The organism is Limnohabitans sp., from assembly GCF_034680285.1.
Lineage (GTDB): Bacteria > Pseudomonadota > Gammaproteobacteria > Burkholderiales > Burkholderiaceae_C > Limnohabitans_A.
In genome coordinates this window covers 1-110,277 of the sequence record NZ_JAXITC010000003.1, presented here as the reverse complement: position 1 = coordinate 110,277, position 110,277 = coordinate 1, and the positions used below count along the sequence as shown (strand labels likewise).

Genomic DNA, 110,277 nt, shown 5'->3' with positions numbered 1-110,277 from the left:
TTCTCGAACTCGCCGACATCCGCATTCACCCTGGCCAACAAGCCGAATTTGAAAAAGCCATTAACTGGGCTTGAACACCGTGGCTTGCAAAGCCAAGGGTTTTCAAGGTGGCAAAGTCAACCGCGGCATTGAAAGCCCTGAGCGCTACATCTTGCAAATTTTTTGGGACACGCTGGAGGACCACACCGTGGGTTTTCGCCAATCGCCTCTGTTCACAGAGTGGCGCGCCATCGTTGGTCCATTTTTCGCAGCACCACCGCATGTGGAGCACTTTGAGCTGACCCTCAAATCGGCTTGATCATCGGGTGCGCTGGGTTCAGGCCGCTTCGTGCCGCGACACCAGCAAGCTCAACAGGTGCATGAACTGCAATTGCTCTGGGGCTGAAAGCGGGGACAAAATTTCCGCTTGAACCGCTGCCACCGCAGAGAGCATTCCTGTCAAAGCTTGTTGCCCCTCTGGGGTCAACACCAACAGCTTTCGCCTGCGGTCCACGTCGTCAGAACGCCGCGCCACCCAACCTTTGCTCTCCAAACGACCGATCACCGACCCCGATGTCGCCGGATCAAATGCCACCCGAGTGGCCAACGTGGTTTGGTCCACACCGGGGCTGTCCATCAACGCATTCAAAATGGCGAACTGAACAGGCGTGACGTCGGCTGCGGCCAAGTGGGTGTTGAACACCGCCACCGATATTTGGTGAGCGCGTCGGATCAAATGCCCGGGTGCGGCTGCCACATCAAAGCTGTGTTTCATTTCCCGGTTTCTCCGTCCAATGCAGGGTTATCACCAGTCGAAGTGCTGGCCTGGCCTCCTATAGTAAGCGCACTTAAAAAGTTATCCCGCGCTGCCCACCTGGCTTTGGCAGGATGAACATGCACATTTTTTGAAAGTGATTCATGAGTTTTTTATTTCCACCAGCGCCCACTGTCTCAGTTCCCGTTGTCGGACAAGCGAATCGCTTCCCCGTTCACCGCATTTACTGTGTTGGCCGCAACTATGAAGAACACGCCAAAGAAATGGGGTTCACCGGACGCGAGCCCCCTTTCTTCTTCCTCAAGCCCGCTGACAGTTTGGTGGTGGTCGATGCCGGACAGACGGGCATCATGCCCTACCCCAGCCTCACACACAACCTGCACCATGAAATAGAGCTGGTGGTGGCCATCGGTGTGGGCGGTAAAAACATTTCTGCAGCCGATGCGGCCAAACACATCTATGGCTATGCCGTGGGCCTGGACATGACCCGCCGAGATTTGCAAAACGAGATGAAAAAACAAGGTCGCCCATGGTGCATCGGCAAAGCCTTTGACCATTCGGCGCCTATTGGCCCGATCACGCCCATCGCGCAAGCCGGTGACGTGAACAACGCCGACATCAGCCTGCAGGTCAACGGTGCAGACCGCCAGCGCAGCAGTGTGGCCAAACTCATTTGGAACGTGGCGGAAACCATCGAACACCTCTCTGCAGCCTGGGAACTGCAACCCGGTGACTTGATTTACACCGGCACCCCCGAAGGCGTGGCGGCCGTGGTAGCGGGTGACACCTTGGTGGGTCGGGTAGCGGTCTTGGGCAGCTTGGAAATCAAAATCGCCTGAAATAAGGCATGGGAACGCGCTGTTTGTAAGTCCGCGCCAACCGCGTTTTCCCCATGAATAAAAGTGCTCCCCCATCAAGAATTTCAGGGTTAACCCTCAATACGAGTCCTAAAAGTTGCAACATAATTCATTTTTTACCCCAAGAAAGCGCCTCAACGGCTTTCAAGCGATCCCCTGTGCCGCATTTTCCCGATTAACCGACCGAGCGGTTGGTTTATCATCATTTTTTTAACCCAAGTTGGAGACAAGTCGATGAAGAAATTCCTGCAACAAACGGCCCTGGCCGCAGGCTTGATGGCCGTTGGTTTTGGCGTCCACGCCCAGACCATCACGCTGAAGGTGCACCACTTCTTGGGCCCACAGTCCATCCAACACACCACCATGTTGGGCGATTGGTGCAAAAACATTGCGCGTGACTCCAAAGACCGCCTGAAGTGCGATATCTACCCAGCCATGCAATTGGGTGGAACTCCTGTTCAATTATTTGATCAAACCCGTGACGGTGTGGTCGATGTCGCATGGACCCTTCAGGCATACACAGCCAAGCTGCAAAAGCTTGAAGTCTTTGAATTGCCCTTCATGATGACCAATGCCGAGGCCACCAGCCGCGCAGCCTGGGATTACGTGCAAAAGTTTGCTCAGGAAGATTTCAAAGACGTGAAGCTGTTGGCCGTGCACGTCCACGGTCCAGGCAACATTTATACCAAGAACAAAGCAGTGGCCACCATGGCCGACCTTAAGGGCTTGAAAGTGCGGGCGCCCACACGACAGGTCAACAAGATGGTTGCGATGATGGGTGCTACGCCCGTGGCGATGCCAGTTCCACAGGTTACAGAAGCCTTGTCCAAAGGCGTGATTGATGGAGCTGTGATTCCTTACGAAGTCGCGCCTGGCCTCAAAGTCCAAGAATTGACCAACTTCACAGCCGAAACCGATCGCAGCTACAACGCGCTTTACACCACTGTGTTCGTTTTGCCAATGAACAAAGCCAAGTACGATTCTTTGCCTGCTGATCTGAAGGCCGTCATTGACAAGAACTCTGGCCGCGAATTGTCTGCTTTCATGGGCAAAACCCAAGCCGGACAAGACGTGCCAAGCAAGCAAGTTTTTGTTGACGCGAAAAACCAAAAAATTACCGTCATTCCAAAAGCTGAGTTGGAAAACTGGAAAAAAGCGACCGACTCTTTGGACGATGCTTGGGTCAAAGAAATGACCGCCAAAGGCATGGATGGCAAAGCCATGCTGGATGGTGCCACCGCTTTGATCAAGCAATACACCAAGTAAAGCGCCTACGCGCAGAATCTAAGGGCGGAGTTTCTCCGCCCTTTTTTCGCCCTTTCAGGCGCAAGGCCTGATGCAAACCAAGGAAAGACCGTGGCAGAACTCATCGTCGCCGACACCTCTCAAGCCAGAGGCCCTGCAGGCAGGGCCATAGAAACAGTTTGCCAATTTTTTGCTATCTGCTCAGGCCTGGTGCTCACTGCCATGGCCTTCATGTCGATTGCCAGCATCGTCGGCCGCACCTTCTTCAGCAGCCCTATCGTGGGAGATTACGAATTGGTGCAAGCCCTTTGCGCCATCGCTGTGAGTATGAGTCTGCCCTACACCCACTGGGTGCGCGGTCATGTGATCGTCGACTTCTTCACGGCCCACGCCAATCCTAAGTTCAATTTGGTTCTGGATCTGTTGGCTAACTTGACCCTGGCCGTATTTTCGGCAGTGATCACTTGGCGTCTCTGGAAGGGGCTTTGGGATCTCAAAAATTCCTTGGAGGCGTCCATGTTGTTGGACATTCCTACCTGGTGGAGTTACGCACCGATGGTGCCTTCGTTTGCTTTGCTGTGCATCACGGCACTCTATGCCGCTGGTGACGACCTTGGAAAGATTCAATCATGACCGGCATTGAATTAGGCAGCCTTGTTTTCATAGGACTGATTGCCCTGCTTGCTCTGCGCGTGCACATTGGCGTGGCCATGTTACTTGCGGGATCTGTGGGTTATGTAGCGCTATCGGGTATGGACCCTTTGCTCAACTACTTCAAATCTGCGGCCTACACCCGATTTTCGGTCTATGACCTCTCAGTCGTGCCTTTGTTTTTGCTGATGGGTCAATTTGCCACACATGGCGGTCTGTCTAAAGCCCTATTCAAAGCTGGAAACGCGATGATCGGCCATTGGCGCGGTGGCATGGCCATGGCGGCAGTCACCTCGTGTGCGGGTTTTGGTGCGATTTGCGGCTCATCCCTGGCCACAGCGGCCACCATGGGCCAAGTGGCTTTACCTGAGCTCAAAGCGCACAAATACTCGCCTCGCCTGTCCACCGCGGTTATCGCTGCAGGTGGCACGCTGGGCATCTTGATTCCACCTTCGGTGCCCTTGGTCATTTACGCCATCATCACCGAGCAAAACATCGCCAAGTTGTTTTTGGCAGCGTTCATTCCCGGCATCATTGCGGCAATTGGTTACATGGTGGTGATCGGCATCATCGCCCGCGTCCGGCCTGAAGAAGCACCCCGTGGCGAGCGCTTTAGCTGGGGTCAAAGGATGCAGGCGCTGGCCGAAACCTGGCCTGTGCTGTTGATCTTTGCAGTGGTCATAGGTGGTATCTACGGTGGCTTGTTCACCCCCACTGAGGCTGCCTCCATTGGCACCATTGCCACTGGTTTTGTAGCCTGGACTTCGGGTGGACTCAAGGGGAAAGGCTTTTTGGAATGCATGTATGGTGCAGCGGGTGCCACAGGCATGATCTTTTTGATTTTGCTGGGCGCCGATGTGCTGAACGTGTTTTTGGCGCTGACCCAAGTCAACACTGAACTGGCCAAATGGGTCGTCGGAATGAACCTGCACCCCTTGATGGTTGTGTTCACCATCATCGCCATTTACTTGGTGCTGGGTTGCATCATGGACAGCCTGTCCATGATCCTGCTCACGGTCCCCATGTTTTTCCCCATCATCATGGGCATCGACATTTGGGGTCTGGACAACGAATCCAAAGCCATCTGGTTTGGCATTGTGGCCTTGATGGTGGTGGAGATCGGATTGATCACACCGCCAGTGGGTATGAACGTTTTCATCATCAGCAACATGGCAAAAGATGTGCCGATGAAAGAAACCTTCAAGTACATTGTTCCCTTCCTCATTTCCGACTTGCTGCGCATCACGGCCATTGTTTTCTTCCCGAGCATTACACTCGTGGCTTTGAAAATATTTGCTTAATCATGTACACACGAGAAGCCATTCGACATTGCCGCCAATGTGGCGCTTCGGTGGCTTACCGTTTGCCTGACGACGGGGACACCAAGCAGCGTGCCATCTGCACCGTCTGCCACACGGTGCACTACGAAAACCCCTTGAACGTGGTGGGCACCGTGCCGCATTGGGGCGACCAGGTGTTGCTGTGCAAACGCAACATTGAACCGCGCAAAGGCAAATGGACCTTGCCGGCAGGCTTCATGGAATTGGGAGAGTCCACGTCAGAAGGCGCTGCCCGTGAAACGACAGAAGAAGCCGGGGCCCAGTTTGTCGTGGAGGACTTACTCACCGTCATGAGCGTGCCGCGTGTGGGCCAGGTGCACTTGTATTACCGCGCCCGTCTGACAAGCGATGTGTTCGACCCCGGACACGAAACCATGGAAGCGCGCTTGTTCAAAGAAGATGAAATTCCTTGGGACGAATTGGCGTTTCGCACCGTCAAGGAAACGCTGGAGCACTACTTTGCCGACCGGCGTGCTGGCCATTTCAGCACGCACGCTTTCGACATCGCCTGAGACTGCGCCCTCAGGCCGTTCGCATCACACGTCGATCGCCGCGGCCGACCCGGCCTGCTTGCGCAACTCAAACTTCTGGATCTTGCCCGTGCTGGTTTTGGGCAACTCGCCAAACACCACCGCACGCGGCACTTTAAATCCCGCCAAGTGCTGCTTACAGTGCGCCACAATCTGCTCAGCGGTGACCTGGGCGTCGGCCTTCAACTCCACAAAGGCACACGGCGTCTCGCCCCAGCGCGCATCGGGCTTGGCCACCACGGCGGCGGCCAGCACAGCGGGGTGGCGGTACAGCACGTCTTCCACCTCGATCGATGAAATGTTCTCGCCGCCCGAGATGATGATGTCTTTGCTGCGGTCCTTGATCTTGAAATAACCGTCGGGGTACTGCACCGCCAGGTCACCGCTGTGGAACCAACCGCCCGCAAAAGCCTCTTGTGTGGCCTTGGGGTTCTTGAGGTAACCCTTCATCGTGATGTTGCCCTTGAACATGATCTCGCCCATGGTCTCGCCGTCTTGCGGCACGGGCTGCATGGTTTCGGGGTTGAGCACACGCACATCGCGCTGCAGGTGGTAACGCACGCCCTGACGGGCATTCAGCCTGGCCCGATCGCCAATGTCGAGCGAATCCCACTCGGGGTGCTTGGGGCACACCGTGGCAGGGCCATAGACCTCGGTGAGGCCATACACATGGGTCAAATCAAAGCCCAGTTGCTCCATGCCCTCGATCATCGAAGCTGGGGGCGCTGCGCCTGCCACCATGGCCTTGATGCCAGCGGGCACACCCGCCTTCATGGCGGCCTGAGCATTCACCAGCAAACCATGCACGATGGGTGCACCACAGTAATGCGTGACGCCGTGATTGCGCATGGCGTCGAACATGGCCTGCGCGTCCACCTTGCGCAAACACACATTCACGCCCGCACGCGCGGCCACTGTCCACGGAAAGCACCAGCCGTTGCAATGAAACATGGGCAGCGTCCACATGTAGACCGCGTGCTTGGGCATGTCCCATTCCAGAATGTTCGAAATGGCATTGGTGGCCGCCCCCCGGTGGTGGTAGACCACGCCCTTGGGGTTGCCGGTGGTGCCGCTGGTGTAGTTCAGTGCAATCGCGTCCCACTCATTGGCGGGCAGGCTCCAGGCAAAGTGGGCGTCACCGCTGGCCACAAAGGCTTCGTAAGTGACCGAGCCCAGTTTTTCGGTCGGGCCTGTGTAGAGCGCGTCTTCCACATCGATCACCAGCACAGGCCGTGTGGACTGGCGCAGCGCCAGCGCCTTTTTCATCACGCCCGCAAACTCGGGGTCTACGATCACCGCCTTGGCTTCGCCGTGGTCGAGCATGAAGGCCACCGTCTCTGGGTCCAGCCGGGTGTTGAGCGCATTGAGCACGGCGCCCACCATGGGAATGCCAAAGTGCGCCTCCACCATGGGCGGCGTGTTGGGCAGCATCACGGCCACCGTGTCGTTCTTGCCAATGCCCGCCTGCGCCAGCGCACTGGCCAGTTGGCGGGTGCGGCGGTAGGTGCTGGCCCAGTCCTGGCGCAAATCACCGTGCACGATGGCCAGGCGGGTCGGGTAGACCTCGGCCGTGCGCTCGATGAAGCTGAGCGGCGAAATCGGCGCGTGGTTGGCGGGGGTCTGGGGCAAGTCTTGGTCAAAGATGCTGACTTTGGTTTCTGTCATAAGTGTTCCGTGAAGGCTGGCTGTCCAATGGTGAACAGTTTGCCTGACCCAGAGCTGAAATCCATGCTGGTTTGCCCCGAAACAAGCCCAAGCTGGCCGTTCTTATCGGCGAAAATACCCCGATGGCCATCCCCCAGTCTTTCATCCAAGAGTTGCTGTCCCGCGTCGACGTGGTCGACATCGTGGGCAAGTACGTGCAGCTCAAGAAAGGCGGCGCCAACTTCATGGGCCTGTGCCCCTTCCATGGCGAAAAATCCCCCAGCTTCAGTGTCAGCCCCACCAAGCAGTTTTTCCACTGCTTTGGCTGTGGCAAAAACGGCAACGCCATCGGCTTTTTGATGGAGCACGCGGGCATGACCTTCATCGAAGCGGTGAAGGATCTGGCCCAACAAACCGGCATGCAGGTGCCCGAAGAACAGCAATCGCCCGAAGACCGCGCCCGCGCTGCCGCCGCCAAGGCCAAACAAGACAGCCTGAGCGACGTGCTCGAAAAAGCAGGCGAGGCTTACCGCGACCAGCTCAAGATCACCCCGCACGCCATCGACTACCTCAAAGGCCGGGGCCTGTCCGGGCAAATCGCCAAACGCTTTGGCCTGGGTTACGCACCCGAAGGCTGGCGCTCGCTGGCGAGCATCTTCCCCAAATACGACGACCCGCTCTTGGCCGAGTCGGGCTTGGTGATCGTCAACGAAGAGGACGACAAGCGCTACGACCGCTTTCGGGACCGCATCATGTTCCCGATCCGCAACATCAAGGGCGAGTGCATCGGCTTTGGCGGGCGGGTGATCGGCAGCGGCACTCCAAAATATTTGAACTCACCCGAAACGCCAGTCTTTCACAAAGGCCGCGAGCTGTATGGCTTGTACGAAGCGCGCGAAGCCCTGCACAGCGCAGGCTATGTGCTGGTCACCGAAGGCTACATGGACGTGGTGGCGCTCGCCCAACTGGGCTTTGCCAATTCGGTCGCAACCCTGGGCACTGCTTGCACGCCCGACCATGTGCAAAAGTTGTTCAGGTTCACCGACGCGGTGGTCTTCAGTTTTGACGGTGACGGCGCAGGCCGCCGCGCAGCCCGTAAAGCACTCGACGGTGCCCTGCCATACGCCACCGATGTGCGCAGCATCAAGTTTTTGTTTTTGCCCGCCGAGCACGACCCCGACAGCTATGTGCGCGAGTTTGGCCAAGAAGCTTTTGCCGATCAGATCAAGCAAGCCATGCCGCTGTCGCGCTTTTTGATCGAAGCGGCCAGCGTTGACTGCGACCTGCAAACCGCCGAGGGCCGCGCCCGCCTGTCCAGCCAAGCGCGCCCGCTGTGGCAGCTGCTGCCCGAGGGCGCTCTCAAACAGCAACTGCTGTCTGAGCTGGCGCAACTCATCCAACTGGAGACCGCTGGCCTCGAAAAACTCTGGGCCCAACAAGCAGCGAGCGACCAGCGCTTTGCACCCGCGGCACGCAATGCGGCCACACCCGCACCCCAGGCACCCAACGCTGCCTTCAGCCAAGCGGCCAGCGCGGGGCATGACGAATACCCCCAGTTTGAACCGCACTACGGCGAGCCACCAGCCTGGTCGGGCGCCAACACGTTCGCGCCGTCCAACGGCAACAGCAACTGGAAAAACAAAAATCCCAACTGGACGCCGGGCAGCAAATTTGGCAACAGCAAATACAAACGCGACCCAGCCCCCGTCTACACCGGCCCCCGCACGGTGCCCGCAAGCCGAGCCGACCACGCAGCTCGCCTCTTGTTGAGCAATATGGCACTTTGGGAAAACTTAGCCTCCGAAGACCACGCCATGCTTTGCGCCTTGCCGGCGCCACACGGTGCATTGTTCGCTTGGTTGGAATCGGTTTTCCACGAGCAAGGGGCTTTGGGCTGGTCGACCCTTCAAGCAGAAATGCAAGGTCAAGCTTTTGCAGCAGACGCCACGCGCTGGATGGCGCAAGAGAATTTAGGCGTCACGCCTGGCAACGAAAACGCCACCCCACCCGACCCCCAAGAAGCCCGGCAAGAACTGAGACGTCTACTCCATCTGCTGATGATCGACCGTCTCAAGCAGCTCGAAACCGAAGCACTCGTCCAAGCCAGTACGGGTCAAGACCCCGAAGCCCAGCAACGCTGGCGCAGTCTGCATGAACGTCGCAAAGCGCTCATGGCCTCCTCGGTAGTCCCCAGCGATTCTTGAGATTCTTGAGATTCTTGAACCCTCAACGGGTTGATTTAAGGACGTATCGCGACGAGGGCGTCGCTCCCACAGCTAGAAACGTGGCTACTTGTCCAGCAAGCGGTTGAGCTTTTCTGCCTCAAAGCTTTCGCTCTTGGCCGCATCGCCCGGCATGGGCATGTGCTGCTGGGCGCACAGCTGCTCCAGCGCTTGCCAGATCATGGCGATCTGGTGTTCTTGCCCAGCCGCGTTGTCGATCAGGCCACGCAAAGCTTGGCTGACCGGGTCGTCGTCTTGAGTGATGCCATAGGCACTGAACTTGCGCTCCGTGCCCGACACATCGGCGCTCTCACCCTCTTTGGAAGGGATGATGCGCGCAGGAATGCCCACCGCCGTGGCGCCCGCAGGCACAGGTTTGATGACCACCGCATTGCTGCCGATCTTGGCGCCATCGCCCACCTCAAAGCCGCCCAGCACCTTGGCCCCGGCACTGACCACCACATCTTTGCCCAAGGTGGGGTGGCGTTTGGCACCTTTGTAAAGCGAGGTGCCGCCCAAGGTCACGCCCTGGTAAATCGTGCAACCGTCGCCAATCTCAGCCGTCTCGCCGACCACCACGCCCATGGCGTGGTCAAAAAACACCCGCTCGCCAATCTTGGCGCCAGGATGGATTTCAATGCCCGTGAGCCCGCGCGACACATGCGAGATGAAGCGCCCCAGCCATTTGAACCCGTGGTTCCAACACCAGTGCGCACGGCGGTGCAGCACCAAGGCGTGCAGGCCCGGGTAACAGGTCAGCACCTCCCACGAAGTGCGTGCTGCTGGATCCCGGTCGAGGATGCATTGGATGTCGGAGCGAAGACGTGAAAACATAGGCTTTGAGTCTATCGCTTGACGCTGGCGTTTTGGATCATGGCCTTGGCCACCCCGCGCAGGATGTGGATTTCTTCTGGGCTCAAGTCAGCCCGGTTGAACAACTGGTTCAGGCGCGGCATGAGTTTTTTGGGTGCAGCCGGGTCCAAAAAGCCAATGTCGGCGAGTGCCTGCTCCCAATGCGTGAGCATGCCTGCCACTTGTTGTGCATCGGCCTTGTCAGATGGCGCAATCACATCCTGCACCGGAAAGCCGCCCAAGGCCGCACGCCAGTCGTAAGCAATGACCTGAATGGCCGAGCCCAAATTGAGCGAACCGAATTGGGGATTCGTCGGGATCGACAAGGCGACATGGCAGCGGTAAACGTCTTCGTTTTTCATGCCAAAACGCTCGGAGCCGAACAAAAACGCCACGCTCTGCTCGGGTGCACCGGGCTGGGTCAACTGGGCAAAGTGCTCGCGGGGCGAGCGGGTCGGCGGCCCAAAGTCACGCGGCGTCATGGCCGTGGCACACAAATGGGTCACACCGTCCAAGGCTTCGTCCAAGGTCTCAACCACCCGTGCCTTGTCCAACACATCGTTGGCCCCACTGGCGCGCTGGATGGTTTCTTCCTTGCGCAGCACGTTCTGCCAGCGCGGCTTGACCAGCACCAGTTCGTCAAAACCCATCACCTTCATGGCACGGGCAGCTGCGCCCACATTGCCAGCGTGGCTGGTTTCTATCAAGATAAAACGCGTTTTCATCCCCCGATTGTCCATGCTGGGGCATACTTATTTGCGATTCGCCACGCATCTTGGCCGACTGTCGTGTCGGGCCATGGTGCCAAGTCACTTGGTTTTTGGAGTTTTTTTATGAAAACATCATTTCTCTGGCTCTTGTGTGCCACCCCTCTGCTGGCATCAGCGCAATCGGCGGGACCTGACCGTTTTGTAGGTGAACTCGGCGGTTTGGTGGCCACATCGAACGCGCTGATCCACGGTGCAGAAAGCAAAACCACGGTGCTTCCCTATGTGTATGGCGACCTGGGCCGGTTTTTTGCCCGCGTGGACACACTGGGTTTCAAAGCCATGCCATTGGGAGAGGGGCACCTCGAACTCGTGGCACGCGTGAGCCATGAAGGCTTCAAATCTAGCAAAACCGCCCACCCGGGCGCGGGAGACCGCAGCGCACCTTTGCCCATTGGCTTCGGCACTTTTCAGCGCACGGCTCTGGGAGGCTTGTTTGCATACGCCATGCATGATCCTCAGTCGGGCGGTCAATTTGGCGAGTTCAACTGGGCCGGTCAACTGGACATCGGGCCGGTCAAGCTTTACCCACAGCTGGGCTTGCAGTACCGATCCGCAGACTATGTCCAACATCTGTATGGCATCAATGCGGCCCAATCCATGGCGACGGGCTTGGCCGTCTATCGGCCAAGCGCTTCTTTGACGCCCATGGCCACCTTGCAAGCGGCAGTGCCCTTGAACGGTCCTTGGTCGCTGCAATTGCAGACGCGTTACCGGCATCTTGACAGCGCCATGGCCAACAGTCCCTTGGTCAGCAGGTCCAGCCAGGTTTCAGGCTTTGCAGCGCTGACTTACACCCTGAAGTGATCTACCGTTGCGTTTTGGGTGGCATGGCGCAACCTGTCAGCAGAGATTCAACCTGGCACCAGGCATGCGGATGCTGCGCTCAAAACCCACAACGACGGCCTGTGCTGGAGACTGCAAGTCCAACTGCGAGGGGCGAGCCCCTCATTTCATGAGAAAATAAGCCCCTTGTCGCCGCGATCGTGCGTGCGTTACACCCGTTCTTCACACAATTCATGTCGTCCAATCTCCACCCCATGCTCAACGTGGCCATCAAGGCTGCGCGCGCCGCTGGCGCCATCATCAACCGTGCTGCGCTCGACGTTGAAGCGGTTCGCATCTCGCAAAAGCAGGTCAATGACTTCGTCACCGAAGTCGACCACGCCAGCGAAAAAGTCATCATCGACACCCTGCTGACCGCCTACCCTGACCACGGCATCTTGGCCGAGGAATCAGGCAGCACGCATGGCAATCCGAACGCTGACCACATCTGGATCATCGACCCCCTGGACGGCACGACCAACTTCATCCACGGCTTCCCTGTTTATTGCGTGAGCATTGCCTTGCAAGTGCGCGGCAAGATCGAGCAAGCCGTCATTTACGACCCCACCCGCAACGATTTGTTCACCGCCACCAAAGGCCGTGGCGCGTTCATGAACGACCGCCGCCTGCGCGTAAGCAAGCGCATCCGCTTGCAGGAGTGCATCATTTCCACAGGGTTCCCCTTCCGCAAGGGCGACAACTTCAACCAGTACCTGCGCATGATGGGCGACGTGATGCAACGCACGGCTGGCCTGCGCCGCCCTGGTGCTGCAGCGCTGGACTTGGCCTATGTGGCTGCCGGCTTCACCGACGGCTTTTTTGAAACCGGCTTGTCCCCTTGGGACGTGGCTGCAGGCTCCCTCTTGGTCACCGAAGCGGGCGGCCTGATCGGCAACTTCACAGGCGAATCCGACTTTCTGGAACAAAAAGAATGCTTGGCAGGCGCGCCACGCATTTACGGCCAATTGGTCACGATCTTGGGCAAATACAGCAAATTTGCCAGCGCAGGCGACAAAGCCTCTGTACGCACAGCCGTGGACAACCTGAGCCGCGACCTGGCGACGGACAGCGAAGCCGCTGAAGGCGAGATCGGCGCTGACCCCGCCGAAGGCTCCGAAACCAAAGACGCCCCGTTTTAAATCATGTCAGCGCTCGACCTGAGTGCCCACACCCCCATGATGGCCCAGTACTTGGGCATCAAGGCGGAGTTTCCTGACACGCTGGTGTTCTACCGCATGGGCGACTTTTACGAGTTGTTCTTTGCGGACGCCGAAAAAGCCGCTGGCCTGCTCGACATCACCCTGACACGCCGTGGCCAGTCGGCCGGGCAGCCCGTCCTCATGGCGGGCGTGCCCTTCCATTCCATGGAAACCTACCTCGCCCGCTTGATCAAGCTCGGCGAATCGGTGGCCATTTGCGAGCAAGTGGGCGATGTAGCCACATCCAAAGGCCCGGTAGAGCGCAAAGTAGTCAGGGTGGTCACCCCAGGCACCCTGACCGATACCGAGCTGCTGTCCGACAAGAGTGAAGCGATTTTGCTGGCCGTGCACCAAGCGGGCAAAAACCGCTGCGGCCTGTCTTGGCTCAGCGTCACACAAGGCGTGGTGCATTTGGCCGAATGCGCTCAGGACGAGCTGGCCGACTGGATCGACCGCATCGCCCCCAGCGAATTACTGGCCAGCGCGGGCATGACGCCCACTTTTGAACAAAAACTGCGCAGCCTCAAAACCGCAGGCCGGGGCAGCTGGTCTTTTGCCCTCCGGCCGGATTTCCAGTTTGACGCAGGCTTGGGCCAACGCAAGCTGCTCGAACAACTGCAGGCCGCGTCACTCGCCGCCTGGAGCGCCGACGCCCTGAGCGACGCCCACGCCGCAGCCGCTGCGCTGCTCACCTACGCTGAACACACCCAAGGTCGCAGCCTGCCCCATGTGCAGCGGGTGCAGGTGCAGCGCTCTGACGCGCTCATTGACCTGCCCGCCAGCACACGTCGCAACCTGGAGCTGACGCAAACCCTGCGCGGCGAAAGCGCTGCCGATTCCCCCACTTTGTTTGCCCTGCTCGACACCTGCATGACGGGCATGGGCAGCCGCCTGCTCAAAAGCTGGCTGCTCAGCCCGCCGCGTGACCGACAGGTGGCACAGCAACGCCTGCAAGCCCAAGCCGTGTTGCATGGCGACAGCGGCGCGGGTCCGTGGAACAGCCTGCGCGAACAGCTCAAAGGCGCGAGCGACGTGGAACGCATCACCGCACGCACCGCGCTGCGCCAGGTGCGCCCGCGCGAGCTGGTGGCCCTGCGCCATGCGCTGGCGCGTGCGGCCGCGCTGTCTGTGCAACTGCAAGCACTGAACCCCGAGACCGGCAGCTTGCTGGCGGGCATGGCCCGCTGGCTCACACCGCCCACAAACTGCGCCGAGCTGCTGCACATGGCCTTGCTCGAAGAGCCGTCCGCCTTGGTGCGCGACGGCGGTGTGATCGCCGACGGGCTGGACGCCGAGCTGGACGAGCTGCGCGGCATCCAGACCAACTGCGATGCCTTCTTGCTTGACCTCGAGACCCGAGAAAAAGAGCGCACCGGCATCGCCAACCTGCGGGTGCAGTTCAACAAAGTGCACGGCTTTTACATCGAAGTCACACAAGGGCAACTGGACAAAGTGCCCGACGACTACCGCCGTCGCCAGACTCTGAAAAACGCCGAGCGCTTCATCACGCCCGAGCTCAAAACCTTTGAAGACAAAGCCCTATCGGCGCAAGAGCGCGCCTTGGCCCGCGAGAAGTGGCTCTACGAAGGCGTGCTCGACCAGTTGCAGCCCTTTGTGGCCGCGCTCACCGCTTTGGCGCAGGCCATGGCCAGCCTGGACGTGCTGTGCGCCCTGACCGAGCGCTCGCTCACCCTGAACTGGTGTGCCCCCGAATTCACCAAAGAGCCCTGCATCGAAATCCGCCAAGGCCGCCACCCGGTGGTCGAGGCGCGGCTGGCTCAGATGTCGGGTGCGAGCTTCATCGCCAACGACACGGTGCTGGGCACCAAGCAGCGCCTGCAGATCATCACCGGCCCCAACATGGGCGGTAAATCGACCTACATGCGCCAAGTTGCGCTGATCGTGCTGCTGGCCAGCATCGGCAGCCATGTGCCCGCCAGCCGTTGTCGCCTGGGGCCGATTGACGCCATCCACACCCGCATCGGCGCGGCCGACGATCTGGCCAACGCCCAATCGACCTTCATGCTGGAGATGACCGAAGCCGCGCAAATTTTGCACAGCGCCACGCCGCACAGCCTGGTGCTGATGGATGAGATCGGGCGCGGCACCTCGACTTTTGACGGCTTGGCTCTGGCCAGCGGCATCGCCACGCACCTGCACAACAAAACGCAGGCCTTTGCCTTGTTTGCCACACACTACTTTGAGCTGACCGAGTTCCCAGCCACGCACACGGCGGCCGTCAACATGCATGTGAGCGCCGCCGAATCGGGCGCGTCGATTGTGTTCTTACACGAGTTGCAGCCCGGCCCGGCCAGCAAAAGCTATGGTGTGCAGGTGGCGCGCCTGGCGGGCATGCCTGCCGCTGTGCTCAACCACGCCCGCCATGCGCTCAGCGCACTCGAGGCTGGGGCTACTGAAAGCCGTCAGCAGGTGGACTTGTTTGCAGCCCCACCCGAAGCCGAAGCCGCAGGCCCCTCGCCTGTAGAAGCGGCGCTGGCCCAAATCAACCCCGATGCGCTCAGCCCCCGCGAAGCGCTCGACGCCCTCTATGCCCTGCAGCGCTTGCTGCCCAAAAGTTAAAGAGCCCCCACATGACTTATTGCGTTGCCGTCAAAACCCGCGCCGGACTGGTGTTCTTGTCCGACTCCCGCACCAACGCGGGCCTGGACCAGATCAGCACCTTCCGCAAAATGATCGTCTATGAAAAAGCGGGCGACCGCTTCATGACCTTGCTGTCGGCGGGCAACCTGAGCATCTCGCAATCGGTGCGCGAAGTGCTGCAGATCGAAAAACTGGTCGAGCCCGGGCAAGACGAGCCACTGACCATCTGGAACGCCAAGAGCATGTTCGACGCCACCCGCGTGCTGGGCGCGGCCGTGCGCCGCGTGTACGAGCGCGACGCTGCAGCGCTGCGCGCCTCGGGTGTGGAGTTCAACGTGTCCATGATTTTTGGCGGCCAAATCGGCGGCGAAGGCATGCGCCTGTTTCAGGTGTACTCGCCCGGCAACTTCATCGAAGCGACCGATGAGACGCCCTACTTCCAGATCGGTGAATCCAAATACGGCAAGCCCGTTCTCGACCGCGTCATCACCCCCAACACCCCGCTGGACGAAGCGGCCAAATGCGCCCTGGTGTCGATGGACTCGACCCTCAAATCCAACCTGTCGGTGGGTCTGCCGCTGGACATGGTGGTGTACCAAGCGGGCAGCCTGCAGACCGACCGCATCATGTGCATCGACGAGCACAACCCGTATTTCAAAATGCTGCGCACCAGCTGGGGCGACAAACTGCGCCAAATGTTCGACAGCATCGAAGACCCCATGTGGAACGGCGGCGCGACCGACATCCCGCTCATGGTGTCTGCCCAGCGCAATGCCTTGCTCAAGAAAATCACGACGCCTGAAGAGAAATTGATCTGATGAGCGCCCGCATCATCTTTTCTCATGGCAACAGCTTTCCGGCCAGCACCTACAAGGTGATGTTCAACAACCTGCGCCAGCGCGGCTTCCAAGTGGGCGCGGTGGAGATGTTTGGGCACGATCCGCAATACCCGGCCACCAACAACTGGCCCCACTTGGTCCAGCAGCTGGCCGACTTTGCCAAGGCTCAGCAAGGCGACGGCGAACCCGCCTTCTTGGTGGGTCACTCATTGGGTGGTATTTTGAGTTTGATGTGCGCCGCACGCCACCCCGAGCTGGCACGCGGTGTCTTGTTGATTGACTCGCCTGTGATCGGTGGCTGGCGCGCCACCACCTTGGGCTTGGCCAAGCGCACACCGCTGATTGGCTCCCTGTCGCCGGGTCGCATCAGCCAAAAACGGCGCAACCACTGGCCCGATGCCCAAGCGGCATTAGAGAGTTTCCAGCAAAAAAAGTCTTTTGCCCGATGGGACCCGCAGGTCTTGCGCGATTACATCGAACACGGCACACACGACGAAGGTGGGCGACGGGTTTTGAGTTTTGACCGCGACGTGGAGACCGCCATTTACAACGGCCTGCCGCACAAACTCGACAGCCTGCTCAAGCGCCACCCCCTCAAATGCCCCGCCGCTTTCATCGGCGGCACGCACTCGCGCGAAATGCGTCAAGCCGGCATCGACCTGACCCACAAGGTCGTCAAAGGTCGCGTGATGATGCTTGACGGCACACACCTGTTTCCGATGGAAAAACCCATCGCCACAGCCGCAACAATTGAGGCATCGCTGCGCAATATGGGCGCTTGATCAAGCAGCCCAGGTCACCAAGCCGCTGTAACTGGTGCCCAGCACCACCAGGCCAAAGACGATCCGGTACCAAGCAAACACCTCGAAGCTGTTGGTCGAAATGAACTTGAGCAGCCAGCGCACACACACCCAGGCGCTCAAAAACGAAAACACCAGGCCCACCGCAAACATCGGCGCGTCGGCCATGCTCAGCAAAGCGCGGTCTTTGTAGAGGCTGTAAGCCCCGGCGCCAATCAGCGTGGGGATGGCCAAGTAAAACGAAAAGTCGGTCGCCGCCTTGCGCGACATGCCCAGCAGCATGCCGCCAATGATGGTCGCGCCACTGCGGCTGGTGCCCGGAATCATGGCCAGGCACTGCACCATGCCCACTTTGAGGGCATCGCGACCGCGCATGTCTTCCACCTCATGGATGCGCACCGCACTAACCGGACGCCGTTCGGCCCACAAAATGATGAAACCACCAATGATGAAAGTGGTCGCCACCACCTCGGGCGTGAACAAGTTCGCCTTGATCGCTTTGCCAAACAAGAGGCCCAGTAGGACTGCGGGCACAAAAGCAATGAACACATTCAGGGCGAAGCGCTGGGCATCTGCGCTGCGCGGCAAGGCCCGCACCGTGCTGCTGATCTTTTGCCAATACACAATGATCACGGCCAAAATCGCTCCGGTCTGTATGGCGATGTCAAACACCTTGGCCTTGTCATCGTCAAAGCCCAACAAGGCCCCGGCCAAAATCAAATGACCGGTGGACGAGATCGGCAAGAACTCGGTCAGACCTTCGACCACGCCCATCACGGCGGCTTTCAGCAACAGCATCAAATCCACAATCACTCCTGACAATCTGGTCCAATTATCGCGGTTGTTAACGATCAAGGCCGACAAACAAGGAGACTTGCACCATGCAAATGACACACACCATCGCCATCCACATGAGTGCCGCTATCACAGCGGTACTCATTGGACCGTTCGTACTTTGGACGCGACTGGGGCGAATTGTGCGACCGCAACTGCACCGTGCCTTGGGTTATGCATGGGTCACTTGCATGCTGGCAGCAGCGTTGAGCGCAGTGTTTATCCGCGACTTCAACTTACCCAACATAAGTGGCTACACACTCATTCACTTGTTGGTCCCCATCACTTTGGTCAGCCTGTTTCGGGCATTTGTTTACCTTAGTCAAGGCAATTATCGGGGGCATCGTCAAACCATGCAATGGCTCTACATCAGTGCCTGCATCGTCGCGGGCGCATTCACATTGCTGCCCAGTCGTTTCCTGGGGCATTTGATTTGGTCGAACTGGTTGGGCTGGATTTAATGCCGTTTTACCTGTGAGATTCAGAATTGGTGTCAGAGCCTCAGCGGCGCGCACCACTCCATGGACCTCTTCCACGCTCATCGTTTGGAGGATGTCGGCGATCATGACCCCAATCTCGGCGGTCATGTCTATGGACATTCCGCTGTTCATTGCGCCTTTCCAAACCAATAACTGGACCATACACCTGTGGCAAATAGATCACCCGTGGCTGGGGGATGACCCAGACTGGCACAGGCACCCTCTCTTGGGCATAAACCGGAGCATGACCCATGCGCGAATGAACCACCACCGAAGGTTCGACCATGACGGGATGGGCACAGCCCACTTGGGCCAGACCCAACATCAAACTGCCCATGAGCAGGGCTTTGCGAGACCAGGTTTTAAACATCAGCGTAGACATGTGGACTCCTGAGAAAGGGTTGACTGACCAAAGGCCCGTCTCTTCCTTTAGCGCGCAAGCCCGGTCTGCGGTGGACAACGCCTCCTTCTCAATGGTTTCCATTCGTAACCAAGGTTGACGACCTGTGTTGATTCAGACAGCAGGGGTCTGATCTTGAAAATATCTAAAACTTACAAAGTTTCACACATTGTGTATCCCTTAAAGTTATATTCAGCGCTCTCAACAAGGCACAAAATGAACAACAATTGGATTCAAAAAACCCACCAGACCATCCAAAAACCATTGGTGGGTCTTTGCTTATTGGTTGCTCTGGCCTTAAGCGCTTGCGGCGGAAGTGGCAGTAGCAGCACAGACAGCACTGCTGATGCTGTGGACCCATACCCCGGTGTCAAGGCCTATACCTCTTTGGATTTGAACGCCCCCCTCAATTACACGTCGCCCACCTTATTGGGCCACTACGATGCCAACGTGTTGGCCACGCGCAATCAAACGTCAGCCAATGTCACGACCGACAAAGGCGCCACACTGGGACGCGTGTTGTTCAATGACACACGCTTGAGTTTCAACAACACCAAATCTTGCGCTTCTTGCCATGTTCAAGCCAATGGTTTTGTCGACCAAGCCCAATTCAGCACGGGGTTTGCAGGCGGTTTGACCACGGCCCACGCCATGCGCTTGGGCAATGTGGCCTTCTACCAAGGCAATCGCATGTTTTGGGACAAACGTGCCGCCAGCATCGAAGAGCAGGCGACCGATCCGATTCAAAACGCTATCGAGATGGGTTTCGATGCGACACATGGCGGCTTCAGTGCGCTGGTCACCAAAATGCAAGCCCTTCCTTACTACCCCGAATTGTTCAAGTGGGTGTTTGGCGATGAAACGATCTCAGAGGCACGCGTTCAAAATGCCTTGGCGCAATTTCAGCGCAGCATGATCTCTGCCAACAGCAAGTGGGATCGGGCCTATGCCGTGATTTACACCAACAACGGCAGTGTCAACAGCCCACAAAGTTTTGGGCGATCATTGACTGGCAACAACATTCCTGAAGCCGATCGCTTCACGGCCTCCGAAGACAGAGGTCGCGCATTGTTCATTCAAGGCCCGAACAACGGGGGCAAAGGCTGTGCAGGCTGCCATCAGCCGCCCACCTTTTCACTGGACCCCAACTCCAGAAGCAATGGTCTTGATTTGAATGAAACCGTGATTTTCAAATCACCCTCGCTCAAAAACGTCGCGCTCGATGGCCGGTTCATGCACGATGGCCGCTTTAGCACTTTGGAACAAGTGTTGACGCATTACGCAACAGGCATTCAAGCTGGCCCCGCCAGAGACAACCGACTGCCCGTCGGCGGCATCCCCATGACTGCGCAAGATCAAGCTGACATCGTGGCCTTCTTGAAAACGTTGACCGACTCGACCCTCAGCACCGACACACGCTTTGCCAGCCCGTTTATCAAGTGATTGAGTTGGCTGCGTGCCTTTGGCGATGGCGACGCACATGCAAGATGGCCAAATACAAAGACGCCACCTGCAGCAGGGCACAAAAGAAAAACGGTGCGCCAATGCGCCAATCGCCTTGCGGGTAGTGCGACACCACGGCCAGCATGGGGGCGCCCAACAAGGGCGCCAGCACCGCCATCAGACCGTTGAGCGAACTGACAGCGCCCATGGTTTGCCCTTGGCTTTTGCTGTCGGCTGCCGATGAAATCATGCTTTGCACCGAAGCCGTCACCGTGCCGCCCAGCAAGTTGAAGGCAATCACGGCGTACATCATCCAGCCCTCGGTGGCTGCGCCCCACAAGGTGTAGGCCAATACAGAGGACACCAAACCCCAAATCGCCAGCTGTTGGGGCAAAAAGCGCTTGAGCAAACGCCCCAGCAACACCCCCTGCACCAGCACCGCCACAATGCCGACCACGGCCAAAGACCAGCCGTTTTCGCGTGGCCCCCAGCCAAACTTAAAGCTGTTGTAGAGCACCCACACCGTGTACAACACAAACTGCGCCAAACCACTGAAAGCCACCACCCCCACCAACGGGCCCACGCCTTTGAGTTGCCCCAACTTGCGCAGCGACGTGGCCGGATTGGCCGAACGCCAGCTGAAGGCCTTGCGGTTGTGCACAGACAAGGACTCGGGCAGCACAAAGTAGCCGTAAAGCAAATTGATCAGGGTCAGGGTGCCCGCCAGGTAAAACGGCAAATGCAAATTCACCGCCCCCAGCAGACCGCCCACCACAGGCCCGACGATGAAACCCACGCCCATCATGGCGCCCAAAAAGCCAAACCGCTTGGCGCGCTCTTCGGGGGCTGAAATGTCGGCCACATAAGCATTGGCAACAGCCACGTTGGCCTGCATGGCACCGCCCAAAGTGCGGGCGATGAGCAAACCCATCAAAGAAGTGGTCATGGCCGTGCCAAAAAAGCTGACTCCCAAACCCATGAAGCCCAACAACATGACGGGCCTGCGCCCGAAACGGTCAGACAAGGCCCCCAAAATCGGCGAAGCGACAAAGTTGGCCAAGCCAAATGCAGCCGCTACCACGCCGTACCAAAACGCCTGATCGGCCGGGTCGGTGGCAAAACTGGCCACCAGCGTGGGCAATACCGGCACGATCACACCAATGGCCGCCATGTCGATCAACACAGCGATCATGATGAAAGGCATGGCCGCCTCACGGGAACGTAATTTTTTGAGCATTGGGGAGAAATCGCTTCCGAGTTAAGCAAGGCAGGCCGAACAAGCAAAGCGGCGTCCAACGTAGGGGCATTTTAGAACCCGCCACGAACCCGCTGGTCAACACACCAAAGGCAAAGAAAAATTGCCTGGTGCCACAAAGTAAGCTGGGGCTAACCCATAAAATCAAAACATGACTGACACGACCCCCAACGCCCCCCATTCAATGCCTGCTGCACCTGCCATTGCGGCACAGCCCGAGCACAAAGTCAGCAACTTCCTGCGCCAGATCATCGAAAACGACCTGGACAAAGGCACCTACGCCAACCGCCGCTGGGCAGGCAGCCCCGGCGACGCCGCGCACCACGCCGCAGGCCAACCCGACCCGGCCAAGATCCGCACCCGCTTTCCGCCCGAGCCCAACGGCTACCTGCATGTGGGCCACGCCAAAAGCATCTGCATCAACTTCGGGCTGGCCAAGGAATACGGCGGCGTGTGCCACCTGCGCTTTGACGACACCAACCCCGAAAAAGAAGACACCGAATACGTCAACAGCATCATCGACGCCGTGAAGTGGCTGGGTTTTAGCTGGGCACAGCTGGCCCAAGCACAAGGCGCAGCCGCATCCGAGGACTGCAGCGCCGCGCCCTACCAGGCCAGCGACTACTTCGACTTCATGTACCGCGCTGCCGAAGCCTTGATTGAAGCCGGACACGCCTATGTGGACGAACAAAGCGCGGAAGACATGCGTGCCAACCGGGGCGACTTTGGCAAGCCCGGCGTGGACAGCCCTTTCCGCACCCGCACCGTGGCAGAAAACCTGGCGCGGTTCCGCGAAATGCGAGACGGCCAACTGGCCGACGGCGCCGCTGTCCTGCGCGCCAAGATCGACATGGCATCGCCCAACATCAACCTGCGCGACCCGGCCATCTACCGCATCCGCCGCGCCACCCACCACCACACGGGCGACAAATGGTGCATCTACCCGATGTACACATTTGCCCACCCCATCGAAGACGCGCTGGAGCAGATCACCCACAGCATCTGCACGCTGGAGTTTGAAGACCAGCGCCCGTTTTACGACTGGCTGATGGATCGCTTGTGTGAGTGCAAATTGCTCGCCGCGCCCAGCCCCAAACAATACGAATTTGCCCGCCTGAACCTGACCTATGTGATCACCAGCAAACGCAAGCTGGCGCAACTGGTCAATGAAGGCAAAGTCAGCGGCTGGGACGACCCGCGCATGCCCACCATCGTGGGCCTGCGCCGCCGGGGCTACACGCCTGAGAGCCTGCGCCTGTTTGCCGACCGCATTGGCGTGACCAAAAGCGACAGCTGGATCGACTACAGCACGCTCGAAGGGTGCCTGCGCGAAGACCTGGAAAACAAAGCCCACCGCGGCATGGCCGTGCTCGACCCCGTCAAGCTCGTGCTGACCAACTGGGCCGAGGCCTTTGGCAGCGACGGCTACACCGAGGCCTGCACCCAACCCGCCCTGCCCCACAGCGCCGTGGCCGAGGGCCAAACGCCGCCAGCCGACCGCACTTTCCTGATCGGCAAAGAAGTGTGGATTGAGCGCGAAGACTTTGAAGAAGTGCCGCCCAAGGGCTACAAGCGCCTCTTCCCCGGCAACGTGGTGCGACTGAAGGGCGGCTACGTGATTGAATGCGCCGGCTGCGCACGCGACGCGGCGGGCAACGTGACCGAAGTGCACGCCAAAGTGATCCCCGGCACCAAGAGCGGCACGCCCGGCGCCGACAGCGTCAAAGCCAAAGCCGCCATCACCTGGGTGGGTGTGGCCGACGGCGTGAAGGCCGAGGTTCGCCTGTACGACCGCCTGTTTGCCGAAGCGCATCCTGACGCGGGCGGCAAAGACTTCTTGCAAAGCCTCAACCCCGACAGCTTGAAGGTCGTCACCGCTTATGTGGAGCCGTCATTGGCCAGGGCGCAGCCGGACCAGAAGTTCCAGTTTGAGCGATTTGGCTACTTTGTGGCGGACCGCCTGGACCATGTGGCGGGAGCGAAGCCGGTGTTCAACCGGGTGACGGGTTTGAAGGACAGCTGGGGCAAGTGATCCATGTAGACAGCAAAAAGGCCAGCAAGCTTGAGTTTTGCTGGCCTTTTCATTTTGGAAATTAACGTCTATCGACTGCGATGGACATTGATCAGTTACCGTCATAAGTGTCTCATCAACGACGCAGTTCTCGCAGGATCAGCATCAACGTCGCCATATGAACCACGGCAATGACGATGTTGCTGATGACAACAGGATTCGCAAAGTTGCCCACCGTGAAAGGCGTGGTCAGCTTGTAGACCACTTGAACCAACAACAACGGTGCAACCAACCTCACATCGTGCGTAAACAGCAACAGTGCAGATACCAGCAAAATGGCCCCGTAAATAGATAACAAAATGCCGCGTGCAGCGGTTTCTGGACCATAACCATGTTCGACCCAAGGGGCATTGCTCAACAAGCCCACACAGACAGGGATCAGAACCGCCATGTTGAGCAGAAGAGACAGACGAATCATCTTTTTCATTCAAGCACCTGCAAAGTCAATAACAACGTTATGACTGATACTATAACAGCGTTATGACCCCCAAAGAACGCATCCCTAAGCCATCAAAGAGCCAAGTGCAAACACCCGCTGAAGGTTCAGATGGCGTTGCAGATGCATTGCTCACAGCCGCACGACAGATCTTTGAAACCGGGGGGCTGCCTGCACTCACCGTCCGTCGTGTCGCCATCGCTGCTGGTTGCACAACCATGCAGGTGTACAGCCGTTACAACGGAAAGAATGGCCTTCTGCAAGCACTGTTTGATGAGGGCTTTACAGCACTGGCCAACGCTCAGCAGTCTGTCCCGCACTCCTTGCCGGCAGCTGAGCGCGTTCGCCAACTGTGTCGTGAATACCTGCGAATCGCCTCAGAAAAACCCAGTCACTACGCCCTGATGTTGGGTGCCCACAGCGGGGACTTCCAACCTGTGAAGGAGAGTGGTGAACGTGCCATGGCCACGCTGAGCAATCTGATTGAGGCTGTGGCTCGGGCACTGCCTCAAACTTCAAATCAAGACGCTCGTGCAAAAGACGTAGCACATCAGATCCTCGCCTTGTGCCACGGCTGGGCCATGCTCAGCGCTACACCACTTGTCGATGGGACTCGGCCGGAAGTGATCGACCAAGCAATTTCCTCGCTTTTGGATTCGAACTCTATGTACCCAACCAAATTAGATACACCTTAACCACCTCCAGTCCATCACCCCGACTTCTTCCCAATTTATCTTCCAGTTCTGTTTCACCGAACTCACACCAAAGCACCACTTCGCCAATAACACGGCCTTGGACGAAGACCATCCGAACCCTATGCTGGGCCATGCTGGCGGCGGCGGCGTAGGCGCGGTGTGAGTTGTTTGCCTGACGCACCACGCCCCAGAGGCGCTTGGCTGAGGTCTTGGTGCTCGACCAGTTCTCGCGCAACGTCTACCGCGACACCCCACAAGCCTTTGCGCAAGACGCGCTCGCTTTGGCGCTGGCGCAAGAGCTGGTGGCCAGTGGGCAAGACCGCAGCCTGCCCTTGGCGCAGCGCAGCGTTGCCTTTCATGCCCTACATGCACAGCGAGTCCGCCCTGGTTCACACTCAAGCCGTCGCCCTGTTTGCGCAGCTGGGTAACGAAAACACCCTGCGCTTTGAGCAGCGCCACCAAGCCGTCATCGAGCGCTTTGGCCCCTATCCGCACCGCAACGCCATCTTGGACCGCGAGTCCACGCCCGAGGAGCTGGCGTTTTTGAGTGAGCCGGGGTCGGGGTTTTAAGATCGTTATGGATTTGTTTTGAAATCGGTCTAATTGCCCTTAGCTGCAGAACCTCGCTAAACTTGCCCCATGCACCCCGTCATTGCCCAACACCGCGCCGATATTTCGGCCATCTGTCAGCGATACCAAATCCGCCGACTGGAGGTGTTCGGCTCGGCCGTCCGGGCCGATGACTTTGACGCAGAGCGCAGCGATGCCGACTTTTTGGTGGAGTTTTCACCCGAGGCGCCTGCAGACTTGCACCGCTTTTTTGGCATCAAGTCAGAACTGGAAACCCTGCTAGGTCGGGGCGTCGATCTGATCGAGCCCGGTGTGGTGCGCAACCCCTTTGTGCTGGCCAGCATCAACCAGCACCGCGAGTCGATTTATGCAGCGTGACTCTCGCGCATTTTTGTGGGATGTGCGTGAAGCGGCGTTGGCCATCCAAACCTTCACAACAGGTTTAGACGTTACAGCCTACGAAAACAATGAACTGGTGAAAGCAGCCGTTGAACGAAAATTTTAAGTGATTGGAGAAGCACTCAATCAACTTTCAAAACTGGATGCTGCCATGGCCGCACAGCTGCCCGACTTGCCGCAAATCGTGGCGTTTCGCAACCAACTGATCCATGGCTACGCCACGGTCAACCCGAGCACGGTGTGGACCATTGCTCAAAACTCCTTGCCCGGCTTGATCACTGCTGTCCAGGCTTTGTTGGGCGAACAGGCTTAAGAATTGGGTTCAAGTACACCCAATTTGGGTATTTCGCCTCTCCGCAGCCCCCCATGACAGCCCATCACATCACCACCCTCGAAACCCTGCGCCAGCTCTACGGCCCGGCCAGTGAGCGTTCGCTGAAAAAAGAAATGCCGTCGCTGGACTCGCATGCGATCCGCTTCATCGCACTGTCGCCGTTTGTGGTTTTGGCCAGCAGCAATGCGGATGGGCACATGGATGCTTCGCCCCGTGGGGGTGAGCCGGGTTTCGTCAAGGTGCTGGACGCGCAGACGCTCTTAGTGCCCGACTCACCGGGCAACAACCGGCTGGACACACTGGAGAACGTTGTCAGCACTGGGCGCTTGGGTTTGCTCTTCATGGTGCCGGGCTTTGACGAGACTTTGCGCATCAACGGCCAAGCGGTTTTGAGCACCGACCCGGCCGACTTGGCGCTCTGTGTGGACGCTCGGCGCACGCCCAAGTTGGTGATCCGCGTGACGGTGGACTCGGTTTACCTGCATTGCGCCAAAGCCTTCATGCGCTCGCAACTGTGGGATGCATCACGCCACCCTGAGCGCAGCAAACTGCCCACCATGGGTGAGATGCTGCGCGACCAAATTCAGGCCTTCAGAGGCGAGACGATTGAGATAGAGTCTCAAGCCGAGATGCTGCGACGCTACCAGCAGTCGCTTTGAAGTCTGCCAACCGATAAGGTCAACCATGACGTTTCCTACTGTCACCCCTACCGATGACCGCGAGCTGGTGCTCACGCGCCTGATCGATGTGCCGCGCCACAAGCTGTTTCGTTGCTGGACGGAGCCTGAGCTGATCGTGCAATGGTTCACACCGCCGCCCTGGAAGACGGTGCGGGCGGAGTTGGATGTTCGCCCAGGCGGGTCCAGCTGCATCACCATGCAAGGGCCAGACGGCACCGAGGTGCCCAACCGGGGCCTGTATTTGGACGTGGTGCCCAACGAGCGCTTGGTGTTCACCGACGCCTACACCTCGGCTTGGCAGCCTTCGGTCAAGCCCTTTTTTACTTGCGTGTTGACCTTTGAAGACGAGGACGGAAAAACACGCTACACCGCCCGTGCCAAGCATTGGACGGCCGAAGACTGCGCGTCACACGACAAAATGGGCTTACACGAAGGCTGGGGCGTTGCCACCGATCAACTGGCGGCTCTGGCGGCCACGCTCTGACAGCGCGGCTTATTTTTTCTGAACCGGGTTGGCCAGCAGCAAGTTGGCCGGATAGGCCCGCATGAATTCGCGGGCTTTGTCGAGCGGGGCGGTCAGCCAGGCGGACCAAGCGCCTTCGTTCAAGATGGCGGGCATGCGTTTTTCGTTGCCGTTTTGGCCATAGCGGTTCATCAGCGCGTGGCTGTTGGCGTTGACGGTCAGCAAGGTGAAGCTGGTGATTTCTTCGCCGTCTTTCGTCCAGCGCTCCCACAAACCGGCCACGCCCATGGGTTTTCCGTCCACGCGGGCGATGCGGGTGGGCACGCCTTTGCCGCTGCGCCAGTCGTCTTCCAGAAAGGCCTGCATGGGAATGATGCAGCGCTGGCCTTTGAGCCAGGCTTCGCGGCTGTTGGTGGAAGTGCTCATGGTCTCAAAACGGGTGACCGCCAACTTGGTCGAGCGCAGTTTGGCGTCTGACGCCGACTTGACCCAGGTGGGCACCAGCCCGAATTGGCCTTGGGCCAGCTCCAGCACCAGCGGGCTGGCGGGTTCAGCAGATGGCTCTGCTGGCGACTCTGCTCCTGACGCTGCTCCTGACTCAGCGCTGGGCTGCTCGGGCACAAAGGCTTTGCGGATGAACAAGCCTTGCTGGCGCGGCCAGACTTCTTTGCCGGGCAGTTTTTCGGTGGGGGCGACGCCAAAGGCCTCGGCATACAGGTCGGCGCTTTTCAGGCATTCATATTGGGTACTCATGCGGGGGATGCTAACCGACCTGCTACGCTCACGCCCTTGCCTTGCCCCAGATGAATGCCCATGCTGATCCGCTTCAACAAACCTTATGGCGTGCTGAGCCAGTTCACCCCCGAGGGGCGCTGGACTGGGCTGATAGACCACATCGACCTGCCCGGCGTGTATGTGGCCGGGCGCCTGGACGCCGACAGCGAAGGTTTGCTGCTGCTGACCGACGACGGCCAACTGCAGGCCAGGATTGCTGACCCGCGTTTTAAGATGGAGAAGACCTATCTGGTGCAGGTCGAGGGCATCGTGACCGACCAAGCCCTGACCGCCTTGGCTCGTGGCGTGACGCTGAACGACGGCCCCACCCTGCCCGCCCGCGCCCGCGTTGTGCAGCCGCCTGCTGACCTGTGGCCGCGCAATCCACCGATCCGGGAGCGCAAAAGCATTCCCACGACTTGGCTGGAACTGTGCATCCGAGAAGGCCGCAACCGCCAGGTGCGGCGCATGACCGCCGCCGTGGGCTTGCCAACGCTGCGGCTGATCCGCACCGCCGTGGGGCCTTACAACCTGAACGACTTGCCCTCAAGCACTTGGCAAGAAGTCCACGCCTGAAGCCCTGCTTTGTCAAAGGCGACAGGCGCGTTGGCACACTTGGGCCACAATCGCCGCACACTTTCAATTAACCCCTCTGGAATTTCACATGTCTGAATTGCTGAACAAACTCGAATGGCGCTACGCCTGCAAAAAAATGGACCCGACCAAGGTCGTGCCCCAAGACAAGGTCGACCGCATCGTCGAAGCCGCCCGTCTGGCCCCCACATCGAGCGGCCTGCAGCCTTTCGAAATCATCGTGGTGACCAACGCTGCCGTGCGCGAGCAAATCAAGCCCAAGGCTTGGGGCCAAGCCCAGATCACCGACGGTTCGCACCTCTTGGTGTTTGCCGCTTGGGACAACTACACGGCCGATCGCATCAACATGATGTTTGACCTGACGAACGCACAACGCGGCGGCACCAACGAAGGCTGGGAAAACTACCGCCAGATGTTGCTCAAGAACTACCCGGCCCGCACGCCAGAAGTGAACTTCGAGCACGCCGCACGTCAGGCCTACATCGGCTTGGGCGCTTCTTTGATCGCCGCCGCTTTCGAAGAAGTGGACGCCACGCCCATGGAAGGCTTTGACCCCAAAGCCGTCGACGAAATCTTGGGCCTGAGCGCTCGCGGCTTGCGCAGCGTGGTGATCGTGCCCCTGGGTTACCGCGCCGCCGAAGGCGACTGGTTGGCGAACCTGAAAAAAGTGCGCCGCCCCACCGCGCAGTTTGTGACCGAAGTCAAATAAGGCGCAGCACACCTGCCGCTCTTGGAGCGTCAGGTGCAGCACCCCCACAAAGCCGCAGATTCTGCGGCTTTGTGCTTTAACATCAAGGGCTTCCCAAACCGGGATGTCTATCCAAGGAACCAACATGGCCAAAGGCGAACAACGCAGCAACAAAATGGCCAAGAAGCCAAAGAAAGACACGTCGCCCCCCAAGACGTTCACCTCAGACCGCCCCATGGCCCCGTCCACCTTTGTGGCACCTCGCGGCAAAGTCAAAGACAAGTGATTTTTTCGGCCAAGCAACGTGATTGCTTGGCCCGCCCTGCATGATCCCGATCCACGAAGACGAGCACCTGCTGGTGCTGGAAAAACCCAGCGGCTTGTTGTCGGTGCCCGGTCGCGGCCCAGAAAAGCAGGATTGCCTGTCCAAACGGGTGCAAGACCGTTACCCCGAAGCCCTGATCGTTCACCGCTTGGACCAAGACACATCGGGCCTGCTGCTCATGGCCCGGGGCATTGAAGCCCAGCGCCGCTTCAGCAAGTTGTTTGAAACACGCCAAGTCAAAAAACGCTACGTGGCGGTGGTCGCAGGGCAACCAGAACAAACCCAAGCGGCCGAACTGCCCGACGAAGACGGCTGGCGCACGATCGACGGCCCCATCCTGCTCGACTGGGAGCGCCGCCCGCTGCACATCATTCACCCTGACGGCAAAGCCAGCCGCAGCCGCTGGCGTGCCCTGCAAAGCAGCCACAGCGACAATTTCAGCGCCAGCCTGATCGAGCTCGAACCCGTCACGGGCCGCACGCACCAGCTGCGCGTGCACATGCAAAGCATTGGCCACCCCATGCTGGGCGACTCGCTGTACGCGCCGCCGAACATCAAGGCGCTGAGCCCCCGCTTGCTGCTGCACGCGCAAGAGCTGGCTTTTGTGCACCCCTTCACCGAGCAAGCTTTGGCGTTCAAGGCCCCGGTCGAGTGGTCTGCCCTATCGCCGTACTTGGCCGTTCATCAACCCCAGCCCTGAGTGATCAAGCCTGGGCTGCGCCCTTGATGCGGCCCGCCACCACACCACACAGCACCACCAGGCCCATGCCCGTGAAGGCCAGCGCGTCCGGGATGTGGTCAAACAGCCACCAGCCCATCACCGTCGAAAAGGCGACCCCGGTGTAAAGGAATGGCGAGACCACCGAAGCAGGGGCTTTGGAAAAAGCCACGATCAAGAGGTATTGCCCCAGCGTGGCGGCCAGGCCCACCAAAAGCAGCAAGGCCCATTCGGTCAGGCTTTGTGGCGTGACCCAGGCGTTGAACACCAGCAGCGTGCTCACCGCCCAACCCACCCAGCCTGTGTAGAGCTGCATCACGGCCGGGTCTTCGGTGCGGGTCATGTGGCTGGTCACAGCCTGAAACACGGCATAAGTCACCACCACCGTGAGCGCCATCCAGCCGACCGAGCTGTCGACCTGCCCACCCGGGCGGATGACCAACAGGGCCCCGATCAGCCCGCCCACCACCATGAGCCAGCGCAGCGGCGAGACCTGCTCTTTCATGACAAAGCGGGCCAGCGCCGTGAGCACCAAGGGTGTGAGCATGACGGTGGCGGTGAACTCGGCCACCGGCATGCGCTGCAGACAATAAAAAGCCAACAAACTGCACGACACCATGAGCAAGCCACGCAGCAGCTGCCAGCGCAGGCTGTGTGTGCGCCACATGGCCCGGCCCCGCACCGGGGCCAGCACCACCGCAGTGCCCACAGCCTGCACCGCGTAGCGAAACCACAGCACCATCACAGGGGTGACACTGACCATGACCCATTTGCTGGTGGCGTCGCTGAAGCTCAGGCTGGCCATGGCCAACACGGCAAAGAGGATGCCGGGCTGCAGCCAAGCACGGCTGGAGGGTTGAGGTTGTTGGGGTGGGTGACTCACGGGTGGCAAAATTTTCGATGAATGGCCATCTTGGCACACACTGGCGTCCCAAGCTGTCACGCAAGGCAAATCCGTGCAAGCGCGTCGCCCCCTCCGGGCCAGAGCCACTACACTCGCCCACCATGTCCCCAGAAATTCCTTTTTTCAATGCCCGCATCGCGCCCGATGGCGGCAGCTTCGACGCCTGGAAAACGCAGAGCTTGCTCGACTCGCTGGAACAAGGCGGCCTGCAGTGGCCCAGTTCCTGCCGATCGGGCACTTGCCGCACCTGCATTGGCCAGCTGGTCTCCGGCCAGGTGCACTATGAGATGGAATGGCCCGGCCTGACCGCCGAAGAAAAAGCCGAGGGCTGCGTGCTGCCCTGCGTGGCCAGGCCCCTCAGCGACGTGGTGCTGCAAGACCCCTTCGCCTGAACGCGGGCCTGCCCCAGCATCAGGCGTCGTCGATGCCCAGCTCTTGGATTTTTCGGGTGATGGTGTTGCGACCGATGCCCAGTTTTTGAGCCGCTTCGATGCGGCGGCCCCGCGTTGTGGCCAACGCGGACTGGATCAAGCTGGTTTCAAAGCGGCGGGTGAGCACGTCCCACACGTCGGTGCGGCCAGCGTTGAGCAAAGCCAGCGCCTCTTGCTCCAGCCCCGACTCCCACATCGACACAGATGTGGGCACGGCTGTGGTGGTCATGCCGTGCACATCCAGCGCACCATTGACAGCCAAAGGCATGGCATCGCCACCACCGTCGTTGACAAGGGCTGCATCCGCATGGCCAAGCGCCTCGACCATGGCCCCACCTGCGCCAGACGACAAAGCGGAGAAAGGCATAGACACAGGCAAAGTCGCAGCAATCGCGCCTGCTGGCTGGGCCAGCACTTCGGTCGGCAGGTCTTTGACTTCGATCACCTGCGCGGGGGCCATCACGGTCAACCAGTGGCAAATGTTTTCCAGCTGGCGCACGTTGCCTGGGAACTGGAAATGGCTCAAGCGATCGAGCGCAGCGTCGGCGATGCGCTTGGGCTCGACACCCAATTGCTGTGCGCTGCGTTGCAAAAAGTACCGCGCCAACACGGGCACGTCTTCGCGCCGCTCACGCAAGGCGGGCAAACGCAAACGGATCACATTGAGGCGGTGGTAAAGGTCTTCTCGGAAGATGCCTTCCTTGACACGCTGCTCCAAATCCTGGTGGGTCGCAGCAATCACGCGCACATTGGCCTTGACGGCACTGTGCCCGCCTACCCGATAGAAGTGGCCATCGGACAGCACGCGCAGCAAGCGGGTTTGCAAGTCAAAGGGCATGTCGCCGATTTCGTCCAGAAACAGCGTGCCGCCGTCGGCCTGCTCAAAGCGGCCTCGGCGTGAGGCTTGAGCGCCCGTGAAGGCACCACGCTCGTGGCCAAAGAGTTCGCTCTCCAGCAAATCTTTGGGAATGGCAGCCGTGTTGATGGCCACAAAGGGTTGGTTGGCACGCGGCGAGTGTTTGTGCAGCGCGTGCGCCACCAGCTCTTTACCTGAACCGGATTCGCCCGTGATGAGCACCGTGACGTGGCTTTGCGCCAAACGGCCAATGCCGCGAAAAACGTCCTGCATGGCGGGCGCTTGGCCCAGCATTTCGGGCGCGTCTTCCATTTTTTCTTCGGCCACGTCTTCGCGTTGGCTCTCACCCACGGCGCGGCGGATCAGCTCCACCGCTTTGGGCAGATCGAACGGTTTGGGCAAGTACTCGAAAGCCCCGCTGGAGAAGGCCGACACGGCACTGTCCAGATCAGAAAACGCGGTCATGATGATGACCGGCAAACCGGGCATGCGCTGCTTGATGGTGGCCAGCAAGTCCAGCCCCGAGCCGCCCGGCATGCGGATGTCGCTCACCAACACCTGCGGGCCATCGGCTTCGCTCTCGGTGTCCAGCGCCTTCAAGACTTCGCGCGGATTGGTGAAGCTGCGCGTGGGCAGGCCTTCGCGCAAGAGTGCTTTTTCAAGCACAAAGCGAATGGATTGGTCATCGTCTACGATCCAGATCGGCTTCATCAACGTAACGCTTTCAGTGTTCACAGGCATGTGCTATCAGGGCAACGGAATCAAAATTTTGAAATCCGTACGGCCGGGCTCGCTGTCGCATTCGATCATGCCGTGGTGCTGTTGCACAAAGGTTTGCGCCAATGTCAGTCCCAAGCCGGAGCCGCCTTCGCGCCCCGAGATCAACGGGAAGAAAATGCGGTCCTTGATCGAGTCTGGAACACCAGGCCCGTTGTCCATCACATGCAATTCCAGTGCCAGGCGGTAACGCTGCTTGCCGAATGTGACTTGCCTCAAGATTCGGCTTCGGAATGTAATCTGTGCATCGCCTTGCGCGATGCGCTCGTGCAAAGCCTGCGCGGCGTTGTGTGAGATGTTGAGCACGGCCTGAATCAGTTGCTCGCGGTCGCCGCGAAACTCCGGAATCGAGATGTCGTAGTCGCGCACCACTTTCAGGCCCTTGGGGAATTCGGCCAGGATCAGGGCCCGCACGCGCTCGCATACCTCGTGGATGTTCACATCGCCCACCACATGGGGCCTGCGGTGCGGGGCCAGCAGGCGGTCCACCAGGGTTTGCAGGCGGTCGGCTTCGTGGATGATGACCTGGGTGTATTCGGTCAACTCTTTGTCGTTCAGCTCCATCTCGAGCAACTGGGCGGACCCGCGAATGCCGCCCAGCGGGTTCTTGATCTCGTGCGCCAGATTGCGGATCAGCTCTTTGTTGGCTTGGGCCTGCTCCAACAAGCGCTCCTCGCGCTCTTGGCGGGTTTGCTGCTCTACAGGCAGCAGCTCGACGATCACCTCATCGGCTTGGTCTGACGGGGCCACGATCACATGCACAGGCAAGGTGTCTTCGTGGTGCAAGCGGCGCAGTTGGGCTTCGTAGCGCAACGCTGCAAATTCGTTCGACTGTGCCCCCACCAAAGCGGTGACCAAAGGCTGCGGGTCAAGAAAGTAATCGGGCAGATGCGTGTCGTAAAGCGTGCGCCTCGACATGCCCAAAGCATCTTCGAGCGCAGCGTTCACAAAGCGCACGCGCCCTTGGCCTTGCAGCACGGCCACAGGCGTGGCCAGCAAGTCGAAGGCCTGGAATCTGGAAATGGGCGGGGTCATGTGCGGGGCTATGTGGGCTCTGTGGGGGCTTTAGGTGCGTGGGGCATTGTGCGGGACATCCAAGGTCAAGGTTTGGCAACCGGCATGGGCCCAGGCAAAGCAGCTTGTGGGCCGCGAGCCGCTTCACGTTGCAAGGTTTCCATCTCTCGTTCGGCCCGCTCCATCGCCAAATGCAGGGCAGCCACCCGGTCTTGATTTTTGGGGGCTGCACCGTATTCAGCCGTCCCTGTTTGGGACATCAGCATTTCGACCTCTTGGGCCCAAGCTTGGTGCTGTTTTTCCAAGCGGGCCAACTCTTGCGCCAAAACAGTGCGGGGACTCGGCTGCGGCGCCGCAGCCTTTGGCGTCGTATTTGGCGTCGTACCTTGAGGACGAAGGCCCGAGATAAGGGTCACCGATTGCTGAGGCAGACGTTCACAGAGACTCAGGTCTTTCGGGGCATTGGTGTATTCCTGGCCGCAGCGGTAAATGGCCTCTTGGGCTTGCAAGTGACCACTGCCCAACAGCCCCAGGAACAGCACCCCAAAAAAAAGGACGGCCGAAACCGTCCTTTGGGGGATTGCACAGGTGAGTGCAATGCCGTGCATGTCCGCTTACAGCGAGTAATACATGTCGTATTCGACAGGCGACACTTCGACGCGGCTGCGGTTGACTTCTTGCATTTTCAAGTCGATGTAAGCGTCGATCCACGAGTCGGTGAACACACCGCCTTTGGTCAAGAAAGCGCGGTCGGCGTTCAGTGCGTCCAAAGCTTGGTCCAGGCTGGAGCAAACGGTGGGGACCAATTTGTCTTCTTCTGGAGGCAAGTGGTACAGATCTTTGGTCGCTGCTTCGCCGGGGTGGATCTTGTTTTCGATACCGTCCAAGCCCGCCATCAACAAGGCTGCGAAGCCGAGGTAAGGGTTGCACAATGGATCGGGGAAACGGGCTTCCACGCGGCGGCCCTTGTCGCTGGCGACGTTGGGGATGCGGATCGAGGCGGAGCGGTTCTTGGCCGAGTAAGCCAATTTGACCGGGGCTTCGTAGTGAGGAACCAGACGCTTGTAGCTGTTGGTGCCGGGGTTGGTGATCGCGTTCAGGGCACGGGCGTGCTTGATGATGCCGCCGATGTAGAACAAAGCGAATTCAGACAAACCAGCGTAGCCATTGCCTGCGAACAGGTTCTTGCCGTCTTTCCAGATGGACTGGTGAACGTGCATGCCGGAACCGTTGTCGCCAGCGTAAGGCTTGGGCATGAAAGTGGCAGTTTTGCCGTAAGCGTTGGCCACGTTGTGGATCACGTACTTTTGCAGCAGTGTCCAGTCAGCGCGCTCGACCAGTGTGGAGAACTTGGTGCCGATTTCGCACTGACCAGCGCCAGCCACTTCGTGGTGGTGTACTTCGACCGGAATGCCCACGGATTCGAGGATCAGGGACATTTCGCTGCGCATGTCGTGCGTGCTGTCGACTGGAGGCACTGGGAAGTAGCCACCCTTGACGCGGTTACGGTGGCCTTTGTTGCCGCCGTCCATCTTGGTGCCGCTGTTCCATGGGGCTTCGGCTTCGTCGATGGCGTAGAAAGTGTTGTTTGGCTCGGTGCTCCAACGCACTTCGTCAAACAAGAAGAATTCTGGCTCTGGACCGAAGTAGGCGGTGTCGCCCAGGCCCGATTGCTTGAGATAAGTTTCAGCGCGCTTGGCGATCGAACGTGGGTCACGCTCGTAGGCCTTGCCGTCTGTGGGTTCGATCACGTCGCAGATTAGAACCAGTGTGACTTCTTCGAAGAAGGGATCGATGATGGCGCTGTTGGCATCAGGGATCAACAACATGTCCGAAGCTTCAATGCCTTTCCAGCCAGCAATAGAAGAACCGTCAAACGCTTGACCGTCTTCGAACTTGCTTTCGTCAAACTGCGACACGGGCGCAGTGATGTGCTGCCATTTGCCACGGGTATCGGTGAAACGGAAGTCAACGAACTTGACTTCGTTCTCTTTCACCATCTTCATCACGTCTGCGACGGTCTTGGCCATCAAATTCTCCTGAATGGAAAGGGGTTAAAAAGCTTGCTTGCAGGTCTTGCAGTTTCTGTGCCAACTTGGCCACCACCGCACCACCCAACAACCCGTGATTGTGCCCTGAGCCGGCCCCAATGGCCCCGGACTCCGTATAAAAAAAGGACTTCAGAGGACCAAGCCGGGATCGCAGAAATGCACTTTTATGGTGCAATTTTGCATTATTTTGGTGCAATCAGGCTTGTCGCACCAATTCGGGGCCGTATTCCAAGGTGAATGTCTTCAGGCCGATCCGCAAGTCGGCATACGCCGCATCGGCTTGGGCTGGCTCGCCCTTAACGCCCAATTCAATGTGGCGACCCCACTGCGGGTGGTCCACGCTGGGCAGGCTGAATACCTTCACGCCGGGGTGTGCGGCTTCAATCGACTCCATCAGCGGGGTCAAGGTCGCCTCCATCGCGCCCAAAACAATCACCGATTTCTCAACGTAGGCGTTCTGGCGGAAATGGGCGCTGTACTGCGCATCCAGCACCGACGCGATCATGGGCCAAGCCATGACAGGAAAGCCCGGCACAAAATGCACAGCACCGCCCCCGGTGCCTCGGCAGCTGAAACCCGGAATCTTGTTGTACGGGTTGCGAATGATGTCTGCGCCCGCTGGGAAGGTGCCCATGTTCAAGCGGTGGATGTTGTCTGGGCGATCAGGCTCGTAAGCCACGCCCTGCTCTTTGGCGGTGTCTTGCATGCGCTCTTGAATCAAGAGCTTGGCTTCGGGGTGCAAAGCGAGCGTAACGCCCAATGCTTTGCCCGCGCACTGGCGCGTGTGGTCGTCCGGCGTGGCCCCGATGCCACCGCAGCTGAACACCACGTCGGCCGACTCGAAAGCCCGTTTCAAGGTGGCCGTGATGCGCTCAGGCGAATCGCCCACGTACTCGGCCCAACTCAAAGTCAAGCCACGCTCGTTCATCAACTCGATGACTTTGGGCATGTGCTTGTCTTGGCGTTTGCCAGACATGATTTCGTCGCCAATGATGATCAGGCCAAAAGTGGGGGTGGAGAGAGAAGTCATGGGTTCAAAGATGGGGAAATACAGTTCAGAAAGTGGGCCTTGGCTTCTTCCATCAAGTGGTGGCGCGCGGCTCCACATCGGTGACGCTGTCCGATTTGGCTTGGTCGTCTGGGCCCAGACGGGCTGAGGTGTGGGGCGAAGCAGGGTTGTGTTCAGATGGCGCCGCATCCAACACGTCATCCACGGCGGCAGCGCGAGGCTCATCGCGCAAAGCATGCAAGGCAGCCAGGGCAAAGTGGGCAAACCACAGCGATGAAAAAGCAAACACCAAGGTGTAAATCCAGATGGCCACGGGCACCAAGATCACAAACGCCGCGGCAAACAAAGCGCCCGAAGCCCACACCAAACTGGGCGCAGCGCCCATGAGCCCGGTGATCACCCCCATGGCCAAGAAGCTCATGCGGTGGCGGGCCATGAGGGTCTCGCGCTCTTCGGTGCTGGCAAATTCGGCCAACACATCAAAGGCCATGACGCGGTAGGTGAGCCAACCCCAAATGAAAGCGGGCAACAACAAGGCCAGTGGCGGCACCAACCACATGGGCAGGGTGAGCACCAAAGCCCCCAGCGCGAGCAGCAACGAGAAAAAAGTCCACCAGACACTTTTGAGAAGACTGCCGCCCTGCTTGCGCTGCAGGCCGTTAAACCGCCGCTCGGCCACCAAGCGCGTGAGCGCGGGGGTCATCAAAAACGACACCGCCAGCAACGACGCCACCACCACCAGCGGCGTGAAAGAAAAGATGACCAACAAGGGCGCAACCACGGTTTTCAGGTTGGCCAAACCCACACCCTCCAACCAGCCCCAAACCAAGGCCAACCAAGAACTGGCATCGAGCCAAGCCCGGACAAACGTGACGGCGGTGTCCCAATACAAATAGCCCAATAACCAAGACAAGGCCACGATCAACGCCAAGGGCAACACCGACAAAACGATCACCCTGGGGTACAGGCAATACATGGCCGAGCGCCAAAAGGAATCGATCAGGAGTTTCATGGGCGAAAGCTTAACAGCAGGCATTTAGACGAATGCAATACGACGCGTTCTCCGCATCACTGCGACAAAATGCGCCGCATCAAACCTTCAGGACAAGCAACTTAACCAAGACATCAAGCATCCGCATGCCAATTGAGCACATGCAAGCCCGGCACACGCGCAAACTCACGCACATTGCGCGTCACCAAGCTGGCTTGATGCCGCAGCGCGGTGGCTGCGATCAGCGTGTCATGCGGGCCAATTGGTGTGCCCGCTGCCTCTAAGGTGGCACGGATGCGGGCAGCATGCGCCGCGCATTCGGCATCGAATGGCAGCATTTGCATGGGTCTGAGCAGTTGCGCCAAGGCCTCCAGCCGAGGTGCCGCCGCCTCTTGTGGCAGTCGCAGCAAACCATAGCGCAGCTCGTACTCCACAATCGCTGGAACCCCCAAATCCGCGGGGCGCACGGCTTGAAATCGCGGCACAACAACTGGGTCGCCCCGAAAGTAATAACTGATGGTGTTGCTGTCTAGGACCAACATGTAAGGCCCTCAAAAACCCAAACGCGGCACATCGGCGGGCTGCGGGAGGGTGCCGTCCTCGCGCAAGGGAAAGTCTGCAAAACGACCGGCCAGTGTCAGGCAATCCTTGGGCCATTCGTGAGAGGCATAGGTGCGGATGATGTCGGCGACCCAACGGCTCTTGGAGACACCGTTGGCCTTGGCTGCTTCATCCACCAAAGCCTGTGTTGCGTCATCCAGGTAAAGCGTGATTTGTGACATGAGCCCACCCCTCAAAACAAGTATATGTGCAAGTATATGTGTTTTAAAAAATACTTCAAGCCCTGCCCATCAAACGCCGTAGCCCCTGCCACTGCTGCGCCCAAAATCCGCGACCATAGTCACGGCCCTGCTCCACCTGATCGCGCACGCCTGTGGGGTCGTAGCGCAGCTGAAAGTCAGCGGTGCCAAACAGCATGTCCCACCATGGCAGCAACACGCCGAAGTTGCATCCGCCCAAGACCTTGCGGCCTTGCACGTCGAACTCGTGACCGATGCCAATGCTGTGGTGCCTGCGGTGAAAGCGCGGGCTGACCCACAGCCGCTCGCCGATGCGGCCAAACCAGATGCGCACATTGGCATGCTGGAAGTTTTCGCTCAGTTGACCAATGGCCACCAACGCCACAAACTGGCCCGGCCCGACGCCGATGAGCAAAGCAACAGCCGACACCAGCAAACTGGTCAGCATGTCGTCCAGCAGGTGGTTGCGGTTGTCGCTCCACATGTTCATCTGGCGCTGCGAGTGGTGCAAGGCATGCAAGGCCCACCAGGCGCTGGACCGGTGCTGCGCCCGATGGATGGCGTAATTCACCAAGTCAAAAACCACCAAATACAGCACGAAACTCACCGAGGCCACATCGGTGATCCCGGGCCACAAACTGTCCAAATGGAAGGTGGGCCAGCCTTGGCCGCGCAAAACGCCCCAGCCCTGTTCCAAGGCGTAGTCGAGGGTGAAGAACATGCCCAACTTGAACAGGCCCAAGCGGTGAATGAGGGTGTACCCCACATCCACCCCAATGGCTTGTCGGTCCCGCTGTGACTCGACTGGCCACTGGCGCTGCATCGGACCGATCACGGTGAGCATGACCGCGATTTGCAGCAAGCCCAACACCACCCAGCCCGCGCCTTCATAAGCTTTTTCGAGCCAATGGCCTTGGCCCATCGCAAAAGCAATGGGCTGCAAAACGCTTTCAAAAAGCGTTTGCTGGAGCCAATCAAAAGGGGCGATCAGGGAGTCCATGCCTTCATTGTCTCGAATCCGGCATAACCGAAGCCGACTGCAGGGTCATGGGGCGCTGGCGAATCCAGTCGCGGTAAGCCGGATGCTCGCGCAGGGTGGCAAAACACAGGCCCCGCGCTTTCAGGCCAACGATCAAAGGCTCCAGCACGGCTGGCGCCCAAGGGTCTTGACGGGACCAGATGCCCAAATGCGCCATCAACACATCGCCAGCACGGATGGTCTTGAGCGCTTTTTGCAACAACTGGGCATTCGGGTAAGTGTTGCTGGGCAACTCGTCCCCCAGAAAACCCGCATCGGCCCAACCCACATGGGCATAGCCGCATTGCCGCGCCGCCTCGATCAGCCTTGGCGAAGTCTTGCCACCCGGAGCCCTGAAAAGCGGCAGCGGAACTTGCCCAGTCAGCACCTGCAAGCGTCGGGCGGCCTGGTTCAGGTTGTCACAATAAGCTTTCGCCGTCCAAACCAGGTTTTGGCCAGCCTGTGCCCCTGAACTGGGACGGATGCGGAATTTCTGGACACCGCCGGTATGGGCATCGCCCTGCAGGTCGGCACGCCAGTAAGCGTGGTCCCAGGTGTGCGAGGCAAATGCATGCCCTTCGTTGGCGCGTGCCCGCCACCAAGGGGCCCAATGCTGGCCGAGCGTGCCATCGCCCTCTTGGGTTTTTTCATGCGCGGCAAAGAAGGTGACTTTCACCTCTTGGCGCTGCAGCACCTCCGCGATCAGGGGCGCCACACCCATGTGGCCCGTGTCAAACGTGAGGTAGACCGGCTTGTCGCAAGGCGCAGCAGAGGCGGTCATAGCGCCCAGGCACAGAGAGCTGGCTAGACCAACTTGACCCAGCTCAATGGCGAGGCGCATGGTCCAGTGTCCACACCCCATGGGGCGATTTACCCACACGGACTTGACGCACCACTTTGCGTGTGGGGATGTCGATCACCGTGAGTTTTTTGGCCCACCGAGAGGCCACCAAAATCGTTTTGCCATCGGCGGTGATGTCCATGCAGTCCGGACCAGCAGGCCCTGGAAAATCGGCCACCACCGTCATGTTCAGGTAATCGATCTGGCTGATGGTGTTGCTCACCCGGTTGCTGACCATCACATGCCGCCTGTCCCCCAGCGCACGAAAGGCATGCGCCCCCTTGCCTGTGGGGATGGTTTTGAACAATTGGGGCTGTTTGCCTGAAATGTCATACACCTCGACGCCATCTCCGCCTGTCAGGCCCACCAGCAAAAATTGATCGTCTGGGGTGCCAAACACATCTGCTGGGACTGCCCCCACGGCGGTACGTGATTTCAGCGTTTGCTTGTCCAGGTCAATGGCCACCACCTCGTTGCTGTCTTGCATGGTGACCCATGCCACCTGGCTTTTGCTGTCGATCCACAAATGGCTGGGGGTTTTGCCCGTCGGGATGCGCTTGACCAAGTGAGCGTTTTGCCCATCCCAGCGGTAAATGTCCACATGGTCCAAGCGGTTGGCGGCAATCACCAGCCATTTCATGTCAGGAGAAAAGCGCAAGTGGTAAGGGTCCAAAATACCGGTGACCGTGCGCTGCACCTGGGCGGTGCGCGGGTCGATGAAGGTCAGCGAATCGCTCATGGCATTGGCCACAATGACGGACTTCTCATCGGGCGTCAGGTACAAATGGTGGGGCTCTTTGCCCGTAGGAATGCGTTTTTTCTCAGTCCAAGTCACGGGATCGATCACACTGACATTGCCGTCCAAAGAATTCAGCACAAAAACAGGTGCTCGTGCACCCACAGACACCATCTGAAAACCAAAAGCAAGTCCAACCAACAACTTAACGACAAAACTCAAATAATTCACAAAAACGCTTTCAAAATCACCGTCAAGTGTAATCGCCACATCCCGCCATTTCATGCCTTACCCGTTATCCACCATGGTCATCAACAAGCAGCATTTGGAGGTTTTGGAACTGCCTAAGCCTCCAAGGGGCCAGAGCCCGCACACTTTGGTCTTTTTGCACGAAGGTTTGGGCAGCGTGGCCCTGTGGCGCGACTGGCCTGCCCAGCTGTGCCAGCAACTCGGTTGTGCGGGTTGGGTCTATTCGAGACGGGGTTATGGTCAATCCGAGCCCGTACCCGATGTGCGCGGCCCATCTCGCTCGGCGGGTGAACCCAGCCAACGTCAAGGCCGCTTGTTGCCCGACTACATGCACCACGAAGCGCTGGAAATACTACCCGCCTTGCTGCACAACCTGGGCATTGAGCGACCTGTGTTGGTCGGCCACTCGGACGGCGGCACCATTGCCCTGATTCACGCGAGCCACTTTGAAGTGGCGGCCTGCGTGGTCATGGCCCCCCATGTGATGGTGGAAGACTTGTCGATTCAGGCCATCCAAGCAGCCAAAAACGCCTACGAAAATGGCCCCCTGCGCCAGCGTTTGGCCCCTTTTCATGCCGATGTGGACTGTGCGTTCTGGCAATGGAGCGATGTCTGGCTGAGCGAGGCCTTTCGCCGTTTTGACATTCGGTCTGAGCTGCAGGGCATTTCAGCACCTTTGCTGGCCATTCAGGGAGAAACAGACCCTTACGGCACGATGGCACAAATCGACGACATTGCCCGCGCCGTGCACCATGCGCAGCTGCTGAAACTGCCTGATTGCGGCCACTCCCCCCACCGAGATCAACCCGAGGCTATGGCCCAAGCGGTGCAGCGCTTCATCCAGCAGATTTAAGGCTTGAGCAAAGCCAAGTCTTCGTCGCTCAGCCAACGCCATTGGCCTGGCGCCAAATCGTTCAACACCAGACCGCCGATTTGCGAGCGGTGCAGGCCTTCGACCCGATTGCCTACGGCCGCCAGCATGCGCTTGACCTGATGGTATTTGCCTTCGGTCAGGGTCAGCTTCAGGTGCAACTCGCCCAAAGCCTCGCAAGCTGCGGCTTTCACGGGCTTGGGGTCATCGTCCAGCACCACGCCGCTGAGCAACTTGTCCACCATCTCGGTCGTGATCGGGTGCTTGGTGGTCACTTCGTAAACCTTGGGCACATGGTGCTTGGGCGAACTCATTTTGTGGATGAATTGGCCGTCATCGGTCAGCAGCAGCAACCCCGTGGTGTCCTGGTCCAAGCGGCCCACAGCCTGCACGCCTTGCACCGCCGCTTTTTGCGGACGCTGGCGCAAGGGGGCAGGCAGCAGCGTGTAGATGCTCGGCCAGGTCGACGGTTTTTGCGAACACTCGGTCCCCGCGGGTTTGTTCAGCAACACATAGGCGTGCTCCTTGAACGGCCAATCGGTGCCTTGCACCGTGAAGTGCAGGCCCTGCAGGTCAAAAAACTCGCCCGAATCGGTGACGGTTTCACCTTGGACTTGCACATGGCCTTGCTGCACCAGACCGGCACACACCCGGCGGGTGCCGAAACCCTGGCTGTACAAAATGTCTTCCAGGCGCATGGGTTTGAGAGATTTGGCTTTCATGGGGCATGATTGTCGCCGCGAAAATACCCCCTTGACCACAGACTTGGCCCGACGACACAGGCCAGAGTTCCACGCAGGAGACAAAACCCATGAGCGCAGCCCTCGACACCCTCACACGCATGACCGACGCGCTGGCCATGTCTCGCCAAGGTGGCATGCCACAAATGGACATGATCCGTCTTTGGCGAGGCTGCAGCGCCGACTTGCCTTTGCCAGAAAAATACGGGGTAGTGCTGGGTAACTTGCTAGACCGCATCGAAGCCAGCGCCCTCTTCAGCGAGGAAAGCTGCTCTTTCAGCCAGAAAGACCTGCTGGACAGTTTGCAACTGTGGGCCGACAAAGCGCAGGCTAAGCTGATCGCTTGACAGGTCGGTAGGTAAGCATTCGGCCGCAGGGGCGGCCTCCCACAACACCATCATTGTTTGCAACCACCAAAAGCAACGGGCCCCGAAGGGCCCGTTGCTTTTTTCAAGCAGCTGATTACTTCAATGCCTTGAAGCGCACGCGCTTGGGCTTGGCACCTTCTTCGCCCAGACGGCGCTTCTTGTCGGCTTCGTACTCTTGGTAGTTACCGTCAAAGAACACCCACTGGCTGTCGCCTTCGGCAGCCAGGATGTGCGTCGCAATGCGGTCCAGGAACCAGCGGTCATGGCTGATGACCATGATGGAGCCCGCGAATTCCAAGAGCGCGTCTTCCAAAGCGCGCAAAGTTTCCACGTCCAAGTCGTTGGAGGGTTCGTCCAGCAGCAACACGTTACCGCCTTCGATAAGGGTCTTGGCCAAGTGCAAACGGCCGCGCTCACCGCCCGACAACATGCCGACCTTCTTTTGCTGGTCGCCACCGTTGAAGTTGAAGCGCCCGCAATACGCGCGGCTGGCCATCTGGAACTTGCCCACGTTGATGATGTCCAGACCGCCCGAGACGTCTTCCCAAACGGTTTTGTTGTTGTCCAGGTCGTCACGGTTCTGGTCCACAAAGGCCATGCGCACGGTCTGACCGATGGTGACTTCACCGCTGTCGGGTTGCTCTTTGCCTGCAATCAGCTTGAACAGGGTCGATTTACCGGCACCGTTGGGGCCGATGATGCCAACGATGGCACCCGCAGGCACTTTGAAGCTCAGGTTGTCGATCAATAAACGGTCGCCAAAGGACTTGCTGACGTTCTTGAACTCGAACACTTCATTGCCCAAGCGCTCGGCCACAGGGATAAAGATCTCCTGGGTTTCGTTGCGCTTTTGGTATTCGTGGTCGCTCAACTCTTCGAAGCGGGCCAAACGGGCCTTGCTCTTGGCCTGACGGCCCTTGGGGTTGGCACGCGCCCACTCCAATTCTTTCTTCATGGCTTTGGAGCGCGCGTCTTCGGTGCGCTGCTCGGTGGCCAAACGGGCGTCTTTTTGCTCCAGCCAGCTGGAGTAGTTGCCTTTGTAGGGAATGCCGGAGCCCCGGTCGAGTTCCAAAATCCACTCGGCAGCGTTATCCAGGAAGTAACGGTCGTGGGTGATGGCCACCACAGTGCCCGAAAAACGCTGCAAGAACAGCTCCAACCAGTCCACCGATTCGGCGTCCAAGTGGTTGGTCGGCTCGTCCAGCAACAGCATGTCTGGGCGCGAGAGCAGCAAACGGCAAAGCGCCACACGGCGTTTTTCACCACCAGACAGTTTGCCGATGATGGCGTCCCACGCGGGCAAGCGCAGCGCATCGGCAGCTATTTCGAGTTGGTGTTCAGACGCGTCACCCGCGGTGGAGATGATTGCTTCGAGCTTGGCCTGCTCGGCGGCCAGGGCGTCAAAGTCGGCGTCCTCTTCGGCGTAGGCGGCGTACACCTCTTCCAGGCGGGCTTGCGCGGCCTTGACTTCGCCCATGCCGCTTTCGACGGCTTCGCGCACGGTCTGCTCAGGGTCCATCACGGGCTCTTGGGGCAGATACCCGATTTTCAGGCCCGCCATGGGAATGGCTTCGCCCTCGATCTCTTTGTCGATGCCCGCCATGATCTTGAGCAAAGTGGACTTGCCCGAGCCGTTGGTGCCCAGCACGCCGATCTTGGCGCCGGGGAAGAAAGACAGCGAAATGTCTTTGAGAATATGACGTTTGGGCGGCACGATCTTGCCAACCCGGTTCATCGAAAATACATATTGAGCCATGAATACCCGCCTGAAAAAATACCAATAAGGGCGCATTATCCCCGCTTGGCGTGATGCGCCCTAAACAAGCTTCGCCCTGGGGGCTGGCCTCCTACAACTCTCGACCAGTCTGCTGGCCAGGCCGCGCCGAAAACTGCACCAAGCTGTCCAGGGCCTCGAGGAGCACCGTGGCGTTGCGGCGTCCATAGACCTCGGCCCGCAGCCAATCGCACTCGGCATCCAGCAGCTCGTCCGAGGCCAGGTTGCACCACCACACCCGCCCGTCACCATCCCAACGGTAGCCACGCGCCTTGAGTTTGTCCTTGGATTCGAAGGGTGCTCCGGTGGCCCGGAGTTTGTAACGGGTCTGACCGGACCCAGCCAGCAGTCGCGCCAAGCCAGTTTGCCCGTCGCCCAGCTTGGACGACAGCACCTGCAAGAGCGCGTGGCAGTCCACCTGAGCCCGGTGTGCGTCGTAAAACCATCCCCGTTCAGACGCCAAAAACTCCAACTTGGCTGAGCCGCTGCCCTCTTTCTTCCAATCAATGCCCTGAAAAGAGCAACCCCATGCCTTGGTCGCAAACACAGGCCAACGCGCCTCGACAAACGGCCGGTCAAACCCGGCGTTGTGCGCTACGACCAAATCGGCCGCCTGCACCAGCGCGGTCACGGCCGCGTCGTCGATGCGTTGGCCCTGCACCATGCTGTCGTCAATGCCGGTGATTTCGGTGATCTGGGGCGGAATCGGTTTTCCGGGGTCTTCGAACGATTCGTAAATGGTGACCGGCCCTACTGGCAAACCAGTGACCGTGTCCACCAACACCGACAACATGGCCAGCTCAATGACTTTTTCGTTTTTGCTGTCGAGCCCTGTGGTCTCGGTGTCCAGCACGATCACCCGCTGCGTGGCTTGTCCCTGCAAGCCGCCATAGTCAGCCACAGGCTGCAAACGGCGCAACACGCGAAAGTCGGGGTGCTGCGCGAGCACTTGGGCCATGGCTTCGGGGTCGGAAACATGCGCTGTAAGCGGGTCAGCAGCGGGCCCTGCTGGCGGCGCCGCAAACACCACCTGCGACTGGGCAGGAGCCGCCGCTGTGACCACCTGGCTTTCAAGATTCAAAGCCTTGGCGGGTTTGGTGGGTTTTCCGGCAGCTTCGGGCTCAAAGCCGAAAAAACTCATCTGGTCTGTTTTGCTCATGCCCGCATTATTTCAGCAGATGCATGAGCGCCACGGTGCTGGTCAGAAAAGTTCAGTCGAGCTTGATGCCCAAGTCCACCGCCAGCTTGATCCAAACGGGCACTTCGCCCTCCCAGTCCTTGCGGGTGCCGGCCAGGTTTTTGGGCTTGTTGGGGATGGCAAAGGTCTCGCGCAGCTTGGCGGCTTTGTCGGTGTTGGACCAAGCCACGGCTTCGTCGGCCAGCAGTTTCAGCACAGCTTCAGGCGTTCCTGCGGGGGCCACCAAGGGCAAGCCGCCTTCCAAAGTCACCAACTTGGCGGTATCACCTTGCTCCATGAGGGTGGGCACATTGGGCAGTTTGGGTGAGCGGTAGCTGCCGGTCACGCCGATGGCACGCACGCCTCGGCTGGCCACAGCATTGAAGGCCAGATAGCTGCCAATGGCAATTTGCGACTGCCCCGAAGCCACGTCGAGCCACATGGGGGCTTCACCCCGGTAATGGACTGACTGGATTTGGGTGCCGTGCACGCGGTTGGTCTGGTCGGCCACCATGTGCGGGTACGAGCCAGGAGCATAGGTGCCCATGGACACCGGGTTCTTTTTGGCCCAAGCCACGAATTCGGCCATGGTGTTGGCCGGAATTTTGTCGTTGATGCCCACCACCAGAGGCCCCGAGGGGAACACGGTGACCGGGGTCAAGTCTTTGTCGAGGTTGTAAGGCAGCTTGGAATACAGAATGCGGTTTTGCCAGAAGGTGCCCGAGGTGCTCATGACCAGGGTGTAACCATCGGCTGGCGATTTGGCCGCTGCGTCGATGCCAATGATGGCGCCCGCACCTGGCTTGTTGTCGATGATCACGGGAACGCCAAGCTTGGTGGCCAGGTGATCGCCATAGCTGCGGGCCAAGGCGTCGGTCAAGCCGCCGGGCGGGAAAGCCACAATGATCCGGATGGGTTTGGCAGGCCACTTGGTCTGCGCCCAAACATTGACCCAAGGTGTGCTGGCGGCCACAGTGGTCGCAGCCACTGCGGCAGTTTGAAGAAAGGAACGGCGGTCAGAAAAGCGTTTCATGGTCATGCGCGTGAGCGGTTTGTTGATGCCACGCAGTCTAGGCGAACCCACCTTGATGTTGAATTGGGGTTTGAACCCATAACCTTCGCTCAAAATGACATCGAAGCACCTTCTTGGCTTTGTGCGACAATCCAACCCGTTGCAGCCTCCAGTTGCCGCAACATCAGCACTCCTGCTGGGGCCTGACCCAGGCAATGCTCAAAACAAGCGCCTGCGGTTTCCATGCCCACCCTAAGACCTATCGGCCAACACTGGTAACTGCCAACAGCAGTTGAATGAGCCGATACCCGCGCCGGACATGGCGCTCTGAAAAAATGAACTTTGAAGAATTGAACCTGGCTCCGGCCATCATGCAAGCGGTGCGTGAACTCGGCTACGAGACCCCCACGCCCATTCAGGCCCAAGCCATTCCCGCCGTCCTGGCTGGGCAAGACTTGCTGGCTGGTGCACAAACCGGCACCGGCAAAACCGCCGCCTTCACCTTGCCTTTGCTGCACAAACTGAGCCTGAGCGAAGCGGGCCAAAACCGTTTTGGCGGCAAAGCCATCCGCGCTTTGGTGCTGACCCCCACCCGCGAATTGGCCGCTCAGGTCGAAGAGTCAGTGCGCGACTACGGCAAGTACCTAAAGCTCGACTCCACCGTGATTTTTGGTGGCGTGGGCATGAACCCGCAAATCAGCAAGATCAAAAAAGGCGTGGACATTCTGGTGGCCACACCCGGCCGCCTGCTCGACTTGCAAGGCCAGGGATTCCTGGACTTGTCCAGCATTGAGATTTTGGTGCTCGACGAAGCCGACCGCATGCTGGACATGGGCTTCATCCACGACGTGAAAAAAGTGCTGGCCTTGGTGCCCAAAGAAAAGCAGAGCCTTCTGTTCTCGGCCACCTTCAGCGACGAGATCCGCGAATTGGCGGGCAACTTGCTCAAGAACCCCCAGAGCATTCAGGTCACGCCCAGCAACACCACGGTGCAGCGCATCACGCAAGTGATCCACCCCGTGGGCCGCAGCAAGAAAAAAGACGTGTTGCTGCACATCATCCAAAAGCACGACTGGAGCCAAGTGCTGGTGTTCACCCGCACCAAGTTTGGCGCCAACAATGTGGCAGACTTCTTGACCAAAAACGGCGTCAAAGCCATGGCCCTGCACGGCAACAAGAGCCAGACCGCCCGCACGCAAGCCTTGGCTGGCTTCAAGAGCGGCGAGATTCGCGCTTTGGTGGCCACCGACATTGCAGCGCGCGGCATCGACATCGAAGACTTGCCACACGTCGTGAACTTTGAAATCCCGAACGTGTCGGAAGACTACGTGCACCGCATTGGCCGCACAGGCCGTGCGGGCGCCAGCGGCGAAGCCGTCAGCTTGGTCTGCTTGGACGAAGAAGGCTTCATGATGGACATCGAGCGCTTCACTAAGCAAGAGATTCCAGTGCAGTTGCTCGAAGGCTTTGGCCCCGAGCCAGGCGAAGTGGCCGAGCCGATCGCCATGGGTCGCCAGACTTTGTGGGGCGGCGCAGGCAAGCCCCCTAGCCGCGACGTGATGGCTGCAGCTGCCAAAGCCGCACGCCAGGACATGATGCAACGCATCCGTGACAACAAAGTTGCCGTCGGTGGTGGCGGCGGCGGTCAAGGCCCACGCCAAGCCCGTGGCGAAGGTCAAGGCCCCGCACGTCCATCGCGCAACGGCCCTCCTCCATCACGCCGCAACGGCCCGCAGGGCGCACCGCGCTTTGAAGGCCAAGGTGCACCCCGCTTTGAAGGCCAAGGCGACGGTCGACGTGAAGGTGGTCGCGGTCAAGAGCAACGCGGCGATCCGCGTTTTGACAACCGTGGCGACGGTCAAGGCCGTCCCGCACCGCGTGGTCCACGCCCAGAGGGCCGCGGTCCTCGCGGCGGTGGCCAAGGCGGTCAAGACCGCCGCAACGATGGCGATGAATTGCCACGCCACATCGACCCCTTGAAGACCACACAGTTTGCGCGCCTGGACTTGCCCAACCGCAAGCCTGTGCGCACCAACGGCCAACCTGACCCGACCCGCACCAGCATCGACAGCTTGGCCAGCGGCGGTCGCCGCCATGGCGGCGGCGGTGGCGGTGGTGGATACGGCGGTGGCAACCGTGGCGGTAACGGTGGTGGCGGTGGTGGCCGAGGCTTCGGTCGCTGAACCCCACTGACGCAGAATGAAAAGAGCCCGCACATGCGGGCTCTTTTTGCCTGCGCGAATCTCAGTCGCGCACGAACAGGGTCACCAGTGGATCGGGGCCGACCTGTCGGCTCCAGTGCCCGTGCACGGCGGCGTCAAACGTGGCGCCTTCGGGCAAGGTGTCGGCAGAATAGAAAAACTCACCCGGGCCAAAAATGCGCGAGCTGCCGTCTTGCAAAAAAATCTCCATTTGCCCGCCCAGCACAAACAACCACTGCGGATGACCGGTGCAATGAAAACTGCTGCGAAAACCCACCGGGCTTTGACGCAACTGGCATCCAGTGGCGGCCATGAGCACCGACAGCTGGCTTTGGGGAGTGCCTTCGGTCAAGGGCACAAATTCGTCGCGAAAACGAGCACGGCCATCCACGTCGGTGAAGAGAATGACTTTTTTCAGCTGGGTCATGGCCATGGATCTCGGCAATAAAGAAGCGCAGATTGTCGCCGACTGCCCATGGCAACGGAGCCCGAAGTACTGAGCTTTGGAAGCTTCTGGCATAGTTTCACGCAATTCGCAGCCGATTCCCTCACATTCCCCGACACAAGACACCATGAACGTCCAGCCATTGAAGATCGTTTTCCACGGCCAAAACGCCGCCAATTTCCGCCTGGGTTTTGAGGCGCTCATTGGCCCCGAACACACCATCTCAGACCTGAGCGATGCGCTGGACCTGCCCGGTGAGCGCGAACAATACGAAACGGCGGATGTGGTGATTGGCATCAAGCTGAACGACAGCATGCCTGTGCCGCTCAAAGCCCGCCTGTTCCATGCACCCGCTGCTGGCACCGATGCGGTCAACACTTCACTGCTGCCCGCGTCGTGTGTTTTGGCCAATTGTTTTGGCCACGAAAACGCCATCGCGGAATACGTCATGGCCGCTTTGCTGATGCGCCATGTCCCTTTGGCACAAGCAGACCAAGACCTGCGCCAACAACGCTGGACCTTTTGGGCCGGTCGCCAGGCCGCGCTGCGCACTGAAATGGGCGCTCAAACACTGGGGCTGCTGGGTTTTGGCCACATTGCCCAAACCATCGCCCATCGCGCCAAAGCCTTTGGCATGCGCGTGCATGTGGCCAACCGCAGCCCCATCAAACATCAACAAGTTGACCCAAGCTGGACTTTGGACAACTTGAAGGACTTCATGGCCAGCGCCGACACAGTGGTGGTGAGTCTGCCCCTCACGGACAACACCGTGGGCTTGGTGGACGCGCCAGCTTTGGCCGCCATGCGGCCTGACGCCCTGCTGCTGAATGTCGGTCGCGGTGCCGTGATCGATGAGCAAGCTCTTTATGACGCCTTGGCTGGCCGCCAAATTGGCGGCGCCGTGATCGACACTTGGTACCAGTACCCCACGCCCACGCAAACCGAATGCGCCCCCTCCAAGTTCGACTTTGCCGCACTCGATAACGTGCTCATGACGCCCCACATGTCGGGGTGGACAGAAGGCACAGTGCGCCGCCGCCAAGAGACATTGGCCGACAACATTGGGCGCTTGAGCCGAGGTGAAGCCTTGGTCAATGTGTTGCACGGTCATTTGATCTGACCCGAGGGCGGGGTTCCCACAGGACCTACCCCAAACGCCTTAGGTGCTTTGTCGCTGCAAGATTTCAAAGCCCAAGTCCACTTGGGCCGAGGCAGGGGCTTCGCTGCGCATGAGCGTCAGCAGCATCTCGGCTGCAGCTTGCCCGATTTGGGCCCGTGGCGTTCGCACGGTGGTCAGCGGCGGCAACATCTGGTCGCTGCCCGTCAGATCGTTGAAGCCCGCAATCGCCACCTGCGACGGAACGGATATGCCCATGCGCAAAGCCGCCATCAAAGCCCCTTGCGCCAAATCGTCGTTGCAAAAGAAGATGGCATCGACCGCAGGGCGCTGCCGCATGATCTGCTCGAACAGCACGCCGCCCAATGCCAAAGATGAGGGTGCAGGATTCAAAAATTCCAGCGCAGGCTCGTAAAACCCAGCCTCTTGCAATGCTGTGCGCCAGCCGTACAGGCGCTGCATCACCCGCGGATCGAGTTGCGCCCCGGCAAACGCGATGCGTGTGCGACCTGTCTGCAACAAATGCCGCGTCATGGCTGCCCCAGCGTCGGTCTGCCGAAAACCCACGCAATACGGTGCCCCCCCCTGATCTGCCGCGGGCAGGTCCATCAGGTGAACGCAAGGTACTTGGCTGCTTTCCATGAGTTTGCGGGTCACGGCGTTGTGGTCCAGCCCGGTGACCAACAGACCTGCGGGGCGGTGTAAGAGTTGTTCACGCAACAGCTGTTCTTCTTCGCTCGCGTCGTAGTGCGTCACACCCATCAAGGTTTGATAACCCGCGGCACGCAATGTTTTTTGCGCCGCATCGAGCAAGTCCACGAACAAGGCGTTGGACAAAAGCGGAATCAGAATGGCCACATGGTTGCTGCGCTGCGACGCCAAAGCCCGCGCTGCAGGGTCAGGCACATAACCGAGCTTGACCGAGACCGCTTGCACGCGTTCGATCAAAGCCGGGTCAACCGCCCGCTCTCCACGCAATGCCCTCGACACAGTGCTGGGGCTGACGCCCGCAGCCTGGGCCACATCGGTCAGCGTCACACGGCCAGTGGCACGGTGGCTTTTGGCAATCCGGACGGTGGGCAAAAGAGGCGAAGACAAGGGTTAATCCGTAGGAGAGATGAGCGTTGAAGTCGATAGGATAGCGCTATCCCAAATGGGGAGGCGAAGATTTTGAAAAACCAATCCCAAGGTGGATTGGCTAATGCCGGCTTTTGAAGCAAGGTCTTTTGCTTCGTTTTTTTGAATTTCCTGGACAGCGCTGTCCCAACAAGTTTTCTGACTGGAAAAACCGACGTGTCCAAACCCGATGTGCTGGCTGTTGCCAAACTGCACCCCTTCTATCAAAAAGCCTTGGAATCTCAGTACACCGTGCACGACCGCACGCATGTGTCGGACCCGGCCGCTTTTGCAACCCTCGCCCCCCGCATCTTGGGTGTGGCCGGAACGGGTGAGGCCAGCGTACCGCGCAGCCTGCTCTCGCAACTGCCCAATGCCAAAGTGGTCGCGGTGTTTGGCGTGGGCTATGACGGTGTGGATGTTCCAGCCGCCATCGAACATGGCATCCCTGTCACCCACACCCCCGATGTGCTGACCGACGATGTGGCCGATCTGGCCATGGGCCTGGTGCTGTCGGTGGGGCGCGCCATCCCTCAAGCAGACCAGTTTGTGCGTGCAGGCCAATGGCCCAGCGGCCCCATGGCCTTGGGCCGCAAAGTCTCGGGGGCTCGCCTGGGCATTGTGGGCTTGGGCCGCATTGGCAAAGCCATCGCCCAACGGGCCAGTGCCTTCGGCATGTCGATCGCTTACACCGCACGCACGGCCAAAGCCGATTCCGGATACAAGTTCTACCCCTCGGCTGCCGAGCTGGCTGCGCATGTGGATTTTTTGGTGGCCATCACCCCCGGCGGCGCAGGCACCAAGCACCTGATCAACGCCGAAGTCTTGAAGGCACTCGGACCACGCGGCTTTTTGATCAACGTGGCGCGGGGCAGCGTGGTCGATGAAGAAGCCCTGATCACCGCCCTGCAAAACGGCACCATCGCTGGCGCAGGCCTCGATGTGTTCGCCAACGAGCCCCATGTGCCCGAGGCGCTGTGGAGCCTGCGCAACGTGGTGTTGACCCCGCACATGGCCAGCGCCACCACCGAAACGCGCCAAGCCATGGCCGACCTGGCTTTTGCCAATATGCAAGCCGGTATTTCCGGCCAGCCCTTGCTCACGCCTGTGCCTGAGTGCTCAGGCTTGGTGAAGAGAACGGCTGCCTGAAACCATGAACAACCAGCCTTTGCGTCTGATCGTCATGGGCGTGTCCGGTTGTGGCAAGTCCACCATGGCTGCCGCCTTGAGCGATCGCCTGGGTCTCGACATGGTGGACGGCGATGACCTGCATTTGCCTGAGAGCGTGGCCAAAATGCGGGCGGGTGTCGCCTTGCAGGATGACGACCGCTGGCCCTGGCTGGACCGCATCGGCAATTACTTGTCGCAACCCCATGCGCAAGGACGCGTGGTGGCCTGTTCGGCGCTCAAGCGCGCTTACCGCGACCGCATCCGTGAACAAGCGGGTGATGTGTGTTTTGTCTTCCTTGACGGTGAGTTCGAGTTGATTCAGAAGCGCATGCAACAACGTGTGGGTCATTACATGCAACCCGGCTTGTTGGACAGTCAGTTCCGCACCCTTGAAAAACCCCAGGCCGATGAGAGTGACGTGATTCGCTTGCCCATCACCGAACCTGTGCAGGACATGGTTGAACAAGCACTCAATGCCTTGCACAGCCGCCTGCACCCTGCCCTCTGATTTTTTGAAAGTCCCCTCATGTTCATCCGCTGTGCATTTTTCCAAGGCAACGTCAAACCCGGCATGGAGGAGGCGTTCAACCGCTACATCCGTGAAAAACTGGTACCACTGTGGACTCGCTTCCCTGGCGCGCAAGAAGTGCGCGTGCTCCGCCAGGTCGAGAGTGATGTGAGCGACCCGCACTTTGGCATGGTGCTGTCGGTGCGCTACCCCAGCCGCGAGTCGATTGAGATCGCTTTGGCCTCGGCCGTGCGTCTGGAAAGTCGCGAAGTGTCCAAGGATTTGATCGCCATGTTCGATGGCACTGTGTTTCACACCGTCTTCAGCGCGGACGAATACGCGCTGCCCACCGATTGATTTTTTCGACAGTCCTTTTTTAACCAGGAGACAAAACCATGAAACTTTCTCGCATCCTTCTCGCCTGCCTCGTGGCCGCCGTCGGCTCCAGCGCTTACGCCGCCAAGTTCAACCTGAAAATGGGCCACGCCGTCAACGCCACCGACGGCCAGCACGCCGCCGCCATGAAGCTGGCCGAATTGGTCAAGCAGCGCACCAACGGCGATGTGGAAATCACCGTGTTCCCTGCCAACCAGCTGGGCAATGACGCCGCCATGATCAACGGCACACGCGGCGGCACGATCGATATCGTCTCGAGCGGCGCCTCCAACTTCAACGGCATCGTGCCCAACACGGCCGCCATGGAGTTGCCCTTCGTGTTCCGCAGTGCTCAACACGCCTACACCGTGCTCGACGGTGCTGTGGGCACAGGCGTTTTGAACGAACTGGCTCCTCACGGCCTCAAAGGTCTGGCTTACTGGGAAAACGGCTGGCGCGCATTCACCAACAACAAGCGCCCTGTCAACAAGCCTGATGATCTGAAGGGCCTGAAGATCCGCTCCACGCCTAACCCGTACCACATCCAAGCATTCAAACTGTTGGGCATGAACCCTTCGCCCATGCCGATTGCCGAGCTGTACACCGCCCTGGAAACCGGCACCTTTGACGCCCAAGAGCACCCGATCAACGTGACCTGGTCCTCCAAGTTTTACGAAGTGCAAAAGCACCTCACGGTAAGTAACCACGTTTACTCACCCCTGGTCGTGGCCATGAACAAAGCCAAGTTCGACAGCTTGCCTGCCAACTACCAAAAAGTGGTGGTGGATGCCGCACGCGAAGCGGCCACCTTCCAACGCAACTTGAACGCGTCCAACGCGGGCAAGGTGGTGGCTGACTTGAAGAAGTCGGGCATGCAAGTGATCGAGAACGTGGACATGGCCCCGTTCCAGAAGATCGTGTCGGCCGAGATTGCCAAAACTTTTGGTGAGAAGAACGGCCCAGCATTGCTCAAGGCCATCGAAGACACCAAGTGATGGTTTGAGTGAGTACACGCCCCCTCCTTGGAGGGGGCTTTTTTGATGGCACCATGAAAAAAATCAACGACCTTTTCTTCAAGCTGGCTGAATTCACGCTGGTCATCATGTTGTCCGCCATGGTCATCATGGTGTTTGGCAACGTGGTGCTGCGCTATGGTTTCAACGACGGCATCATCAGCTCCGAAGAGTTGTCGCGGTTTTTGTTCATCTGGATCACCTTCTTGGGTGCCATCGTCACCATGCGTGAAAACGGCCACCTGGGCCTGGACTCCATTGTGCGCAAGCTCAGTCTTCGCGGCAAAAAAGTGGCTTTTGCCCTGTCCAACTTGCTGATGCTGGGCTGCTGCACCCTCATGTTTTACGGCACCTTAAAGCAACACGGCATCAACGCCACCACACGCTCAGCCGTGACCGAAATCCCGATGAGCTGGGTGTATGGCGTGGGCTACATCACCAGCGTGGCCATGGGCTTGATGATCATTGGCAAGCTGGTGCAGCTGGCCAAAGGCAACTTCGAGGAAACCGATTTGATCCAGGTTCAAGACTCTGAAGAGGTCGCGATCGCCCAAACCCAGGGGACCTCCAAATGACCGTGCTTGTTTTTATCGTGTCGCTGCTCGCCGCCATGGCGCTGGGCATGCCGCTGGCGTTTTCGCTGTTGGTCTCGGGCGTGGCGCTGATGCTGCACCTGGACAACTTCGACACCCAAATCGTGTCGCAAAACCTGATCAACGGCGCAGACAACTTTCCGCTCATGGCCGTGCCCTTTTTCATGCTGGCGGGTGAGTTGATGAACGCGGGCGGCATGAGCCGGCGAATTGTCAACTCGGCCATGGTCTGGGTGGGCCACTTTCGTGGCGGCCTGGGTTATGTGGCGGTTTTCGCCGCCATCGTCATGGCCAGCTTGTCGGGCTCGGCGGTGGCCGATACGGCCGCCTTGGCGGCGGTTCTGATGCCCATGATGCGCGATGCGGGTTACCGCATGGACCGCTCGGCGGGCCTGATTGCTGCGGGCGGCATCATTGCGCCGGTGATTCCTCCCTCGATTGGTTTCATTTTGTTTGGCGTGATTGGTGGCGTATCGATCTCCAAGCTTTTCATGGCGGGTATTTTCCCGGGTATCTTGATGGGTTTTGCCCTGATCATGACCTGGTGGATCGTGGCCCGCAAAGACCAAGTAGTGGTGGCCGAAAAAGTGCCGTTCAAAAAACGCATCACCGTCACCCTCAACGCCTTTTGGTCTTACCTGCTGGCCATCACCATCATTGGCGGCATGAAAATGGGCGTTTTCACACCCACCGAGGCAGCGGTGGTGGCGGTCGTCTACTCCCTGTTCGTGGGCCTGTTCATCTACCGCGAAATCAAGGTCAAGGACCTGTACCGCATCATCTTGTCTGCGGCGAAAACCTCTTCGGTGGTGATGTTCTTGGTGGCGGCGGCCTTGGTGTCGGCTTGGCTCATCACGGTGGCCAACATTCCGGCCCAGATTGTCGAAATTTTGCGGCCCTTCATCGACAACAAGACCCTGCTGATGGTGATGCTGATGCTGCTGGTCATGATTGTGGGCACCGCGCTCGACTTTGCGCCCACGGTCCTGATCCTCACGCCCGTGCTCATGCCTTTGGTGCGCGAGGCCGGCATTGACCCGGTTTACTTTGGCGTGTTGTTCATCATCAACAACGCCATTGGTTTGCTCACCCCGCCCGTGGGCACGGTGCTCAACGTGGTGTGCGGCGTGGGCCGCATTCCCATGCACGACGTCATCCGTGGCGTCATGCCTTTCCTGGCTTCGCAGGTGGTGGTGATGGGTGCCCTCATTGCCTTCCCGAGCCTGGTGATGGTTCCTCTGAAATGGATGTTGATGCGATGAGTGTTCTGAATTCCTTCAATTTATCGGGCCGCCGCGCCCTGATCACCGGCTCTTCGGCAGGCATTGGTTTGGCGCTGGCCGAGGCGCTGGCACAAGCCGGGGCCCATGTGATCCTGAACGGGCGCACCGCCAGCAAAGTCGATGCCGCTGCGCAGAGCTTGAAGTCGCAAGGCTTGTCGGTCAGCACCTCGGTATTTGACGTGACCGATGCCGAAAGCGTGCGAGCGGCAGTGGACCGCATCGAAGCCGAGGGGCCCATCGACATCTTGGTCAACAACGCGGGCATGCAAATTCGCGGCCCGCTGCACGAATACCAAGACGCCGACTGGCACACCATCATGAAGACCAACCTGGACAGCGTGTACTACGTGGGCCAGGCGGTGGCCAAAAAAATGATTCCGCGTGGGCAGGGCAAGATCATCAACATCTGCTCGGTGCAAAGCGAGCTGGGTCGCCCCGGCATTGCGCCCTACACCGCGACCAAAGGTGCGGTGAAAATGCTCACCAAAGGCATGGCCATCGACTGGGGCCAGTTTGGCATCAACGTCAACGGCATTGGCCCGGGTTACTTCAAGACCGAACTCAACCAAAAGTTGGTCGACGACCCGGCCTTCAGCAGTTGGCTGGTCGGCCGCACGCCCAGCCGCCGCTGGGGCGATGTGCAAGACCTGGGCGGCGCGGCTGTCTTTCTGGCCTCGGACGCCTCGCGTTTCGTCAATGGCCATATTCTTTATGTCGACGGCGGCGTGACCGCCACCCTTTGAAGCTTTTGCAAGGACATTCCATGAAATCCGTTGTTTGCCATTCGGCCAAAGACCTGCGCATCGAAAACACCGAGCTGCCCGCATTGGGCGAGAACCAACTGCGCGTGAATGTGGCCTATGGCGGCATTTGCGGCTCGGACCTGCATTACTACCAACACGGCGGCTTTGGCACCGTGCGCATCAAGCAGCCCATCGCCTTGGGCCACGAAATATCGGGCGTGGTCGATGGCGTGGGCGCGGGTGTGAGCAGCGTGCCCAAGGGCCAGCGCATCGCCATCTCCCCTTCTCGCCCCTGCGGCCACTGCCGCTTTTGCCAAGCGGGTCAGCACAACCACTGCTTGAACATGCGTTTTTACGGCAGCGCCATGCCCTTCCCGCACATCCAGGGCGGGTTCAGCGAGCAACTCATCATCGAAGGCTACCAAGCCCACCCGATCGCCGACCACCTGTGCCTGTCAGAGGCCGCTTTGGCCGAGCCTTTGTCCGTGGGCTTGCACGCCATCCAACGTGCGGGCAGCGTTCTGGGCAAGCAGGTGCTGGTGACCGGTTGCGGCCCCATTGGCTCGCTCTTGATTGGTGCTTTGCGCCGTGCAGGTGCGGCCCGCATCGTGGCCGCCGACATCGCCGACTTGCCTTTGAAGTGCGCCAAGGAGATGGGCGCCGACGAGACCATCAACCTCAAGACCCAACCCCAAGCGCTGGACGCCTACAAAGTGGACAAAGGCCAGTTTGACGTGGTGTTTGAAGCCTCGGGCAGCGAAGCCGCTTTGCGCGTGGGCCTCGACACCATCGTGCCTCGCGGCGTGCTGATAACCGTGGGCATGGGCGGCGACATCAGCCTGCCCATGACGCAAGTGGTTGCCAAAGAGGTGGATCTGCGTGGCACCTTCCGTTTCCACGCCGAATTTGCCACCGCGGTTCGCTTTTTGAACGAAGGCCTGGTCAACGGCAAGCCTGTGATCACCAGCGTCTTGCCGCTCGACCGCGCCATCGAAGCCTTTGATTTGGCGGCCGACAAGAGCCAGTCACTCAAGGTACAGATTTCTTTCCAAAACGCCTGAGAATCAGGGGTTTCAAGGCCTCTTTAGAAAGTTCAAAACATGTCGAAAATTGCCCTCGTCACCGGTGCCAGCTCTGGCATTGGCAAAGCCTGCGCCCTGGCCTTGCTCAAAGAAGGCTGGCAAGTCGTTCTGGTCGGCCGACGCGCTGACGCGCTGGCCTCGGCCGTGGCCGAAGCTGGTGCCAATTCAGGCCATGCCCACGCCATCCCTACCGACCTGTCCAAAGAGCCTGAAGTCAAAGCCTTGTTTGAGCAAATTCGCTCGCGCTTTGGTCGACTCGATTTGGTCTTCAACAATGCGGGCATTTCCCTGCCCTACACCTTGCCCGGTGACCTGTCTGGCGACGAATGGCGACGTGCGGTGGACATCAACCTGAACGGCGCGTTCTATACCTTGTCGTATGCCTTCAAGCTGATGCAAGAGCAAAGCCCGCAAGGCGGCCGCATCATCAACAATGGCTCGATCTCGGCGCATGTGCCTCGCCCTGGCTCGATTGCCTACACCGCCACCAAACACGCCATCTCGGGCCTGACCCGCGCAGCCTCCCTCGACGGTCGCCCCTACAGCATCGCCGTGGGACAGATCGACATCGGCAACGTGGCTTCGGACATGACCGAGAAAATGGCCAAAGGCGTGCACCAAGCCGACCTGAGCATCAAGGCCGAACCGCGCATGGACATGTCGGCTGTGGTCGAGACCTTCCTGACCATGGCCCGCCTGCCCTTGTCCGCCAACATCTTGTTCACCACCGTGATGGCCACCAACATGCCTTTTGTGGGTCGGGGATAAATCGGACGTATGCAGAAGATGGACATTGGCCTAGTGGGCCTTGGCGTCATGGGCGAAAACCTGGCGCTGAATTTGGAACGCAACGGTTTTTCAGTCAGTGGTTTTGATCTCGACGCGGCCAAGCGCGAGAGCTTTGGCCAGCGCACGCAAGGCCTGAGCGCGCAGGCTGCTGCATCACTCGAGGCATTGGTGGCCAGCTTGCAAACACCGCGTTGTGTGTGGTTGATGGTGCCCGCAGGGGCTGCCGTCGATGCCGTCTTGAGTGAGTTACGGACTTTGCTGAGCGCGGGTGATGTGGTGATGGATGGGGGCAATACGCTCTACACCGATACCCAAAGGCGCATGCAATCCTTGGACGGCTCTGGCATTCACTATGTCGGTGCAGGTGTCAGTGGCGGCGAAGAAGGCGCTTTGCGCGGCCCCGCCCTGATGCCTGGTGGATCTGCTGCCGCGTGGCCGCGACTGAAACCCATGCTGCAAGCCATTGCAGCCAAAACCGAAGGCGGCCAAGCCTGTTGCGAATGGATGGGCCCTGGCGGCTCAGGCCACTTCGTGAAGATGGTGCACAACGGCATTGAATACGCCGACATGCAAAGCATTTGCGAAGCCTATTGGCTGATGCACAACTTGCTGGGCATGAGCCCTGCCGAAATGAGCGCCGTGTTCCACGAATGGAACCAAGGCGAGTTGGCCAGTTACCTGATCGGCATCACCGCCGACATCCTGGTGCACACAGACCCGGAAACAGGAACCGCTTTGGTGGACCTGATTTTGGACACGGCAGAACAAAAAGGCACGGGCAAATGGGCCAGTCAAATTGCCCTCGATCTGGGGGTCACAGCGCCCACCATTGCCAATGCCGTTTTTGCCCGCACCATCAGTGGCCTGCATGCCGAGCGAGCCAAAGCGTCCAAAGTATTGCAAGGTCCGTCCCCTCGGGCTGCAGCTCCACGCGATGCGGTACTGGCCCAAATTAAAAATGCACTGCTGGCCTCCAAAATTTGCGCCTACGCCCAAGGCTTCAGTCTGCTCAAAGCGGCTGACCGCGAGAACCAATGGCAACTGCCCATGGGCACCGTGGCTTCGGTTTGGCGTGCGGGTTGCATCATCCGTGCACATCTGCTGGAGGACATTCGTGCCAGCTATGAGCGCTCGCCCGATTTGGACAACCTCTTGATGGACCCGCACTTTGCAGCGGTGATGACCCGCTGCCAGCAAGACCTGCGTGAAGTGGTGGCCATGGGCGCCTTGCACGGTGTGGCTATACCTTCGTTCATGAGTGCGCTGGCGTATTACGATGCCTACCGTTCAGCACGTTTACCAGCGAATTTGCTGCAGGCGCAGCGTGACTATTTTGGGGCCCATACCTACCAGCGGATTGACCGTCCTGGCAAGTTCCACACCCGCTGGAACGGTTGAGTTGATCGCCCAGCGACGAGGCTCCTACACACTCACCCGTACAACCGCATCGGCCCGCTTGTGCAAATCGGGCAGCAACTCAAGACCCAAGCCCGGTTTGTCGTTCAGACTGATCATGCCGTTCTTCACCTGAGGCAACTCGGTGACCAACTCTTTGTACCAGCCACTGTAGAATGCACGAACGCTCTCTTGGATCAAGGCGTTGGGTGCGTGCAATGACAAATGGGTGGAAGCTGCCCACACCACGGGACCAGTGCAGTCGTGAGGGGCCACAGGCAGCTGCCAGGCATCCGCCATGGCCGCGATTTTGCGCGCTTCTGTCAGGCCCCCGCACCAGCTCAAGTCGAGCATGGCCACCCCGCCCACACCGGTTTGCAAATAATCTTTGAAGCCCCATTTGTAGCTGAGCGTTTCGCTCGCACAAATCAGCGCCTTGCAGTCCACGGCGTATTGCTTGAGCAGATCCAAACTGTCCATCCGGATCGCGTCTTCATGCCAAAAGGTATCGAACTCTTGCAAGGCGCGAGAAATCTTTTGTGCCATGGGCAAGCGCCACAGACTGTGGAACTCCACCATGATGTCCATCTTGTCACCCACCGCATTTCGGATCTTGCGGAAAGGCTCGAGCGCCGTGTTCAGGTCTTGCGGGCTGATGTACTGGCCGTGCGACTTTTCAGCGGCCACATCAAAGGGCCAGATCTTCATGCCAGTGATGCCCTCACTCAGCAGTGACTCGGCCACCTCGTCGGCGCGGTGCAAAAAGCCCTGCAGGTCTTCGTAAGGCCCGGCGTTGTTGCCCAAACCCCAGTTGCTGCTGGTCTGGTTCACGTTGCTGCGGATGTATTGGTAGCCCGCGCAGGTGTTGTAGACGCGGATTTCGTCACGGCTCTTGCCGCCCAGAGCGGTATAGACCGGCATGCCAGCGGCCTTGCCAAAAATGTCCCAGAGCGCAATGTCAACGGCCGAGTTACCACGCGTTTCAACACCGGACCCACGCCAGCCCAAATAGCCAGTGATGTCGCGCAGGCGTGACTCGATGGCCAAGGGGTCTTGCCCCACCAGTTTTGGGGCCACCCATTCGTGCAGATACGCCTCAACCGCTTGCGCGCCCATGAAGGTTTCACCCAAACCCACCAGGCCCTCGTCGGTGTGCAATCGCACCCAAATGATGTTGGGAAATTCGCCCAAGCGGATGGTTTCAAGTTGCGTGATTTTCATGTCAGCACCCATTTCAGTCGGTAAAAAAGCCCCACAGCTTGTGGCTGTGGAGCTCGCAGGTTCAGCAAAAAGGCTGAGCGAGGGGGATCAACCGCCGCGTGACTTCTTCAACTCGTCTTGGACAACCTTGATGGCGTCCGCACCGATCGAGTCCTTGTGCTTGTCGTACACCGAAGCGACTTTGGCACGGATGCGGTTTTGCTCGGCAGCGCTCACCTCGTTGATCTGCATGCCCTTGGTTTTCAGGCTGGCCAGAGATTTCTCGTTCAAAGCACGGTTGGCAGCGCGTTGCACTTTTTGGCCTTCAATGGCAGCTTCACGCAGAACGGCTTGCTCTTGTGGGTTGAGTTGGTCCCACAATTTCTTGCTGTACAGCACCAGGAAAGGTGTGTAAGCGTGGCGCGTCACGCTCAGGTACTTTTGCACTTCATTGAACTTGGAGGTCTCAATGGTCACAAAGGGGTTTTCCTGGCCGTCAATGGTTTTGGTTTCCAAAGCGGTGAACACTTCGCCAAAGGCCATGGGCACAGCGTTGGTGCCCAAAGTCTTGAAGGTGTCCAAGAAGATGTTGTTCTGCATCACGCGAACTTTCACGCCATCAAAATCTTCCAGCTTGGTCACAGGGCGCTTGCTGTTGGTCAGGTTGCGGAAACCGTTTTCCCAATAGGCCAAGTTCACCAAGCCAGCAGCCTCGAGCTTGGCATTGAAGTATTTGCCCGCTGCACCATCCAGCACGGCATCGGCTTCTTTCTCGTTGGCAAACAAGAAGGGCAGATCAAACACACCCAACTCTTTGATGATGCCCACCAGCGGCGAGCTGGAGGTGCAGACCATCTCTTGGGTGCCAGCACGCAAAGCTTGAGTAGCTGGCAAGTCGCCGCCCGCGGCACCGCCCCAGAAGGCGGTGATTTTCATTTTTCCGCCTGTCTTGGCGTTCAAGACTTCCTGCATTTTCTTGACGCCAACGCCCACCGGATGGTCTTCGTTCACGCCGTTGGTGAACTTGATGTTGCGGTCGGCAAACTGCGCCATCGCGCTCGAAGCCACCAAGAATGTGCCCGCGATCAGGGTCACCAAATTTCTGCGTTTCAACATGACTGTCTCCTTAAAAAAACACACTGGGTTAAAAAAATCATCTCAGCATCCATTTCATCGGCTCGATGACGATGGCAGGGAAAGCAACCAACAAGGCCAGCACTGCAAGCTGCGCCCACAAGAATGGCAGGACACCTTTGAAAGCGGTGTCCATGTTGATCTTGGCCACACCGCAGACCACGTTGAGCACGGTTCCTACAGGCGGTGTGATCAGGCCAATCGCATTGTTCATGATAAACAACACGCCAAAGTAGACCGGGTCAATACCCGCCTTGATGACCAAGGGCATCAGGACCGGCGTCAAGATCAACACCGTGGGCGTGAAGTCGAGCGCTGTGCCCACCACCACCACCAAGAGCATGAGCACGACCATGAGCAAGGTCTTGTTGAACATCAACGGCTCCATCATGCGGGCCACTTCGGCCGGGATGTTGGCCACAGTGATGAGCCAGGCGCTGACCATGGCCGCAGCCACCAGGAACATGATCACAGCCGTGGTCTTGCCGGCAGTCAAGATCAGGCCATAAAGCTTGGACCATTGCAATTCACGGTAAATGAACGCACCCACCACAAAGCTGTAGACCGCAGCCACGACTGCCGCTTCTGTCGGGGTGAACACACCAAACTTCATGCCGCCGATGATGAAGACTGGGAGGCCCAAGGCCAAGATGCCTTCACGCGTGGCTTTCAGTTTTTCAGACAAGTTCATGCGCGGTGCGGGCTGCACGTTCTCGCGCTTGGCCAGCCACCACCAAGTCAGGCCGATGGCTACGCCCATCAAAATGCCCGGAACAATGCCCGCCAAAAACAACTTGGTGATGGACACGTTGGCCGCCACACCGAAAATGATGAAACCAATGGAGGGTGGAATCACCGGCGCAATGATGCCGCCCGAGGCGATCAGGCCCGCCGAGCGTCCCACGTTGTACCCGGCCCGCTTCATCATCGGGATCAACAAGGCGGCCAATGCTGCGGTATCGGCCACGGCTGAACCGGACAACGACGCCATGATGACCGCCGCCATCACGGCCACATAACCCAAACCGCCCCTGAAATGCCCGACCCAGGCCATGGCCAGGTTCACGATGCGGCGGCTCAAGCCACCCGCATTCATGAACTCACCCGCCAACAAAAAGAACGGCACCGCGAGCAAAGGGAAGTTGTCCGCGCCATCCACAAAGCGCTGCGCCAGAATTTGGCTGTCAAAGGCGTTGATCATGCCGTTGCTGGCCATGTACGCCATCAAACTCAGGCCGCACACCAGCAAGGCATAGGCAATGGGCATGCCCAGAGCCATGGCTCCGAGCAAGCTGAACACAAAAACAGCGATGGTCATGCGCGACCTCGCACTTCTGAATCCATGGCCATGTTCGGCGCACCTTTGTGTGTCAAATCGTCCAGCACCACCGTGTCCTCAGACTCCACCACCATCACCAAGTCTTCCTCTTTCAAGCGTCCGGTCAGCAGCAAACGGAGTTGGTTGAGGTTCATCAGTGCCATGACACTGGCTGTGACGTAGCCAATGCCATAAATCCAGATCATGGAAATGCCCACCACCACCGAAATGTTGGTGACCTGAAGATCGTGCATCTTCCAAGTGCCCCAAAAGAACAACACGTTGCAGCCGAGCATCATCACTTCGCTCAAAAAGAAGCAGAGTTTTTTGCCACCCAGCGACAAACGGCGCACCAGGGTATCCACACCCAGGTGTCCTTTTTCTCGCATGGCCACCATGGCCCCGAGATAGGTCAGCCAAATGAAGCAGTAACGCGACATTTCATCAGAGATGGAGATGCCCGAATTGAAGCCGTAGCGCAGTACAACATTGCCAAACACCATGACCACCATGGCCACGAGGCAAGCCACCACCAGAAATTCCAGCAGCTTGAAAAAGAGATCAATGATTTTGTGCAACTGCAGCCCCTGATTTTGAAATGTTCATTTTGACCATGGCTTTGGAAAGCATTTTGGTTTTGACTTGGGTCTTGATGGGTGTGGCCGAGCCAGAAACCATGGGTATTTTTTTACGGGAGGACAACACCAAGTCGATGTCATCCTTGGCCCCTTCGATCAGGACCATGATGGCGCGTTCGGCCTTGCCCGGTTCGCGGGCGATCACGGCATTGAGCACCGCACGGTGCAAAGGCAGCGAATTTTTCGGTCCGTCTTTAATGCGGGTGGAAATTTCAAAACTGGTGCGCAGCAGGGCGTTCAGAGCTTTGCTCATCTGCACCAGCATGCGGTTGTGAGAGGCTTGCAAAAGACCCTGGTGAAAACGCATGTCGTGCGTGACGTAATCGCCGCCCTCTTCCACTGCTTTTTTCATACCGGCGTAGGCAGCTTCGATCTGGGCAATGTCTTCGCTGGTGGCACGCTCGGCGGCCAAACGCACAGCAGCAGGCTCGACCACGCGGCGAAGCTCTTGCAAGTCTTTCAAAAATTCAGGTGTCAAACCGCACTGGGCTTGCCAAGCCACCACATCCGGGTCAAACCAGTTCCAGTCGGCATCAGGCAGCACGCGCGTACCCACCTTCGGACCCGTGAACAACAAACCTTTGGCGACCAGGGATTTGATGACCTCACGCACCACCGTGCGACTCACACCAAACTCTTCGCACAGCAAGGGCTCAGGCGGCAAGCTGGCGCCTACCGCATAGCGGCCCGACAAGATGGCGTGACCCAACAAGTCAAGGGTTTGTCTGTGAAAATTTTTACTCATGGTCGTGTCATCAGATTGCTTATCATATGATGATTGATTGGGCACTTGCGACTCTGGAAAACCCTAGGACAGTCATCTTCGCGTCAAGGGTTTTCCAGCATGTCACTGGCATTACATGACACACTTGTTTTTTAATCGTCATACGATAGTATTTTGAAATCTTTGGATTTTTGACCCTTCACTGGAAGCACCCCATGAGCGACAACAACGGCAGCCCACCCCGCAAAAAACCTGAAGACTTGCGCAGCCAGCAGTGGTTTGGTCGTCAAGACCGAGATGGTTTTGCCTACCGCAGCTGGGTCAAGGGCAAAGGTGTGCCACACGACCAATTCGATGGCCGTCCGGTCATTGGTATTTGCAACACTTTCAGCGAACTCACGCCCTGCAATTCTCACTTCCGCACTTTGGCCGAGCAGGTCAAGATCGGCGTGTACGAGGCCGGTGGCTTCCCGCTCGAATTCCCCGTCATGTCTTTGGGCGAAACCTTGCTGCGCCCCACCGCCATGCTGTACCGCAACTTGGCCAGCATGGACGTGGAAGAAAGCATCCGTGGCAACCCGATCGACGGTGTGGTGCTGCTCATGGGCTGCGACAAAACCACGCCATCCTTGCTGATGGGTGCGTCCAGCGTGGGCCTGCCCACCATCGGTGTGTCGGGCGGCCCCATGCTGAACGGCAAATGGCGCGGACAAGAGTTGGGCTCGGGCACAGGCGTCTGGAGCATGAGCGAACAAGTGCGTGCGGGCACGCTCAAGTTGCAGGACTTCTTTGAAGCCGAGAGCTGCATGCACCGCAGCCACGGTCACTGCATGACCATGGGCACCGCAAGCACCATGGCCAGCATGGTCGAAGCCCTGGGCATCGGCCTGCCGGGCAACGCCACTTACCCTGCCGTAGACGGTCGTCGCAATGTGTTGGCCCGCGAGGCCGGTCGGCGCATCGTGGAGATGGTTCACACCGACCAGACCATCAGCAAGGTGCTGACCCGTGAAGCCTTTGAAAATGCCATCCGCACCTTGGCGGCCATTGGTGGATCGACCAATGCCGTGATCCACCTGATCGCGATTGCGGGCCGCTTGGGCCTGAAGCTCACAGTGGACGATTTCGAGCGCCTGGGTAGCGAGCTGCCTTGCTTGCTCAACTTGCAACCCTCAGGTGACCACCTGATGGAAGACTTTTGCTACGCCGGTGGCTTGCCCGTCATCATGAAAGAGATCGAGCATCTGCTGCACAAAGACATCATCACTGTGACTGGCAAAAGTGTGAGCGAGAACATTGCGGGCGCCGTGAATTACGACCCTCGCGTGATCAAGACATTCGAAGCCCCTTTCAAAGAAAAGGCCGGCATCGCGATCTTGCGCGGCAACCTGGCACCCCGTGGCGCGGTCATCAAACCCAGCGCGGCCACCCCTTCGCTGATGGTGCACACCGGACGTGCGGTCGTGTTCGAAGACAGCACCGACTTTCACAAGCGCATCGACGACGAGAACCTGGATGTCGACGAAAACTGCATTTTGGTGCTCAAAAACTGTGGCCCCAAGGGCTACCCCGGCATGGCCGAAGTGGGCAATATGCCGCTGCCACCCAAAGTGCTGCGCAAAGGCATCACCGACATGGTGCGCATCTCGGACGCCCGCATGAGCGGCACAGCCTACGGTACGGTGGTGCTACACACGACACCTGAAGCCGCCGCCGGTGGCCCGCTGGCTGTGGTGCAAAACGGCGACATGATTGAGCTGAATGTGCCCGAGCGCAAACTGCAACTGCTCATCAGCGACGAAGAACTGGCCCGCCGCATGGCCCTGTGGGAAAAGCCCGCACCGGCCATGAACTCGGGCTACTGGAAGCTCTACATAGACCATGTGCTGCAAGCCGACGAAGGCGCAGACATGGACTTTTTGGTCGGCCAGCGCGGCGCGGCCGTTCCCAAAGACAACCACTGATTCACGGAGAAACCCATGCGAGTTTTGATCACCGGCGGTGCCGGATTCTTGGGCGCACGACTGGCCCGCGAGATTTTGAAGCGCGGTCAACTCAATGGCCAAAGCGTGACCGAACTGGTCATTGCCGACTTGTTCCCCGCCCCCGCTGATTTACTGGCCGACCCCCGTGTCAAGGGCCATGCAGGCCCCATGCTCGAGCAAGGCGACTTGTTCAAAAGCGGTTTTGATGGCGTGTTCCACTTGGCGTCAGCCGTGTCGGGCGAGTGCGAGTTGGACTTTGATTTGGGTCTGCGCTCCAACGTGGACAGCTCGCGATTGCTTCTCGACAGCATCCGGGCTTCGGGCAAAGTGTCTCGCCTGGTGTTTGCCAGCTCGGTGGCCGTGTTCGGCCCTGACGCGGCCAACCCCATGCCGGCCTTGGTGGCTGACACTACATTGCCCACGCCCCAAACGTCTTACGGCACACACAAGCTGATGATCGAGTACATGGTGGCCGACTACACCCGCAAGGGCTACATCGACGGCCGCGCCGCCCGCCTGATGACGGTGGCCGTGCGCCCCGGCAAACCCAATGGCGCAGCGTCCTCTTTCTTCAGCGGCATCATCCGTGAGCCTTTGGCGGGCACCGCCACCACCTGCCCGGTGGACGCCCATGTGTCGCACCCCATCTCTTCGCCCGGCAACACCGTGCATGGCTTGATCACCGTGTTCGAGGCCAGCCGTGAAGCCTTTGGTGGCCGCATGGCGCTGAACCTGCCGGGCCTGAACGTGAAGGTCAGCGACATGCTGGCGGCCCTTGAAAAAGTGGCCGGCCCTGCCGTGCGTGCACGGGTGACCTTCGAGAAGGACGAACGCATCGCCGCCATCGTGGACAACTGGGCCAAGGGCTGCACCTTCGAGCGGGCGCACGCGCTGGGCCTGCGTGCCGATGCCAGCTACGAAGCGATCATTGCGCAGTACATCGAAGACTGCAAAACCCGCCCCGGCTACCCGGCCGAGGCCTTGAACGGTTTGAAGTGAGCTTTCTAAAAGGCCGCCACGCTCGTCAAGCGTGGCGGCCTTTTTTTGTGGCTCACGGGTTCAACATTCAAAAATGCGTGCTGATCGCCCCGCTGATGCGTCCATCGTCTTCGATGATCGCCATCCAGCGCCATTTGTCGAAAGTGGTGCAGGGGTGAGAAATACCCAGGGCCACGCGGTCACCCACTTGCGGCCAGACGCCTTGGGCATCAAACACCATGTGGGCGTGCTGGTCGCTGAGCGCTTTGACTTTCCACGACTCGGGCGTGGCCTGCATGGCGCTTTCACCGCTTTGCCCACGGGCTGCCCAGCGCACCGGCATGGGCATACACTGGTCAAACGACAAATCGCGCCGACCCGCACTCAAAATCGCCAGCCCCGGCTCGGGCACCGACTGCACCTTGGCCCAGACTTCCAGCGCGGGCAACAGCGACGCACTCAAGCCCTCACGCGCCTCCACCAGCTTGAGGTAGCGGGCGTAGTTCCAGTGGTCGTGCGTGACATAACAGCCCGAGCGCAAGACGCCTTGCACCGGGCGGCTTTTGATCTGCGTCTTGAGCATGGGGATTACCAAATCAAACACCGCCGAGCCGCCTGCCGACAACAAAACCTCATCACCGCCCCACAGGTGCTGTTCATCGATTTGATGCACCAGCGCCTGCACGCTGCGCACCAGCGCACTCACGGCCTCGATGTCATGGGCACTGTCGCATTGGCCCAGCCCTCCCTCGTAGCACTCCACCCCGCCCAGTCGAACCACACCCGACTCGGCCATGGCCTGAGCCAAAGCCAGGGCCTGTTCGTGGGTGCGACAGCCTGTGCGGTAGCCCGCGATGCCCAACTCCAACAGCACATCCCAGCAACGCGGCTGACCGCGCCTTGCGCCCCAGTCGGCCAAGGTTCTCAACTGCGCCAGAGAATCGACCAAAAACCAGACACGCGCTTGTGGGTGCTGGTTCAACAACAAGTCCAAACCATCCAGGTCGGCGTCCGACACCAACTGGTTGGCGATGATGGCGCGTTGTGCGCCTGCGGCCAGGCCCACACGCAACTGGTGCACATTGGCAAAAGTCAGGCCCCAGGCCCCGGCTTGCATCTGCATCCGAAACAACTCGGGCGACATCGTGGTCTTACCGTGCGGGGCCAAGGCCACGCCTTTGCGCTGCACAAATGCCTGCATCCAGGCCAGGTTGTGCGCGAGCGCCGGGCGGCGCAGCACAGCCACCGGGTAAGCCAATGCGTCCTCCAGCAAGTGCCAGCCGCGCTGGCCCAGCTCGGACACGGCGCAGGGCTCGGCGGTCAGGGGGTAACCCTTGCAACTCGCGTTCAGTACAAAATCACTGCTGATGCTGTTGTTCATCATCTGGTTTGTCTCCAACAGGTCGCCGATGGCGGTTCACCTTTGGCGATGATTCTCCCACCTCCGCCCCCAAATTTTCGAGTGCGCCGCCACCCTTTTTTGACATGACCCACCTCCACAAAACCCTGGACATCGTGGCACTTGGCGAAGCCATGGTCGAGTTCAACCAAAGGCCCAGCTCACACGCAGGCGAAGCTCCGCTTTACCAGCAAGGCTTTGGCGGCGACACCAGCAACGCCGCCATTGCTGCCGCCCGCGCCGGGGCGCGTGTGGCCTACCTCACGCGTTTGGGCACCGACCGCTGGGGCGACCACTTGATGGACCTTTGGCAGCGCGAAAACGTGGCCACCAACGCCGTGCAGCGCGACACCCAAGCGCCCACCGGTCTGTACTTTGTGAGCCACGACGCTCAGGGTCATCACTTCAGCTATGCGCGTGCAGGATCGGCCGCGAGCCGCATGCAGCCGCAAGACCTGACGCACTGGCATGACGCCATCGTCAGCAGCCAATGGCTGCACCTGTCGGGCATCTCGCTGGCCATTTCCGCCTCGGCCTGCGACACGGCTTTGGCGGCCATGGCGCATGCCCGCAGCCACGGCACACGGGTGGCACTCGACTCGAATTTGCGCTTGTCCCTGTGGCCTCTGGCCCGGGCGCAGGCCTGCATCCGTCAGGCCGTGGGTCTGTGTGATCTGTTTTTGCCCAGCTTGGAAGACATGACCTCCCTCACCGGCCTCACCCAAGCCGCCGACATCATCGCCTGGAGCCACGCCCAAGGTGCGGCGCAAGTGGTGCTCAAACTCGGTGCCGATGGCGCAGTGGCCAGCGACGGCCACCACCAACAAAAGGTGCCAGGCCATCTGGTCACAGCGGTGGATGCCACCGGCGCGGGCGATTGTTTTGCCGGCAACCTGCTGGCGCGTTTGTCGGCAGGCGACGACTTGTGGAGCGCCACAGCTTATGCCAATGCCGCAGCCGCTTTGTCGGTGCAAGGCTACGGCGCGGTGGCCCCACTACCCCGGCAAGAAGACGTGCTCAGGCACTTGAACACCCTCTCCAAAGGCAGCCCCACATGAGCACAAACCAACGGCCCTTGATCGCCATCGACTGGGGCACCACTTCGCTGCGCGGCGCACGGCTGGGTGCCAGCGGCCAGGTGCTTGAATCGCGCGAATTCCCGCGTGGAATCTTGAGCGTGGCACCGGGCCAATTTGAAGCGGTGCTGCACGAACTCTTTGGCGATTGGCTGCAGGCGCCGGGTGTTCTGTGCTTGATCTCGGGCATGGCCGGCAGCCGACAAGGCTGGCAAGAAGCGCCCTACTGCCCTTGCCCCGCAGGCTTTGCCGAGTTGGGCCAACACCTTTTGTGGCTGAAGCCCGGGCGCATCGCCTTGGTGCCGGGCCTGAGCTGTGTAGGCACAGACCCGCTCAACACACCCGATGTGATGCGCGGCGAAGAGGTGCAGATTTTTGGAGCCTTGCAGATGACGGGCCGCGACAGCGCCACGCTGGTGCTGCCCGGCACACACAGCAAATGGGTGCAGGTGCAAAGCGGTCGGGTCACGCAGTTCCATACCTTCATGACCGGCGAGGTGTTTGCGCTGATGGGCCAGCACTCGATCTTGGGCAAGACGATGGACCTGCAGGGCGCTTTTGACGAAGCGGTTTTTTTGCACGGCGTGGACCAAAGCCAACACAGCGGCAGTGTGTTGCACCGGCTGTTTGCGGTGCGCACGCTGGGCCTGTTTGAACGCCTGAGCGCGGCCCAATTGCCCAGTTACTTGTCAGGCCTGTTGATCGGCGAAGAGCTGCGCCAGCAAGCCGTCTTGCCCCATCCAGACCCGGTCCTGGTGATCGGCAGCCCGGCCCTTTGCCTGCGCTACACCCTGGCCCTGCAGCACCTGCTCATCCCCTGCCAAAGCCTTGGGGCTGAAGCCACTTGGGCCGGCTTGTGGGCACTCGCAACCTCTTGTGACCCTTCATGAACACCACCGCCATGACCGCTTTACCCTCCCCTGCCCACACCTTGGCCCAAGCTCTGGCCCAGCTGCCCTTGATCGCTATCTTGCGTGGCCTCACGCCGGCTGAAGCACCAGCCATAGGCGACGCCTTGGTCGGCAGCGGCTTTGCCATCATCGAGGTGCCACTCAACTCACCCGAGCCCTTCAAGAGCATCGCCGCATTGACCCGGCAATTTCCGCAAACCCTCATCGGCGCAGGCACGGTGCTGAATGTGCAGCAGGTCAAAGAGGTGCACACTGCGGGCGGCCGTTTGATCGTGGCTCCAAACTTCAACCCAGCCGTGGTGGCGCAAGCCTTGGCCTTGAACATGGTGGTGCTGCCCGGTGTGGCCACACCCACAGAAGCCTTTGCCGCACTCGATGCGGGTGCACATGGCCTCAAACTGTTCCCGGCCGAGATGATCACACCCGCCACGGTGAAAGCGCTGCGGGCGGTGCTGCCCAAAACAGCGGCCTTGATGCCGGTGGGCGGCATCACGCCCGACAACATGGCCGCGTACCTGGCCGCCGGGGCCAGTGGCTTTGGTTTGGGTTCGGCTTTGTACGCGCCGGGCAAATCGGCGCCAGCGGTGCAGCAACAGGCAGAGGCTTTTGCGCGGGCCTTGAAGGGCTGAAAAACGGGCTCTCGCCCGCAGGCCTCAAGCCTTCTCGCCCAACCGTCCGTCTCGGAAATCCTGCAAGGCCTGGTAAATCTCTTCCTTGGTGTTCATCACAAAGGGGCCGTATTGCACGATGGGTTCTTTGAGCGGTTGGCCCGCCACCAAAATCAGCTTGGCGTCGGCGCTGGCTTCGATCACCACACCATCGGCCTGCGCCGTGTTGACCAAGATGGCCATGCGCTGCAAGGGCACGGCCTGCCCTGCAATGCGCACCTCGCCCCGGTACACGTACACAAAGGCGTTGTGCCCAGCGGGCAGGGTTTGCTCAAAACGTGCGCCCTCTGGCATGTGCACATCCAGAAACACCGGTTGGGTGATGTCGCGGTTCACTGCGCCTTGCACGCCATGGCTGGCTCCAGCAATCACCGTCACGGCAACCCCTTCAGGCGTCTGGAACTGCGGCAGCTGCGCGTTCTGAAAATCACGGTACCAAGGCACATTCATTTTCTCGCTGCTGTGAAGGTTCAGCCACAACTGAAAGCCCTCCATCACACCCTCGGCCTGCTGCGGAATTTCGGAGTGGATCACGCCCTGGCCAGCGGTCATCCATTGAACACCGCCGTTTTGCAACAGGCCTTCGTTGCCTGCGCTGTCGCGGTGCAGCATGCGCCCGGCGATCATGTAGGTCACGGTTTCAAAGCCCCGGTGGGGGTGGTCCGGAAACCCGGCGATGTAATCGTCCGGTTTGTCGCTGCCAAAGGCGTCCAACATCAAAAACGGGTCGAGCCGGTGCTGCAGATCTTGCGTGAGGATGCGGCTGAGTTTGACGCCTGCACCGTCCGATGAAGCTTGACCAGTGACCAGGCGCTCCACGGAGCGGGTAACTGTGACCGGGTGAGCAAATGGGATAGATGAAGTGATGGACATGAAGACTCCTTGTTCAAATTCAGGGGGCTGTGACGCAGGCCGCCTTCAACTCCCGCAATTGTGAATGCGCTGGCCCATCCAAATCTGGCGGCAGCTGGTGTTTGGCTTGCAGGTAGTGGTGGGTGTAGACCTCCAGCCAAGCCTGCAAGGTCTGCGCCGCATGAGTTTGGCCTGCAAGCTGAAGGCACAGCGATGCCACCTCGCTGGTGCAAAAGTGGTCATCGCGCCTTGAACGACGCAGCTTGTAATTTGAGACCTGTTCGGGGTTCAGACTCAGCACCGGTAACTTGTCCAAGTACGGGATTTTGCGGAACATCTTGCGGGCTTCGGGCCAGGTAGCGTCCAGCAAAATGAACAGTGGTTTTTTCTGGCCATCGCTGACTGTCACGTCATACACCACCCGCTCGGGCTCGACAAACTCACCCGGAAACACGACATACGGCTGCCACTGCGGATCGGCCAACAGCGCCAGCAAAGCAGGGTCAACTTCGGTCCGTGCCCAACCAAAAGCAAAGGTGTCCGGCACCACATCGGCAATCAGCCAGCCGGTGTTGCTGGGCTTGAGGGGTTCGATGTCGGCCATCAGCAAACACATACCAGCGTGAGTGGGCAGCTGCAGGCGCAGTGCGCACATGCAATGGCTGGGCACCAAGCGGCAGCCGGGGCAGCGTTCGCCTTTAATGCCACCTCGGGCCAAGAAGGGTTTGGCACTGCGCGCCAGACGCTCAGAGCGCAGGCGCGAGACGGCGTGGGGCTCTCGCTGCAAAGGCAATGGCGTCATGCAAACGGTCTTTTGAATGGACGTCATCACTCAAACAACAGGGGTGGCCATGCGCAATCGGCGTGCCGCTTCCTCGTCACGGGCATCGTCAATTTCGCGCAGCACGGCCTGCATGTCCACATCGGCGGTGGAGCGCTCGAAGCGCCCGGTCAGCGGTGTCTCGTTGCCCAGCAATCCGGCTTGGTAGAGGCTCCAAATTTCAGGGCCGTACTCGGTCTGCAGAAGCTCGGGCGCGTACTGACCGAAGAAATCGCGCAGGTTACCCACATCGCGCAGCAGCATGCGCTGGGCATGGTTGTTACCTGCTGCGTCCACCGCTTGGGGCAGGTCGATGATGACGGGTTCGTCCACACCGGGCTGTTCGTCCTCACCGGGGATGTGCGCCAACAAAATATTGAACTCGGACAAATCACCATGCACCACGCCCGCGCACAGCATGCGCACCACTTCGGCGATCAAGGTGGCATGGTGCTGCAAGGCTTGCTCGGACGTGAAGGCCACATCGTTCAGGCGCGGAGCAGCATCACCCTGCGCATCGGTGACCAGCTCCATGAGCAGCACGCCGTCAAAAAAGTTAAAGGGCCGGGGCACACGTACGCCCGCTGCGGCCAGGCGGTACAGGGCGTCGACCTCGGCGCTTTGCCAGGCAGCTTCTTGTTCTTGACGGCCAAATTTGCTGCCTTTGGCCATGGCACGGGCCGAGCGAGAGTTTTTGACCTTGCGGTTTTCGGTGTAGTCCACCGCTTGCCGAAAACTGCGCTGTGTGGCCTCTTTGTAGATCTTGGCGCAACGGGTCTCGTCCCCGCAGCGAACCACGAACACCATGGCCTCTTTGCCACTCATGAGCTGACGCACCACCGTGTCGATCAGTCCCTCTTCGAGCAGGGTCTGTAGCCGAGGCGGCGCCTTCATCCAGGTCGATGCAAAACGCAGATTTTGTGGCCATCCAGGTCGCGCAAGTAAGCCAAGTACAGCTTGCCTGCAGCACCTTCACGCCAGCCAGGTGGGTCTTCGCAGGTCACGCCACCATGGGCCAAACCCGCGGCGTGGAAGGCATCCGCTTGCGCCGTCGAAGTCGCTTTGAAACCATAGGTGCTGCCATTGCCTACCGAAGCCGCTTCGCCATTGATTGGGGTGGTAATGCCAAAGGAACCGGTGGGGCTGCGGTAAAAATAGCGCTGGTTGTTGGCCACCCCTGGGGCCATGCCCAAGGTGCCCAAAACTGCGTCATAGAACTTCTTAGAGGCTTCGAGGTCTTTCACCCCGACCATGACATGGCTGAACATTGTGTGCTCCTGTAGTACCCGAGATTGGGCTTTTGAAATCTGCGGCAATGGTACTTGATGCCCATATGACTTGCACGGCACCTGAACTGGCCATGATTTGCTCCACACATCCGAGCTGGCCCTGTTTGTGACACTGGGTCATGCTTGACTGTGGCAGCATGGCAGCCTTGAATGCGAAACAGCGAAGGAGCTCCAAACATGCAACCCTCAAATTCCTTGTCTTTCGGCTTACAGGGCCGTGTGGCCATAGTCACAGGCGCGGCCAACGGCATTGGCGAAGCCTGTGCACGCCGCTTTGCAGCAGAAGGCGCCCATGTGGTGCTGGCCGATGTGAACAGTGAGCGCGGTGCCACCGTCGCCGCTGAGCTGCGCAGCGAAGGCCACAGCGCTGGCTTCATGGTCTGCGATGTTTCGCGCAAGACCGATGTCGATGCCTTGGTGGACCATGTGTTACAGGCCTTTGGCCGCTTGGATGTGCTGGTGAACAACGCCGGGATTTTCAAGGCTGCTGATTTTTTGGACGTGACCGAAGAGGACTTTGACGCCGTCATCAACGTGAACATCAAGGGCTCCTTCTTGATGGGCCAGGCCGCCGCACGCGCCATGAAAAGCACTGGGGGGGGCTCCATCGTGAACATGAGCTCGGTCAACGGGGTGATGGCCATCCCCAACATCGCCAGCTACAACGTGAGCAAGGGCGGCATCAACCAACTGACGCGGGCCATGGCTTTGGCGCTGGCTGACTTTGGCATCCGCGTGAACGCGGTGGCCCCCGGCACCATTGCCACCGAACTGGCCCGCCAAGCGGTGCTGACCAGCGAGGCTGCTGAAAAGAAAATCATGATGCGCACGCCCATGAAGCGCTTGGGCGAGCCCGATGAAGTCGCCAAGGTGGTTGCGTTTTTGGCCAGCGATGCGGCAAGCTACATCACCGGTGAAATTGTCACCGTGGACGGCGGTCGCATGGCGCTCAACTACACCGTGCCTGTTTGAAGAAAACCCAAATTTGTGAACCCCTCTCCATCTCACTCCTCATCACTCCTCGACAGCTGGTTGGCCCAAGAGCGTGTCGTGCGCCAGCGCTTGGAAGCCGGCGCTGGCCCCGGTGTGGCGCGCCCAGACCAAGTCGCAGGCAAAACCGGCCTCGAAGTCATGCAAGGGCTGCTGAGCGGCGATCTGCCTTACGCCAGCATTGCCAAAACCTTGGACTTTGTGCTGATCGAAGTCAGTGAAGGCCAAGCTATTTTTCAAGGTGCCCCGGGTTTGAACCACATGAACCCGCTGGGTACAGTGCACGGCGGCTGGTTTGCCACCTTGCTCGACTCGGCCCTCGGCTGCGCCGTGCACACCATGATGCCGCCAGGTCGCGGCTACACCACGGCCGACCTGAGCGTGAAACTCGTCAAAGCCCTGACCCCTAAAGTACAGCGTGTGCGGGCCATCGGCCAGGTGGTGCACTGCGGCCGCCAACTGGCCACGGCCGAAGCCCGGCTGGTCGGGCCTGACGGCACCCTGTACGCCCATGCCAGCACCGCTTGCCTGGTTTTTGACATGCCCTCCACTACTGGAAACAAACCATGAGACTCCTTCACACCATGCTGCGCGTGGGCAACCTGCAACGCTCGATCGACTTCTACACCCAGGTGCTGGGCATGACGCTGCAGCGCACTTCAGAAAACCCCGAGTACAAATACTCGCTGGCCTTTGTCGGCTACGGCACCAACCCGGACCATGCCGAAATCGAGTTGACTTACAACTGGGGCGTGGAGAGCTATGACATGGGCTCGGCCTATGGCCACATCGCCTTGGGGGTGCCCGACGTCTATGCCGCTTGCGGCAAGATCAAGGCCGCTGGTGGCAACGTGACGCGCGAGCCCGGCCCAGTCAAAGGGGGCAGCACCGTGATTGCTTTTGTGACCGACCCCGACGGTTACAAGATCGAGTTGATCCAGCGCCCACAATACGCCAACCTCTGAGTCCAACCGACTGAATCAAGACCCACTTCAGGAGCCCTCACATGCTTGACCTGCGCGGACAACGCATCCTGGTGACACAGTCCCAAGACTTCATGGGCCCGGCCCTGTGCGACGAATTGCGGGCCTGCGGTGCCGAAGTGATCGCCGACGAGCGCCTGCTCACTGCCCCACTGGACGCACAGGCTGTGATCGAGACGGCTGGGCCGCTCGATGCTTTGGTCATCAACTTGGCGCTGCCAGCACCGTCGACGCCCGTCACCCAAATTGACGAGGCCGAGTGGCGGCAGGTGTTTGAGGTGATGGTCGATCCGCTGCCGCGTTTGGTGCGGGCGGTGGTGCCCGGCATGAAGGCCAGAGGCGGCGGCAAGATCGTGGTGATGGGCAGCGCTTCGGCCTTGCGCGGCATGAAGCGTGCTGCCAGCTACAGCGCTGCACGGGGTGCGCAACTGGCCTATGTGCAAGCGGCGGGCGTGGAGCTGGCCCCCGACAACATCCAGCTCAATGCGGTGGCGCAAAACTTTGTGGACAACCCCACTTACTTTCCGCCTGAGGTGCAAGCCAACCCCCGTTTTCAGGAGCGCCTCAAACGCGAAGTGCCGCTGGGCCGTCTGGTCAAAGCCGAAGAAGATGCCCGCTTTGTGGCCTACCTGTGCAGCAACGCGGCCAGCTGTTTTGTTGGGCAAGTATTCCCGATGTCGGGGGGATGGGCGGTGCGCTGATCGGGCGCAACACCTCAGCCCTTCATGTCTCAGCGCGGCAACTGAGTCGCTTCACGCGCCAGCGCTTCGATGCGTGCCCAGTCGCCTTGGGCCAGCGCATCCGCAGGCACCAGCCAAGAGCCCCCCACACAAGCCACATTGGGCAAGCTCAACAGATCGTTGGCATTTTGCTGCGTCACGCCGCCCGTGGGGCAAAACTTCACATCAAAAAACGGGCCGCTCCAAGCCTTGAGCATGCCCGGGCCGCCCGCTTGCATGGCGGGGAAGAATTTGAGTTCGGTGTATCCGTCCTCTTGGGCCATCATGATTTCGCTGCCGGTGGCGACACCGGGCAACAAGGGCAGACCCAAGTCTTTGCAGGCTTGGCCCACTGCCGGGGTGTAGCCGGGGCTCACCGCAAAACGGGCACCGGCTTTGACGGCGGCGGCTGCATCTTGCGGACTGCGCACCGTGCCCGCACCCACCACCGCGCCTTCGACTTCGTTGGCAATCGCTTCCATGCAGGCCAGAGCCTGCGGGGTGCGCAAGGTGATTTCGAGCATGCGGATGCCACCGGCCAACAAGGCGCGGGCCATAGGCACGGCGTGGGCCACATCGTTCAGCACGATCACGGGGATCACGGGGGCATCCTGCATGACTTGCAGGGAGGTCAGATTCACAGCCATGTACAGGCTCCTTCTTCGGCTTTGAGCGCATTGCGGCGCAGATTGGCAAACAGTTCACGGCCCATGCCCACGCCGTTGGCAGCGCTGAGCTCGGCAGGCATGTGGGCCAGTGGGCGAGCGACCCAGTCCGCCTCGCTCACCAACACTTGCAGGGTGCCCGTCACGCCATCCAAGCGAATCAGGTCACCATCCAGCACCTTGGCCAGCGGGCCACCAGCGGCCGCTTCGGGCGAGACGTGGATGGCAGCGGGCACTTTGCCCGACGCGCCGCTCATGCGGCCATCGGTGACCAGCGCCACCTTGAAGCCTTTGCCTTGCAGCACAGCAAGCGGCGGCGTGAGTTTGTGCAGTTCAGGCATGCCGTTCGCTTGCGGGCCTTGCCAGCGGACCACGCAGACGATGTCGCGGTCGAGTTCTCCGGCTTTGAAAGCTTGCTGCAATTCGTCTTGCGAATTGAACACGCGTGCTGGGGCTTCGATGACGTGAAAGTCTTCAGGCACGGCCGAGATCTTGATCACACTGCGTCCCAAATTGCCTTGCAGCAACATCAGACCACCCGTGGCGCTGAAGGGGCTACTGGCCGGGCGCACCACGGTGTCATCCTTGCTGACCCCTGCTTCGTTCCAAACCAGTTGACCCTTGTGTTCAGAGGGAATGCGGGTGAATTCACGCAGGCCGCCGGGGCGCACCGTGAGCACCTCGGCGTGCATCAGGCCCGCATCGAGCAATTCGCGAATCACGTAACCGGGGCCGCCGGCGGCCTGGAACTGGTTCACGTCGGCGCTGCCGTTGGGATACACGCGGGTAAGCAGCGGCACCACATCCGACAGGGCCGAAAAATCGTCCCAGTCAATCACGATACCTGCTGCGCGCGCCACCGCCACCCAGTGGATCAAGTGGTTGGTCGAGCCGCCTGTGGCCAGCAAAGCCACCATGGCGTTGACGATGCAGCGCTCGTCCACTACGCGGCCAATCGGCGTGAAATTTTTGTCCTTGACCAGCGCGAGCACGGTGCGTGCGGCTTCGCGGGTCAACTCTTGGCGCACACCTTCGCCCGGGTTGATGAAAGCGGTGCCGGGCACATGCAGGCCCATGGCTTCGAGCAACATCTGGTTGCTGTTGGCGGTGCCATAAAAGGTGCAAGTGCCTTCGCCGTGGTAAGCCTTGGACTCAGCCTCCAGCAATTCGGGGCGGCCCACCAGACCCAGCGCGGCTTGTTCACGCACCTTGGATTTTTCGTTGTTGGACAGGCCACTGGTCATGGGGCCTGCAGGCACAAAAACGGTGGGCAAGTGACCAAACTGCAGAGCACCAATGAGCAGACCCGGCACGATCTTGTCGCACACGCCCAGCATCAGAGCCGCGTCAAACACGTCGTGGCTGAGCGACACCGCAGTGGCCATGGCGATCACGTCGCGGCTGAACAGGCTCAGCTCCATGCCCGGCGTTCCCTGGGTCACGCCGTCGCACATGGCGGGCACGCCCCCTGCCACTTGGGCGGTGGCGCCTAATTTGCGGGCTTCGTCTTTGATGAGGTCGGGGTAGTGCTGCAGCGGCGCGTGGGCCGAGAGCAAGTCGTTGTAGGCATTGACGATGCCAATGTTGTGCGCACGCGGGGCCACCACTTTGATTTTGTCCAAGGCGGTGGCGCGGCTTTTGTCACCTTCGGGCATGGCGGCAAAGGCATGGGCCACGTTGGCACAGCCTAAGCGCTGGGCACCGGGGTCGCGCTGGACGGCAGCGTCCACCTGCTGCAAATAAGCCTGGCGGGTCGGTCTGCTGCGCTCGGTGATGCGGGCGGTGACAGCGACCAAAATCGGATGAAGTGTCATGTCCTGAAGCCCTGATCGGGCTTGGTAACTAAATTACATCATCGATGGTAACCGTGTTCCACTGTTTTGGTGCATGCCTAGAGTTACAAAAGAGGTACAACTCACCTTTGAGGGATGAAAGACGTAAAAAAACCCGCCAAAGCGGGTTTGCGCAAGCGTCTGTGATGCTTCACTTGGCGGCAGAAGCCTCGGATGCAGCTGGCGCAGCAGACGCTTCGGCTGCAGGCGCAGAAGCTTCGGCGGCAGGCGCTGTAACGGCTGCAGGGGCAGCTGGGGCGGCTTTGTGGCTCTTGGAAATACCCACACCCACGGCCACACCCACGGCCAGCAAGACAGCAGCCGCTAAAACAGCCCAAACTACAGATTCATTGTCATCTTGAGAGGTCGACATGTATATTTCTCCGAAAATAATGGACATATTGTAATGGGGCCTCATTGCTCATGACTGACACCCTCGACGCTGCAGCACAAGGGCACCCTGCCGACAGCCGCAGCACGGCCTACCAAGGCACACTGCTCGACCAATTTCGGGCACAAACAGATGGCCAAGATCTTTGGGTGTTTGGTTATGCATCACTGCTTTGGCGTCCCGAGTTCGAAGCTCAGGAGCAGCACCTCACCCGCGTCTGGGGCTGGCATCGCGCACTCAAAATGTGGAGCCGTTTGAACCGGGGTAGCCCCGAGTGCCCAGGCCTGGTATTTGCCTTGTTGCCCGGAGGCAGCTGCCAAGGCGTGGCCTACCGGGTCGATAGGGACCAAGCCGACGAGGTGTTGGTGCGGCTGTGGGAGCGGGAAATGCCCATGGACGTCTACACCCCCAACTGGCTGCCGTGCAACACGCCCCAAGGCCCGGTGAAGGCCCTGGCCTTTACCCTGCCGCGCACCAGCCCAAGCTTCACAGGGCAGTTGCCTGCCGAGACTTACCGGCAAATTTTTCAGCAGGCCAGCGGGCGCTTCGGCACCACCCGCGACTATGCTCGCCAAACATACGACAGCCTGAGGGCCCATGGCATCGAAGACCGGGCATTGGCGGCCTTGTTGCGCCATGCCGATGAAAAGCACAGCCCTGCTCAGGCCTAAGGAGCCCCCCCGGCACGGCGCACACAGCGCCTGCCTATACTTGCGCCATGAACATCGCCGACCTGCGCAAGAGCTACGAAAAAGCCGAGCTCAACGAAAACGCCTCCCACGCCAACCCGCTCCAGCAATTTGAGCAGTGGCTGCAAGAAGCCATCGCCTCCGAAGTGCCGGAGCCCAATGCCATGACCCTGGCCACCGTGGCCAGCAATTTGCGACCCAGCACCCGGGTGGTGCTGATCAAGGGATACGACGAACGCGGCATTGTCTGGTACACCAACTACGACAGCCAAAAAGGCCAAGAGTTGGCAGGAAACCCCTTTGCGGCACTGCAGTTCCACTGGGTGGAGCTGGAACGGGTGGTGCGCATCGAAGGCCGTGTGGAGAAAGTCAGCGACGAAGAAAGCGACACCTACTTCCACAGCCGCCCACTGGACTCGCGCATCGGCGCTTGGGCTTCGCCCCAAAGCCAGGTGATCGATGGACGCACGGTGTTGGTGACCAACGCCGCCAAATACGCGGCGCAATTCATGCTCAACCCGCCACGCCCGCCGCACTGGGGTGGCTACCGCTTGGTGCCCGACAACTGGCAGTTCTGGCAAGGCCGCAAAAGCCGTTTGCATGACCGGCTGCGTTACACGCAAGACGGTGATCACTGGTTGCGCGAGCGCTTGGCCCCCTGAACCTGCGACACGGTCAGGCTGGCAGCAAGGGCAAAACGGCCATGACCGCCGTCACGCTCACCACGGCCATTGCGGTTGAAACGGCAACGCCCGCGGTGACAGCTTCTTCTTCTTTGCGGTAGCGCTGCGAGAACAAAAAGACATTGGCCCCGATGGGCAAAGCCGCCGCCACCGTCATGACGGCCAAATGCAGCCCGCGCAAACCCAGCAACCAGCTCACCGCCAGCATGAGCGCGGGATGGACCACGGTTTTCACCAAGGACAGTTTCAGGGCAGACATGAACTGCTTGCCGATCGGCGTTTGTGACAGCGTGATGCCCACCAGCACCAAAGCAATCGGACCAAAAGCACTGCCCAGCAAGGCCAAGGGTCGGTCCACCACCGGGTGCAGGCCCCAGCCGGTCTGGGCATAGACCAAACCCACCAGAATCGGCAAGGGCACGGGGTGAATGATGGCGTTGCGCACAGCAGACGCCACCGTGCGCCAAACAGCCCGGCGCTCGCCGGACAGAGCGGCGTGCTCGCTGGCGACTTGCAACTCCAGCACCAGCGTGGCCGCACTCAGCAAGACCAAGGCGTGCAATGAGATCAAGGTGAACAGCAACACCTGGCCCTCTTGTCCATAGGCTAAGCCGATCAAGGGCACGCCGATCATCAAGGTGTTGCTGAAAATACTGGCCAATGCCAGCACCGAAGCGCGGCTGTTACGACCATAGAGCCAGAGCATGGAGACAAACAAGGCCCCTGCCACCAGGAAATACTGCGCCACAGGTTTGAAATCAAGCTGCTCAATGCGCACGCTGCTCATGGTGCGAAACAAGAGCGCTTGGGTCAGCACCAAAAACACCAAATTGGACAAGTCGCGCACCGACTCGCCGCGCACTAGCTTGGCCTTGCCCGCCACAAAGCCAATCAAGATCAGCAGCACCACGGGCAGCAATGACGACAAAACGGGATGATCAAGGTTCATGCCCGGATTATCCCGTTGACTCAGCCGCTCAAATGGTGGAAAAGACGTACCGGGAAATCAATGCGCGTGCTTCATGCCGCAATACTTGCCCAAGGCCAAGCCCTTGCAGGCTGTTTGCAACGCCTTGGTGCATTGATCGGGCTTCTTGCCAGACTCTAAGCATTTGGCCGCCGCCTCGTGGGCCTCGGCCATGGCTCGGTGACGGGCAATGTCTTCCTGGACTTCCTTGGTGCTGTGCTGGGCTGCAGCCCCCAAGGACAAGGTCAAAGTGATGAGGCAAAAAACAATTTTGTTCATGGTCTGATTTTTGAGGATGGGGTCAAGGGGTTTGACCCTGCCCTTCAAACTGGGCACAGATAAGAATACCCGGTCTTTTGTCACTCACGCACCAGGCGCGAAAACGTCTTTTTGAATTTGCTCACCTTGGGCGCGGCCACCGCCATGCAATAGCCCTGGTAGGGGTTGCGTTCAAAAAAGTCTTGGTGGTAGTCCTCGGCCGCGCTGTAGTTGTCCAAGGCCAGCACCTCGGTCACGATAGGCTGGCCAAAGGCCCGGGCCGCCGCCAGCTCGGCGATCAGTGCGCGGGCCTCCTCGGCTTGCTCGGGCGTTGTGAAGTAAATGCCACTGCGGTACTGCGTGCCCACGTCGTTGCCCTGACGGTTCAAGGTGGTGGGGTCGTGGATCACAAAAAAGACTTCCAGCAGCTCGCGGGTGCTGACCTGCGCTGGGTCGTATTCGAGTTTGACCACTTCGTTGTGTCCGGTGCGGCCGGTGCAGACGTCGTCGTAGCTGGGGTTCACGGTTTGGCCGTTGCAGTAGCCTGACTCCACATCGGTCACGCCGCGCACCTTGACGTACACCGCCTCGGTGCACCAGAAGCAGCCGCCGCCTAAAACCAGAGTTTGGGTCATGTGGATTCCTTGTTTGAGAGGGTTTGAATTATCCGTGGGGCAACAGCCCGCCCTGCACCGCCTGCACAAAGTCCCCCAGGGCCGTCTGGTCTCGGTCGTTGCGCCACAGGCAACGCGTGTCGTAACGGGCATCGACCGCGTGCAGCGGCACAAACACGGCGCCCGCCAAGGCCGACTGCTGCAGGGCTTGCGGCACCAGCGCCACGCCCAGGCCTTGCGAGACCAAGGACACCACACTCAGCCAATGCCGCAACTCGTGCACCACCTGCGGCATCCAGCCGGCCTGTTCGCACAGCACCAAAATGCGTTCGTGGTAATCGGGCGAAACGGTCCGGGACACCACCACCAAGTCTTGCCCGGCCAGTTCATCCAGCCCCACACTGGCCGCCCCCGCCAAGGGATGGCTGGCAGGCAAACACGCCACCAAGGGCTGGCTGGCCACCAGAATCTGCTCAAAACCCGGCGGCACCCGGGGCGTGTGCACAAAGCCCACATCGAGCCGGTCGCGCAGCAATTCAGACAACTGCTCGGACGAGCTGAGTTCGCGCAGCACCAAGCGCAAACGCGGGTGACTGGCCTGAAAACGGCTGAGGATTTGCGGCAGGCCGCAGTACAGCATGGTGCCGGCAAAGCCAATGTGCAACTGACCCGACTGGCCCTCGGCCACGTCGCGCGCCTCTCGGGCAGCGGCGCTGGCTTGAGACAGCAATGCTCGGGCCGCCGGCACAAACGCCGACCCCGCAGCGGTGAGCTGCACGCCCCGGCTGTTGCGGGTGAACAGCTGCGCCCCCACCGAGGCTTCGAGCTGCTGGATGTTCAGGCTGAGCGGCGGCTGCGATATGGACAGGCGCTGGGCCGCACGGCCAAAGTGCAGCTCTTCGGCCAGCATCAGGAAATAGCGCAGGTGACGGAATTCCATGAATTAAAATAATGTATTGATGGATAGACAATCAATATTAGACAACTATTCATAAGCACCGGACAATCTCATCAAGTTTTATTTCACGGATACACCCACCATGGCCACCACCAAAAACACCTTCAGCTGGGAAGACCCCTTCAACCTCAGCGCCCAACTGACCGACGACGAGCGCCAGGTGCAAGAAGCCGCCCGTGCTTACTGCCAGGAACGTCTGCTGCCCCGCGTGAAAGACGCGTTCTTGAACGAGACCACCGACGTGGCCATCTTCCGCGAGATGGGCGAGCTGGGCCTATTGGGTGCCACCATCCCCGAGCAATATGGCGGCGCGGGCCTGAACTACGTGTGTTATGGCCTGGTGGCTCGCGAAGTCGAGCGCGTGGACTCGGGCTACCGCTCCATGATGAGCGTGCAGTCTTCTTTGGTCATGTTGCCCATCAACGACTTTGGCTCTGAAGCCCAAAAGCAAAAATACCTGCCCAAACTGGCGCGTGGCGAGTGGATCGGCTGCTTTGGCCTGACCGAACCCAACCACGGCTCGGATCCCGGCAGCATGATCACCCGCGCCAAAAAGGTGGACGGCGGCTACAGCATCAGCGGCGCCAAGATGTGGATCACCAACAGCCCGATCGCCGACGTGTTTGTGGTCTGGGCCAAGGACGATGGCGGTCAGATCCGTGGCTTCATTTTGGAAAAAGGCTGGAAAGGCCTGTCAGCTCCAGCCGTGCACGGCAAGGTCGGCCTGCGTGCCTCGATCACTGGCGAAATCGTCATGGACGAAGTCTTCTGCCCCGAAGAAAACGCCTTTCCTGAAGTGCGTGGTTTGAAAGGCCCCTTCACCTGCCTGAACAGCGCGCGCTACGGCATCGCCTGGGGTGCCTTGGGCGCTGCCGAAGACTGCTACGCCCGCGCCCGCCAGTACGTGATGGACCGCCAGCAGTTCGGCCGCCCCTTGGCTGCCAATCAGCTGATCCAGAAGAAGCTGGCCGACATGCTGACCGAAATCAGCTTGGGTCTGCAAGGCTGCTTGCGCTTGGGCCGCATGAAGGACGAAGGCACCGCCTCGGTGGACCTGACCTCCATCCTCAAGCGCAACAGCTGCGGCAAGGCTTTGGACATCGCCCGCATGGCGCGCGACATGATGGGCGGCAACGGCATCAGCGCCGAATACGGCGTGGCACGCCACTTGGTGAACCTAGAGGTGGTCAACACCTATGAAGGCACACACGACGTACACGCCCTGATTTTGGGCCGTGCCATCACCGGGATTCCTGCTTTCTCGAATTAATCCTTGGCCTAGGCCGACAAGAGGGGCTGCCAAACGGCAGCCCTTTTTTATGGCCGACCCAATGTGCGCCAACGCCTTGACGAAGACACAGTCAGGTCGTATATTACTAACCAGTCAGTCATTAAACCTCCTGTGAATACCATCGACCCCATCGCCCCCCACAAACGCGAACGCCGCAAACAAGACCGCCCGGGTGAACTGCTCGAGGCGGCTTTGGATTTGTTTGTGGAGAAGGGCTTTGCAGCCACCCGCGTCGAAGAGGTGGCATTGCGGGCTGGCGTTTCCAAAGGCACCCTCTTTTTGTACTTTCCCAGCAAAGAAGACCTGTTCAAGGCCGTTGTGCGCGAAAACGTGGTGGTGCCTGTGACGCAAGGCGCTGTCGAAGTGGCGCAATTCCAGGGCACGATGGGGGAGTTGCTGGAGTGGATGATGCTGCAGTGGTGGCGTCGTTACGGTGCCACCAAGGCCTCGGGCATTTCCAAACTGGTGATGAGCGAGGCCAGCAACTTTCCGGACTTGGCGATTTTTTTCCGCAACGAAGTGATTGAGCCTGCCCACGCACTGGTGCGCAACGCTTTGCAACGCGGCATGGACCGTGGCGAGTTTCGGGCCATGAACATCGATTTGACCTTGCACTCGGTCATGGCCCCACTTTTGTTTTTGGTGATGTGGAAGCATTCCATGGGGCCATGCTGCCCCAGCCATGAACAGATCGACCCTGAAGCGTTCATCACACAGCATGCCCGTCTGATGGCGCGTGGCCTTTCTCAAGCCTGATATTCAACAGAATTTGCCATACACCATGAAAAAGTCGACTTTCTGGATTTTGTCCGCCATCGCCGCTGCAGCCGTGCTGGCTGGCGCAATGCGTTGGATGAACCCTCCTCAAACCAACACCACATCGGTCAAATCCCAGGCCCCCACGGCCAGCACGATTGAATTGAGTGTCAGCGATATCGTCCGAGTTCAGGCCATGGACATGGTTTTGGGGCTCCAGGTCTCGGGCACGCTCAAGGCAAGCCAGAGCGCCATGGTCAAGGCACGCGTGGTGGGGGAATTGATGGACCTGACGGTGCGTGAAGGTGACCTGGTCAAGGCGGGTCAAGTCATCGCCCGGATCGACCCGACCGAATACCAAGCGCGGGAGCGTCAAGCCAAACAACAGGCCGATGCAGCGGGCGCGCAAGTGGACATTGCGCAAAAACAATATGACAACAACAAGGCATTGATGGACCAAGGCTTCATTTCGCCGACCGCTTTGCAAAATGCGATGGCCAGCCTCAATGGTGCCAAAGCCACCCATTTGGCCGCCGTGGCTGCTCACGATGTGACCCGCAAAGCTCTAGACGATGGCATTGTCCGTTCACCCATCAGCGGCCAGGTGGCCCAGCGTTTGGCGCAACCGGGCGAACGCATGGCGATCGACGGAAGAATTGTTGAAGTCGTCAACTTGAGTCAATTCGAATTGGAAGCCGCTTTACCAGCCGCAGACGCAGGTTTGGTGCGCCCAGGCATGCGCGCCCAAATGACCATCGAGGGCTTAGAGGAATCCGTGAGCGCCAAAGTTTTACGGATCAGTCCCAGCGCCCAAGCAGGCAGCCGCAGCGTGCTGGTCTTCCTGGGCATTGCCGGAGAGGAGGGTCTGAGACAAGGCCTGTTTGCACAAGGCAATTTGGGCACGAAAAGCACCCGGGCTTTGGCCGTGCCATTGGCCAGCGTGCGCACCGACAAACCGCAAGCCTATGTGCAGGTCATCGATGGAGAACAAGTCAAGCACGTCACGGTACAAACCGGCACACGCACAGAGCAAACACAAAACGCACTCACCTTGACTTGGGTGGAGGTTCAAGGTGTGACCGAGGGCACACAGGTATTGACAGCCAGCGCAGGCGCCGTTCGTGAAGGCACCCAGGTGAAGTTCGCACCCGGCGTGCGTTAAAGGAAAGCCCGCCATGTGGTTCACCCGTGTCAGTCTGAAAAACCCCGTCTTTGCCACCATGGTCATGCTGGCCTTGGTGGTCATGGGCTTGTTCTCTTACCAGCGCCTCAAGGTTGATCAATTTCCCAACATCGATTTTCCGGTGGTGGTGGTCAGCACCGAATACCCTGGCGCTTCGCCTGAAATCGTTGAAAGCGAAGTGTCGAAAAAGATTGAGGAAGGCGTCAACTCGATCGCGGGCATCAGCGCCCTCACCTCGCGCAGCTACGAAAACCAGTCGGTGGTGGTCATTGAGTTCCAGCTGAACATCAACGGCCGCAAGGCGGCCGAAGATGTGCGCGAAAAAGTAGCGGCCATTCGCCCTTCGTTGCGCACCGAAGTCAAAGAACCCAAGGTGCTTCGCTTTGACCCTTCCGCTCGCGCCATTTGGTCTTTGGCCGTGGTGCCCAGTGCGCCGACAGATGCCACAAGCGCCACACCCCATGCCGCACTGAGTGCGGTAGAACTGACCAACTGGGCAGAGCAAGTGCTGAAAAAACGCTTGGAAAACGTCCGTGGTGTGGGCTCGGTCTCTTTGGTGGGCGGCACGCGGCGTGAGATCAACTTGTATCTGCAACCCTCTACCATGGAAGCGCTGGGCGTGACGGCAGAGCAAGTGGTCAGCGCGGTTCGCAATGAAAACCAAGATCTGCCCGTCGGTGCGATCCGCTCCCTCGAGCAGGAACGGATGGTGCAAATCGAGTCGCGGATGAAGCGCCCCGAAGATTTCGAGCGGATCATCGTGGCCCGCAAAGGCAACACCTCGATACGTTTGTCCCAAGTGGCGCGGGTGAAAGACGGGTCCCAAGAGCTGGAAACCCTGGCCCTTTACAACGGTCAACGCACCTTGCTGCTGACTGTACAAAAATCACAGGACGAGAACACCATTGATGTGATCGATGGTTTGGTCAAAACCGTGGCTGCTATGAAAGGCCAAGTACCCCATGGCATCCGACTCGAGCCCATCACCGATGGCTCCAGGCCGATTCGCGTGGCCGTGGACAACGTGCGACGCACCCTCATCGAAGGGGCCATCCTGACGGTGTTGATTGTTTTCCTGTTTTTGAATTCTTGGCGCTCGACCGTCATCACGGGCCTGACGCTACCGATCTCACTGATCGGCACGTTCATGTTCATGCAAATGTTCGGATTCACCATCAACATGATCACGCTCATGGCATTGTCTCTGTGCGTGGGCTTGCTGATCGACGACGCGATCGTGGTGCGTGAGAACATCGTGCGCCATGTGCAGATGGGGAAAGACGCTTACCGAGCCTCTTTGGAGGGCACACAAGAAATCGGGCTGGCGGTTCTGGCGACCACCCTTTCCATCGTTGCGGTTTTTTTGCCGATTGGCTTCATGGAAGGCATCATCGGCAAGTTCTTCCATGAGTTTGGCATCACCATCGTAGCGGCTGTGATGATCTCGATGTTTGTGAGTTTCACGCTTGACCCGATGCTGTCTAGCATCTGGCATGACCCCAGTATCGAGTCGCACGGCAAGCGGCAAGAGCCATTGACTTTTTACGACAAAACCATTGGCCGGGTCACGGCTTGGTTTGACCGTTCAACCGACCAACTGGCCGAGGGCTACCAAAAGATTTTGGCTTGGTCCTTGGTGCACAAGCGCAAAACGGTCTTGCTGGCCATCGGTATTTTTGCCTTGAGCATCGTGATGCTTCGCTTTGTTGGCACCGAGTTTGTACCCAAAGCGGACTTCTCTGAAACCACCGTGAATTTTCAGACCCCCGTGGGCAGCTCCCTTGAGGCCACAGAGGCCAAAGCCCGACAGGTGCAAGCCATCATCCGCGAGTTGCCAGAAGTGCGCTACACCTTGGCCACGCTCAACACGGGCAATGCTCTTGGCAAAAACAACACCAGCATTTACGTGCGACTGGTTGACCGCAAGGACCGTCAACGCAATGTCGACGAGATGTCGGGCGTGCTGCGACAACGTCTGAGCCAAGTCCCAGGCATCACGGTCACACACGTCGGCCTTTTGGACTCGGTGGGTGGCAACAAACAGGTGGAATTTTCATTGCAAGGCCCCGATCAGCGCGAGTTGGAGCGCCTGGCTTTGGGTGTCATGGAAAAAGTCCGCGACATACCCGGTTTGGTGGATTTGGATTCGAGTGTCAAAGCCAACAAGCCGACCTTGCGCGTGGAGGTATTGCGTGACTCAGCGGCTGACTTGGGTTTGGGCACAGCTCAGATCGCTGGGCCCCTGCGTACTTTGGTTGCAGGCCAATCGGTGGGCAACTGGCGAGCCCCTGATGACCAAACCTACGACGTGATCGTCCGCTTGTCGCCCGAAAGCCGAAACGCTACCCAAGACTTGGACCGCCTGCCCTTTGTCATGGGCAACGGACCAGACGGCAGCCCGCGCGTTGTTCGCTTGGGCCAAGTGGCCAAAATCACCGAGTCAACGGGTTCCAACCAGATCAACCGCCGCGACCTGACGCGCGAAGTGGCCATCAACGCCAACACCATCGGCCGCGCTGCTGGCGAAGTTTCCGCAGACATCCGAAAAATCATGGACAACGCCAACCTGCCTCCGGGCTACCGCTACCAGTTTGGAGGCTCCACCAAGAGCATGGCGGAATCTTTTGGCTATGCGCTCACAGCCTTGGCCATGGCGGTGATTTTCATCTACATGATTTTGGCCAGCCAGTTCAAAAGCTTTTTGCAACCTCTGGCCTTGATGACCGCCCTGCCCTTGACGTTGATTGGCGTGGTATTGGCGCTGATGGCGTTCGGCTCGACCTTGTCGATGTTCTCCATCATCGGCGTGATCATGCTGATGGGCTTGGTGACCAAAAACGCGATTCTGCTGGTGGACTTTGCCATCAGGGCCCGGGAAGACCAAACCGATGCCCAAGGACGCCTGATTCCGGGCATGGCACGCAGTGAGGCGCTTTTGATGGCTGCCAAAGTGCGTCTACGCCCTATTTTGATGACCACCTTGGCCATGATATTTGGTATGGTGCCACTGGCTTTTGCCATGACCGAAGGCTCGGAGCAGCGAGCCCCCATGGGACAGGCCGTGATCGGCGGGGTCATCACCTCATCGCTGCTGACCCTGGTGGTGGTGCCCGTCGTTTATTGCTATATGGACGATTTGGCCCAATGGCTTCGACGAAAAGCTGGTTTGGCCCCAGCGCGTCAGGGTGATGACACGCCAGCCCCTTAAAATCATCGATTATTTGAACAAGACCCCCGCAGGAGTAAGCCATGGACATGAATCAAGCCCGCTTCAACATGATTGAACAGCAAATCCGCCCTTGGGAAGTGCTCGATCCCGAAGTTTTGGCGCTGCTGTCCACCGTACGCCGTGAAGATTTCGTGCCTTTGGCGCATCAAGCACTGGCTTTTGTCGACATGGAGATACCCTTGGGCAGCGCGCCCAACCAAGTCATGTTGGCCCCGCGTGTTCAGGCCCGTCTTTTGCAAGATCTGGCGGTACAGCCAACAGACAAAGCGCTCGACGTGGGTACCGGTTCGGGTTTCATGGCCGCTTTGCTGGCCCACCAAGCCGCCAGCGTGCTCAGTCTCGAAATTGATGCTGGCCTGGCCAAGCAAGCCCAAGCCAACCTGCAAAAAGCAGGCGTGACCAATGTCACTGTCCGTCAAGCCGATGGCAGCCAAGGTGCAAACACCGACGGTCCGTTTGATGTGATCGTGCTCAATGGCTCTGTCGCTGAAGTACCTGCCACTTTGTTGCAACAGCTGACGCTGGGCGGTCGTTTGGTGGCCATCGTGGGTCAAGAGCCCATGATGCGTGCCACAGTGATCACCCGCAACACGGAGACCACTTGGACCACCACCGAGCCCTGGGATTGCAACGCGCCACGCCTTTCCGGTTTTGCCGAGCCATCCCACTTCAAGTTCTGAGACCACCATGGAACAGATTTACCCCTCTCAAGTGGCCGAATGGGCCAGTCAACAAAGTCAGCGCCCTGTTTTGTTGGACGTGCGCGAAGGATGGGAAGTGCAAACCGCCAGCGCCAAGCCTGAAGGTCTTGACCTGATGCACATGCCCATGCAAAACATTCCAGCACGCCTGGCTGAGTTGGACAAATCTATACCTATTGCCTGCTTGTGCCACCATGGGGGCCGTAGCATGCAAGTGGCGCATTTTTTACTTCAACACGGCTTCCAAGTCGTGAATGTGGCTGGTGGTATTCATGCTTGGTCGGCACAAGTTGACCCAACCATTCCCGTTTATTGAGCCTCGTTGTTCTCCTATTTCTGAAAGAACTCCCCATGACACTGCGTCTTTTGCCTTTGACCCTCTCTTTGACGGCTTTCATAACAGGAGCCGCTCAAGCCCAAAGCTTGGCCCAGCTTTATGAAGCGGCCAAAGGCTACGACGCCAACTTCAAGGCGGCTCAGTCGCAGTATCAAGCCAACTTGGCCAAGGCAGAACAAGCCAAAGCTTTGCTTCGCCCGACTGCAGGCATGGGAGCCACACTCAGTGAATCCGATTACGCCAACCAATTGAACTCTGCTGGCGACGCGCGCTTTGGCACCCGTAGTGCAACCCTCAGCGCCAGCCAACCCCTGTTTCGCCCCGCCAATACGGCTGGCTACCGTCAAGGCATGAAACAGCTTGATTTGGCCCAAGCTCAACTGAAAACAGCAGAGCAAGACTTGATCGTCCGGGTGAGCCAAGCCTACTTTGATGTGCTGACGGCCCAAGAAAGTCTGGCGTTTGTCAAAGCCCAAAAAATCGCAGTGTCCGAACAATTGGCTGCTGCGAAGCGCAACTTTGAAGTGGGTACATCCACCATCACCGACACGCGCGAAGCACAAGCGCGTTTTGACTTGGTGACGGCCCAAGAAATCGCTGCCGAAAACGATTTGCGCGTCAAGAAATTGGCGCTGGACCAATCGGTAGGCACCCAAAATGCCCAACCCCTCGCCCTCAAATCTGGCGCCAACTTGGCACTTGCGGCAAATGGCGATGTGCAAACTTGGGTTCAACAAGCCACTGAACAAAATCCTGGCATTGCGCAAGCTCGCGTTGCACTGGAAGTGGCCCAACTCGAAACCGAAAAAGCCAAAGCTGGGCACATGCCCACTTTGGACTTGACTGCATCATTCGGTGCAACGCGCTACCGCAACGGCAATTTAACTTCGCGTGTAGACAACAACGTCGGCACCATTGGCTTGAACTTCAACTTGCCTTTGTACGCTGGCCATGCCACACAAAACCGGATTCAAGAAACTACAGCATTGGAAGAAAAAGCACGAAATGATTTAGACGCTGCACAACGCACCGTCGCGCAGGCCACAAGGACAGCATTTTTCGGCGTGCAATCAGGCTTAGGGCAAGTCAAAGCTTTGGAAGCAGCAGAGGCTTCTAGCCAAAGTGCACTTGATGCGAACAAACTGGGTTACCAGGTCGGTGTGCGCATCAACATCGATGTGCTCAACAGCCAAAGCCAACTCTTCCAGACCAAGCGCGATCTGGCCAAAGCGCGGTACGACGTTCTGTTGGGTCAACTGAAACTGAGCCAAGCTGCAGGGGTTTTGAAGCTGGAAGAATTGCAAAAGGTCAACGATTTGCTTGTGAAATAAGGCCCTCCTTTGGACACGGCAGACCAACGAATTAGCGTCCAAGAAACTGTCAAAAATTGGCAGTGCGTGATGGTGTGTTGGGGTGATAAATACCCCATCACACTCATCAACCATCTGATGGCGCAAATCGAAAGACATGCACCATCTTCGCCACGTTTTGTGCTGATCTGCGACCAACCCAAACTTGGTTTGCGCTCAGACGCTATCACTCGCGACTTCCCACCCTTTTTTCTGAACCCTCAATTCAAAAAAGGCGGCTGCCAAGCAAAGCTCGCCATGTTTGAAAAAGGTGTTTTGCCAGAAGACCTTCCTAGCATTTACATCGATCTTGACACCATCGTCCTTGGCGATATCAGCGCAGGACTGCAGCTGATGGACACACGCCAGACTGTGGCCATGTTGCCCAGCGCGATCATTCCTTTTGGCCCTATCGGTCGAACAATTTGGAAGTGGACCAACAAAAAAAATTACGCTCGTGGCAATTCGTCCATGGTCGTTTTCCATCCTGCAGAATGCCATTACGTTTCCGAAACATTTCGCAGTTTGTACGGCCAGCACCCTGATCTGAGCTTTCGGCCTATGGTGGCTGATGAACGATTTATCAGCTGGGTTGCTCAATCCCATATGAAAAAGCTACCCAACAGTTTGATCGTCAAGTTCCCAGGGGAATTCATGTTTCCCTGGCGTTGGTGGCTGTATGTCAAAGCCCAATTGCCATGGGTTCGGGCACGTCGCGCCAAGCTGGCAGCGATCACGCTCAATGGCTTGCTCATTAAGCCTGAGAGTCTGGTTTCGTTAAGCGAGGGGGAAGTCGTGACAGACAACAAATTTCGAAAGATGGTCTGGAGCGAACGAACAATGGGCGGTTTTCGAGGTCAAATATTGAACTTCTACCAATTCCTCAAAACAAAAAATTAACGCGCATCGGCGCCAGTTTGATGGAAATAGGCTTTCACATGAGTCTGAATTTCCTCCAAGACTACTGGCTTTAGTTGATCTGTGGCCTTTAAAGCTTCAATACTTCGCTGTAGAACCAGCAAGTTGTGATGATCTTTGCTTTTTTTAATAAAAGGCACACCTGATCTCAAAACCAAAGCCGTTTGAGCACAAGCAAACATATTTTGTGAATCAATCAAACGTGCATACCAGTCCCTCCAGCGAGTCACGACGTTTTCGTCCTGGCAATACAGCAATGCTTTTCCTTCCTGCTCCAAGGTTTGATCCATGACAACCAACTCTTGGGCTAAGAAAGGCCATGAGGAAGCGTCTTGGCTCTCCGCCAAACTTTGGTAAGTTTGCTGATCAACCATCGCATGGTGCGTGAATCGTTGATCATGAATAAACAATGCGGATAACTTGCGCTCACCACTCCTGATGGTTCTTGGTTTGCTGCTCGTTTGGCGGTAATTGATCCAGAAGTCTTCAAATTCAGAAGATCTCCACACCTTTCCTGAAAACAGGATCATGAATGATGCGTAAAACAACTGGCGTTGATGGCGTTGTGACCGACCCCGTTGAGCTGACAAAGCCCCTACCACATCAGCTCCCGCTTTTTCCATATCAGACAAAAACGTGCAATTTCGAATGACAGGGAACCAAACACTGTCATTCATCAGCAATAGCTTTTCCAGTTGAATAGCAGATTGACGCAACCAAAGAACCGCCTCTTGATACCCTCCAAAATCGTAGCCAAAATTTGGGCGAACGATGACATGAGAGACAAAACCTGAAACACGATTTCTTTCTGGTTCCGTCAACTCGCCGTTGGAAACCAGCACACACGCGTAGCCCTGCCGTCGCAAATACACACAAGTCTCAATAACCGACTCAGCGATTCCATGTGGTTGGAATATCAAAAAAATAGCGACACGTGGCGTCCAAGGCGCATCGCCCTCATAGTGTTTGACGTATTCGGAACGCCGTATGTTGTAATCCACACGCAATAAAGCATCCCGAAATTGACGATAGGGCTCGAGCAATTGGCCACCCACACGGCGCAGTTCTCGCTGAATCTTCCACCAAGCGATGCTCACCGATTAACCTCTGCTGCCTGCGGCAGTTGTGTCGAAAACTTCAATAGTTCCGCCCAAATCAAAGCACTGAAAAACACGAAAACACTGTTGGTCACGCTGTAGAGCAATGCCCCATTTGCTAAAGCTTTCCAAGCATACGTAAAAAATAATGCGGCAAGTATGGCTGAAAGCTCTTTGTGCCCTTGTTGCCATGGAATGGCGACCATCCTTCTGATCAAGTAGACAAAGAGGACCAGTGCGAGGGTTGCCCCCAGCGCGCCAACTTCCAAAACCACCTGCAAGTATTGCTGATGAAAATTACTGTAACCATATGGATTGGAAGGATCGGTCGCAAATTGAGGCACATGGATTGGTTTAAGTCCAGCACCCCAGCCGAACCATGGTCGCTCCTGAATGGCCTCCAAAGCAATCCGATACATTTCCAGTCTACCCCCAACGGATGTATTGAGCGCTTGTACGCGGGCAACCCCACCTTCAAGATACAAGCCTACCTCATGAGCCACAATTGAAAATCGTGGATTCACCACTGGCCAAGCCATCATCATGAGCAGCACACAGAGTCCAAGAGAAATCGTTGCTTTTTTAAGAGAAAAGCTTTTTTTGAAGCGCCATAACAAGACGACACTCATGCCCAATAACAAGCCGAGCAATTCGGTTCTGCGCAAAGTGCCCAAAAATGCAAGCCATCCAGCCACCAAGGCTGAGATCAAGTACACCTTTTCTGTCTTTTGTATATCAGGTCGAGTCATTGCAATAAACAACCACAAAAGCATGAATGCCATGGTTTGCCCTAGCAGGCCACAGTCATGAGCCCCAGCTTTGAAACATTGGGCATCGACTGATGAAGGGAAAAACAGTCTCGCAACCAGGTACCAAATCATCAGCACAATCATGCTGGCAGCAGCCCACGACTCAGTCTGCCGGACAGATACATTTGCTTTTCGAAAAAAAAGAACCAACGCCGGCCAGAGTAAGAAATGGATGCTGTTGAAAGCATTGTCAATGGCCTGCTGAGAGTCCAGTGCCCATGAAGCTGACAACAGTTTGATCCAAAAGACAGATGCGAAACCAATGGGGACAAGCCACAAGGCGCGCGCATCAGAACCTGTCCAATCAACAACCAAAGACCGTTTGTGATCTCGGAAAAATAGCACGGAACCCATCAACGCCATTCCCACAAGGATCAACTCGGGAGAAGTAAAAATCAGTTGGCAGGTAAATACAAACAACAAAACCCAGCTGCTGGGTCTAGACAAAAAGCTCAAAATTGGCATACCCAAACGTCAATCCGATTGATGAAAAACTTTTTGGTCAGACTTGCCCCAAAAATCCGGACTGCTCATGATCTCTACGAAATGGCGCATGGCCTGCCCATCGCCATAACTCGAATCTGCTCTTGATCGCTTGTTCCAACAAGTGTCTAGGAACCGATTTATGCCTTCGACATCTAACGCATTGCAAACAGTCACAGAATGCGCCAGGGCACGGTTGTTCTGTCGACTCCCCACATCCAAACTTGGCAGACCTAAAAAGGGGGCTTCTCTGACTCCTGCGCTGCTGTTACCAATCATGGCCGAAGCATTTTTCATCAATTCTGAAAAATAATTGAATCGCATCGAAGGGATCAGGCGGAAACGCTCCTTAGGCAAGGCCTCGATTAATTTAAAAATGGCATCTGTTCCTGGATCGTTGTTGGGCGCAATGACAACAAAGTTCTTTCCGCTGACTTTGAGACACTCAAATAAAGATTGGGCTTGAGCGCCAATGGTGTCCACTTCGGATGTGACAGGATGAAAAATCACAATCCCATAGTCATCAAACGGAATGGCATATCGAGACTTCACTTCTTCAATCGTCACACCAGATGGACGTGCATGCGTATCCAACTCCGGTGACCCAATGTTGTAAACGCGATCTGGCGCTTCACCCAAAGCCAGCACACGCTGCCGTGCAGCGTCAGAACTCACAAAATGTGTTGCACAGAGTTTGGTGTTGCAGTGTCGAATGCTTTCGTCGATAGTGCCTGACACCTCACCCCCTTCAATGTGCGCAGAAGGGATGTAACGCATGGCACAGACAATGGAGGCGGCAAGCGCCTCCACCCGGTCTCCATGGATGATGACCAGGTCCGGGCGGTGTTCATGGACAAAATCTGAAAACCCCAAAATGGTTTTGGACAGGATGAAGTCCAGGGCATCCCCCTCGCGTTGATTCACAAATTCAAAAAATTCAGCACCTGCAAATCGTTTAACTTCCAAGCGTGTTTCACCATACCGCTTCATCATGTGCATGCCGGTGATGAAGAAACTGATTTCAAAACTGGCTTGCTGTGCAGCATGCGCCAAGGGTTCGAGCTTGCCAAAGTCTGCCCGGGTACCCGTCACAAATAACAATTTTTTACCCGTGACGAGCGCATCGGTTGACGTCATTCGGGTTTCTCCAGGCCATCAAAATCCGCCCAGCACAGTTGCTGGTTTCGCTTAACAGGCTGGGTCAAGCGTTTGCCAATCAACCGATCGAAGTACTGCACAGAAATCTCGCCCGAACCGGGTCGGCGTGCCCAGATGTCCGATTCGGTCACCAAATGTCCTGCGGGCAAGTCTTTATCGGCCACCACCGAACCACGGGCAAACCGGTAAACGTCTTCCTCGGGGGCTGTTCTCACTTTGGGGTTGTTCAATGCGGTATGAATTTCCTTTGAACGGTCGATCAGGAAACGCAACTCTGCAGGGTCCATGGAGCAGGAAATGTCCGGACCCTTGCGGTAGCGGGTGTCTGTGAAGTGACGCTCCAAAATACAAGCCCCCAAAGCCACGGCAGAAAGAGCCATTTCTGGGCCGATGCTATGGTCCGAAAAGCCGACCACTGCATTCGGAAATGCCCGGCGCAAATCGGTCACACCTTGCAAGCTGACGATTTCTGGGGGCGAGGGGTAAAGGTTGGTGCATTCAAGCAGGGCATATTGAATGCCAGCGTCCTCAAGAATCTGCACGGAAGGCTTCATGCTCTCAATGGTCTGCATGCCCGTGCTCATGATCACAGGTTTGCCCATACGGGCGATGTGCCGTATGAGGGGCAAATGGTTGCATTCACCCGATCCAATTTTGAATGCGGCTACACCGATTTCGTTGAGAAAATCAGCTGCTGCCCGTGAGAAGGGTGTCGAGATGTAAAGCATGCCCAAAGACTCGGCATGCTTTTTCAAAGCGATTTCGTCGTCTTTGCCCAGAGCGCACTCTTGCATCACATGCCAGATCGATTTGTCGGCATTGGGCGGGAAAATCGATTTAGCCTCGTCGGTCATTTCGTCGTCCACGAAGTGGGTCTGGTGCTTAACCATTTCGCAACCGGCCAGATGCGCTGCGGTTACCATGGCTTTGGCCACCTCCAAGCTGCCACCGTGGTTGATACCGATTTCAGCAATAACCAGCGGCGCATGTTTGAGGGAAATTTCCCGATTTGCAATTCTCATCACTTTTTTCCTTATTTCTGAATGGCAAGCGCTGCTTCGCAACGTTCAAAATCGGCCAAGGTGTCAATATCTTGGCTGCGCTCAGGACTCATTTGCACGAGGCCAATGCGTTCACTCACAAAACTGCCGCTGGCCAAAAACCACTCGGCTTGCATCACATAAACCGCGCCATTTGGACGCACGACAGGCGGCAAACTCTGCCGATTGGAGAAGCAGTGAATCGGATCGCTCAGTGGCACAAAGCGGTCGCCCTCCACTAGCCCCCATTTGAGAACGCCGCGATCGGCTTCTGTGACCGACATCACCAGCTCATGCTGTCCAGTGTCAAACACATCCAGTGCAGCCTGAACATCAACCACTTCGCGCAAAGGAGAGGTCGCTTGCAGCAAGACCAAGGTACCTTCGCAGCTTGCACACTGGAGGGCATGCGCCAGCACAGGCGCCATTGGAACGTCATCACCGCACAATTCAGCAGGTCGCTCGACGGTTTGCACACCAGCTGGCAAAGTAGCTGACAAGACTTCAGGAATATTGGTCGTCACGATGACCCGCTGAGCACCAGCGGCTAGAGCCAGATCCACGGCATGGCGATACAAGGGCTTGCCCGCGAGTAAGCGCGTGTTTTTGCCCGGCAAACCTTTGGAGCCACCTCGTAAGGGGATGACCGCAGTCCAAGGAGAGCGCGAAGAGGTCATATGGAAGCAGGTGTATGGCTTAGGTGCAGTAGACGCTAAGTATACTGATGCACCCCTCTTGAATATCCCTGCCTTCACGCAACATCCAGTGGCCCTGCCGTTTCAAGCCTTTCAAATGAATTCCCGCTTTCCAAGCTCTTGGGGCATGCGCCTGGCCATTGGGGTGTACCAAGCCCTCTGGGTGGTGCTTTTGCCCGTTTACCTTCTGTTCTTGTGGCAAAGGGGAAAGCGAGAGCCACTCTACCGACAGTTTTGGTCAGAGCGTTGGGGGATTGTGCCCACCCGGCTGAAAAATCCCATCTGGATCCATTCGGCATCCATGGGGGAAATCCGAGGGGCAGCACCGTTGGTACGCGCCCTTTTGGATGCGGGCTACTCGGTATTGGTCACCACGTTGACCCCTGCAGGGCGTACCGCGGCACAAAAACTACTGGAAACCGATATTTCACAGGGACGGGCACAGGTCGCCTATCTGTCCTTCGAGTGGCGTAGTTCGGTCACGCGCTTCATTCGGAATGTCCAACCCCGCTGCGCCATGATGACCGAAATAGACACTTGGCCGGTGCTGCTGAACACCATACGCCATGAGGGCTTGCCTTTGTGCATGGCCAATGCCCAATACCCCAAGAAAAGCATAGAGCGCGATTTGCAGCGCTGGGGTGGTTTTCGTGCCAAGTTGTTTCCTGCCTACCAATTGGTGATGTGCAAATCTGAAACCCATGCAGCGCGTTTCAGGCAAGTCGGCTGCTCGCGGGTTGAGGTGGTTGGGGAAACCCGATTTGACCTGCCGATCTCAACGTCACAAATCGCCGCAGCCGCGCTTTGGGTTCAACATTGGCAATTGGGCTTGATGGAGCGCCCCGTCGTTGCATTTGCAAGTGCCATTGTGGGAGAAGACGAACAATTCATCGACGCCATGCAGCAGATTCAGCAGGGCTTGGCTGCTGCAGGCAAAACCAAACCGCTGTTTGTCTATGTGCCGCGCAGTCCACAAAGGTTCGACATCGTTCATGAGCTGTTGCAGTCGGCTGGCCTGCAGACGCTTCGCCGCAGTGAAGTATTCGATGCCCAGTGGCAATTGCGTCACGCCAACACAGATTTGCGTGACGTAGATGTACTTTTAGGTGACTCGCTGGGTGAAATGTACTTTTATCTGGCACTCTCACAAGTCGTGGTGGTTGGCGCTTCTTTTGTGCCCATGGGCGCCCACAACGTGATCGAACCTCTGGCCCTCAAAAAGCCCGTCATGGTGGGCCACAGCATTTGGGGCATTGAATACCCAGGTGTGGAAGCTCTAGCTGCTGGTGTATTGCAACAGCACATGGATATTCCCTCACTGGCACAGGCCATGGTCCATTTGCTGACGGCACCAGGGGCCTACGCAAAGGCCATGGCAGGCGCTGAGCAGTTTTATGCCGAGCATGCAGGGTCTACTGCCAAGCATATGGCCGTGCTGGTCCCGTGGTTGGAAGCTGAGACATGAGTGACCAAGGCGCTTGGGCCTTGCAAAGCTACCTTTGGCTGGCCAAAGCCATGACGCCCCTATGGCGCTGGGCCCTCGAAAAACGGCTGCAGCGCGGCAAGGAAACGCAGCAAAGCCTTGATCAAAAATGGATGAAAGCACCCGTCCACAGGCCAGAAGGCCCGCTCGTGTGGGGACACGCCGTGGGTGTAGGAGAGGCCATGGCTTTGGCTGGACTCTTCGCACAAATGGGTCAACAGTGGCCCGAGGCACACTTTTTAATCACCACCACGGCCCGCACCTCGGGTGACGCACTGCACAAAACAGGTTTACCGCCAAGATGCCTCCATCAGTTCGCCCCCGTTGATACGCCAGCCACCGTGGCATGTTTTCTGGACTACTGGCGGCCTGGACTGGCTGTCTGGTGCGAAATGGACCTGTGGCCCGCCTTGATACATGCCACCGCCGAACGCGGCATTCCACATGTGTTAGTCAACGCCCGACTCGACGTCGCCGCTTTGTCCAAACGACGCTGGGGCCGTGCCATTTACAAATCCTTGCTGCCCGGATTTAAAAGCCTGTGGGCACAAAATACCGCTACACGCGATGGACTGATTGCTCTGGGCGCCAAGCCTGAAAGCATCTTGGTCACAGGCACCATCAAAACGCTGTCGCCCCCTTTGGGCTGTGATGAAAATCAACTGACCCAATGGCGGGCCAGCCTTCTCGGCAGACATGTCTGGCTACTTGCGTCCAGCCATTCTGATGAAGAAGCACTGGCATTGCAGGTTCATAAGTTGCTGCGCCAGCAACACCCCAACGCATTGCTGCTGATAGCGCCTCGAGCACCAGCTCGTGGCGGAGAAGTTCAGACTTTGTGTCCAAAAGGCACCCTATTGCGCAGCACATCGGTCGAGTTACCTTGCGAAGACGATTCGGTTTACATCGCCGACACAATTGGTGAAATGGGCCTGTGGTACCGGCTGGCTCCAGTGGCCATGTTGGGTGGGTCTTGGGCGCCTGTAGGTGGACACAACCCACACGAAGCGCTAGCCCTGGGCTGTCATGTTTTGCACGGACCGAACGTCTGGAACTTTGCTGAAAGCTACGAAGACTTGGACACGCAAGGCATGAGCAAAGAGGTCAAAGAAATTCAGGATCTGGCTCAAGCCATCTCTCGTACTTGGCAACAAACAACACCGCGCACGGTGACAAGCACCCAACAGACCCTCGAGCCGCTAAAAAGTTTGCTGAGGTTGGCGCAAACTGACTGACCATTTCCCGTCGATCAATGGGCCGAGGCGCCCACCTGCGCATCCGGTTTGACTGAACGCAGCAAAGCCAGCATGTCGGTCTCGATTCGGCGCAAGGCCGCTTCGTTTTGTCCCTCAAACCGCAACACCAGCACCGGCGTGGTGTTGGAAGCGCGAATCAAGCCGAAGCCATCGGGCCAATCCACCCGCAGGCCGTCAATGTCAGAAACATGGGCTGGGGCACTGAAGACGCTAGCGGCTTGGGCTTGCAAGGCTTTCGTCACCCTATGCGGCTCACCTTCTGCGCAAGCCACGTTCAGCTCAGGCGTGCTGAAGCTGCTGGGCAAAGCGTTCAGCACTGCATTGGCATCGGACGCTTGGCTCACGATCTCCAGCAATCGGCATCCCGCATAGGTGCCGTCGTCAAAACCGTACCAACGCTCCTTGAAGAAGATGTGCCCACTCATCTCACCACCCAACGGGGCTTGGCCACCCTCGGCCTCGATGGCTTTCATCTTGGCCTTGATGAGCGAGTGACCGGTTTTGTACATCAAGGCTTTGCCGCCTGCAGCTTCGATGGCCGGGGCGAGGCGCTGTGAGCATTTCACATCGAACAAGATCGTGCCGCCGGGCACACGGCTGAGCACGTCTTCGGCAAACAGCTGCATCTGGCGGTCGGGGTAAATGTTCTGGCCGTCTTTGGTCACGATACCCAGACGGTCGCCGTCGCCGTCAAACGCCAGGCCCAGCTCGGCATCGGTGCTTTGCAAAGTGCGGATCAGGTCTTGCAGGTTTTCGGGCTTACTGGGATCAGGGTGGTGGTTGGGGAACTCGCCATCGACTTCGCTGAACAACTCGATCACCTCGCAGCCCAGCGCACGAAAGATGGCAGGGGCCGAAGCACCCGCGATGCCGTTACCCGAATCCACAACAATCTTCATGGGCCGCGCCAAGCCGATATCACCCACGATGCGCTGTGTGTAGTCGGTCAAGACATTCAGCGATTTGACGCTGCCGCCGTCACACAACTTCCAGCTTTCAGCCTCGATCATCTGGCGCAACGCTTGTATCTCGTCACCGTAAATGGCACGACCGGCCAAGACCATCTTGAAGCCGTTGTAGTCCTTAGGGTTGTGGCTTCCAGTGACCTGAATGCCACTTTGGCAAACGGTGTTGGCCGCAAAGTACAGCATGGGGGTGGTGGCCATTCCGATGTCGATGACCTGGATGCCCGATGCCACCAGCCCGCGAATCAGCGCCGCCGAGAGGCCGGGTCCACTCAAGCGGCCATCACGCCCAACAGCCACTTGTGTCTGCCCCTCCGCCATCGCTTGGGTACCAAAAGCTTTGCCCAGACCTTCGGCCAGCGACTCGTTGAGGGTGGATGGCACCACACCCCGAATGTCGTAGGCTTTGAAGATGGAGGCAGTAACTTGCATGTGGAACCGTTTGTACTCAAGTAAGGTGTCTCAATTGTAGGTCTCAATGCCCGGCCGGTATTTCGAAACAGGCTCGAAACACCATGTCCTGAAATGTCCAGTGCTTTTGGTTTTGGGGACTAACATCCTTCACATGCAACCCCCTCAGGCACCGTTTTCAGACAGTCAGCCCACCGACCCATCCAACTGCTCATGCGCATTTCAAAACAAGGATGGCCGCCTGCACACGCCTCACCCCATCACTTCCCTCGCCGGAGAAGCCATGAACACATACACCACCCTCATCGACAGCCCTTTGGGCGAACTCACCCTCGCCTGCAGCGATCGGGGCTTGTGTGGCGTTTGGTTTGAAGGTCAACGCCATGGCCCGCAAACGCAGGTCATCCAAGGCTGGCAGCCCGCGCCAGACCACCCGCTGCTGCGTGCCACTGCAGCGCAGTTGCAGGATTACTTTGCCGTGCGCAGGACCGTGTTCGATCTGCCGCTGGACCTGTCTCGCGGCACAGCCTTTCAGCAAGCCGTTTGGAAAGCGCTGCTGGCCATTGCGGCAGGCAGTCACCAAAGCTACGGCCAACTGGCCTTGCGCCTGAACAACCCTCAAGCCGTTCGGGCTGTGGGCGCGGCGGTGGGGCGTAATCCTGTGAGTATCATCGTGCCTTGCCATCGGGTGCTGGGCAGCACAGGTCACCTCACCGGCTACGCTGGTGGCCTAGAGCGCAAACGTGCGCTCCTGCAACTCGAAGGCCACCCGCTTTCTTGAAAATCCACACCGAATGACCTCTCCTCACGCCAAAGGCTGGCTACCCGACTTCTTGATTCTGGCCGCCATTTGGGGCTCTTCTTTCTTGTTCATGCGCGTCGCCTCCATCGAGCTGGGCGCACTGCCCACCGCCGCCATTCGGGTTGCAATTGCTTCTGTCTTCTTGCTGCCCATCATGCTGGCCAACGGCCATTGGGCTGAGTTGCGTCGGCATTGGAAACCGGTGATGTTTGTGGGTGTCCTCAACAGCGGCATCCCGTTTGCTTTGTATTCTTTTGCGGTGATGCACATCACCACCGGGTTTTCATCCATCCTGAACGCCACAGTGCCTTTGTTTGGAGCACTCGTCGCCTGGTTCTGGCTGGGCGACAAGCCCAGCGTGTCGCGCACCGTGGGCCTGGCCGTCGGCTTTGGTGGCGTGCTGCTGCTGGCCGGCGGGCAAGCCAGCTTCAAACCCAATGCCTCGGGTATCGCACCCGCTTGGGCTGTCTTGGCTTGTCTGGCGGCCACCACTTGTTATGCGTTGGCGGCCAGCTTCACCAAAAAACACATCCCCAGCCTACCCCCTTTGGTCACCGCCACGGGCAGCCAAATAGGAGCCACCCTGGCATTGGCCTTGCCTGCCTTGTGGTTCCGACCTGATCACGGGCCCAGCGCCTCGGCCTGGTGGGCCTTGCTGGTGGTGGGGGTGCTGTGCACAGGTGTCGCCTACATCCTGTATTTCAAACTCATTGAAACCGCAGGGCCTGCCCGAGCCCTCACGGTCACATTTTTGGTCCCGGTTTTTGCCATCGCCTATGGCGTGATGTTTTTGGGTGAAACCGTCACCGCCGGGATGCTGCTCTGCGGTGGGGTGATCTTGGCGGGTACGGCCCTGTCCAGTGGCTTGGTCAAGTTGCCGGGGCGCTGAAAGGGCGATGAACGTGCACCTTCTGCTCACGTTGAACCACCTCGCGAGCCCGCAACTGCCCACAGCCACCGTCCACATCCTGTCCCGCTGACTGACGCAATTTGGTCAAAACGCCCCGCTGATGCAAGCTGCGTGCGATCTCGGCCGCTCGCGCCCAACTGGGCCGCGCAAAAGGCAAATCGGGCACAGCGTTGTAGGGAATCATGTTCATAAGGGCATATTTGCCCTTCAGCAGTCGCACGATCTCGTCGATCTCTTCCTCGCTGTCGTTCACGCCCTCGATCAACGTCCACTGGTACTGAATCGGGTAACCCGTGGCGCGGGCATAGGCTTCACCTGCTTCCACCAAATCTTGCGGGTCAAAGCGGGGCGCCCGGGGCAGCAACTGGGCACGCAAGTCGGCCCGTGTTGTGTGCAGCGACAACGCCAGTGCCGGCTTCACAAGGCCGAGCGGCAAACGCTCAAACACCCGCGCATCGCCCACGGTAGAAAACACCAAGTTTTTGTGCCCAATGTTGCCCACGGTGCCCAGCAGGTCAATGGCCTCCATGACCGCGTCCAAGTTGTGCGAGGGCTCACCCATGCCCATGAACACCACTTTTTTGACAGGCCTGAGCGTACGGGCCAGCGCCACTTGCGCCACGATCTCTGCGCTTCCCACCTGACGGATCAGCCCCTCTCGCCCGGTCATGCAAAACACACAACCGACTGCACAGCCCACCTGGGATGAAACGCACAAGCCATCGCGCGGCAGCAGCACGCTTTCGACGGTCTGACCGTCCTGAAGGCCCACCAGCAAACGTGCCGAACCGTCTTGACCTGGGTGTTGTTCAAGCAGCGTGGCCAAGCCTGCCAGCGTGGTGCTGAGCGCAGGCAAGGCCTCGCGCACTGCGGTGGGCATGAAGCTTTGCAGCGGCCTGCGACCGCTGTCTTGCGGCTTGGCCTGCACCCACAGGCGCAGCACACGCTGCTCGTGAAGGGCGTTCGCCCCAAGCGCACGCAAGTGGTCGCGGATGTCTTGAATGCTGTGCATGGCCGTCAACAACTGCCTTCAATAATGCGGCGGAATTTCATCCCGCAAATTGCGCATCTCGGCACCGCCGCCTGACTCGGGCAGTCGGTCACGCATCTGACGTAACTCTTGGATGAGCGCGTCAATCTGTTGCTGCTGTCGGTAGACCTGTGCATTGAGCTGGTCCAGCAGGTCTTCGGTGAAACCGGCCTTGATTTCGAGGTCAACCAAGCGGTTTTCTATTGGGGTTGGGATATCCATGGGCTGTATTGGACATGATTTTGAAGAGGGCTCTGCCTTCTTTTATAATTTGTCCATCGCCGAGTTACCTGAACTACTTGCAGGGCGATTTATAAATTCTGCTAAAGCGTTCGCCAGGCTCCGGGTTTACAGGGTCGGCAACGCCGAACAACCTCTCTCAACAAGGAGCCTTTTTCATGTCCAGTAATTTCCTCTTCACTTCTGAATCCGTCTCGGAAGGTCACCCCGACAAAGTCGCAGACCAGATTTCCGATGCGATTTTGGACGCCATCTTCGAGCAAGATCCACGTTCACGCGTGGCTGCCGAAACCCTGACCAACACGGGTCTGGTGGTGTTGGCTGGCGAGATCACCACCAACGCCCATGTGGATTACATCCAGGTCGCGCGCGACACCATCAAACGCATCGGCTACGACAACACCGAGTACGGCATCGACTACAAAGGCTGCGCGGTCATGGTTTGCTATGACAAGCAATCCAACGACATCGCGCAAGGCGTGGACCACGCGTCTGACGACCACCTCAACATCGGCGCGGGCGACCAAGGCCTGATGTTTGGCTACGCCTGCTCTGAAACCCCTGAGCTGATGCCCGCCCCCATCTACTACGCACACCGTTTGGTAGAGCGTCAAGCCCAGTTGCGAAAAGACGGCCGCTTGCCTTTCTTGCGCCCAGACGCCAAGAGCCAAGTGACCATGCGTTACGTGGATGGTAAGCCCCACAGCATCGACACCGTGGTCTTGTCCACCCAACACAGCCCTGACCAAAGCGAGTCGGCTACCAAGATGAAAGCCAGCTTCACCGAAGCGATCATCGAAGAAATCATCAAGCCCGTCTTGCCCAAAGAGTGGTTGCAAGACACCAAGTATTTGATCAACCCCACAGGCCGTTTCGTCATCGGCGGCCCTCAGGGCGATTGCGGTTTAACGGGCCGCAAGATCATTGTGGACACCTACGGCGGCGCATGCCCTCACGGCGGTGGCGCATTCTCAGGCAAAGACCCATCGAAGGTGGACCGCTCTGCCGCATACGCTGCACGCTATGTGGCCAAAAACATCGTCGCTGCTGGCTTGGCCACACAGTGCCAAGTGCAAGTGGCTTACGCCATTGGCGTGGCGCGCCCGATGAACATCACGGTGAACACGGCAGGTACTGGCGTGATCTCTGACGACAAGCTCTCAGCCTTGGTGGCCGAGCACTTTGACTTGCGCCCCAAAGGCATCATTCAGATGCTCGACTTGCTCCGCCCCATTTACAGCAAAACTGCCGCTTACGGCCACTTTGGTCGCGACGAGCCAGACTTCACTTGGGAGCGTACCGACCGCGCTGCCGCATTGAAGTCCGCTGCGGGTCTGTAATTTCTTGAAAATGGGCGACGACGCCCATCAAAAGCCAAGCCGCTCGGCGCAAGTTGAGCGGCTTTTTCAATGATCTGGCTTCGTTGTCAGGCTCTGCAGATTGAAACCTGCGAGCGCACTTGAAAATCTGAGCCGGAAATGAAAAAACCGCTGCAAATCAAAGATTTACAGCGGTTTTTTGCTTTTGGCGGAGTGGACGGGACTCGAACCCGCGACCCCCGGCGTGACAGGCCGGTATTCTAACCAACTGAACTACCACTCCTGGTAGCTGTAACTTTTGTCAGAGTGCTATGCAAACTGACCAAGTGCTACAAAACTTG

General features: G+C 58.7%; 116 protein-coding genes, 1 tRNA gene and 1 pseudogene (1 of these 118 only partly in view). 65 read left to right on the top strand and 53 right to left on the bottom strand.

Translation table 11 applies throughout. The features are described from left to right. Nucleotides 1-298, top strand: a pseudogene (locus tag SWE17_RS03840) (antibiotic biosynthesis monooxygenase family protein) (it extends 4 nt beyond the left edge of the window). Nucleotides 299-316: 18 nt separating this feature from the next. Here the strand turns inward: SWE17_RS03840 and SWE17_RS03835 are convergent. Beyond that, nucleotides 317-754 (bottom strand): MarR family winged helix-turn-helix transcriptional regulator, encoded by a 438-nt coding sequence (locus tag SWE17_RS03835; RefSeq protein WP_322991805.1) that lies wholly within the window; start codon nt 752-754, stop codon nt 317-319. A gap of 143 nt (nt 755-897) precedes the next feature. On the opposite strand from SWE17_RS03835, the gene SWE17_RS03830 reads away from it, so the two are divergent. From SWE17_RS03830 to SWE17_RS03810, 5 genes are all read left to right on the top strand, one after another. Next, nucleotides 898-1,593, top strand: a complete 696-nt coding sequence (locus tag SWE17_RS03830; RefSeq protein WP_322991804.1) for a fumarylacetoacetate hydrolase family protein — start codon at nt 898-900, stop codon at nt 1,591-1,593. A gap of 252 nt (nt 1,594-1,845) precedes the next feature. Beyond that, entirely contained in the window at nt 1,846-2,877 is a 1,032-nt protein-coding gene (locus SWE17_RS03825; protein ID WP_322991803.1) for a TRAP transporter substrate-binding protein, read from the top strand. 90 nt (nt 2,878-2,967) lie between these two features. Then, on the top strand, nt 2,968-3,489 hold the full coding sequence (locus SWE17_RS03820) for a TRAP transporter small permease (protein WP_322991802.1): 522 nt from the start codon (nt 2,968-2,970) through the stop codon (nt 3,487-3,489). Further along, nucleotides 3,486-4,808: a TRAP transporter large permease gene (locus SWE17_RS03815; RefSeq protein WP_322991801.1), complete on the top strand. Its 1,323-nt coding sequence runs from the start codon at nt 3,486-3,488 to the stop codon at nt 4,806-4,808. Before SWE17_RS03820 ends, SWE17_RS03815 begins: the two co-directional genes overlap by 4 nt. 2 nt (nt 4,809-4,810) lie before the next feature. Continuing rightward, nucleotides 4,811-5,359: an NUDIX hydrolase gene (locus SWE17_RS03810; RefSeq protein ID WP_322991800.1), complete on the top strand. Its 549-nt coding sequence runs from the start codon at nt 4,811-4,813 to the stop codon at nt 5,357-5,359. 24 nt (nt 5,360-5,383) lie between these two features. Here the strand turns inward: SWE17_RS03810 and SWE17_RS03805 are convergent, their stop codons facing one another. Further along, nucleotides 5,384-7,042 (bottom strand): acyl-CoA synthetase, encoded by a 1,659-nt coding sequence (locus SWE17_RS03805; RefSeq protein WP_322991799.1) that lies wholly within the window; start codon nt 7,040-7,042, stop codon nt 5,384-5,386. 122 nt (nt 7,043-7,164) lie between these two features. On the opposite strand from SWE17_RS03805, the gene dnaG reads away from it, so the two are divergent. Next, complete coding sequence (gene dnaG, locus SWE17_RS03800) at nt 7,165-9,225, top strand: DNA primase (protein ID WP_322991798.1); 2,061 nt, start codon at nt 7,165-7,167, stop codon at nt 9,223-9,225. A gap of 84 nt (nt 9,226-9,309) precedes the next feature. Here the strand turns inward: dnaG and cysE are convergent, their stop codons facing one another. Next, entirely contained in the window at nt 9,310-10,077 is a 768-nt protein-coding gene (gene cysE, locus SWE17_RS03795) for a serine O-acetyltransferase (RefSeq protein WP_322991797.1), read from the bottom strand. Between the two features lie 11 nt (nt 10,078-10,088). After that, the gene (locus SWE17_RS03790) at nt 10,089-10,820 is read right to left on the bottom strand and encodes an RNA methyltransferase (RefSeq protein ID WP_322991796.1); all 732 of its coding nucleotides are present in this window, start codon (nt 10,818-10,820) and stop codon (nt 10,089-10,091) included. Nucleotides 10,821-10,928: 108 nt separating this feature from the next. Between SWE17_RS03790 and SWE17_RS03785 the strand changes: the two genes are divergently transcribed. The 5 genes from SWE17_RS03785 (at nt 10,929) to SWE17_RS03765 (ending at nt 17,108) form a co-directional block, all read left to right on the top strand. Continuing rightward, on the top strand, nt 10,929-11,669 hold the full coding sequence (locus SWE17_RS03785; RefSeq protein WP_322991795.1) for a MipA/OmpV family protein: 741 nt from the start codon (nt 10,929-10,931) through the stop codon (nt 11,667-11,669). Nucleotides 11,670-11,881: 212 nt separating this feature from the next. Beyond that, on the top strand, nt 11,882-12,826 hold the full coding sequence (locus SWE17_RS03780) for an inositol monophosphatase family protein (protein WP_322991794.1): 945 nt from the start codon (nt 11,882-11,884) through the stop codon (nt 12,824-12,826). Between the two features lie 3 nt (nt 12,827-12,829). Further along, nucleotides 12,830-15,466 (top strand): DNA mismatch repair protein MutS, encoded by a 2,637-nt coding sequence (gene mutS / locus SWE17_RS03775; RefSeq protein WP_322991793.1) that lies wholly within the window; start codon nt 12,830-12,832, stop codon nt 15,464-15,466. 11 nt (nt 15,467-15,477) lie between these two features. Then, the gene (locus tag SWE17_RS03770) at nt 15,478-16,305 is read left to right on the top strand and encodes a proteasome-type protease (RefSeq protein ID WP_322991792.1); all 828 of its coding nucleotides are present in this window, start codon (nt 15,478-15,480) and stop codon (nt 16,303-16,305) included. Next, nucleotides 16,305-17,108, top strand: a complete 804-nt coding sequence (locus SWE17_RS03765; RefSeq protein ID WP_322991791.1) for an alpha/beta hydrolase — start codon at nt 16,305-16,307, stop codon at nt 17,106-17,108. The genes SWE17_RS03770 and SWE17_RS03765 overlap by 1 nt, the downstream gene beginning before the upstream one ends. Here the strand turns inward: SWE17_RS03765 and SWE17_RS03760 are convergent, their stop codons facing one another. Then, a complete protein-coding gene (locus SWE17_RS03760; RefSeq protein WP_322991790.1) occupies nt 17,109-17,933 on the bottom strand; it encodes an undecaprenyl-diphosphate phosphatase in 825 nt (274 codons plus the stop codon). 74 nt (nt 17,934-18,007) lie between these two features. Between SWE17_RS03760 and SWE17_RS03755 the strand changes: the two genes are divergently transcribed. Then, nucleotides 18,008-18,421, top strand: coding sequence for a DUF2306 domain-containing protein (locus SWE17_RS03755; protein ID WP_322991789.1), 414 nt, complete (start codon nt 18,008-18,010; stop codon nt 18,419-18,421). 40 nt (nt 18,422-18,461) lie between these two features. Here SWE17_RS03755 and SWE17_RS03750 read toward each other — a convergent pair whose 3' ends face one another. After that, nucleotides 18,462-18,821, bottom strand: coding sequence for a hypothetical protein (locus SWE17_RS03750; protein WP_322991788.1), 360 nt, complete (start codon nt 18,819-18,821; stop codon nt 18,462-18,464). Nucleotides 18,822-19,055: 234 nt separating this feature from the next. On the opposite strand from SWE17_RS03750, the gene SWE17_RS03745 reads away from it, so the two are divergent. After that, entirely contained in the window at nt 19,056-20,282 is a 1,227-nt protein-coding gene (locus SWE17_RS03745) for a cytochrome-c peroxidase (protein ID WP_322991787.1), read from the top strand. Here SWE17_RS03745 and SWE17_RS03740 read toward each other — a convergent pair. Then, nucleotides 20,275-21,486 (bottom strand): MFS transporter, encoded by a 1,212-nt coding sequence (locus SWE17_RS03740; RefSeq protein ID WP_322991786.1) that lies wholly within the window; start codon nt 21,484-21,486, stop codon nt 20,275-20,277. The genes SWE17_RS03745 and SWE17_RS03740 overlap by 8 nt on opposite strands. 235 nt (nt 21,487-21,721) lie before the next feature. Here SWE17_RS03740 and SWE17_RS03735 point away from each other — a divergent pair, with 235 nt between their 5' ends. Further along, on the top strand, nt 21,722-23,569 hold the full coding sequence (locus SWE17_RS03735; RefSeq protein ID WP_322991931.1) for a glutamine--tRNA ligase/YqeY domain fusion protein: 1,848 nt from the start codon (nt 21,722-21,724) through the stop codon (nt 23,567-23,569). A gap of 115 nt (nt 23,570-23,684) precedes the next feature. Here SWE17_RS03735 and SWE17_RS03730 read toward each other — a convergent pair whose 3' ends face one another. After that, nucleotides 23,685-24,035, bottom strand: coding sequence for a hypothetical protein (locus SWE17_RS03730; RefSeq protein ID WP_322991785.1), 351 nt, complete (start codon nt 24,033-24,035; stop codon nt 23,685-23,687). A gap of 53 nt (nt 24,036-24,088) precedes the next feature. On the opposite strand from SWE17_RS03730, the gene SWE17_RS03725 reads away from it, so the two are divergent. From SWE17_RS03725 to SWE17_RS03695, 7 genes are all read left to right on the top strand, one after another. Then, nucleotides 24,089-24,739: a TetR/AcrR family transcriptional regulator gene (locus SWE17_RS03725; protein WP_322991784.1), complete on the top strand. Its 651-nt coding sequence runs from the start codon at nt 24,089-24,091 to the stop codon at nt 24,737-24,739. Between the two features lie 212 nt (nt 24,740-24,951). Next, nucleotides 24,952-25,167: a DUF924 family protein gene (locus SWE17_RS03720; RefSeq protein ID WP_322991783.1), complete on the top strand. Its 216-nt coding sequence runs from the start codon at nt 24,952-24,954 to the stop codon at nt 25,165-25,167. Further along, on the top strand, nt 25,097-25,309 hold the full coding sequence (locus SWE17_RS03715) for a DUF924 family protein (RefSeq protein ID WP_322991782.1): 213 nt from the start codon (nt 25,097-25,099) through the stop codon (nt 25,307-25,309). Before SWE17_RS03720 ends, SWE17_RS03715 begins: the two co-directional genes overlap by 71 nt. 69 nt (nt 25,310-25,378) lie before the next feature. Further along, the gene (locus SWE17_RS03710; protein ID WP_322991781.1) at nt 25,379-25,687 is read left to right on the top strand and encodes a nucleotidyltransferase family protein; all 309 of its coding nucleotides are present in this window, start codon (nt 25,379-25,381) and stop codon (nt 25,685-25,687) included. 127 nt (nt 25,688-25,814) lie between these two features. Further along, complete coding sequence (locus tag SWE17_RS03705) at nt 25,815-26,021, top strand: DUF86 domain-containing protein (protein WP_322991780.1); 207 nt, start codon at nt 25,815-25,817, stop codon at nt 26,019-26,021. Between the two features lie 53 nt (nt 26,022-26,074). Then, nucleotides 26,075-26,701 (top strand): pyridoxamine 5'-phosphate oxidase family protein, encoded by a 627-nt coding sequence (locus tag SWE17_RS03700; RefSeq protein WP_322991779.1) that lies wholly within the window; start codon nt 26,075-26,077, stop codon nt 26,699-26,701. 25 nt (nt 26,702-26,726) lie between these two features. Beyond that, on the top strand, nt 26,727-27,206 hold the full coding sequence (locus SWE17_RS03695; RefSeq protein ID WP_322991778.1) for an SRPBCC family protein: 480 nt from the start codon (nt 26,727-26,729) through the stop codon (nt 27,204-27,206). 9 nt (nt 27,207-27,215) lie between these two features. Here SWE17_RS03695 and SWE17_RS03690 read toward each other — a convergent pair whose 3' ends face one another. Beyond that, entirely contained in the window at nt 27,216-27,938 is a 723-nt protein-coding gene (locus SWE17_RS03690) for an SOS response-associated peptidase (protein ID WP_322991777.1), read from the bottom strand. A gap of 60 nt (nt 27,939-27,998) precedes the next feature. Here SWE17_RS03690 and SWE17_RS03685 point away from each other — a divergent pair, with 60 nt between their 5' ends. From SWE17_RS03685 to SWE17_RS03670, 4 genes are all read left to right on the top strand, one after another. Then, nucleotides 27,999-28,535, top strand: a complete 537-nt coding sequence (locus tag SWE17_RS03685) for a pseudouridine synthase (RefSeq protein WP_322991776.1) — start codon at nt 27,999-28,001, stop codon at nt 28,533-28,535. A gap of 88 nt (nt 28,536-28,623) precedes the next feature. Continuing rightward, nucleotides 28,624-29,262, top strand: a complete 639-nt coding sequence (locus SWE17_RS03680) for an NAD(P)H-dependent oxidoreductase (protein ID WP_322991775.1) — start codon at nt 28,624-28,626, stop codon at nt 29,260-29,262. 124 nt (nt 29,263-29,386) lie between these two features. Then, nucleotides 29,387-29,527: a hypothetical protein gene (locus tag SWE17_RS03675; RefSeq protein WP_019427071.1), complete on the top strand. Its 141-nt coding sequence runs from the start codon at nt 29,387-29,389 to the stop codon at nt 29,525-29,527. Nucleotides 29,528-29,567: 40 nt separating this feature from the next. Beyond that, a complete protein-coding gene (locus SWE17_RS03670) occupies nt 29,568-30,266 on the top strand; it encodes an RluA family pseudouridine synthase (RefSeq protein ID WP_322991774.1) in 699 nt (232 codons plus the stop codon). Nucleotides 30,267-30,270: 4 nt separating this feature from the next. Here the strand turns inward: SWE17_RS03670 and SWE17_RS03665 are convergent, their stop codons facing one another. Continuing rightward, nucleotides 30,271-31,167 carry a DMT family transporter gene (locus tag SWE17_RS03665; RefSeq protein WP_322991773.1) on the bottom strand — a complete coding sequence of 299 codons (897 nt, stop codon included), beginning with the start codon at nt 31,165-31,167 and terminating at the stop codon, nt 30,271-30,273. Nucleotides 31,168-31,289: 122 nt separating this feature from the next. On the opposite strand from SWE17_RS03665, the gene SWE17_RS03660 reads away from it, so the two are divergent. After that, the gene (locus SWE17_RS03660) at nt 31,290-31,580 is read left to right on the top strand and encodes a 2Fe-2S iron-sulfur cluster-binding protein (protein WP_100174100.1); all 291 of its coding nucleotides are present in this window, start codon (nt 31,290-31,292) and stop codon (nt 31,578-31,580) included. A 19-nt stretch (nt 31,581-31,599) separates the two neighbouring features. Here SWE17_RS03660 and ntrC read toward each other — a convergent pair whose 3' ends face one another. The 11 genes from ntrC to SWE17_RS03605 all read right to left on the bottom strand — a co-directional run bounded on the left by ntrC (nt 31,600) and on the right by SWE17_RS03605 (nt 41,886). Continuing rightward, a complete protein-coding gene (gene ntrC / locus SWE17_RS03655) occupies nt 31,600-33,186 on the bottom strand; it encodes a nitrogen regulation protein NR(I) (RefSeq protein ID WP_322991930.1) in 1,587 nt (528 codons plus the stop codon). A gap of 36 nt (nt 33,187-33,222) precedes the next feature. Further along, nucleotides 33,223-34,287: a nitrogen regulation protein NR(II) gene (gene glnL, locus SWE17_RS03650; RefSeq protein ID WP_322991772.1), complete on the bottom strand. Its 1,065-nt coding sequence runs from the start codon at nt 34,285-34,287 to the stop codon at nt 33,223-33,225. 65 nt (nt 34,288-34,352) lie between these two features. Next, nucleotides 34,353-34,808 carry a hypothetical protein gene (locus SWE17_RS03645; RefSeq protein WP_322991771.1) on the bottom strand — a complete coding sequence of 152 codons (456 nt, stop codon included), beginning with the start codon at nt 34,806-34,808 and terminating at the stop codon, nt 34,353-34,355. Nucleotides 34,809-34,880: 72 nt separating this feature from the next. After that, nucleotides 34,881-36,296, bottom strand: a complete 1,416-nt coding sequence (gene glnA, locus SWE17_RS03640) for a type I glutamate--ammonia ligase (protein WP_100117643.1) — start codon at nt 36,294-36,296, stop codon at nt 34,881-34,883. Nucleotides 36,297-36,513: 217 nt separating this feature from the next. Further along, nucleotides 36,514-37,347, bottom strand: a complete 834-nt coding sequence (locus SWE17_RS03635; RefSeq protein WP_322991770.1) for a competence/damage-inducible protein A — start codon at nt 37,345-37,347, stop codon at nt 36,514-36,516. A gap of 52 nt (nt 37,348-37,399) precedes the next feature. After that, the gene (locus SWE17_RS03630; RefSeq protein ID WP_322991769.1) at nt 37,400-38,338 is read right to left on the bottom strand and encodes an EI24 domain-containing protein; all 939 of its coding nucleotides are present in this window, start codon (nt 38,336-38,338) and stop codon (nt 37,400-37,402) included. Between the two features lie 113 nt (nt 38,339-38,451). After that, on the bottom strand, nt 38,452-38,859 hold the full coding sequence (locus SWE17_RS03625; RefSeq protein ID WP_322991768.1) for a type II toxin-antitoxin system VapC family toxin: 408 nt from the start codon (nt 38,857-38,859) through the stop codon (nt 38,452-38,454). Nucleotides 38,860-38,868: 9 nt separating this feature from the next. Beyond that, complete coding sequence (locus SWE17_RS03620) at nt 38,869-39,099, bottom strand: CopG family transcriptional regulator (protein WP_322991767.1); 231 nt, start codon at nt 39,097-39,099, stop codon at nt 38,869-38,871. A 55-nt stretch (nt 39,100-39,154) separates the two neighbouring features. Then, entirely contained in the window at nt 39,155-40,117 is a 963-nt protein-coding gene (locus SWE17_RS03615; RefSeq protein ID WP_322991766.1) for a sterol desaturase family protein, read from the bottom strand. 4 nt (nt 40,118-40,121) lie between these two features. Beyond that, nucleotides 40,122-40,976 (bottom strand): polysaccharide deacetylase family protein, encoded by an 855-nt coding sequence (locus SWE17_RS03610; RefSeq protein ID WP_416234958.1) that lies wholly within the window; start codon nt 40,974-40,976, stop codon nt 40,122-40,124. Further along, nucleotides 40,960-41,886, bottom strand: coding sequence for a beta-propeller fold lactonase family protein (locus SWE17_RS03605; protein ID WP_322991928.1), 927 nt, complete (start codon nt 41,884-41,886; stop codon nt 40,960-40,962). Before SWE17_RS03605 ends, SWE17_RS03610 begins: the two co-directional genes overlap by 17 nt. A gap of 109 nt (nt 41,887-41,995) precedes the next feature. Here SWE17_RS03605 and SWE17_RS03600 point away from each other — a divergent pair, with 109 nt between their 5' ends. Next, nucleotides 41,996-42,814, top strand: a complete 819-nt coding sequence (locus SWE17_RS03600; RefSeq protein WP_322991765.1) for an alpha/beta hydrolase — start codon at nt 41,996-41,998, stop codon at nt 42,812-42,814. Here the strand turns inward: SWE17_RS03600 and SWE17_RS03595 are convergent. Beyond that, nucleotides 42,811-43,530, bottom strand: coding sequence for a 16S rRNA pseudouridine(516) synthase (locus SWE17_RS03595; protein ID WP_322991927.1), 720 nt, complete (start codon nt 43,528-43,530; stop codon nt 42,811-42,813). The genes SWE17_RS03600 and SWE17_RS03595 overlap by 4 nt on opposite strands. 179 nt (nt 43,531-43,709) lie before the next feature. On the opposite strand from SWE17_RS03595, the gene SWE17_RS03590 reads away from it, so the two are divergent. Beyond that, entirely contained in the window at nt 43,710-43,919 is a 210-nt protein-coding gene (locus tag SWE17_RS03590; protein ID WP_322991926.1) for a hypothetical protein, read from the top strand. Nucleotides 43,920-44,034: 115 nt separating this feature from the next. Here SWE17_RS03590 and ettA read toward each other — a convergent pair whose 3' ends face one another. The 3 genes from ettA to SWE17_RS03575 form a co-directional block, all read right to left on the bottom strand. After that, complete coding sequence (gene ettA / locus SWE17_RS03585) at nt 44,035-45,696, bottom strand: energy-dependent translational throttle protein EttA (protein WP_322991764.1); 1,662 nt, start codon at nt 45,694-45,696, stop codon at nt 44,035-44,037. Nucleotides 45,697-45,787: 91 nt separating this feature from the next. Beyond that, nucleotides 45,788-46,873, bottom strand: a complete 1,086-nt coding sequence (locus tag SWE17_RS03580; RefSeq protein WP_322991763.1) for a 3'-5' exonuclease — start codon at nt 46,871-46,873, stop codon at nt 45,788-45,790. A 52-nt stretch (nt 46,874-46,925) separates the two neighbouring features. Beyond that, a complete protein-coding gene (locus tag SWE17_RS03575; RefSeq protein ID WP_322991762.1) occupies nt 46,926-47,924 on the bottom strand; it encodes a tripartite tricarboxylate transporter substrate binding protein in 999 nt (332 codons plus the stop codon). 314 nt (nt 47,925-48,238) lie between these two features. Between SWE17_RS03575 and SWE17_RS03570 the strand changes: the two genes are divergently transcribed. Then, nucleotides 48,239-50,086, top strand: coding sequence for a DEAD/DEAH box helicase (locus SWE17_RS03570; protein ID WP_322991761.1), 1,848 nt, complete (start codon nt 48,239-48,241; stop codon nt 50,084-50,086). 61 nt (nt 50,087-50,147) lie between these two features. Here SWE17_RS03570 and SWE17_RS03565 read toward each other — a convergent pair whose 3' ends face one another. Next, on the bottom strand, nt 50,148-50,531 hold the full coding sequence (locus tag SWE17_RS03565; protein WP_322991760.1) for a hypothetical protein: 384 nt from the start codon (nt 50,529-50,531) through the stop codon (nt 50,148-50,150). Nucleotides 50,532-50,676: 145 nt separating this feature from the next. Here SWE17_RS03565 and SWE17_RS03560 point away from each other — a divergent pair, with 145 nt between their 5' ends. After that, entirely contained in the window at nt 50,677-51,669 is a 993-nt protein-coding gene (locus SWE17_RS03560; protein ID WP_322991759.1) for a 2-hydroxyacid dehydrogenase, read from the top strand. Nucleotides 51,670-51,708: 39 nt separating this feature from the next. Here SWE17_RS03560 and SWE17_RS03555 read toward each other — a convergent pair whose 3' ends face one another. After that, nucleotides 51,709-52,764 carry a LacI family DNA-binding transcriptional regulator gene (locus SWE17_RS03555; RefSeq protein ID WP_322991758.1) on the bottom strand — a complete coding sequence of 352 codons (1,056 nt, stop codon included), beginning with the start codon at nt 52,762-52,764 and terminating at the stop codon, nt 51,709-51,711. A 195-nt stretch (nt 52,765-52,959) separates the two neighbouring features. Between SWE17_RS03555 and SWE17_RS03550 the strand changes: the two genes are divergently transcribed. Genes SWE17_RS03550 through gndA form a run of 10 tightly spaced genes read left to right on the top strand, consistent with a single transcriptional unit; the run spans nt 52,960 to nt 61,736 of the window. Continuing rightward, nucleotides 52,960-53,931: a 2-hydroxyacid dehydrogenase gene (locus SWE17_RS03550; protein WP_322991757.1), complete on the top strand. Its 972-nt coding sequence runs from the start codon at nt 52,960-52,962 to the stop codon at nt 53,929-53,931. A 4-nt stretch (nt 53,932-53,935) separates the two neighbouring features. After that, complete coding sequence (locus tag SWE17_RS03545; RefSeq protein ID WP_322991756.1) at nt 53,936-54,460, top strand: gluconokinase; 525 nt, start codon at nt 53,936-53,938, stop codon at nt 54,458-54,460. An 18-nt stretch (nt 54,461-54,478) separates the two neighbouring features. Continuing rightward, nucleotides 54,479-54,817, top strand: a complete 339-nt coding sequence (locus SWE17_RS03540) for a hypothetical protein (RefSeq protein WP_322991755.1) — start codon at nt 54,479-54,481, stop codon at nt 54,815-54,817. Nucleotides 54,818-54,855: 38 nt separating this feature from the next. Next, on the top strand, nt 54,856-55,830 hold the full coding sequence (locus SWE17_RS03535; RefSeq protein WP_322991754.1) for a TRAP transporter substrate-binding protein: 975 nt from the start codon (nt 54,856-54,858) through the stop codon (nt 55,828-55,830). Nucleotides 55,831-55,883: 53 nt separating this feature from the next. Continuing rightward, the gene (locus SWE17_RS03530) at nt 55,884-56,423 is read left to right on the top strand and encodes a TRAP transporter small permease (protein ID WP_322991753.1); all 540 of its coding nucleotides are present in this window, start codon (nt 55,884-55,886) and stop codon (nt 56,421-56,423) included. Further along, nucleotides 56,420-57,703, top strand: a complete 1,284-nt coding sequence (locus tag SWE17_RS03525; RefSeq protein WP_322991752.1) for a TRAP transporter large permease subunit — start codon at nt 56,420-56,422, stop codon at nt 57,701-57,703. The genes SWE17_RS03530 and SWE17_RS03525 overlap by 4 nt, the downstream gene beginning before the upstream one ends. Next, nucleotides 57,685-58,467 carry an SDR family oxidoreductase gene (locus SWE17_RS03520; RefSeq protein ID WP_416234957.1) on the top strand — a complete coding sequence of 261 codons (783 nt, stop codon included), beginning with the start codon at nt 57,685-57,687 and terminating at the stop codon, nt 58,465-58,467. Before SWE17_RS03525 ends, SWE17_RS03520 begins: the two co-directional genes overlap by 19 nt. 20 nt (nt 58,468-58,487) lie before the next feature. Then, nucleotides 58,488-59,528, top strand: a complete 1,041-nt coding sequence (locus SWE17_RS03515) for an L-idonate 5-dehydrogenase (protein ID WP_322991750.1) — start codon at nt 58,488-58,490, stop codon at nt 59,526-59,528. Nucleotides 59,529-59,567: 39 nt separating this feature from the next. Continuing rightward, nucleotides 59,568-60,317, top strand: coding sequence for an SDR family oxidoreductase (locus tag SWE17_RS03510; protein ID WP_322991749.1), 750 nt, complete (start codon nt 59,568-59,570; stop codon nt 60,315-60,317). A 9-nt stretch (nt 60,318-60,326) separates the two neighbouring features. Beyond that, the gene (gndA, locus tag SWE17_RS03505) at nt 60,327-61,736 is read left to right on the top strand and encodes an NADP-dependent phosphogluconate dehydrogenase (protein WP_322991748.1); all 1,410 of its coding nucleotides are present in this window, start codon (nt 60,327-60,329) and stop codon (nt 61,734-61,736) included. 24 nt (nt 61,737-61,760) lie between these two features. On the opposite strand, the gene SWE17_RS03500 is transcribed toward gndA, so the two are convergent. The 5 genes from SWE17_RS03500 to SWE17_RS03480 form a co-directional block, all read right to left on the bottom strand. Next, nucleotides 61,761-62,954 (bottom strand): mandelate racemase/muconate lactonizing enzyme family protein, encoded by a 1,194-nt coding sequence (locus SWE17_RS03500; protein ID WP_322991747.1) that lies wholly within the window; start codon nt 62,952-62,954, stop codon nt 61,761-61,763. 87 nt (nt 62,955-63,041) lie between these two features. Further along, nucleotides 63,042-64,049, bottom strand: coding sequence for a TRAP transporter substrate-binding protein (locus SWE17_RS03495; protein ID WP_322991746.1), 1,008 nt, complete (start codon nt 64,047-64,049; stop codon nt 63,042-63,044). 37 nt (nt 64,050-64,086) lie between these two features. After that, complete coding sequence (locus tag SWE17_RS03490; RefSeq protein WP_322991745.1) at nt 64,087-65,385, bottom strand: TRAP transporter large permease subunit; 1,299 nt, start codon at nt 65,383-65,385, stop codon at nt 64,087-64,089. After that, nucleotides 65,382-65,963, bottom strand: coding sequence for a TRAP transporter small permease (locus SWE17_RS03485; protein ID WP_322991744.1), 582 nt, complete (start codon nt 65,961-65,963; stop codon nt 65,382-65,384). Before SWE17_RS03485 ends, SWE17_RS03490 begins: the two co-directional genes overlap by 4 nt. Further along, nucleotides 65,947-66,768, bottom strand: a complete 822-nt coding sequence (locus SWE17_RS03480) for a FadR/GntR family transcriptional regulator (RefSeq protein WP_322991743.1) — start codon at nt 66,766-66,768, stop codon at nt 65,947-65,949. Before SWE17_RS03480 ends, SWE17_RS03485 begins: the two co-directional genes overlap by 17 nt. A gap of 194 nt (nt 66,769-66,962) precedes the next feature. Between SWE17_RS03480 and SWE17_RS03475 the strand changes: the two genes are divergently transcribed. Together SWE17_RS03475 and denD are read left to right on the top strand one after the other, a co-directional pair. Continuing rightward, nucleotides 66,963-68,711 carry an IlvD/Edd family dehydratase gene (locus SWE17_RS03475; RefSeq protein ID WP_322991742.1) on the top strand — a complete coding sequence of 583 codons (1,749 nt, stop codon included), beginning with the start codon at nt 66,963-66,965 and terminating at the stop codon, nt 68,709-68,711. Between the two features lie 15 nt (nt 68,712-68,726). Next, nucleotides 68,727-69,731 (top strand): D-erythronate dehydrogenase, encoded by a 1,005-nt coding sequence (gene denD, locus SWE17_RS03470; RefSeq protein WP_322991741.1) that lies wholly within the window; start codon nt 68,727-68,729, stop codon nt 69,729-69,731. 67 nt (nt 69,732-69,798) lie between these two features. Here the strand turns inward: denD and SWE17_RS03465 are convergent, their stop codons facing one another. Beyond that, nucleotides 69,799-71,091 (bottom strand): alanine racemase, encoded by a 1,293-nt coding sequence (locus SWE17_RS03465; protein ID WP_322991925.1) that lies wholly within the window; start codon nt 71,089-71,091, stop codon nt 69,799-69,801. A gap of 104 nt (nt 71,092-71,195) precedes the next feature. Between SWE17_RS03465 and SWE17_RS03460 the strand changes: the two genes are divergently transcribed. The 3 genes from SWE17_RS03460 to SWE17_RS03450 are packed head-to-tail and all read left to right on the top strand — an operon-like array spanning nt 71,196 to nt 73,725. Then, the gene (locus SWE17_RS03460) at nt 71,196-72,167 is read left to right on the top strand and encodes a sugar kinase (RefSeq protein WP_322991740.1); all 972 of its coding nucleotides are present in this window, start codon (nt 71,196-71,198) and stop codon (nt 72,165-72,167) included. Next, on the top strand, nt 72,164-73,075 hold the full coding sequence (locus SWE17_RS03455; RefSeq protein ID WP_322991739.1) for a 2-dehydro-3-deoxygalactonokinase: 912 nt from the start codon (nt 72,164-72,166) through the stop codon (nt 73,073-73,075). The genes SWE17_RS03460 and SWE17_RS03455 overlap by 4 nt, the downstream gene beginning before the upstream one ends. Before the next feature lie 11 nt (nt 73,076-73,086). After that, a complete protein-coding gene (locus SWE17_RS03450) occupies nt 73,087-73,725 on the top strand; it encodes a 2-dehydro-3-deoxy-6-phosphogalactonate aldolase (RefSeq protein ID WP_322991738.1) in 639 nt (212 codons plus the stop codon). Between the two features lie 24 nt (nt 73,726-73,749). Here SWE17_RS03450 and SWE17_RS03445 read toward each other — a convergent pair whose 3' ends face one another. The 4 genes from SWE17_RS03445 to SWE17_RS03430 are packed head-to-tail and all read right to left on the bottom strand — an operon-like array spanning nt 73,750 to nt 76,704. Beyond that, on the bottom strand, nt 73,750-74,637 hold the full coding sequence (locus SWE17_RS03445; protein WP_322991737.1) for a pirin family protein: 888 nt from the start codon (nt 74,635-74,637) through the stop codon (nt 73,750-73,752). A gap of 19 nt (nt 74,638-74,656) precedes the next feature. Beyond that, nucleotides 74,657-75,445 carry a tRNA-uridine aminocarboxypropyltransferase gene (locus tag SWE17_RS03440; protein ID WP_322991736.1) on the bottom strand — a complete coding sequence of 263 codons (789 nt, stop codon included), beginning with the start codon at nt 75,443-75,445 and terminating at the stop codon, nt 74,657-74,659. A gap of 3 nt (nt 75,446-75,448) precedes the next feature. Beyond that, nucleotides 75,449-76,330, bottom strand: coding sequence for a PA4780 family RIO1-like protein kinase (locus SWE17_RS03435; RefSeq protein WP_322991735.1), 882 nt, complete (start codon nt 76,328-76,330; stop codon nt 75,449-75,451). Then, nucleotides 76,327-76,704, bottom strand: coding sequence for a VOC family protein (locus SWE17_RS03430; protein ID WP_322991734.1), 378 nt, complete (start codon nt 76,702-76,704; stop codon nt 76,327-76,329). Before SWE17_RS03430 ends, SWE17_RS03435 begins: the two co-directional genes overlap by 4 nt. Nucleotides 76,705-76,902: 198 nt before the next feature. Here SWE17_RS03430 and SWE17_RS03425 point away from each other — a divergent pair, with 198 nt between their 5' ends. The 4 genes from SWE17_RS03425 to SWE17_RS03410 are packed head-to-tail and all read left to right on the top strand — an operon-like array spanning nt 76,903 to nt 79,399. Further along, the gene (locus SWE17_RS03425; RefSeq protein WP_322991733.1) at nt 76,903-77,697 is read left to right on the top strand and encodes an SDR family oxidoreductase; all 795 of its coding nucleotides are present in this window, start codon (nt 76,903-76,905) and stop codon (nt 77,695-77,697) included. A gap of 15 nt (nt 77,698-77,712) precedes the next feature. Then, entirely contained in the window at nt 77,713-78,285 is a 573-nt protein-coding gene (locus SWE17_RS03420; RefSeq protein ID WP_322991732.1) for a PaaI family thioesterase, read from the top strand. Next, a complete protein-coding gene (gloA, locus tag SWE17_RS03415) occupies nt 78,282-78,680 on the top strand; it encodes a lactoylglutathione lyase (RefSeq protein ID WP_322991731.1) in 399 nt (132 codons plus the stop codon). Before SWE17_RS03420 ends, gloA begins: the two co-directional genes overlap by 4 nt. A 41-nt stretch (nt 78,681-78,721) precedes the next feature. Next, nucleotides 78,722-79,399 carry an SDR family oxidoreductase gene (locus tag SWE17_RS03410; RefSeq protein WP_322991730.1) on the top strand — a complete coding sequence of 226 codons (678 nt, stop codon included), beginning with the start codon at nt 78,722-78,724 and terminating at the stop codon, nt 79,397-79,399. A gap of 29 nt (nt 79,400-79,428) precedes the next feature. Here the strand turns inward: SWE17_RS03410 and SWE17_RS03405 are convergent, their stop codons facing one another. The 3 genes from SWE17_RS03405 to SWE17_RS03395 form a co-directional block, all read right to left on the bottom strand. Continuing rightward, nucleotides 79,429-80,064 carry a bifunctional 4-hydroxy-2-oxoglutarate aldolase/2-dehydro-3-deoxy-phosphogluconate aldolase gene (locus tag SWE17_RS03405; protein ID WP_322991729.1) on the bottom strand — a complete coding sequence of 212 codons (636 nt, stop codon included), beginning with the start codon at nt 80,062-80,064 and terminating at the stop codon, nt 79,429-79,431. Continuing rightward, nucleotides 80,055-81,896, bottom strand: coding sequence for a phosphogluconate dehydratase (gene edd / locus SWE17_RS03400; RefSeq protein ID WP_322991728.1), 1,842 nt, complete (start codon nt 81,894-81,896; stop codon nt 80,055-80,057). The genes SWE17_RS03405 and edd overlap by 10 nt, the downstream gene beginning before the upstream one ends. A 169-nt stretch (nt 81,897-82,065) precedes the next feature. Further along, the gene (locus SWE17_RS03395; RefSeq protein ID WP_322991727.1) at nt 82,066-82,287 is read right to left on the bottom strand and encodes a hypothetical protein; all 222 of its coding nucleotides are present in this window, start codon (nt 82,285-82,287) and stop codon (nt 82,066-82,068) included. 50 nt (nt 82,288-82,337) lie between these two features. On the opposite strand from SWE17_RS03395, the gene SWE17_RS03390 reads away from it, so the two are divergent. Together SWE17_RS03390 and pdxH are read left to right on the top strand one after the other, a co-directional pair. Continuing rightward, nucleotides 82,338-82,976: a gamma-glutamylcyclotransferase gene (locus tag SWE17_RS03390; protein WP_322991726.1), complete on the top strand. Its 639-nt coding sequence runs from the start codon at nt 82,338-82,340 to the stop codon at nt 82,974-82,976. Between the two features lie 47 nt (nt 82,977-83,023). Next, on the top strand, nt 83,024-83,656 hold the full coding sequence (pdxH, locus tag SWE17_RS03385; protein ID WP_322991725.1) for a pyridoxamine 5'-phosphate oxidase: 633 nt from the start codon (nt 83,024-83,026) through the stop codon (nt 83,654-83,656). Nucleotides 83,657-83,669: 13 nt separating this feature from the next. On the opposite strand, the gene SWE17_RS03380 is transcribed toward pdxH, so the two are convergent. The 4 genes from SWE17_RS03380 to SWE17_RS03365 form a co-directional block, all read right to left on the bottom strand. After that, a complete protein-coding gene (locus tag SWE17_RS03380) occupies nt 83,670-84,626 on the bottom strand; it encodes an AEC family transporter (protein ID WP_322991724.1) in 957 nt (318 codons plus the stop codon). A gap of 57 nt (nt 84,627-84,683) precedes the next feature. Then, nucleotides 84,684-84,923: a hypothetical protein gene (locus SWE17_RS03375; protein WP_322991723.1), complete on the bottom strand. Its 240-nt coding sequence runs from the start codon at nt 84,921-84,923 to the stop codon at nt 84,684-84,686. Nucleotides 84,924-85,003: 80 nt separating this feature from the next. Continuing rightward, a complete protein-coding gene (gene msrA, locus SWE17_RS03370; RefSeq protein WP_062403793.1) occupies nt 85,004-85,537 on the bottom strand; it encodes a peptide-methionine (S)-S-oxide reductase MsrA in 534 nt (177 codons plus the stop codon). A 28-nt stretch (nt 85,538-85,565) separates the two neighbouring features. After that, nucleotides 85,566-86,456 (bottom strand): LysR family transcriptional regulator, encoded by an 891-nt coding sequence (locus SWE17_RS03365; RefSeq protein WP_322991722.1) that lies wholly within the window; start codon nt 86,454-86,456, stop codon nt 85,566-85,568. 100 nt (nt 86,457-86,556) lie between these two features. Between SWE17_RS03365 and SWE17_RS03360 the strand changes: the two genes are divergently transcribed. The 8 genes from SWE17_RS03360 (at nt 86,557) to SWE17_RS03325 (ending at nt 96,220) form a co-directional block, all read left to right on the top strand. Then, nucleotides 86,557-87,744: an acyl-CoA dehydrogenase gene (locus SWE17_RS03360; RefSeq protein ID WP_062403789.1), complete on the top strand. Its 1,188-nt coding sequence runs from the start codon at nt 86,557-86,559 to the stop codon at nt 87,742-87,744. A gap of 132 nt (nt 87,745-87,876) precedes the next feature. Continuing rightward, on the top strand, nt 87,877-88,521 hold the full coding sequence (locus tag SWE17_RS03355) for a TetR/AcrR family transcriptional regulator (protein ID WP_322991721.1): 645 nt from the start codon (nt 87,877-87,879) through the stop codon (nt 88,519-88,521). 25 nt (nt 88,522-88,546) lie between these two features. Continuing rightward, nucleotides 88,547-89,683, top strand: coding sequence for an efflux RND transporter periplasmic adaptor subunit (locus tag SWE17_RS03350; protein WP_322991720.1), 1,137 nt, complete (start codon nt 88,547-88,549; stop codon nt 89,681-89,683). Nucleotides 89,684-89,696: 13 nt separating this feature from the next. Continuing rightward, nucleotides 89,697-92,912, top strand: a complete 3,216-nt coding sequence (locus SWE17_RS03345; protein ID WP_322991719.1) for an efflux RND transporter permease subunit — start codon at nt 89,697-89,699, stop codon at nt 92,910-92,912. Nucleotides 92,913-92,953: 41 nt separating this feature from the next. Beyond that, nucleotides 92,954-93,613, top strand: coding sequence for a protein-L-isoaspartate O-methyltransferase (locus tag SWE17_RS03340; RefSeq protein WP_322991718.1), 660 nt, complete (start codon nt 92,954-92,956; stop codon nt 93,611-93,613). Nucleotides 93,614-93,620: 7 nt separating this feature from the next. Next, nucleotides 93,621-93,950: a rhodanese-like domain-containing protein gene (locus SWE17_RS03335; protein ID WP_322991717.1), complete on the top strand. Its 330-nt coding sequence runs from the start codon at nt 93,621-93,623 to the stop codon at nt 93,948-93,950. Between the two features lie 35 nt (nt 93,951-93,985). Next, nucleotides 93,986-95,302 carry a TolC family outer membrane protein gene (locus SWE17_RS03330; protein ID WP_322991716.1) on the top strand — a complete coding sequence of 439 codons (1,317 nt, stop codon included), beginning with the start codon at nt 93,986-93,988 and terminating at the stop codon, nt 95,300-95,302. 9 nt (nt 95,303-95,311) lie between these two features. Further along, nucleotides 95,312-96,220, top strand: coding sequence for a hypothetical protein (locus SWE17_RS03325; protein WP_322991715.1), 909 nt, complete (start codon nt 95,312-95,314; stop codon nt 96,218-96,220). Here SWE17_RS03325 and SWE17_RS03320 read toward each other — a convergent pair. From SWE17_RS03320 to SWE17_RS03300, 5 genes are read right to left on the bottom strand one after another with little or no spacing between them, the layout of a single operon-like run. Beyond that, a complete protein-coding gene (locus tag SWE17_RS03320) occupies nt 96,217-97,335 on the bottom strand; it encodes a rhamnan synthesis F family protein (RefSeq protein ID WP_322991714.1) in 1,119 nt (372 codons plus the stop codon). The two genes, SWE17_RS03325 and SWE17_RS03320, sit on opposite strands and share 4 nt — an antisense overlap. Beyond that, on the bottom strand, nt 97,332-98,609 hold the full coding sequence (locus SWE17_RS03315; protein ID WP_322991713.1) for an O-antigen ligase family protein: 1,278 nt from the start codon (nt 98,607-98,609) through the stop codon (nt 97,332-97,334). Before SWE17_RS03315 ends, SWE17_RS03320 begins: the two co-directional genes overlap by 4 nt. Before the next feature lie 9 nt (nt 98,610-98,618). Further along, nucleotides 98,619-99,764 (bottom strand): UDP-N-acetylglucosamine 2-epimerase, encoded by a 1,146-nt coding sequence (gene neuC, locus SWE17_RS03310; RefSeq protein ID WP_322991712.1) that lies wholly within the window; start codon nt 99,762-99,764, stop codon nt 98,619-98,621. Next, complete coding sequence (locus SWE17_RS03305) at nt 99,761-100,807, bottom strand: N-acetylneuraminate synthase family protein (RefSeq protein ID WP_322991711.1); 1,047 nt, start codon at nt 100,805-100,807, stop codon at nt 99,761-99,763. The genes neuC and SWE17_RS03305 overlap by 4 nt, the downstream gene beginning before the upstream one ends. An 11-nt stretch (nt 100,808-100,818) precedes the next feature. Next, nucleotides 100,819-101,502: an acylneuraminate cytidylyltransferase family protein gene (locus SWE17_RS03300; RefSeq protein WP_322991710.1), complete on the bottom strand. Its 684-nt coding sequence runs from the start codon at nt 101,500-101,502 to the stop codon at nt 100,819-100,821. Between the two features lie 115 nt (nt 101,503-101,617). Between SWE17_RS03300 and SWE17_RS03295 the strand changes: the two genes are divergently transcribed. Beyond that, complete coding sequence (locus SWE17_RS03295; RefSeq protein ID WP_322991709.1) at nt 101,618-102,985, top strand: 3-deoxy-D-manno-octulosonic acid transferase; 1,368 nt, start codon at nt 101,618-101,620, stop codon at nt 102,983-102,985. Beyond that, on the top strand, nt 102,982-104,238 hold the full coding sequence (locus SWE17_RS03290; protein WP_322991708.1) for a 3-deoxy-D-manno-octulosonic acid transferase: 1,257 nt from the start codon (nt 102,982-102,984) through the stop codon (nt 104,236-104,238). Before SWE17_RS03295 ends, SWE17_RS03290 begins: the two co-directional genes overlap by 4 nt. Nucleotides 104,239-104,252: 14 nt before the next feature. Here SWE17_RS03290 and SWE17_RS03285 read toward each other — a convergent pair whose 3' ends face one another. Beyond that, complete coding sequence (locus tag SWE17_RS03285; RefSeq protein WP_322991707.1) at nt 104,253-105,656, bottom strand: phosphomannomutase/phosphoglucomutase; 1,404 nt, start codon at nt 105,654-105,656, stop codon at nt 104,253-104,255. 262 nt (nt 105,657-105,918) lie between these two features. Here SWE17_RS03285 and SWE17_RS03280 point away from each other — a divergent pair, with 262 nt between their 5' ends. Both SWE17_RS03280 and SWE17_RS03275 read left to right on the top strand, forming a co-directional pair. After that, on the top strand, nt 105,919-106,416 hold the full coding sequence (locus SWE17_RS03280; RefSeq protein ID WP_322991706.1) for a methylated-DNA--[protein]-cysteine S-methyltransferase: 498 nt from the start codon (nt 105,919-105,921) through the stop codon (nt 106,414-106,416). A 13-nt stretch (nt 106,417-106,429) separates the two neighbouring features. Further along, nucleotides 106,430-107,326 (top strand): DMT family transporter, encoded by an 897-nt coding sequence (locus SWE17_RS03275; RefSeq protein WP_322991705.1) that lies wholly within the window; start codon nt 106,430-106,432, stop codon nt 107,324-107,326. Here SWE17_RS03275 and SWE17_RS03270 read toward each other — a convergent pair. After that, nucleotides 107,307-108,359, bottom strand: coding sequence for an RNA methyltransferase (locus tag SWE17_RS03270; protein ID WP_322991704.1), 1,053 nt, complete (start codon nt 108,357-108,359; stop codon nt 107,307-107,309). The two genes, SWE17_RS03275 and SWE17_RS03270, sit on opposite strands and share 20 nt — an antisense overlap. An 18-nt stretch (nt 108,360-108,377) precedes the next feature. After that, on the bottom strand, nt 108,378-108,599 hold the full coding sequence (locus SWE17_RS03265) for a SlyX family protein (RefSeq protein WP_019430677.1): 222 nt from the start codon (nt 108,597-108,599) through the stop codon (nt 108,378-108,380). 176 nt (nt 108,600-108,775) lie between these two features. On the opposite strand from SWE17_RS03265, the gene metK reads away from it, so the two are divergent. After that, nucleotides 108,776-109,957 (top strand): methionine adenosyltransferase, encoded by a 1,182-nt coding sequence (metK, locus tag SWE17_RS03260; RefSeq protein WP_322991703.1) that lies wholly within the window; start codon nt 108,776-108,778, stop codon nt 109,955-109,957. A 185-nt stretch (nt 109,958-110,142) separates the two neighbouring features. Here the strand turns inward: metK and SWE17_RS03255 are convergent. Beyond that, nucleotides 110,143-110,219, bottom strand: a tRNA-Asp gene (locus SWE17_RS03255). Nucleotides 110,220-110,277: the final 58 nt, after the last annotated feature.

What these genes read in the sequence shown, in the direction of transcription:
- SWE17_RS03835 (WP_322991805.1), bottom strand. Translation starts at nt 754, where the DNA reads ATGAAACACAGCTTTGATGTGGCAGCCGCACCCGGGCATTTGATCCGA.
- SWE17_RS03830 (WP_322991804.1), top strand. Translation starts at nt 898, where the DNA reads ATGAGTTTTTTATTTCCACCAGCGCCCACTGTCTCAGTTCCCGTTGTC.
- SWE17_RS03825 (WP_322991803.1), top strand. Translation starts at nt 1,846, where the DNA reads ATGAAGAAATTCCTGCAACAAACGGCCCTGGCCGCAGGCTTGATGGCC.
- SWE17_RS03815 (WP_322991801.1), top strand. Translation starts at nt 3,486, where the DNA reads ATGACCGGCATTGAATTAGGCAGCCTTGTTTTCATAGGACTGATTGCC.
- SWE17_RS03810 (WP_322991800.1), top strand. Translation starts at nt 4,811, where the DNA reads ATGTACACACGAGAAGCCATTCGACATTGCCGCCAATGTGGCGCTTCG.
- SWE17_RS03805 (WP_322991799.1), bottom strand. Translation starts at nt 7,042, where the DNA reads ATGACAGAAACCAAAGTCAGCATCTTTGACCAAGACTTGCCCCAGACC.
- dnaG (WP_322991798.1), top strand. Translation starts at nt 7,165, where the DNA reads ATGGCCATCCCCCAGTCTTTCATCCAAGAGTTGCTGTCCCGCGTCGAC.
- cysE (WP_322991797.1), bottom strand. Translation starts at nt 10,077, where the DNA reads ATGTTTTCACGTCTTCGCTCCGACATCCAATGCATCCTCGACCGGGAT.
- SWE17_RS03790 (WP_322991796.1), bottom strand. Translation starts at nt 10,820, where the DNA reads ATGAAAACGCGTTTTATCTTGATAGAAACCAGCCACGCTGGCAATGTG.
- SWE17_RS03785 (WP_322991795.1), top strand. Translation starts at nt 10,929, where the DNA reads ATGAAAACATCATTTCTCTGGCTCTTGTGTGCCACCCCTCTGCTGGCA.
- SWE17_RS03780 (WP_322991794.1), top strand. Translation starts at nt 11,882, where the DNA reads ATGTCGTCCAATCTCCACCCCATGCTCAACGTGGCCATCAAGGCTGCG.
- mutS (WP_322991793.1), top strand. Translation starts at nt 12,830, where the DNA reads ATGTCAGCGCTCGACCTGAGTGCCCACACCCCCATGATGGCCCAGTAC.
- SWE17_RS03770 (WP_322991792.1), top strand. Translation starts at nt 15,478, where the DNA reads ATGACTTATTGCGTTGCCGTCAAAACCCGCGCCGGACTGGTGTTCTTG.
- SWE17_RS03765 (WP_322991791.1), top strand. Translation starts at nt 16,305, where the DNA reads ATGAGCGCCCGCATCATCTTTTCTCATGGCAACAGCTTTCCGGCCAGC.
- SWE17_RS03755 (WP_322991789.1), top strand. Translation starts at nt 18,008, where the DNA reads ATGCAAATGACACACACCATCGCCATCCACATGAGTGCCGCTATCACA.
- SWE17_RS03750 (WP_322991788.1), bottom strand. Translation starts at nt 18,821, where the DNA reads ATGTCTACGCTGATGTTTAAAACCTGGTCTCGCAAAGCCCTGCTCATG.
- SWE17_RS03745 (WP_322991787.1), top strand. Translation starts at nt 19,056, where the DNA reads ATGAACAACAATTGGATTCAAAAAACCCACCAGACCATCCAAAAACCA.
- SWE17_RS03740 (WP_322991786.1), bottom strand. Translation starts at nt 21,486, where the DNA reads ATGCCTTTCATCATGATCGCTGTGTTGATCGACATGGCGGCCATTGGT.
- SWE17_RS03735 (WP_322991931.1), top strand. Translation starts at nt 21,722, where the DNA reads ATGCCTGCTGCACCTGCCATTGCGGCACAGCCCGAGCACAAAGTCAGC.
- SWE17_RS03730 (WP_322991785.1), bottom strand. Translation starts at nt 24,035, where the DNA reads ATGAAAAAGATGATTCGTCTGTCTCTTCTGCTCAACATGGCGGTTCTG.
- SWE17_RS03725 (WP_322991784.1), top strand. Translation starts at nt 24,089, where the DNA reads ATGACCCCCAAAGAACGCATCCCTAAGCCATCAAAGAGCCAAGTGCAA.
- SWE17_RS03715 (WP_322991782.1), top strand. Translation starts at nt 25,097, where the DNA reads ATGCCCTACATGCACAGCGAGTCCGCCCTGGTTCACACTCAAGCCGTC.
- SWE17_RS03710 (WP_322991781.1), top strand. Translation starts at nt 25,379, where the DNA reads ATGCACCCCGTCATTGCCCAACACCGCGCCGATATTTCGGCCATCTGT.
- SWE17_RS03700 (WP_322991779.1), top strand. Translation starts at nt 26,075, where the DNA reads ATGACAGCCCATCACATCACCACCCTCGAAACCCTGCGCCAGCTCTAC.
- SWE17_RS03695 (WP_322991778.1), top strand. Translation starts at nt 26,727, where the DNA reads ATGACGTTTCCTACTGTCACCCCTACCGATGACCGCGAGCTGGTGCTC.
- SWE17_RS03690 (WP_322991777.1), bottom strand. Translation starts at nt 27,938, where the DNA reads ATGAGTACCCAATATGAATGCCTGAAAAGCGCCGACCTGTATGCCGAG.
- SWE17_RS03685 (WP_322991776.1), top strand. Translation starts at nt 27,999, where the DNA reads ATGCTGATCCGCTTCAACAAACCTTATGGCGTGCTGAGCCAGTTCACC.
- SWE17_RS03680 (WP_322991775.1), top strand. Translation starts at nt 28,624, where the DNA reads ATGTCTGAATTGCTGAACAAACTCGAATGGCGCTACGCCTGCAAAAAA.
- SWE17_RS03675 (WP_019427071.1), top strand. Translation starts at nt 29,387, where the DNA reads ATGGCCAAAGGCGAACAACGCAGCAACAAAATGGCCAAGAAGCCAAAG.
- SWE17_RS03670 (WP_322991774.1), top strand. Translation starts at nt 29,568, where the DNA reads ATGATCCCGATCCACGAAGACGAGCACCTGCTGGTGCTGGAAAAACCC.
- SWE17_RS03660 (WP_100174100.1), top strand. Translation starts at nt 31,290, where the DNA reads ATGTCCCCAGAAATTCCTTTTTTCAATGCCCGCATCGCGCCCGATGGC.
- ntrC (WP_322991930.1), bottom strand. Translation starts at nt 33,186, where the DNA reads ATGAAGCCGATCTGGATCGTAGACGATGACCAATCCATTCGCTTTGTG.
- glnL (WP_322991772.1), bottom strand. Translation starts at nt 34,287, where the DNA reads ATGACCCCGCCCATTTCCAGATTCCAGGCCTTCGACTTGCTGGCCACG.
- glnA (WP_100117643.1), bottom strand. Translation starts at nt 36,296, where the DNA reads ATGGCCAAGACCGTCGCAGACGTGATGAAGATGGTGAAAGAGAACGAA.
- SWE17_RS03635 (WP_322991770.1), bottom strand. Translation starts at nt 37,347, where the DNA reads ATGACTTCTCTCTCCACCCCCACTTTTGGCCTGATCATCATTGGCGAC.
- SWE17_RS03630 (WP_322991769.1), bottom strand. Translation starts at nt 38,338, where the DNA reads ATGAAACTCCTGATCGATTCCTTTTGGCGCTCGGCCATGTATTGCCTG.
- SWE17_RS03625 (WP_322991768.1), bottom strand. Translation starts at nt 38,859, where the DNA reads ATGTTGGTCCTAGACAGCAACACCATCAGTTATTACTTTCGGGGCGAC.
- SWE17_RS03620 (WP_322991767.1), bottom strand. Translation starts at nt 39,099, where the DNA reads ATGTCACAAATCACGCTTTACCTGGATGACGCAACACAGGCTTTGGTG.
- SWE17_RS03615 (WP_322991766.1), bottom strand. Translation starts at nt 40,117, where the DNA reads ATGGACTCCCTGATCGCCCCTTTTGATTGGCTCCAGCAAACGCTTTTT.
- SWE17_RS03610 (WP_416234958.1), bottom strand. Translation starts at nt 40,976, where the DNA reads ATGCGCCTCGCCATTGAGCTGGGTCAAGTTGGTCTAGCCAGCTCTCTG.
- SWE17_RS03605 (WP_322991928.1), bottom strand. Translation starts at nt 41,886, where the DNA reads ATGGTGTCTGTGGGTGCACGAGCACCTGTTTTTGTGCTGAATTCTTTG.
- SWE17_RS03600 (WP_322991765.1), top strand. Translation starts at nt 41,996, where the DNA reads ATGCCTTACCCGTTATCCACCATGGTCATCAACAAGCAGCATTTGGAG.
- SWE17_RS03595 (WP_322991927.1), bottom strand. Translation starts at nt 43,530, where the DNA reads ATGCGCCTGGAAGACATTTTGTACAGCCAGGGTTTCGGCACCCGCCGG.
- SWE17_RS03590 (WP_322991926.1), top strand. Translation starts at nt 43,710, where the DNA reads ATGCCACAAATGGACATGATCCGTCTTTGGCGAGGCTGCAGCGCCGAC.
- ettA (WP_322991764.1), bottom strand. Translation starts at nt 45,696, where the DNA reads ATGGCTCAATATGTATTTTCGATGAACCGGGTTGGCAAGATCGTGCCG.
- SWE17_RS03580 (WP_322991763.1), bottom strand. Translation starts at nt 46,873, where the DNA reads ATGAGCAAAACAGACCAGATGAGTTTTTTCGGCTTTGAGCCCGAAGCT.
- SWE17_RS03575 (WP_322991762.1), bottom strand. Translation starts at nt 47,924, where the DNA reads ATGAAACGCTTTTCTGACCGCCGTTCCTTTCTTCAAACTGCCGCAGTG.
- SWE17_RS03570 (WP_322991761.1), top strand. Translation starts at nt 48,239, where the DNA reads ATGAACTTTGAAGAATTGAACCTGGCTCCGGCCATCATGCAAGCGGTG.
- SWE17_RS03565 (WP_322991760.1), bottom strand. Translation starts at nt 50,531, where the DNA reads ATGACCCAGCTGAAAAAAGTCATTCTCTTCACCGACGTGGATGGCCGT.
- SWE17_RS03560 (WP_322991759.1), top strand. Translation starts at nt 50,677, where the DNA reads ATGAACGTCCAGCCATTGAAGATCGTTTTCCACGGCCAAAACGCCGCC.
- SWE17_RS03545 (WP_322991756.1), top strand. Translation starts at nt 53,936, where the DNA reads ATGAACAACCAGCCTTTGCGTCTGATCGTCATGGGCGTGTCCGGTTGT.
- SWE17_RS03540 (WP_322991755.1), top strand. Translation starts at nt 54,479, where the DNA reads ATGTTCATCCGCTGTGCATTTTTCCAAGGCAACGTCAAACCCGGCATG.
- SWE17_RS03535 (WP_322991754.1), top strand. Translation starts at nt 54,856, where the DNA reads ATGAAACTTTCTCGCATCCTTCTCGCCTGCCTCGTGGCCGCCGTCGGC.
- SWE17_RS03530 (WP_322991753.1), top strand. Translation starts at nt 55,884, where the DNA reads ATGAAAAAAATCAACGACCTTTTCTTCAAGCTGGCTGAATTCACGCTG.
- SWE17_RS03525 (WP_322991752.1), top strand. Translation starts at nt 56,420, where the DNA reads ATGACCGTGCTTGTTTTTATCGTGTCGCTGCTCGCCGCCATGGCGCTG.
- SWE17_RS03520 (WP_416234957.1), top strand. Translation starts at nt 57,685, where the DNA reads ATGGATGTTGATGCGATGAGTGTTCTGAATTCCTTCAATTTATCGGGC.
- SWE17_RS03515 (WP_322991750.1), top strand. Translation starts at nt 58,488, where the DNA reads ATGAAATCCGTTGTTTGCCATTCGGCCAAAGACCTGCGCATCGAAAAC.
- SWE17_RS03510 (WP_322991749.1), top strand. Translation starts at nt 59,568, where the DNA reads ATGTCGAAAATTGCCCTCGTCACCGGTGCCAGCTCTGGCATTGGCAAA.
- gndA (WP_322991748.1), top strand. Translation starts at nt 60,327, where the DNA reads ATGCAGAAGATGGACATTGGCCTAGTGGGCCTTGGCGTCATGGGCGAA.
- SWE17_RS03500 (WP_322991747.1), bottom strand. Translation starts at nt 62,954, where the DNA reads ATGAAAATCACGCAACTTGAAACCATCCGCTTGGGCGAATTTCCCAAC.
- SWE17_RS03495 (WP_322991746.1), bottom strand. Translation starts at nt 64,049, where the DNA reads ATGTTGAAACGCAGAAATTTGGTGACCCTGATCGCGGGCACATTCTTG.
- SWE17_RS03490 (WP_322991745.1), bottom strand. Translation starts at nt 65,385, where the DNA reads ATGACCATCGCTGTTTTTGTGTTCAGCTTGCTCGGAGCCATGGCTCTG.
- SWE17_RS03480 (WP_322991743.1), bottom strand. Translation starts at nt 66,768, where the DNA reads ATGAGTAAAAATTTTCACAGACAAACCCTTGACTTGTTGGGTCACGCC.
- SWE17_RS03475 (WP_322991742.1), top strand. Translation starts at nt 66,963, where the DNA reads ATGAGCGACAACAACGGCAGCCCACCCCGCAAAAAACCTGAAGACTTG.
- denD (WP_322991741.1), top strand. Translation starts at nt 68,727, where the DNA reads ATGCGAGTTTTGATCACCGGCGGTGCCGGATTCTTGGGCGCACGACTG.
- SWE17_RS03465 (WP_322991925.1), bottom strand. Translation starts at nt 71,091, where the DNA reads ATGAACAACAGCATCAGCAGTGATTTTGTACTGAACGCGAGTTGCAAG.
- SWE17_RS03460 (WP_322991740.1), top strand. Translation starts at nt 71,196, where the DNA reads ATGACCCACCTCCACAAAACCCTGGACATCGTGGCACTTGGCGAAGCC.
- SWE17_RS03455 (WP_322991739.1), top strand. Translation starts at nt 72,164, where the DNA reads ATGAGCACAAACCAACGGCCCTTGATCGCCATCGACTGGGGCACCACT.
- SWE17_RS03450 (WP_322991738.1), top strand. Translation starts at nt 73,087, where the DNA reads ATGACCGCTTTACCCTCCCCTGCCCACACCTTGGCCCAAGCTCTGGCC.
- SWE17_RS03445 (WP_322991737.1), bottom strand. Translation starts at nt 74,637, where the DNA reads ATGTCCATCACTTCATCTATCCCATTTGCTCACCCGGTCACAGTTACC.
- SWE17_RS03440 (WP_322991736.1), bottom strand. Translation starts at nt 75,445, where the DNA reads ATGACGTCCATTCAAAAGACCGTTTGCATGACGCCATTGCCTTTGCAG.
- SWE17_RS03435 (WP_322991735.1), bottom strand. Translation starts at nt 76,330, where the DNA reads ATGAAGGCGCCGCCTCGGCTACAGACCCTGCTCGAAGAGGGACTGATC.
- SWE17_RS03430 (WP_322991734.1), bottom strand. Translation starts at nt 76,704, where the DNA reads ATGTTCAGCCATGTCATGGTCGGGGTGAAAGACCTCGAAGCCTCTAAG.
- SWE17_RS03425 (WP_322991733.1), top strand. Translation starts at nt 76,903, where the DNA reads ATGCAACCCTCAAATTCCTTGTCTTTCGGCTTACAGGGCCGTGTGGCC.
- gloA (WP_322991731.1), top strand. Translation starts at nt 78,282, where the DNA reads ATGAGACTCCTTCACACCATGCTGCGCGTGGGCAACCTGCAACGCTCG.
- SWE17_RS03410 (WP_322991730.1), top strand. Translation starts at nt 78,722, where the DNA reads ATGCTTGACCTGCGCGGACAACGCATCCTGGTGACACAGTCCCAAGAC.
- SWE17_RS03405 (WP_322991729.1), bottom strand. Translation starts at nt 80,064, where the DNA reads ATGGCTGTGAATCTGACCTCCCTGCAAGTCATGCAGGATGCCCCCGTG.
- edd (WP_322991728.1), bottom strand. Translation starts at nt 81,896, where the DNA reads ATGACACTTCATCCGATTTTGGTCGCTGTCACCGCCCGCATCACCGAG.
- SWE17_RS03395 (WP_322991727.1), bottom strand. Translation starts at nt 82,287, where the DNA reads ATGTCGACCTCTCAAGATGACAATGAATCTGTAGTTTGGGCTGTTTTA.
- SWE17_RS03390 (WP_322991726.1), top strand. Translation starts at nt 82,338, where the DNA reads ATGACTGACACCCTCGACGCTGCAGCACAAGGGCACCCTGCCGACAGC.
- pdxH (WP_322991725.1), top strand. Translation starts at nt 83,024, where the DNA reads ATGAACATCGCCGACCTGCGCAAGAGCTACGAAAAAGCCGAGCTCAAC.
- SWE17_RS03380 (WP_322991724.1), bottom strand. Translation starts at nt 84,626, where the DNA reads ATGAACCTTGATCATCCCGTTTTGTCGTCATTGCTGCCCGTGGTGCTG.
- SWE17_RS03375 (WP_322991723.1), bottom strand. Translation starts at nt 84,923, where the DNA reads ATGAACAAAATTGTTTTTTGCCTCATCACTTTGACCTTGTCCTTGGGG.
- msrA (WP_062403793.1), bottom strand. Translation starts at nt 85,537, where the DNA reads ATGACCCAAACTCTGGTTTTAGGCGGCGGCTGCTTCTGGTGCACCGAG.
- SWE17_RS03365 (WP_322991722.1), bottom strand. Translation starts at nt 86,456, where the DNA reads ATGGAATTCCGTCACCTGCGCTATTTCCTGATGCTGGCCGAAGAGCTG.
- SWE17_RS03360 (WP_062403789.1), top strand. Translation starts at nt 86,557, where the DNA reads ATGGCCACCACCAAAAACACCTTCAGCTGGGAAGACCCCTTCAACCTC.
- SWE17_RS03350 (WP_322991720.1), top strand. Translation starts at nt 88,547, where the DNA reads ATGAAAAAGTCGACTTTCTGGATTTTGTCCGCCATCGCCGCTGCAGCC.
- SWE17_RS03345 (WP_322991719.1), top strand. Translation starts at nt 89,697, where the DNA reads ATGTGGTTCACCCGTGTCAGTCTGAAAAACCCCGTCTTTGCCACCATG.
- SWE17_RS03340 (WP_322991718.1), top strand. Translation starts at nt 92,954, where the DNA reads ATGGACATGAATCAAGCCCGCTTCAACATGATTGAACAGCAAATCCGC.
- SWE17_RS03335 (WP_322991717.1), top strand. Translation starts at nt 93,621, where the DNA reads ATGGAACAGATTTACCCCTCTCAAGTGGCCGAATGGGCCAGTCAACAA.
- SWE17_RS03330 (WP_322991716.1), top strand. Translation starts at nt 93,986, where the DNA reads ATGACACTGCGTCTTTTGCCTTTGACCCTCTCTTTGACGGCTTTCATA.
- SWE17_RS03315 (WP_322991713.1), bottom strand. Translation starts at nt 98,609, where the DNA reads ATGCCAATTTTGAGCTTTTTGTCTAGACCCAGCAGCTGGGTTTTGTTG.
- neuC (WP_322991712.1), bottom strand. Translation starts at nt 99,764, where the DNA reads ATGACGTCAACCGATGCGCTCGTCACGGGTAAAAAATTGTTATTTGTG.
- SWE17_RS03305 (WP_322991711.1), bottom strand. Translation starts at nt 100,807, where the DNA reads ATGAGAATTGCAAATCGGGAAATTTCCCTCAAACATGCGCCGCTGGTT.
- SWE17_RS03300 (WP_322991710.1), bottom strand. Translation starts at nt 101,502, where the DNA reads ATGACCTCTTCGCGCTCTCCTTGGACTGCGGTCATCCCCTTACGAGGT.
- SWE17_RS03295 (WP_322991709.1), top strand. Translation starts at nt 101,618, where the DNA reads ATGAATTCCCGCTTTCCAAGCTCTTGGGGCATGCGCCTGGCCATTGGG.
- SWE17_RS03290 (WP_322991708.1), top strand. Translation starts at nt 102,982, where the DNA reads ATGAGTGACCAAGGCGCTTGGGCCTTGCAAAGCTACCTTTGGCTGGCC.
- SWE17_RS03285 (WP_322991707.1), bottom strand. Translation starts at nt 105,656, where the DNA reads ATGCAAGTTACTGCCTCCATCTTCAAAGCCTACGACATTCGGGGTGTG.
- SWE17_RS03280 (WP_322991706.1), top strand. Translation starts at nt 105,919, where the DNA reads ATGAACACATACACCACCCTCATCGACAGCCCTTTGGGCGAACTCACC.
- SWE17_RS03275 (WP_322991705.1), top strand. Translation starts at nt 106,430, where the DNA reads ATGACCTCTCCTCACGCCAAAGGCTGGCTACCCGACTTCTTGATTCTG.
- SWE17_RS03270 (WP_322991704.1), bottom strand. Translation starts at nt 108,359, where the DNA reads ATGCACAGCATTCAAGACATCCGCGACCACTTGCGTGCGCTTGGGGCG.
- SWE17_RS03265 (WP_019430677.1), bottom strand. Translation starts at nt 108,599, where the DNA reads ATGGATATCCCAACCCCAATAGAAAACCGCTTGGTTGACCTCGAAATC.
- metK (WP_322991703.1), top strand. Translation starts at nt 108,776, where the DNA reads ATGTCCAGTAATTTCCTCTTCACTTCTGAATCCGTCTCGGAAGGTCAC.